The organism is Cupriavidus sp. PET2-C1 (assembly GCF_054515855.1).
The window spans coordinates 2,096,996-2,209,464 of the sequence record NZ_CM137259.1; the positions used below are offsets into that span (position 1 = coordinate 2,096,996).

Annotated in this window: 102 protein-coding genes (2 of these 102 running past the window's edge); 39 read left to right on the plus strand and 63 right to left on the minus strand. The window is 66.1% G+C overall.

Annotated features, from left to right (window positions below; all coding sequences use genetic code 11):
- Together otnI and denD are read left to right on the plus strand one after the other, a co-directional pair.
- Window positions 1-285, plus strand: the 3' portion of a protein-coding gene (gene otnI, locus ACX12D_RS09490; protein WP_441634892.1) for a 2-oxo-tetronate isomerase. Its footprint begins 498 nt before the window's first position; the window shows 285 of its 783 coding nt (coding positions 499-783); the start codon falls outside the window, past its left edge; the stop codon is at window positions 283-285.
- 49 nt (window positions 286-334) lie between these two features.
- On the plus strand, window positions 335-1,324 hold the full coding sequence (gene denD, locus ACX12D_RS09495; RefSeq protein ID WP_459373816.1) for a D-erythronate dehydrogenase: 990 nt from the start codon (window positions 335-337) through the stop codon (window positions 1,322-1,324).
- A 79-nt stretch (window positions 1,325-1,403) separates the two neighbouring features.
- On the opposite strand, the gene ACX12D_RS09500 is transcribed toward denD, so the two are convergent.
- The 3 genes from ACX12D_RS09500 to ACX12D_RS09510 all read right to left on the minus strand — a co-directional run bounded on the left by ACX12D_RS09500 (window position 1,404) and on the right by ACX12D_RS09510 (window position 4,025).
- Window positions 1,404-1,841, minus strand: coding sequence for a YbgC/FadM family acyl-CoA thioesterase (locus ACX12D_RS09500; protein ID WP_150990356.1), 438 nt, complete (start codon window positions 1,839-1,841; stop codon window positions 1,404-1,406).
- A gap of 100 nt (window positions 1,842-1,941) precedes the next feature.
- A complete protein-coding gene (locus ACX12D_RS09505; protein WP_043346594.1) occupies window positions 1,942-2,928 on the minus strand; it encodes a tripartite tricarboxylate transporter substrate binding protein in 987 nt (328 codons plus the stop codon).
- A gap of 122 nt (window positions 2,929-3,050) precedes the next feature.
- Window positions 3,051-4,025: an alpha/beta hydrolase gene (locus tag ACX12D_RS09510; RefSeq protein WP_459373987.1), complete on the minus strand. Its 975-nt coding sequence runs from the start codon at window positions 4,023-4,025 to the stop codon at window positions 3,051-3,053.
- A 299-nt stretch (window positions 4,026-4,324) separates the two neighbouring features.
- Between ACX12D_RS09510 and ACX12D_RS09515 the strand changes: the two genes are divergently transcribed.
- Window positions 4,325-5,473, plus strand: coding sequence for an iron-containing alcohol dehydrogenase (locus ACX12D_RS09515; RefSeq protein ID WP_459373817.1), 1,149 nt, complete (start codon window positions 4,325-4,327; stop codon window positions 5,471-5,473).
- A gap of 81 nt (window positions 5,474-5,554) precedes the next feature.
- The gene (locus ACX12D_RS09520) at window positions 5,555-6,076 is read left to right on the plus strand and encodes an O-acetyl-ADP-ribose deacetylase (protein ID WP_441634884.1); all 522 of its coding nucleotides are present in this window, start codon (window positions 5,555-5,557) and stop codon (window positions 6,074-6,076) included.
- Between the two features lie 105 nt (window positions 6,077-6,181).
- Here the strand turns inward: ACX12D_RS09520 and ACX12D_RS09525 are convergent, their stop codons facing one another.
- The 15 genes from ACX12D_RS09525 to ACX12D_RS09595 all read right to left on the minus strand — a co-directional run bounded on the left by ACX12D_RS09525 (window position 6,182) and on the right by ACX12D_RS09595 (window position 22,274).
- Window positions 6,182-6,892 (minus strand): aspartate/glutamate racemase family protein, encoded by a 711-nt coding sequence (locus tag ACX12D_RS09525; protein ID WP_459373818.1) that lies wholly within the window; start codon window positions 6,890-6,892, stop codon window positions 6,182-6,184.
- Window positions 6,893-7,036: 144 nt separating this feature from the next.
- Window positions 7,037-7,957 (minus strand): alpha/beta fold hydrolase, encoded by a 921-nt coding sequence (locus ACX12D_RS09530; protein ID WP_459373819.1) that lies wholly within the window; start codon window positions 7,955-7,957, stop codon window positions 7,037-7,039.
- Between the two features lie 72 nt (window positions 7,958-8,029).
- Window positions 8,030-8,932, minus strand: coding sequence for an SDR family oxidoreductase (locus tag ACX12D_RS09535; protein WP_441634875.1), 903 nt, complete (start codon window positions 8,930-8,932; stop codon window positions 8,030-8,032).
- Window positions 8,933-8,988: 56 nt separating this feature from the next.
- Window positions 8,989-9,924: a glutathione S-transferase family protein gene (locus tag ACX12D_RS09540; protein WP_459373820.1), complete on the minus strand. Its 936-nt coding sequence runs from the start codon at window positions 9,922-9,924 to the stop codon at window positions 8,989-8,991.
- 196 nt (window positions 9,925-10,120) lie between these two features.
- Window positions 10,121-10,942: an SDR family oxidoreductase gene (locus ACX12D_RS09545; protein ID WP_459373822.1), complete on the minus strand. Its 822-nt coding sequence runs from the start codon at window positions 10,940-10,942 to the stop codon at window positions 10,121-10,123.
- Window positions 10,943-10,946: 4 nt separating this feature from the next.
- Window positions 10,947-11,801, minus strand: coding sequence for a class II aldolase/adducin family protein (locus ACX12D_RS09550; protein ID WP_459373823.1), 855 nt, complete (start codon window positions 11,799-11,801; stop codon window positions 10,947-10,949).
- Window positions 11,802-11,922: 121 nt separating this feature from the next.
- Window positions 11,923-12,933: an NADP-dependent oxidoreductase gene (locus ACX12D_RS09555; protein ID WP_459373824.1), complete on the minus strand. Its 1,011-nt coding sequence runs from the start codon at window positions 12,931-12,933 to the stop codon at window positions 11,923-11,925.
- 97 nt (window positions 12,934-13,030) lie between these two features.
- Complete coding sequence (locus tag ACX12D_RS09560) at window positions 13,031-14,425, minus strand: serine hydrolase domain-containing protein (RefSeq protein ID WP_459373825.1); 1,395 nt, start codon at window positions 14,423-14,425, stop codon at window positions 13,031-13,033.
- 101 nt (window positions 14,426-14,526) lie between these two features.
- The gene (locus ACX12D_RS09565) at window positions 14,527-14,970 is read right to left on the minus strand and encodes a PaaI family thioesterase (protein ID WP_459373826.1); all 444 of its coding nucleotides are present in this window, start codon (window positions 14,968-14,970) and stop codon (window positions 14,527-14,529) included.
- A gap of 91 nt (window positions 14,971-15,061) precedes the next feature.
- The gene (locus ACX12D_RS09570; RefSeq protein WP_174426386.1) at window positions 15,062-15,844 is read right to left on the minus strand and encodes an SDR family oxidoreductase; all 783 of its coding nucleotides are present in this window, start codon (window positions 15,842-15,844) and stop codon (window positions 15,062-15,064) included.
- A 69-nt stretch (window positions 15,845-15,913) separates the two neighbouring features.
- Window positions 15,914-17,764 (minus strand): acyl-CoA dehydrogenase, encoded by a 1,851-nt coding sequence (locus tag ACX12D_RS09575; RefSeq protein WP_459373827.1) that lies wholly within the window; start codon window positions 17,762-17,764, stop codon window positions 15,914-15,916.
- A 200-nt stretch (window positions 17,765-17,964) separates the two neighbouring features.
- Window positions 17,965-18,144, minus strand: coding sequence for a hypothetical protein (locus tag ACX12D_RS09580; protein ID WP_459373828.1), 180 nt, complete (start codon window positions 18,142-18,144; stop codon window positions 17,965-17,967).
- A 14-nt stretch (window positions 18,145-18,158) separates the two neighbouring features.
- Window positions 18,159-19,337: an acetyl-CoA C-acyltransferase gene (locus ACX12D_RS09585; RefSeq protein WP_459373830.1), complete on the minus strand. Its 1,179-nt coding sequence runs from the start codon at window positions 19,335-19,337 to the stop codon at window positions 18,159-18,161.
- Window positions 19,338-19,465: 128 nt separating this feature from the next.
- A complete protein-coding gene (gene pncA / locus ACX12D_RS09590; RefSeq protein ID WP_459373831.1) occupies window positions 19,466-20,101 on the minus strand; it encodes a bifunctional nicotinamidase/pyrazinamidase in 636 nt (211 codons plus the stop codon).
- Between the two features lie 91 nt (window positions 20,102-20,192).
- A complete protein-coding gene (locus ACX12D_RS09595) occupies window positions 20,193-22,274 on the minus strand; it encodes a 3-hydroxyacyl-CoA dehydrogenase NAD-binding domain-containing protein (protein ID WP_174426390.1) in 2,082 nt (693 codons plus the stop codon).
- A 501-nt stretch (window positions 22,275-22,775) separates the two neighbouring features.
- On the opposite strand from ACX12D_RS09595, the gene ACX12D_RS09600 reads away from it, so the two are divergent.
- Entirely contained in the window at window positions 22,776-24,326 is a 1,551-nt protein-coding gene (locus tag ACX12D_RS09600; RefSeq protein ID WP_459373832.1) for an amino acid permease, read from the plus strand.
- On the opposite strand, the gene ACX12D_RS09605 is transcribed toward ACX12D_RS09600, so the two are convergent.
- From ACX12D_RS09605 to ACX12D_RS09640, 8 genes are all read right to left on the minus strand, one after another.
- Window positions 24,227-25,267: a threo-3-hydroxy-L-aspartate ammonia-lyase gene (locus tag ACX12D_RS09605; protein WP_459373833.1), complete on the minus strand. Its 1,041-nt coding sequence runs from the start codon at window positions 25,265-25,267 to the stop codon at window positions 24,227-24,229. The genes ACX12D_RS09600 and ACX12D_RS09605 overlap by 100 nt on opposite strands.
- An 8-nt stretch (window positions 25,268-25,275) precedes the next feature.
- Entirely contained in the window at window positions 25,276-26,181 is a 906-nt protein-coding gene (locus ACX12D_RS09610; RefSeq protein ID WP_459373834.1) for an amino acid ABC transporter substrate-binding protein, read from the minus strand.
- 114 nt (window positions 26,182-26,295) lie between these two features.
- Window positions 26,296-27,588, minus strand: a complete 1,293-nt coding sequence (locus ACX12D_RS09615; RefSeq protein ID WP_459373988.1) for a dicarboxylate/amino acid:cation symporter — start codon at window positions 27,586-27,588, stop codon at window positions 26,296-26,298.
- A 501-nt stretch (window positions 27,589-28,089) separates the two neighbouring features.
- On the minus strand, window positions 28,090-29,052 hold the full coding sequence (locus ACX12D_RS09620) for a threo-3-hydroxy-L-aspartate ammonia-lyase (protein WP_459373835.1): 963 nt from the start codon (window positions 29,050-29,052) through the stop codon (window positions 28,090-28,092).
- A 28-nt stretch (window positions 29,053-29,080) separates the two neighbouring features.
- Window positions 29,081-30,052 (minus strand): ornithine cyclodeaminase family protein, encoded by a 972-nt coding sequence (locus tag ACX12D_RS09625; RefSeq protein WP_459373836.1) that lies wholly within the window; start codon window positions 30,050-30,052, stop codon window positions 29,081-29,083.
- The gene (locus ACX12D_RS09630; RefSeq protein WP_043346649.1) at window positions 30,042-30,683 is read right to left on the minus strand and encodes a helix-turn-helix transcriptional regulator; all 642 of its coding nucleotides are present in this window, start codon (window positions 30,681-30,683) and stop codon (window positions 30,042-30,044) included. Before ACX12D_RS09630 ends, ACX12D_RS09625 begins: the two co-directional genes overlap by 11 nt.
- Before the next feature lie 138 nt (window positions 30,684-30,821).
- On the minus strand, window positions 30,822-31,436 hold the full coding sequence (gene prfH / locus ACX12D_RS09635; RefSeq protein ID WP_459373837.1) for a peptide chain release factor H: 615 nt from the start codon (window positions 31,434-31,436) through the stop codon (window positions 30,822-30,824).
- On the minus strand, window positions 31,433-32,584 hold the full coding sequence (locus tag ACX12D_RS09640) for an RNA ligase RtcB family protein (RefSeq protein WP_459373838.1): 1,152 nt from the start codon (window positions 32,582-32,584) through the stop codon (window positions 31,433-31,435). The genes prfH and ACX12D_RS09640 overlap by 4 nt, the downstream gene beginning before the upstream one ends.
- 51 nt (window positions 32,585-32,635) lie before the next feature.
- Between ACX12D_RS09640 and ACX12D_RS09645 the strand changes: the two genes are divergently transcribed.
- Together ACX12D_RS09645 and ACX12D_RS09650 are read left to right on the plus strand one after the other, a co-directional pair.
- The gene (locus tag ACX12D_RS09645) at window positions 32,636-32,770 is read left to right on the plus strand and encodes a hypothetical protein (protein ID WP_441634840.1); all 135 of its coding nucleotides are present in this window, start codon (window positions 32,636-32,638) and stop codon (window positions 32,768-32,770) included.
- A gap of 185 nt (window positions 32,771-32,955) precedes the next feature.
- Window positions 32,956-34,329 carry an esterase-like activity of phytase family protein gene (locus tag ACX12D_RS09650; protein WP_459373839.1) on the plus strand — a complete coding sequence of 458 codons (1,374 nt, stop codon included), beginning with the start codon at window positions 32,956-32,958 and terminating at the stop codon, window positions 34,327-34,329.
- Window positions 34,330-34,404: 75 nt separating this feature from the next.
- On the opposite strand, the gene ACX12D_RS09655 is transcribed toward ACX12D_RS09650, so the two are convergent.
- From ACX12D_RS09655 to ACX12D_RS09680, 6 genes are all read right to left on the minus strand, one after another.
- Complete coding sequence (locus tag ACX12D_RS09655; RefSeq protein ID WP_043346656.1) at window positions 34,405-35,118, minus strand: ABC transporter ATP-binding protein; 714 nt, start codon at window positions 35,116-35,118, stop codon at window positions 34,405-34,407.
- Window positions 35,118-35,891 (minus strand): ABC transporter ATP-binding protein, encoded by a 774-nt coding sequence (locus ACX12D_RS09660; RefSeq protein WP_043346660.1) that lies wholly within the window; start codon window positions 35,889-35,891, stop codon window positions 35,118-35,120. The genes ACX12D_RS09655 and ACX12D_RS09660 overlap by 1 nt, the downstream gene beginning before the upstream one ends.
- Complete coding sequence (locus ACX12D_RS09665; RefSeq protein WP_459373840.1) at window positions 35,888-37,201, minus strand: branched-chain amino acid ABC transporter permease; 1,314 nt, start codon at window positions 37,199-37,201, stop codon at window positions 35,888-35,890. The genes ACX12D_RS09660 and ACX12D_RS09665 overlap by 4 nt, the downstream gene beginning before the upstream one ends.
- 10 nt (window positions 37,202-37,211) lie before the next feature.
- Entirely contained in the window at window positions 37,212-38,159 is a 948-nt protein-coding gene (locus tag ACX12D_RS09670; RefSeq protein ID WP_459373841.1) for a branched-chain amino acid ABC transporter permease, read from the minus strand.
- 181 nt (window positions 38,160-38,340) lie between these two features.
- Window positions 38,341-39,579: a branched-chain amino acid ABC transporter substrate-binding protein gene (locus ACX12D_RS09675; RefSeq protein WP_416048681.1), complete on the minus strand. Its 1,239-nt coding sequence runs from the start codon at window positions 39,577-39,579 to the stop codon at window positions 38,341-38,343.
- A gap of 148 nt (window positions 39,580-39,727) precedes the next feature.
- Window positions 39,728-41,353 (minus strand): 3-(methylthio)propionyl-CoA ligase, encoded by a 1,626-nt coding sequence (locus tag ACX12D_RS09680; protein WP_459373842.1) that lies wholly within the window; start codon window positions 41,351-41,353, stop codon window positions 39,728-39,730.
- A 316-nt stretch (window positions 41,354-41,669) separates the two neighbouring features.
- Here ACX12D_RS09680 and ACX12D_RS09685 point away from each other — a divergent pair, with 316 nt between their 5' ends.
- From ACX12D_RS09685 to ACX12D_RS09705, 5 genes are all read left to right on the plus strand, one after another.
- Window positions 41,670-43,310: a protein adenylyltransferase SelO gene (locus ACX12D_RS09685; protein ID WP_459373989.1), complete on the plus strand. Its 1,641-nt coding sequence runs from the start codon at window positions 41,670-41,672 to the stop codon at window positions 43,308-43,310.
- 137 nt (window positions 43,311-43,447) lie between these two features.
- Window positions 43,448-43,894, plus strand: coding sequence for a peptide-methionine (R)-S-oxide reductase MsrB (gene msrB, locus ACX12D_RS09690; RefSeq protein WP_043346672.1), 447 nt, complete (start codon window positions 43,448-43,450; stop codon window positions 43,892-43,894).
- A gap of 70 nt (window positions 43,895-43,964) precedes the next feature.
- A complete protein-coding gene (locus ACX12D_RS09695) occupies window positions 43,965-44,504 on the plus strand; it encodes a septation protein A (RefSeq protein WP_045236319.1) in 540 nt (179 codons plus the stop codon).
- Between the two features lie 84 nt (window positions 44,505-44,588).
- Window positions 44,589-44,903 carry a BolA family protein gene (locus tag ACX12D_RS09700; RefSeq protein ID WP_459373843.1) on the plus strand — a complete coding sequence of 105 codons (315 nt, stop codon included), beginning with the start codon at window positions 44,589-44,591 and terminating at the stop codon, window positions 44,901-44,903.
- Window positions 44,904-44,907: 4 nt separating this feature from the next.
- Window positions 44,908-45,702, plus strand: coding sequence for a peptidylprolyl isomerase (locus ACX12D_RS09705; protein ID WP_150990285.1), 795 nt, complete (start codon window positions 44,908-44,910; stop codon window positions 45,700-45,702).
- A gap of 77 nt (window positions 45,703-45,779) precedes the next feature.
- On the opposite strand, the gene ACX12D_RS09710 is transcribed toward ACX12D_RS09705, so the two are convergent.
- The gene (locus ACX12D_RS09710; RefSeq protein WP_459373844.1) at window positions 45,780-46,421 is read right to left on the minus strand and encodes a TetR/AcrR family transcriptional regulator; all 642 of its coding nucleotides are present in this window, start codon (window positions 46,419-46,421) and stop codon (window positions 45,780-45,782) included.
- A 107-nt stretch (window positions 46,422-46,528) separates the two neighbouring features.
- Here ACX12D_RS09710 and ACX12D_RS09715 point away from each other — a divergent pair, with 107 nt between their 5' ends.
- Complete coding sequence (locus ACX12D_RS09715) at window positions 46,529-48,208, plus strand: acyl-CoA dehydrogenase family protein (protein WP_459373845.1); 1,680 nt, start codon at window positions 46,529-46,531, stop codon at window positions 48,206-48,208.
- A gap of 33 nt (window positions 48,209-48,241) precedes the next feature.
- Here the strand turns inward: ACX12D_RS09715 and ACX12D_RS09720 are convergent, their stop codons facing one another.
- Together ACX12D_RS09720 and ACX12D_RS09725 are read right to left on the minus strand one after the other, a co-directional pair.
- Complete coding sequence (locus tag ACX12D_RS09720; protein ID WP_441634819.1) at window positions 48,242-49,453, minus strand: HD-GYP domain-containing protein; 1,212 nt, start codon at window positions 49,451-49,453, stop codon at window positions 48,242-48,244.
- Between the two features lie 135 nt (window positions 49,454-49,588).
- Window positions 49,589-50,326, minus strand: a complete 738-nt coding sequence (locus ACX12D_RS09725; RefSeq protein ID WP_459373846.1) for a helix-turn-helix domain-containing protein — start codon at window positions 50,324-50,326, stop codon at window positions 49,589-49,591.
- A gap of 184 nt (window positions 50,327-50,510) precedes the next feature.
- Here ACX12D_RS09725 and ACX12D_RS09730 point away from each other — a divergent pair, with 184 nt between their 5' ends.
- From ACX12D_RS09730 to ACX12D_RS09775, 10 genes are all read left to right on the plus strand, one after another.
- A complete protein-coding gene (locus ACX12D_RS09730) occupies window positions 50,511-51,677 on the plus strand; it encodes an NAD(P)/FAD-dependent oxidoreductase (protein ID WP_459373847.1) in 1,167 nt (388 codons plus the stop codon).
- Between the two features lie 60 nt (window positions 51,678-51,737).
- Window positions 51,738-53,192: a M81 family metallopeptidase gene (locus ACX12D_RS09735; protein ID WP_459373848.1), complete on the plus strand. Its 1,455-nt coding sequence runs from the start codon at window positions 51,738-51,740 to the stop codon at window positions 53,190-53,192.
- 84 nt (window positions 53,193-53,276) lie between these two features.
- Complete coding sequence (locus ACX12D_RS09740) at window positions 53,277-54,860, plus strand: ABC transporter substrate-binding protein (RefSeq protein ID WP_459373849.1); 1,584 nt, start codon at window positions 53,277-53,279, stop codon at window positions 54,858-54,860.
- A 41-nt stretch (window positions 54,861-54,901) separates the two neighbouring features.
- Window positions 54,902-55,837: an ABC transporter permease gene (locus ACX12D_RS09745; protein ID WP_459373850.1), complete on the plus strand. Its 936-nt coding sequence runs from the start codon at window positions 54,902-54,904 to the stop codon at window positions 55,835-55,837.
- 41 nt (window positions 55,838-55,878) lie between these two features.
- On the plus strand, window positions 55,879-56,781 hold the full coding sequence (locus ACX12D_RS09750; RefSeq protein ID WP_459373851.1) for an ABC transporter permease: 903 nt from the start codon (window positions 55,879-55,881) through the stop codon (window positions 56,779-56,781).
- 14 nt (window positions 56,782-56,795) lie between these two features.
- Window positions 56,796-57,839 (plus strand): ABC transporter ATP-binding protein, encoded by a 1,044-nt coding sequence (locus tag ACX12D_RS09755; RefSeq protein WP_459373852.1) that lies wholly within the window; start codon window positions 56,796-56,798, stop codon window positions 57,837-57,839.
- Window positions 57,836-58,828: an ABC transporter ATP-binding protein gene (locus tag ACX12D_RS09760; protein WP_459373853.1), complete on the plus strand. Its 993-nt coding sequence runs from the start codon at window positions 57,836-57,838 to the stop codon at window positions 58,826-58,828. Before ACX12D_RS09755 ends, ACX12D_RS09760 begins: the two co-directional genes overlap by 4 nt.
- 41 nt (window positions 58,829-58,869) lie before the next feature.
- A complete protein-coding gene (locus tag ACX12D_RS09765) occupies window positions 58,870-60,333 on the plus strand; it encodes an N-acyl-D-amino-acid deacylase family protein (RefSeq protein ID WP_459373854.1) in 1,464 nt (487 codons plus the stop codon).
- Between the two features lie 147 nt (window positions 60,334-60,480).
- Window positions 60,481-60,804, plus strand: coding sequence for a putative quinol monooxygenase (locus ACX12D_RS09770; protein ID WP_253931705.1), 324 nt, complete (start codon window positions 60,481-60,483; stop codon window positions 60,802-60,804).
- Between the two features lie 210 nt (window positions 60,805-61,014).
- On the plus strand, window positions 61,015-62,025 hold the full coding sequence (locus ACX12D_RS09775) for a cysteine synthase A (protein WP_459373855.1): 1,011 nt from the start codon (window positions 61,015-61,017) through the stop codon (window positions 62,023-62,025).
- 5 nt (window positions 62,026-62,030) lie between these two features.
- Here the strand turns inward: ACX12D_RS09775 and prpR are convergent, their stop codons facing one another.
- Window positions 62,031-64,082 (minus strand): propionate catabolism operon regulatory protein PrpR, encoded by a 2,052-nt coding sequence (gene prpR / locus ACX12D_RS09780; RefSeq protein WP_459373856.1) that lies wholly within the window; start codon window positions 64,080-64,082, stop codon window positions 62,031-62,033.
- Window positions 64,083-64,368: 286 nt separating this feature from the next.
- Here prpR and prpB point away from each other — a divergent pair, with 286 nt between their 5' ends.
- The 4 genes from prpB to prpF all read left to right on the plus strand — a co-directional run bounded on the left by prpB (window position 64,369) and on the right by prpF (window position 70,482).
- Window positions 64,369-65,277: a methylisocitrate lyase gene (gene prpB, locus ACX12D_RS09785; protein WP_459373857.1), complete on the plus strand. Its 909-nt coding sequence runs from the start codon at window positions 64,369-64,371 to the stop codon at window positions 65,275-65,277.
- A 65-nt stretch (window positions 65,278-65,342) separates the two neighbouring features.
- Complete coding sequence (gene prpC, locus ACX12D_RS09790; protein ID WP_253931702.1) at window positions 65,343-66,500, plus strand: bifunctional 2-methylcitrate synthase/citrate synthase; 1,158 nt, start codon at window positions 65,343-65,345, stop codon at window positions 66,498-66,500.
- A 112-nt stretch (window positions 66,501-66,612) separates the two neighbouring features.
- Window positions 66,613-69,210 carry a Fe/S-dependent 2-methylisocitrate dehydratase AcnD gene (gene acnD, locus ACX12D_RS09795; protein ID WP_459373858.1) on the plus strand — a complete coding sequence of 866 codons (2,598 nt, stop codon included), beginning with the start codon at window positions 66,613-66,615 and terminating at the stop codon, window positions 69,208-69,210.
- An 81-nt stretch (window positions 69,211-69,291) separates the two neighbouring features.
- The gene (gene prpF, locus ACX12D_RS09800; protein ID WP_459373859.1) at window positions 69,292-70,482 is read left to right on the plus strand and encodes a 2-methylaconitate cis-trans isomerase PrpF; all 1,191 of its coding nucleotides are present in this window, start codon (window positions 69,292-69,294) and stop codon (window positions 70,480-70,482) included.
- A gap of 393 nt (window positions 70,483-70,875) precedes the next feature.
- On the opposite strand, the gene ACX12D_RS09805 is transcribed toward prpF, so the two are convergent.
- Together ACX12D_RS09805 and ACX12D_RS09810 are read right to left on the minus strand one after the other, a co-directional pair.
- Complete coding sequence (locus tag ACX12D_RS09805) at window positions 70,876-71,367, minus strand: PaaI family thioesterase (RefSeq protein WP_459373860.1); 492 nt, start codon at window positions 71,365-71,367, stop codon at window positions 70,876-70,878.
- Between the two features lie 36 nt (window positions 71,368-71,403).
- Window positions 71,404-71,841: a PaaI family thioesterase gene (locus tag ACX12D_RS09810; RefSeq protein WP_459373861.1), complete on the minus strand. Its 438-nt coding sequence runs from the start codon at window positions 71,839-71,841 to the stop codon at window positions 71,404-71,406.
- A 119-nt stretch (window positions 71,842-71,960) separates the two neighbouring features.
- Here ACX12D_RS09810 and ACX12D_RS09815 point away from each other — a divergent pair, with 119 nt between their 5' ends.
- Window positions 71,961-72,563 carry a TetR/AcrR family transcriptional regulator gene (locus ACX12D_RS09815; RefSeq protein ID WP_459373862.1) on the plus strand — a complete coding sequence of 201 codons (603 nt, stop codon included), beginning with the start codon at window positions 71,961-71,963 and terminating at the stop codon, window positions 72,561-72,563.
- Between the two features lie 2 nt (window positions 72,564-72,565).
- Here ACX12D_RS09815 and ACX12D_RS09820 read toward each other — a convergent pair whose 3' ends face one another.
- On the minus strand, window positions 72,566-73,060 hold the full coding sequence (locus tag ACX12D_RS09820) for a PaaI family thioesterase (protein ID WP_459373990.1): 495 nt from the start codon (window positions 73,058-73,060) through the stop codon (window positions 72,566-72,568).
- 249 nt (window positions 73,061-73,309) lie between these two features.
- On the opposite strand from ACX12D_RS09820, the gene ACX12D_RS09825 reads away from it, so the two are divergent.
- Entirely contained in the window at window positions 73,310-73,495 is a 186-nt protein-coding gene (locus tag ACX12D_RS09825; RefSeq protein ID WP_459373991.1) for a DUF1289 domain-containing protein, read from the plus strand.
- A gap of 41 nt (window positions 73,496-73,536) precedes the next feature.
- Here the strand turns inward: ACX12D_RS09825 and ACX12D_RS09830 are convergent, their stop codons facing one another.
- The 3 genes from ACX12D_RS09830 to ACX12D_RS09840 form a co-directional block, all read right to left on the minus strand.
- Entirely contained in the window at window positions 73,537-74,244 is a 708-nt protein-coding gene (locus ACX12D_RS09830; protein ID WP_459373863.1) for an MOSC domain-containing protein, read from the minus strand.
- A gap of 2 nt (window positions 74,245-74,246) precedes the next feature.
- The gene (locus ACX12D_RS09835; protein WP_459373864.1) at window positions 74,247-76,709 is read right to left on the minus strand and encodes a penicillin acylase family protein; all 2,463 of its coding nucleotides are present in this window, start codon (window positions 76,707-76,709) and stop codon (window positions 74,247-74,249) included.
- Window positions 76,710-76,946: 237 nt separating this feature from the next.
- The gene (locus ACX12D_RS09840) at window positions 76,947-78,380 is read right to left on the minus strand and encodes an aldehyde dehydrogenase family protein (RefSeq protein ID WP_459373865.1); all 1,434 of its coding nucleotides are present in this window, start codon (window positions 78,378-78,380) and stop codon (window positions 76,947-76,949) included.
- A 204-nt stretch (window positions 78,381-78,584) separates the two neighbouring features.
- Here ACX12D_RS09840 and ACX12D_RS09845 point away from each other — a divergent pair, with 204 nt between their 5' ends.
- Window positions 78,585-79,199 carry a hypothetical protein gene (locus ACX12D_RS09845; RefSeq protein WP_459373866.1) on the plus strand — a complete coding sequence of 205 codons (615 nt, stop codon included), beginning with the start codon at window positions 78,585-78,587 and terminating at the stop codon, window positions 79,197-79,199.
- Between the two features lie 81 nt (window positions 79,200-79,280).
- Here ACX12D_RS09845 and ACX12D_RS09850 read toward each other — a convergent pair whose 3' ends face one another.
- From ACX12D_RS09850 to ACX12D_RS09875, 6 genes are all read right to left on the minus strand, one after another.
- Window positions 79,281-80,891 carry an ABC-F family ATPase gene (locus ACX12D_RS09850; RefSeq protein WP_441639984.1) on the minus strand — a complete coding sequence of 537 codons (1,611 nt, stop codon included), beginning with the start codon at window positions 80,889-80,891 and terminating at the stop codon, window positions 79,281-79,283.
- Between the two features lie 254 nt (window positions 80,892-81,145).
- A complete protein-coding gene (ldcA, locus tag ACX12D_RS09855; protein ID WP_459373867.1) occupies window positions 81,146-82,120 on the minus strand; it encodes a muramoyltetrapeptide carboxypeptidase in 975 nt (324 codons plus the stop codon).
- The gene (gene tadA, locus ACX12D_RS09860) at window positions 82,117-82,803 is read right to left on the minus strand and encodes a tRNA adenosine(34) deaminase TadA (RefSeq protein WP_459373868.1); all 687 of its coding nucleotides are present in this window, start codon (window positions 82,801-82,803) and stop codon (window positions 82,117-82,119) included. The genes ldcA and tadA overlap by 4 nt, the downstream gene beginning before the upstream one ends.
- A 22-nt stretch (window positions 82,804-82,825) precedes the next feature.
- Window positions 82,826-83,302, minus strand: coding sequence for a 6-carboxytetrahydropterin synthase QueD (gene queD / locus ACX12D_RS09865; protein WP_006159634.1), 477 nt, complete (start codon window positions 83,300-83,302; stop codon window positions 82,826-82,828).
- A gap of 58 nt (window positions 83,303-83,360) precedes the next feature.
- A complete protein-coding gene (gene queE / locus ACX12D_RS09870) occupies window positions 83,361-84,008 on the minus strand; it encodes a 7-carboxy-7-deazaguanine synthase (RefSeq protein ID WP_441639981.1) in 648 nt (215 codons plus the stop codon).
- A gap of 237 nt (window positions 84,009-84,245) precedes the next feature.
- The gene (locus tag ACX12D_RS09875) at window positions 84,246-85,151 is read right to left on the minus strand and encodes a LysR substrate-binding domain-containing protein (RefSeq protein ID WP_459373869.1); all 906 of its coding nucleotides are present in this window, start codon (window positions 85,149-85,151) and stop codon (window positions 84,246-84,248) included.
- Window positions 85,152-85,256: 105 nt separating this feature from the next.
- On the opposite strand from ACX12D_RS09875, the gene ACX12D_RS09880 reads away from it, so the two are divergent.
- Window positions 85,257-86,459, plus strand: coding sequence for an MFS transporter (locus tag ACX12D_RS09880; protein ID WP_459373871.1), 1,203 nt, complete (start codon window positions 85,257-85,259; stop codon window positions 86,457-86,459).
- Between the two features lie 111 nt (window positions 86,460-86,570).
- On the opposite strand, the gene ACX12D_RS09885 is transcribed toward ACX12D_RS09880, so the two are convergent.
- The gene (locus ACX12D_RS09885) at window positions 86,571-87,077 is read right to left on the minus strand and encodes a DUF1993 domain-containing protein (RefSeq protein ID WP_459373872.1); all 507 of its coding nucleotides are present in this window, start codon (window positions 87,075-87,077) and stop codon (window positions 86,571-86,573) included.
- Between the two features lie 217 nt (window positions 87,078-87,294).
- On the opposite strand from ACX12D_RS09885, the gene ACX12D_RS09890 reads away from it, so the two are divergent.
- Complete coding sequence (locus tag ACX12D_RS09890; protein ID WP_459373874.1) at window positions 87,295-87,696, plus strand: hypothetical protein; 402 nt, start codon at window positions 87,295-87,297, stop codon at window positions 87,694-87,696.
- A gap of 30 nt (window positions 87,697-87,726) precedes the next feature.
- On the opposite strand, the gene ACX12D_RS09895 is transcribed toward ACX12D_RS09890, so the two are convergent.
- The 6 genes from ACX12D_RS09895 to ACX12D_RS09920 form a co-directional block, all read right to left on the minus strand.
- A complete protein-coding gene (locus ACX12D_RS09895; RefSeq protein WP_459373875.1) occupies window positions 87,727-88,698 on the minus strand; it encodes a tripartite tricarboxylate transporter substrate binding protein in 972 nt (323 codons plus the stop codon).
- A 126-nt stretch (window positions 88,699-88,824) separates the two neighbouring features.
- A complete protein-coding gene (locus ACX12D_RS09900) occupies window positions 88,825-89,145 on the minus strand; it encodes a DUF4387 domain-containing protein (RefSeq protein WP_459373876.1) in 321 nt (106 codons plus the stop codon).
- Between the two features lie 68 nt (window positions 89,146-89,213).
- Window positions 89,214-90,575, minus strand: coding sequence for an acyclic terpene utilization AtuA family protein (locus tag ACX12D_RS09905; RefSeq protein WP_459373877.1), 1,362 nt, complete (start codon window positions 90,573-90,575; stop codon window positions 89,214-89,216).
- A gap of 174 nt (window positions 90,576-90,749) precedes the next feature.
- Entirely contained in the window at window positions 90,750-91,793 is a 1,044-nt protein-coding gene (locus ACX12D_RS09910; protein WP_459373878.1) for a sigma-54 interaction domain-containing protein, read from the minus strand.
- Between the two features lie 136 nt (window positions 91,794-91,929).
- Entirely contained in the window at window positions 91,930-92,808 is an 879-nt protein-coding gene (locus ACX12D_RS09915; protein WP_459373880.1) for an acyltransferase, read from the minus strand.
- A gap of 159 nt (window positions 92,809-92,967) precedes the next feature.
- A complete protein-coding gene (locus ACX12D_RS09920) occupies window positions 92,968-94,296 on the minus strand; it encodes a hypothetical protein (protein ID WP_459373881.1) in 1,329 nt (442 codons plus the stop codon).
- Window positions 94,297-94,706: 410 nt separating this feature from the next.
- On the opposite strand from ACX12D_RS09920, the gene ACX12D_RS09925 reads away from it, so the two are divergent.
- The 3 genes from ACX12D_RS09925 (at window position 94,707) to ACX12D_RS09935 (ending at window position 96,660) form a co-directional block, all read left to right on the plus strand.
- Window positions 94,707-95,219 carry a hemerythrin domain-containing protein gene (locus ACX12D_RS09925; protein ID WP_459373882.1) on the plus strand — a complete coding sequence of 171 codons (513 nt, stop codon included), beginning with the start codon at window positions 94,707-94,709 and terminating at the stop codon, window positions 95,217-95,219.
- A 233-nt stretch (window positions 95,220-95,452) separates the two neighbouring features.
- Window positions 95,453-96,133 (plus strand): Crp/Fnr family transcriptional regulator, encoded by a 681-nt coding sequence (locus ACX12D_RS09930; RefSeq protein WP_459373883.1) that lies wholly within the window; start codon window positions 95,453-95,455, stop codon window positions 96,131-96,133.
- A 56-nt stretch (window positions 96,134-96,189) separates the two neighbouring features.
- Window positions 96,190-96,660, plus strand: coding sequence for an RrF2 family transcriptional regulator (locus tag ACX12D_RS09935; RefSeq protein ID WP_459373884.1), 471 nt, complete (start codon window positions 96,190-96,192; stop codon window positions 96,658-96,660).
- Here the strand turns inward: ACX12D_RS09935 and ACX12D_RS09940 are convergent.
- The 8 genes from ACX12D_RS09940 to ytfE form a co-directional block, all read right to left on the minus strand.
- Window positions 96,599-97,795 carry a hypothetical protein gene (locus ACX12D_RS09940; RefSeq protein WP_459373885.1) on the minus strand — a complete coding sequence of 399 codons (1,197 nt, stop codon included), beginning with the start codon at window positions 97,793-97,795 and terminating at the stop codon, window positions 96,599-96,601. The two genes, ACX12D_RS09935 and ACX12D_RS09940, sit on opposite strands and share 62 nt — an antisense overlap.
- Window positions 97,744-98,097, minus strand: a complete 354-nt coding sequence (locus ACX12D_RS09945; protein ID WP_459373886.1) for a metal-sulfur cluster assembly factor — start codon at window positions 98,095-98,097, stop codon at window positions 97,744-97,746. The genes ACX12D_RS09940 and ACX12D_RS09945 overlap by 52 nt, the downstream gene beginning before the upstream one ends.
- A gap of 168 nt (window positions 98,098-98,265) precedes the next feature.
- Window positions 98,266-98,985 (minus strand): anaerobic ribonucleoside-triphosphate reductase activating protein, encoded by a 720-nt coding sequence (locus ACX12D_RS09950; RefSeq protein ID WP_459373887.1) that lies wholly within the window; start codon window positions 98,983-98,985, stop codon window positions 98,266-98,268.
- The gene (gene nrdD / locus ACX12D_RS09955; protein WP_459373888.1) at window positions 98,969-99,175 is read right to left on the minus strand and encodes an anaerobic ribonucleoside-triphosphate reductase; all 207 of its coding nucleotides are present in this window, start codon (window positions 99,173-99,175) and stop codon (window positions 98,969-98,971) included. Before nrdD ends, ACX12D_RS09950 begins: the two co-directional genes overlap by 17 nt.
- A gap of 65 nt (window positions 99,176-99,240) precedes the next feature.
- Window positions 99,241-101,271, minus strand: a complete 2,031-nt coding sequence (locus ACX12D_RS09960; RefSeq protein WP_459373889.1) for a ribonucleoside triphosphate reductase — start codon at window positions 101,269-101,271, stop codon at window positions 99,241-99,243.
- Between the two features lie 163 nt (window positions 101,272-101,434).
- Entirely contained in the window at window positions 101,435-102,901 is a 1,467-nt protein-coding gene (gene nirK / locus ACX12D_RS09965) for a copper-containing nitrite reductase (RefSeq protein ID WP_459373890.1), read from the minus strand.
- Window positions 102,902-102,975: 74 nt separating this feature from the next.
- Entirely contained in the window at window positions 102,976-105,261 is a 2,286-nt protein-coding gene (locus tag ACX12D_RS09970; protein ID WP_459370985.1) for a nitric-oxide reductase large subunit, read from the minus strand.
- 40 nt (window positions 105,262-105,301) lie between these two features.
- Window positions 105,302-105,982 carry an iron-sulfur cluster repair protein YtfE gene (gene ytfE / locus ACX12D_RS09975; protein ID WP_441639962.1) on the minus strand — a complete coding sequence of 227 codons (681 nt, stop codon included), beginning with the start codon at window positions 105,980-105,982 and terminating at the stop codon, window positions 105,302-105,304.
- Window positions 105,983-106,131: 149 nt separating this feature from the next.
- Between ytfE and norR the strand changes: the two genes are divergently transcribed.
- From norR to ACX12D_RS09995, 4 genes are all read left to right on the plus strand, one after another.
- A complete protein-coding gene (norR, locus tag ACX12D_RS09980) occupies window positions 106,132-107,700 on the plus strand; it encodes a nitric oxide reductase transcriptional regulator NorR (protein WP_459370986.1) in 1,569 nt (522 codons plus the stop codon).
- A gap of 182 nt (window positions 107,701-107,882) precedes the next feature.
- Window positions 107,883-109,166 carry an MFS transporter gene (locus tag ACX12D_RS09985; RefSeq protein WP_459370987.1) on the plus strand — a complete coding sequence of 428 codons (1,284 nt, stop codon included), beginning with the start codon at window positions 107,883-107,885 and terminating at the stop codon, window positions 109,164-109,166.
- Between the two features lie 65 nt (window positions 109,167-109,231).
- Window positions 109,232-110,617 carry a NarK family nitrate/nitrite MFS transporter gene (locus tag ACX12D_RS09990; RefSeq protein WP_459370988.1) on the plus strand — a complete coding sequence of 462 codons (1,386 nt, stop codon included), beginning with the start codon at window positions 109,232-109,234 and terminating at the stop codon, window positions 110,615-110,617.
- Between the two features lie 142 nt (window positions 110,618-110,759).
- Window positions 110,760-112,469, plus strand: partial view of a nitrate reductase subunit alpha gene (locus ACX12D_RS09995; RefSeq protein ID WP_459370989.1) — the 5' end (the start) only. Its footprint extends 2,031 nt past the window's final position; only the first 1,710 of its 3,741 coding nucleotides appear in the window; its start codon is at window positions 110,760-110,762; the stop codon falls past the right edge of the window.

The window sequence follows — 112,469 nt, forward strand, 5'->3', positions numbered from 1 at the left end:
GAAGTGGGCGCGGCCAACCTGAAGGTGCAATTCGACTGCTACCACTGCCAGATCGTGGAAGGCGACCTTGCCGTCAAGCTCAAGCGCGACTTTGCCGGCATCGGCCACATCCAGATTGCCGGCGTGCCCGAGCGCCACGAGCCGGACCTGGGCGAGCTGAACTACCCGTACCTGTTCGACGTGATCGATGGCCTTGGCTATGACGGCTGGATCGGCTGCGAGTATCGTCCGCGCGCCGGTACCTCGGCGGGTTTGGGCTGGCTCAAGCCTTATTTGAAGGCCTGAGCGGCCGCTGTATCCATGCCGCCCACGGCGGCACAACAGGAAAACAAACATGCAAGTACTGATCACCGGCGGGGCCGGCTTTCTCGGCCTCCAACTGGCCCGCCAGCTGCTACAGCGCGGCACCCTGGACATCGACGGCAAGCCCGTCGCCATCGCGGGCCTGACGCTGCTCGACGTGGTAGCGCCGCCCCCGCTGAACGACGCGCGCGTGCGCGTGGTCACCGGCGACTTGTCCGACCCTGCCGTGCTGGCGCAGGCCATCGATGCACATACCGGCGCGGTGTTCCACCTGGCGGCGGTGGTCAGCGGCCAGGCCGAGGCGGATTTTGACCTGGGCATGCGCGTGAATCTGGATGCCGCGCGCGCGTTGCTGGAAACCTGCCGGGCGCTTCACGTGAAACATGGCAGCCGGCCACGCGTGGTGTTCACCAGTTCGGTGGCGGTGTACGGCGGCACCCTGCCCGCTGTGGTGCAGGACGATACCGCGCTCAATCCGCAATCCTCCTACGGCGCGCAGAAGGCCATCGGCGAGCTGCTGCTGTCGGACTACAGCCGCCGCGGCTTTGTCGACGGCCGCGTGCTGCGCCTGCCAACCATCAGCGTGCGGCCGGGCAAGCCCAATGCCGCGGCTTCGTCGTTTGCCAGCGGCATCATCCGCGAGCCACTGGCAGGCGTTGCCGCCAATTGCCCGGTCTCGCCGGAAACGCCGCTGTGGCTGCTGTCCCCGCGCGGGGCGATTGCCGCGCTGGTGCGGGGCATGGAGATCGATGGCGCGAAGTTTGGCGAACGCCGGACGGTGAACCTGCCCGGCCTGTCGGTCACGCCCAGGGAGATGGTGGCGGCGTTGCGGCGCGTGGCCGGCGACGCCGTGGCGGATCGCGTGAGCTGGGAGCGCGAGGCGCGCATCGAGAATATCGTCGGCACCTGGCCCGCCGCATGGAATACGGAGCGCGCGCTGGCGCTGGAGTTCCAGGGCGACGAGGATTTCGATGCGGTGATCCGGGCTTATATCGAGGATGCGGGCATAGCGGCACGTTGAACCCGCAGGTGCGTCTTGGCGGCGCTGGCTTGCACGCGGGCCAGCGCCGCCACACCTGGAACGACGGAAGCCGGACAGGTCAAGCGTCCGGCTTCACCACTTCATACGCCGTGATCGTTTCCCGCACCGGCCCCGGAATCGGCGCCGACTTCTGCGTGGCGGGGTCCGCGCAGACATAGACGATCTCGCCCGTGACCAGGTGCTCGTCGCCACGGTACATCTCGACGCGGAACAGCATGCTGGAGCGGCCCAGGCGCGCAATCCGCCCCCGGATCTCCAGCATGTCGTCAAAGCGCGCGGACGCGTGATACTCCAGCGTGGATTTCACGACGAAGATATCCACGCCGTGCGCGTGCAGCACATCCTCCGGATACCGGATCCCCACCGCGCGCCAGTACTCCGTCACGCAGATATCGCAGTAGGTCAGGTAGTGCGCATTGAACACGATCGACTGCGGATCCACCTCGGCCCAACGCACGCGCAGCGGCATGCTGTGACGGAAATCTTCCTTCGCCATATCGGCGTTCCCCCTTGGTTGCCGGCCAGATATCGGCCCGATATGAAAACGGCGCCGGCCCCGGACAGGGCGGCGCCGGCATAAAGCGGCTAAGCCACGCTCATTGCGGCTTGTTCAGCCCCAGCTTGTCGATAATGGCTTTCTCTTTCTTGACCGTATCGGCGGCGAAGTGCGCGTATTGCTCGCTGCTCATGTAGAACGGCTCCATGTCGAACTTGGCCAGCGCATCGCGGTAGTTCTGCATTTCCATGGCCTTCTTGAAGCCGTCGTGCAGCTTCTTGACGATCTTCGGATCGGTGCCCTTGGGCGCCACCACGCCGAACGGCGAGGTCTGCACGATGCCCAGGCCCAGCTCCTTCAACGTCGGCACATTGGGGAAGCGCGCCGAGCGCTTCTCGCCCCAGGTCGACAGCAGGCGCAGCTTGCCCGACTCCACGTACGGCGCCCAGGCCGGGGTGTCCGCCACCGACATCACGTGCCCGCCCAGCAGGGCCTGCATCGATTCCGAGTTGCCCTTGTACGGAATATGCGAGAACTGCACGTTCTGCTTCATGGCCAGCTCTTCCATGGTCAGGTGCAGCGTGGTCATCGAGCCCGGCGAGCCGTAGGTCAGGCGGCCCGGGTTGGCCTTGGCATAGGCGATGTAGTCCTGCATGGTCTTGATCGGCGAATCCGCCGGCACAACCAGGCCGAACGAGTAGCCGGCCAGGTTGATCACGTACGACAAGTCCTTGACCGGATCCCAGTTGATCTTGGTGGTGTACGGCAGGCGGTAGACCGGCATGGCGACCTGCGCCAGCGTGTAGCCATCCGGCTGGGTCGATTGCATCAGCTGGGCGGGCAATACCCCGCCGGCGCCGGGCTTGTTCTCGATGATCACCGGCTGGCCGAGGATCTTGGAAGCGTTTTCCGCCAGCACGCGGAACGGCAGGTCGGTGGAACCGCCCGCGGTATAGCCGATGATCAGGCGAATCGGCCGTTGCGGGAAATTGTCCGCCTGCGCCAGGGCCGGCGCGCTGGCCAGCCCCAGGGTAGCCGCGGTGGCGGCGAGCGCGCCCGCATGGGCGAGGAAATGGCGGCGTTGCATGAGTCTGTGTCTCCTATTGCTAATGCTACTGCTACAAGTAATGCACTACACGTAAAGCCAATGAAACCGGGGGTTCTGCGACCGCTTCGATCTGGCTGCCGGCCCCTGCCGGCAAGTCCCGCTCAGCCGTCGAAGGCAGCGCGCAAGGCGGCGACCGCGTCGTCATGGGCGCCGGCCACCGCCGGGACAAAGCGTCCCAGCTTGAAAAAATCGTGGATCATGCCCTGGTAGTCGGCCAATTGCGCCGGCACGCCCGCGGCGCGCAGCTTGGCCGCATAGGCCACGCCTTCATCGTGCAGCGGGTCGTAGCCCGCCACGGCGATCCAGGCCGGGCAGCAACCGCGCACGTCAGCACCCGTGCCACCACCGTCGAGCGGGGCAAAACGCCAGTCGTCGCGGCTGGTTTCGCTGTCCAGGTATTGCGAGAAAAACCATTGGATCATCGGCGCGGTCAGCAGATAGCCCTCGGCCAGCGCGCGATGCGATGGCGTGTCCTGACGGGCACAGGTGCCGGGATAGATCAGCATCTGCAGCACAGGCTCCAGGCCCAGATCGCGCGCGTGCACGGCGCAGGCGCTGGCCAGGGTGCCGCCCGCGCTATCGCCGCCCAGGGCGATACGGCTAGCATCGGCGCCCAGGCGCGCGGCCTCGGCGAACACCCACGCCATGACATCGAACGCGTCATTCGCCGCATGGGGAAACTTCCACTGCGGGCCGAGCCGGTAGTCCACCGACAGCACCATGCAATCGGCCTGCATGCACAGCAGCCGGCTCAGGGGATCGTGCGAGTTGATGCTGCCCACCGTGAAGCCGCCACCATGGAAGTACACCAGCAAAGGCAACGGCTCGGCCCAGCTCGCCTCGCGCGGCGCATACAGCCGCACCGGGATGTCGTAGCCATCGCGCGCGGCTACCGTCAGGTTCTCCACGCTGTGCACGGCCTGCGGCGCGATATCCATGATGGGCGCGCTCTTCTCGTAGGCGGTCTTGGCGTCGGCCGGGTCCAGTTCGTGGATGGACGGACGCTTCACGCGCCCGATCAGCTCCAGCAACGCCGCCACCTGCGGGTCCAGCGGCACCGGCGGCATGCCGGGCATGGCAGGCACAGGCTGGGCAGGCGCAGCGGTGGAATCAGGCGGGACAGCGGACATGGACACTCGGAATCAGTAGCAACGAACCTTCGGCAGCAGCCGAATCCCCAGTGGCGTCAGCGCCGCTGGCGTTCGAATTGTGAACGATCGTTCGATTTTAGTATGATTCCAGATGTTTCTGCAGCAAAGCATATGAAATTTCCCTGGGGCTGGTCAGGGCGGCAGGTTTTGCGCGATCATCGACCATCGTCAGAAAAGCCAGAAGTCAGAAGAAATAGAAACCCTCATCGACGGAGACAACATAGATGGCCTTCATTTATTACCTGACCCATATCCACCTGGATTTCGGCACCATCAGCCAGCTCAAGGCAGAGTGCGATCGCATCGGCATCCGGCGCCCGCTGGTCGTCACCGACAAAGGCGTGGTTGCCGCCGGCGTGGCCCAGCAGGCCGTCGTGGCCCTGGGCGGCCTGGCGCACGAGATCTTCGACGAAACCCCCTCCAACCCGACCGAAGCCATGGTCAAGAAGGCCGCGGCGCAGTACCGGGATAGCGGCTGCGACGGGCTGATCGCGGTCGGCGGCGGCTCCTCCATCGACCTGGCCAAGGGCATCGCCATCCTCGCCACCCATCCCGGCGAGCTGACCACCTACGCCACCATTGAAGGCGGCAGCGCCAGGATCACCGAACGTGCCGCGCCGCTGATCGCCGTGCCGACCACCTCGGGCACGGGCAGCGAGGTGGCGCGCGGCGCCATCATCATCCTGGAAGACGGCCGCAAGCTCGGCTTCCACTCCTGGCACCTGCTGCCCAAATCCGCCATCTGCGACCCGGGCCTCACGCTGGGCCTGCCGGCTGGCCTGACCGCCGCCACCGGCATGGACGCCATCGCGCATTGCGTGGAAACCTTCCTGGCGCCTGCCTTCAACCCGCCCGCCGACGGCATCGCCCTGGACGGGCTGGAGCGCGGCTGGAAGCATATCGAACGCGCCACCCGCGACGGCCAGGACCGTGACGCGCGCCTGAACATGATGAGCGCCTCCATGCAGGGCGCCATGGCCTTCCAGAAGGGACTGGGCTGCGTGCACTCGCTGTCGCACCCGCTCGGCGGCCTCAAGGTGGACGGCAAGACCGGCCTGCACCACGGCACCCTGAACGCCGTGGTGATGCCGGCGGTGCTGCGCTTCAACGCCGATGCGCCCAGCGTGGTGCGCGACAACCGCTACGCCCGCCTGCGCCACGCCATGGGCCTGCCCCAGGGCGCCGACCTGGCCCAGGCCGTGCACGACATGACCGCGCGCCTCGGGCTGCCCACCGGCCTGCGCCAGATGGGCGTCACCGAAGACATGTTCGACAAGGTGATCGCCGGCGCACTGGTTGACCATTGCCACAAGACCAACCCGAAAGAGGCCAGCGCCGCGGATTATCGGCGTATGCTGGCGGAATCCATGTAAGTGCCGCGGCGGGCCGGCAGCACAGGTGCGCGGAACAGCCGGGGCGATCCAGCTTTTACCACCCAGCACGGAGAAGAGGTCATGACAGGGGAACACCTGCAGGTCTTGCACGGAGACATCACCCGCATGGAAGTCGACGCCATCGTCAATGCCGCCAATAGCGGCTTGCTCGGTGGCGGCGGTGTCGACGGCGCCATCCACGGCGCTGGCGGTCCCGCCATCATGGCCGCATGTCGCGGCATTCGCGAAACCAAGGGCGGCTGTCCCACCGGCCAGGCGGTGATCACCACCGGCGGCCTGCTGCCTTCGCCTTATGTCATCCACGCGGTCGGCCCGGTCTGGCAAGGGGGCGGCCACGGCGAAGACGCCCTCCTTGCCAGCGCCTACCAGGCCAGCATTGCGCTAGCCGCGCAGCACAAGCTGCGCACCATCGCCTTTCCCAATATCAGCACCGGCATCTACGGTTTCCCGCGCGAGCGCGCCGTGGATATTGCCATCGAGGCCGTACGCAAGGCCCTGGTGGCCGCACCCACCATCGAGCAGGTCAGTTTTGTCTGCTTCGATGACGAGAACTACCGCTTGTATCGGCACAGGTTGAGTTGAACGGCTGACGGGAAATCGGCATTCCCCTGCGATTTCCCGTTTTTCCGTTTTGCTGTTTTCCCCGCTCTCCCCGCCCTCGTTCCGGGTGTTCTTCCCGCGCCCGACCTAACTCGCTACCACCGCCCCCTCCAACGCCAGCCCCACCGCAGCCTGCGCATGCAAAGCCGTGGTATCGAACACCGGCAGCGCCACATCATCCTGCCCGATCAGCAGCGTGATCTCGGTGCAGCCCAAAATCACCCCGCCCACGCCTTGCGCCTGCAAGCCACCGATGATCCGCCTGTACACGTCGCGCGAGGCGTCGCGCACGATGCCGTGGCATAGCTCGTCGTAGATGATCCCGTGGACCAGCGCGCGGTCGGCGGCGTCCGGGACCACGACTTCGATGCCGTGCTTGTCCTGCATGCGGCCGCGATAGAAGTCCTGCTCCATGGTGAAGGCCGTGCCAAGCAAGCCCACGCGCCGGATGCCGGCGGCGCGCAATGCTTGCGCGGTGGGATCGACGATATGGAGAAAGGGAATGTCGAGCGCGGCTTCCAGGACAGGGGCCACGCGGTGCATGGTGTTGGTGCAGAGCAGCACGAAATCCGCGCCGGCGGCCTGCACCTGCAGGGCGGCTTGCCGCATGGATTCGCCGAGTTCGTCCCAGCGTTGCGCGTACTGCAGTGCCTTGATCTGCTCGAAGCTGACCGTGACCATGACGCTGCGTGCGTTATGGTGGCCGCCGAGGCGTAGTTTCATGTCCTGGTTGATCAGGCGGTAGTACTCGGCCGAGGATTCCCAGCTCATGCCGCCGATCAGTCCGATCGTTTTCATCTTGACCTTCCTCGCGCACCGGCGCTGTCGAATCAGGTCAATGTAGCAGCAGGCCCCACTCCGCCCCATGCACAGTGCGGCGGGTTCCGACCGGGCCAGCGCAGGCTCGCGTGCCTGACGCGGCCTTGCGTGGACAACAACGGATCAGGGCAAAGCGCTCCGGATCAACAGGTTGATGCGCTCCGGCTGCTCGTGGATGACCCAGTGGGTGCCATCCGGAATGCGTTCCAGCCGCATGTCCGGGATGAACTTGTCCAGGCCATCCAGCAGGCTCTTGGGCAGCGCGGTGTCGCGCTCGCCCCAGACCACCAGCGTCGGCACGCGCACGGTGAAAGCGGCGGGATCGAGCTTGGAGATATCGGGGGGCATCTCGCCTGGCCCCGGCGGGTGCATGGGCGATGCGCGGTAATAGTTCACACCGCCAGTCAGCGGGTGAGAGCCGCCAGCGCCGGGCTGCGACCAGGCGGCGTGGTATTTCTCGCGGGTCTCGCCGGTAAACCAGGGCGCGGACTGCTTGCCCTGCCCGTTCAGGAAGCCCTCGAGCTTGGCGAAGCCGTCCGCCGCCAGCGCTTGCTCCGATCCCGGCGCGCGCAGCCAGTTCATGTAGGCCGAGGCGGCCTGTTGCTGGGGATCGCCGGTCAGAGCCTTGGCAAACACATAGGGATGCGGTGAATTGATGATGACCAGCCGCTCCACCATCTGCGGAAACTGGATGGCCAGGTTCCAGCAGATTGCCCCGCCCCAGTCGTGCGCCACCACCACGCAATGCGAGTAGCCCAGCGCGTTGATGAACTGGACCAGGTCCTCGACGATGTGGCGGGGGCGGTAGGCCTCGACTTCCGCGGGCTTGCTTGAGAGGTTGAAGCCGCGCAGGTCCGGCGCCACGGCGAAGTGGGTCTTGCCGAACTCGGCCAGCTGGGCTTCCCACTCGTACCAAAACTCGGGAAAGCCATGCACGAACAGCACCAGCGGCTTGCCGCGCTCGCCGGCGCTGGCGTAGTGCAGACGCGTGCCATTGGGCAAGGTGGCGTACTGCAGATGGCGAATGACTGCAGGTTTGGTCATGAATTCCTCCCTTGCCGCAATGGCTGTCTCTGGTGGACTTGCTGCTGGCCGCGCCTGGCGGCTCCCCCTCGGTTATCCGCGCAAGGCTGCGATGAGCCCGGCGCGCACTTCCGGCTTGTCGGCGAACGGGTCGCTCGGGTTGCGTTGGCTAATGATATCTTCGAAGCGCTGCCGCACGGGATCCAGCTGCTGCGGATGCGAGTAAATATAGAAGCCGTTGTCGCGGATGGCGTCGAAGGTGAGCTGCGCCACTTCGGCGGCCGTGACCTTGCCCGAACTGACCGCTTTGTCCGACATGGCTTGCGACACCAGCTGCGAGCGCGTGGGCGGCGCGTCATTGGCCAGCCCGGCCGGCCGGTTGCGGCCCGATTGCGTGATGCCGGTCGGCACGAAATACGGGCACAGCACCGAGCAGCGCACCTGCTCGCTGACCAGGCTGAGATCCTGGTACAGCGACTCGGACAGGGAAACCACGGCGTGCTTGGAGACGTTGTAGACGCCCATCGCGGGCGGGCTGAGCAAGCCGGCCATGGAGGCCGTATTAACGATATGGCCTTCGAACGAGGGGTCCTTGGCCGCGGCCGCGAGCATCAGCGGGGTAAAGATGCGCACGCCGTGGATCACGCCAAAGAGGTTGACGCCCAGCACCCACTCCCAGTCGCGCTCGGTGTTTTCCCACATCAGGCCGCCCGCGCCCACGCCGGCGTTGTTGAACAGCAGGTTGACCTGGCCAAAGGCGGCGATGGCGGCATCGGCCAGCGCCTGCACCTGCTCGGCCTTGGACACATCCACGCGCACGCCGATCACCGGCACGCCTTGCGCCTTGAACTCCGCCACGGTGGCGTCCAGTGCGTCTTCCTGCACGTCGGCCAGCACCAGCTTCATGCCGAGTCCCGCACCCAGCTTGGCGAATTCCTTGCCGAAGCCCGATGCACCGCCGGTGATCACTGCCACCTTGCCTTGGAATTGCTTCATGTTGTCTGCCTCTCGTTGCTGTCGTTGTTATGGGATAGCCTTGCCGCGCGCGGGCCTTAGCCCGCGCGCTGCACTTGATAACCTTGGCGCGGGAAATGCACATTGACCGCACCCGCACGCGGATCCTGGCGGCGCAACGTGGCACGGTGGGCGTCCAGCGCCACCAGCACGCCGGCGACGGGATCGCGCGCGTAGTCCGTCGGCGTCACGGTGACAGCGTCGCCCGCTTCGAAGCCGCTGCCGGCAGCCACCCCGCCTGGCAACGCGGCCGGATCGGCGTGCCGTGCCACCTCCAGCGCCGACTCCGCGCTGACCACGCGCACCGAGCCATGGCCAAAGGCCTTCATGCGCGCATACCAGGCTTGCACCGCCGGATACGCATCCAGCAGCTTGGCCAGCTCACTGGCACGCTGGATAAACCAGACATTGTGGTACAGCGAAAAATCCGCCACCGACAGCTCGGCCCCGGCCACATGCGCCACGCCCGCCTTGAATTGCTGCTCGAGCCGCCCGAAGGTTTCATGCAGCATGGCGATGGCCTCGGGCAACGGCATGCGCAGTGCATTGGTTTCGCCACGCATGGCCTTGCGATCCGCCGCGAAAGCCTGCATTTGCGCCGGCGTGAGGTGGCCCAGCATGCTTTGCGCGCCGGCCGGCTGGAACAGGTAGGTGACGGCGGCGGTAAACAGCGCGGTGTCGATCCAGCCAGCGACCAGGCGCGTGGTGGCGGCTTGCGCGGCGGGATAGAGCGGGCACGCGGGCGCCACGCTGTCGATCACCTCGCAGATCAACGCGGTGTCGCAATAGATGTCGGCCCCCACCTGCAGGATCGGGGTGCGGCGGTAACCGCCGGTCAGCGCCACCACGTCCGGCTTTGGCATGATGGGCGGGATTTCGACCGCTTGCCACGCCAGGCCCTTCGCGCCCATCAGCAGGCGGATCTTCTCGGAGAACGGCGACGTTGCGTACTGGTGAAGGATAAGGTCTGCCATGGTGTCGGAATCGCTTGTGTTGCCAGTCTGAAGCCAGCCTGAAGCCAGATTAAATTCAGCCTGAAATTTCTCTTATGCCTGCTGCCAGTGCGCCGGGCGGATGCCGCCACGGGTATCAGCAAGGCGCGTGCCTGCTATTGATCGACCTCCTCTGTCACGGCTGTCATGCTGTCACGATGTCAACAGCAATACGACACTACCGCCCCGTTTGCTTCAGCGCCTTGAGCGCCATGTTCTCGACCAGGCGCGGCGCCAGCAGCTTGAGCCACAGCCCAAGCCGGCCCTTGCCGGTCATCACCAGTTCGCGCTTGCGCGCGACCATGGCCGCCAGCATCTGGCGCGCGCATTCCTGCGCGCTCATGGCCCCCTCCTCGCGCAGGCGGCTCTCGCCCAGTGGGCGGCCGTCGGGGCCAAAGCCGTTGATGCGCGTATCGGTCGCCACCACGCCGGGAAACACCACGCACACATCCACGCCAGACCCGCGCAACTCGGCCCGCAGCGCCTCGCAGAATCCCGCCAGCGCGAACTTGCTGGCCGAGTAGGCGGTGCGGCCCGGCACGCCGATCTTGCCGGCCAGGCTGGACACCGCCACCATCAGGCCGCCGCGCTCGCGCAGGTGCGGCAGCGCCTCGCGCGTGCACCACATGGCGCCGAAGTAGTTCACGCGCATGACCTGCTCGTAGTAGCTGTAGTCCGATACTTGTTCGAAGTAGCCGTGGGCGGACACGCCGGCATTGTTGACCAGCACGTCGAGCCCGCCGTACTGCGCCACCACCGTGGCCACCAGCCGCCGGCAGTCGAACTCGTCCGACACGTCGACGCGCCACACGCCGACGTCGGCAGCCGGGTGCTGGCGGCGGATGCGCTCCGCCAGCGCCTGCAGCATGTCGACACGGCGCGCCGCCAGCGCAAGCCGCGCGCCCTGCTGCGCCAGCAGCAGGGCCAGTTCGGCGCCAATGCCGTCGGACGCGCCGGTGATCAGCACGACCTTGCCAGTAAATGGAGCAAAGGCGGCCATGACTTCAATCCAGCAGGTCGGGCTGTTCCTTGACGATGCGGGCGTACAGCGGCTGGAACTGGAACCAGCCCGCCTGCGCGGTGCCGACGATCGAATACGCCTGGCTTGCCGCGGCGTCGGAGATCACCTTCAGCGGCGCATTGGTGCGCGCGGCAGCGGCCTCGGCCAGCAACTGCACCTGGCACGAGCGCTCCATGGTGATGAACCACCAGGCGGCTTCGTCTACCGTCTTGCCCACCGTCAGCAGGCCATGGTTCTGCAGGATCGCGGCCTTGTTGCTGCCCAGCGCGTTGGCGATGCGCTGGCCTTCGTCCAACTCCACCACCACGCCGCCGAAATCGTCATAGAGGGCATGGTCGTTGTAGAAGGCGCACACGTCCTGCGTCAGCGGGTCGAGCGTGCGGCCCAGCGTGGACCAGGCGCGGCCATAGGTGCTGTGCGAGTGCGCGGCAGCGACCGCGTCTTCACGGGTCTGGTGCACGCGCGAGTGGATGGCGAAGGCCGCGGCGTTGACCGGGTAATCGCCTTCCACCACGTCGCCATGGTGATCGCAGCGGATCAGGTTGGACACCTTGACCTGGCTGAAATGCACGCCGAACGGGTTGACCCAGAACGTATCCGGGAACTCGGGATCGCGCGCGGTGATGTGGCCGGCGACGCCTTCGTCGAAGCCGAACTTGGAAAACAAGCGGAAGGCCGCGGCCAGCCGCTGCTTGCGGTGCAGGCGCTCCTCCGCCGGCGTATCGAACTTCGGCGGGCGCGGCAGTACGCGGTACTTGGCCTTGACCGCTTCGGACAGGCCGGCGGCCATTTCGTCCTGGTCGGCCTCGGGCTTGGTGTGTTGGCCTGGCGCATTCATGGGGTGTCTCCTTGCTTGTAGTTGGTTTGCTCCCCTCTTCCCCTGAGGGAAGAGGGAGAAACAGCCGTCGTCATGGTGCGCGGCTCTGGCCCGCTCGGCGGCTTCGGTGCATGCCTCTGGCTTAAACCAGCTTGACCAGCTGCTTGCCGAAATTCTTGCCCTTGAGCAGGCCCATGAACGCTTCCGGCGCGCTCGCCAGGCCTTGCGCGACGCTCTCGCGGAACTTGAGCTTGCCTTGCGCCACCGCGGTGCCCAGCTCTTGCAGCGCTTGCGGCCACACGTCCATGTGTTCGGACACGATAAAGCCTTCCACGGTCAGGCGCGACACCAGGATCAGCTGCGGGTTTTTCAGCGGCATCGGCTGGCCATCGTAGCCGGCAATCATGCCGCAGATGGCGATGCGCCCGAAGGCATTCATGCGGGCCAGCACGGTGTCGAGGATCTCGCCGCCGACGTTCTCGAAATAGCCATCCACGCCGTCCGGGGTGGCTTCCTTGAACATCGTGTACAGCTCCTTGCTGTCCTTGGCCGCCTTGTAGTCAACGCAGGCATCGAAGCCCAGTTCATTGACCACGTAGTCGCACTTGTCCTTGCCGCCGGCAAAGCCGACCACGCGGCAGCCCTGGAGCTTGGCCAGCTGGCCCACCACGCTGCCGACCGCGCCGGAGGCCGCGCTCACCACGATGGTCTTGCCGGCCTTCGGCTGGATGATCTTGTTCAGGCCATACCAGGCCGTGACGCCGGGCATGCCGACCGAGCCAAGATAGGCCGACAGCGGAATATGGGTGGTATCGACCTTCTGGATGCCGAGGCCGTTGGTGACGCCCATTTCCTGCCAGCCGAACATGCCGACCACCTTGTCGCCGACAGCGTACTTGGGGTTCTTCGTCGCCACGATCTCGCCGACCGTGCCGCCGATCATCACATCGCCCAGCGGCTGCGGGGTGGCGTACGACTTGCCCTCGTTCATGCGGCCGCGCATATACGGATCGAGCGACAGGAAATGATTGCGGACCAGCACCTCGCCTTCGCCGATCTCGGGCACAGGCACTTCTTCCAGGCGGAAGTTCTCAGGGGTCACGGCGCCGGTGGGGCGCGATGCCAGGACGATGCGCTTGTAGGTGTTCGACATGATGGCTTCCTTACAGTGAAATGGACAAGGACACTCGTCCTTTGTCGTTCGTTGTGGGTGGTTGCCAGCTAGCGGGTCGGCTGGCTGGCTTGTTTTGCTATTTCATCAATGACAGCGCCAGTGCCCGATACGCGCGATGCGTGACGGGGTCGTTGGCGCCGTTGGCGGCGACGGGATGCGAGGCGTAGCGCACGATGGTGAGCTCCGCCTTGGGATCGACGTAAATACGCTGGCCGTGGATGCCGCGCGCCTCGAACACGCCGTGGTCGTCGTTCGAGACCCACCACATCGAACGATAGCTCCAGCCGGGCAAGGTGGCATAGCCAGCCTTGGCAAACTTGGCGGGATCGCCGCCGCGGCGGATGTCCGCCACGACTTCGGCCGGGATGACCTGGTGGCCGTTGAAGCGGCCGCCGTTGCGCATGGTCTCGCCAAAGCGGGCCAGGTCGCGCAGCGTGGTGTTCAGGCCGCCGCCACCGGACTCGCTGCCGATGCTGTCCACCATGAAGTAGGCATCGTTCTCCGCGCCCATTTTTTGCCAGACGCGCTCTGAAAGCAGCTTGGCCAGCGACTGCCCGGACACGCGCTTGACGATCCAGGCCAGGACTTCGGCATTGACGGTCTTGTAGGCGAAGGCCTGGTCATGCTCGCCTTCCTTCTTCAAGGTGACGAGGAATTCATAGAACGTCTTGGGCCCGGCATAGGCGGGCTCGCGCGGCATCATGCCGCCGGCGCGGCTGTAGTCCCAGACCTCGGCCTTGGGATCGGCGTAGTTTTCGGAGTACTTGACGCCCACCGTCATGTCCATGACTTCGCGCACCGTGGCATCGCCGTAGGCGGTGCCCGCCATCTCCGGCAGGTAGCGAGTAACGGGCGCGGCGGGGTCTAGCTTGCCGTCCGCCACCAGCATGGCGGCCAGCGTGCCGACGAAGGACTTGGTGACCGACATGGCGATGTGCGGCGTATGGTCATCCAGCGCGCCGAAGTACTTCTCGTACACCACGCGGCCCTTATGCATCACCAGGATGCCGTCGGTATAGGTCAGGCCCAGCATGTCGCTGAACGTGCGGCGGGTGCCGTCGGCATCGGTAAACGGCACGCCACCGATATCGCGCTCGGCACGCGGCAGTGCCGAAACCGGGCCGCGCCCGTGCCAGACCGCGGCGGTCGGGACCAGTTCACGGATATGCGAAAAGCTCCAGCGCGTGCGCGGGAAGCCGTTGCTGGCCGGGGTAAAGCTGATGATCTTGGCGGCTGCGGGAGGAAAGCCCTGCATCCAGCCCGCTGCAACGGGATCGGTGGCCACCGCGTCCGGGAACGCCAGTGCAGCCGGTGAGGCCGGTGCGGCCGGTGCGGCTACCGGCGCGCCGGCCGAAGGAACAGGTGCATTCTGGGCTTGGCCCGGCTGATACATGGCAAGGGCTCCTGCGCCGAAGGCGGCGAGCACGGTCAGTTTCAATCGCCGCGTGGCGGCAATCCGTTCAAACAGCATCTTGTCTCCATGTTTTGTTTTACAGCTGCTGCGCGCCGCCGGCTCTAGCTCTAGTGGCCCTGCCGGTCTTGTGGCTGATATTGCGTCCCTGTCCTGCGGCCTCAGCCGTCCGCGCCGGTATCCGAAGCGCCGCTCGCGGCACGTTGCGGGGGCACGCGCTTGACGAACTTGAACGTGCCCGACCCGCGCGACACGGTCTTGCCATCGGCGTCGACGATCTCCGCCTCGCAAAAGGCCATGGTGCTGGTACGGTGCACGCACTGGCCGCGCGCGATGAGCTTGCCGCGGCCGGGCGCCATGAAACTGGTCTTCATCTCGATGGTCACTACCCCGCGGCCATCGGGATCGGTTGCGCGGCCGGCGATGGCCATGGCCACGTCGAGCAGCGTCATCAGCACACCGCCATGGGCCATGTCCCAGCTGTTCTGGTGACGCGTTTCCAGCGCCAGTTCGATCTCGCTGCCCTCCTTGTCCATGCGGGTACATTGCACGCCAAGATCGGCAAGGAAGGGAATCTTGAGGGGAAATCCGTTGGTTTTAGTCATAGTTGCTAGTGTGGCGAAGACGGTACGGCTGGCCGGCTGGCGAGGCGGAAAGCCCCGCCCCGCACGGGCCAACCGCATTGGAGCATGGACTTTATACCGCGCTCACGCCGCCATCCACCGCCAGCACCTGGCCGGTGATGTGCTTGCCGGCGGCGCTGGCGAACAGCAGCGCCGCGCCCTTCAGGTCTTCGTCGTCGCCCAGCCGGTGCAGCGGCACCGATGCGCACATGGCATCCACCCCAAGGCGGTCCAGCGAGCCCTGCGTCATCTTGGAGGGGAAGAAGCCCGGCGCCAGCGCGTTCACCGTGATGTTGTGCTCGCCCCACTCGGCCGCCAGCGTGCGGGTGAAGTTCACCACCGCGCCCTTGGAGGTGTTGTAGGCGATGGTTTCCATCGATCCCGGCGGGTTGCCCGCCAGGCCGGCGATGGAGGCCACGTTGATGATGCGGCCATAGCGGCGCGGAATCATCGACAGCTTGCCGATGCGCTGCGACAGCAGGAACACGCCGCGGATATTCAGGTTCATCACCTTGTCCCACGCTTCCACGGGGTGATCTTCGGCAGGCGCGCCCCAGGTGGCGCCGGCATTGTTGACCAGGATGTCGATATGGCCCAGCTTGGCCAGGGCCTCGTCGGCCAGGCGCACGATATCCGCATCGCGCGCGCCGTCGGCGGCGATCCACTCGGCATCGATGCCAAGCGCCTTGAGGTGGGCTTGCGCCGCTTGCAGCTCATCGGCCTTGCGCGCCGACAGCACGATACGCGCGCCCTGCTCGCCAAGCGCTTCGGCGATCTGCAGGCCAAGCCCGCGCGAGCCGCCGGTGATCAGTGCCGTCCTGCCCTTGAGGTCGAACAATTGCTGGATGGTGTTCATGGTGTCTCCCGATTTGGTATGGCGCGCGCAGATCGCTGCGCGCGCTCGTTCATCTTGTGTGGCTGCCGCTCAGAACCAGGCGTCCTGCATGTCCAGCGTGGTGCGGTCGAGCGAGGCCAGCAGGTCCAGCTGCGGGCCCACCTTGGGCAGCTCCCAGCGGAAGAAGTACGCCGCCGCCGCCAGCTTGCCGCGATAAAAGTCCTGGTCTTCCTGGCCCTTGGCCCCCGCCAGCGCGGCTTGCGCCACCAGTTCCTGCTCCAGCCAGGTCCACGACAGCACGACATGGCCGAAGGCTTCCAGGTAGACCGAGGCGTTGGCCAGCGTCACCTTGGCGTCGCCCGCCGCCCACAGCGCCTGCGTGACTTGCGCCACGCGCGTGACGGCGGCGCCCAGCGCCTTCGCGTGGCTGCCCAGCGCGGCATCGCCGCTGGCCAGGGCGCGGCCGATGGTGGCCTGGATCTCTTCGCCCAGCGCCTTGAAGGCCGCGCCGTCCTTCATCACCACCTTGCGGCCCAACAGGTCCAGGCCCTGGATGCCGTGCGTGCCTTCATGGATCGGGTTGAGGCGGTTGTCGCGGTAGAACTGCTCGACGTTGTACTCGCGGGTGTAGCCGTAGCCGCCATGCACCTGGATGGCCAGGTTGTTGGCTTCCAGGCACCACTGCGACGGCCAGCTCTTGGCGATCGGCGTGAGGATATCGAGCAGCAGTGCCAGGCGTTCATGCTCGGCGCCCTGCGCTGCACGCTCCTGGTCCACCAGTTGCGCGCAATACAGGTTGAGCGCCAGCCCGCCTTCCACATAGCTCTTCTGCGCCAGCAGCATGCGCCGGATGTCCGCATGCTCCACCAGCCGCACCTGCGGGCTGGCCGGATCCTTGCCGCCGGGGCCGATCGGGCGGCCTTGCGGGCGGTTGCGCGCGTAATCGACCGAGTGCAGGTAGCCGGTATAGCCCAGCATGACCGCGCCCAGGCCCACGCCGATGCGGGCCTCGTTCATCATATGGAACATGCAGGCCAGGCCCTTGTGGGCCTCGCCCACCAGGTAACCAATGGCCCCTGCCTTGCCGCCCGGTTTGTACTTCATGCCTTCGCCGAAGTTCAGCAGGCAGTTGGTGGTGCCGCGATAGCCCATCTTGTGGTTCAAGCCAGCCAGCACCACGTCGTTGTGCTCGCCCTGGCTGCCGTCGGCGTTGACCAGGTATTTCGGCACGATAAACAGCGAGATGCCCTTCACGCCCGGGATCAGCTTGCCGTCCGGGCCGGGAATCTTGGCCAGCACGAGGTGGACGATATTGTCGGAGAGCTCATGCTCGCCGGCCGAAATCCACATCTTGTTGCCGCGCAGGCGGTATTGCTGGCCGAGCGGCGATTCGCCCTCGTAGTCGGCGCGCGTGGTGATGTCGGACAGCGACGAGCCTGCCTGCGGCTCGGACAGGCACATGGTGCCGAAAAAGCGGCCTTCCATCTCCGGCTTGACGAAGGTCTCTACCTGCGCCGGCGTGCCGTGCGTGAGCAGCAGGTTGGCGTTGCCGATGGTCAGGAAGGGATAGGAGCTGGTGCCGACATTGGCGCCCTTGAAGTAGGCAAAGCCGGCCTTCTCCACCACCACCGGCAGTTGCATGCCGCCGATGTCGTAGTCCTGCCCGGCGGCCATCAGGCCGGCCTCGCAAAAAGCCTTCAGCGCGGTCTTGACCTCGGGGATGATGCTGACGGTGTCGCCGTCGAAATGCGGCTCTTGCTGGTCGTTCTTCTTGTTGTGCGGCGCAAACAGGTCGGTGGCGATCTTCTCGCAGGTATCGAGCGCGGCGTCGAAGGTCTCGCGGGAATGGTCGGCGTAGCGCGGAATGCGGGTCAGCCCTTCGACCTTGAGCCATTCGTACAGCACGAAGTTCAGGTCACGGCGGGAAAGGATCAGCGACATGGCAGGAAACGGCTCCCAGACTGAAAGGGAAAATCAAAGATGCGCGACCCGGCGGCGGCTGCATCAACGGCAAGCCTCGCGGCGGAGATCGTCGCTGTCTCCACAACGGCGCGCTCTCATGGCACACCGCAAATTCTGTATCTCAACATGGCGCGGGGAAAGAAAAAGGCGCTCGCGCGCCCGTCTCTTGCCTGCCGTGCCTAGCGGCCTTCGCCCAGGCGGGCGATCAGCGTGTCGCCGATCGCCGGACGCAGGTAGTTGATCTTGTACCCGGAGGCCACCACCGGCGCGGCCATGGCCGCGCTGGCCAGCACCGAGAAGGGCTGGCTGGCCAGCACCTCCCGGCCATGGGCCAGCATCGGGTCGGCTGAATCGCTCACGGTACCGTGCCGCCTCAGAAGACTTCGAACAGGCCGGCAGCACCCTGGCCACCGCCGATGCACATGGTGACCACCACGTACTTCGCGCCACGGCGCTTGCCCTCGATCAGCGCGTGGCCGACCAGGCGGGCGCCCGACACGCCATAGGGGTGGCCCACCGCGATGGCGCCGCCATTGACGTTCAGGCGGTCCATGGGGATGCCCAGGGTGTCGGCGCAGTACAGCACCTGCACGGCGAAGGCTTCGTTCAGTTCCCACAGTCCAATGTCGGCCACCGTCAGGCCGGCTTTCTTCAGCAGCTTGGGCACCGCGAACACCGGACCGATGCCCATTTCGTCAGGCTCGCAACCGGCCACGGCAAAGCCGCGGAAGGCGCCCAGCGGCTGCAGGCCGCGGGCCTCGGCCACCTTCGAGTCCATCACCACGACCGCCGAAGCGCCGTCGGAGAATTGCGATGCGTTGCCTGCCGACACCACGCCGCCGGGCATGGCGGTGCGGATCTTCGACACGGCTTCCAGCGTGGTATCGCCGCGGATGCCTTCGTCGGCCGAGACCGTGACTTCCTTGGTCATCAGCTGGCCGGTCGCCTTGTCGGCCATGCCGGCGAGCACCGTGATCGGCACGATTTCATCGTTGAACTTGCCGGCTTCCAGGGCGGCGAAGGCGCGCTGCTGGCTGCGCACGCCGTATTCGTCCTGGCGCTCGCGCGAGATGTTGTAGCGCTTGGCCACGTTCTCGGCGGTTTGCAGCATGTTCCAGTAGATTTCCGGCTTGTTCTTGGTCAGCCAGTTTTCCTGGATCATGTGGCGGTTCATTTCCTGCTGCACGCAGGAAATGCTCTCCACGCCACCGGCCACGAAGATGTCGCCTTCATCGGCGATCACGCGCTGCGCGGCCATGGCGATGGTTTGCAGGCCGGACGAGCAGAAACGGTTCACGGTGGCGCCGGGCACGGTAACCGGGCAGCCCGCGCGCAGCGCGATCTGGCGCGCGATATTGGCGCCGGTGGCGCCTTCCGGGTTGGCACAGCCCATCAGCACGTCTTCCACTTCGCCGGCGTCGATCTTGGCGCGCGCAATGGCGTGCTGGACCGCGTGGCCGCCCAGGGTCGCGCCGTGGGTCATGTTGAAAGCACCCTTCCAGCTTTTGGCCAGGCCGGTACGTGCGGTGGAAACGATGACTGCCTCTTTCATGTCTTGCTCCTCGGTATCTCTGGTATCTGGTGACCTGCGGCGTGCGTTCACGTCCGGCAGTGTCATGCAATATGTCGTTGGCTGGGTTCAGCCGTGTCAGCTCGGGTTGGCTTGGCGATTCTTCGGTTTCAGGACAGCACGGCGGCCGATTGCAGGCGTCGCACGCCCGCGGCTTCCAGGTCTTGCCACGCACGCGCCAGCGACCCGTCGAGGTCGATGGCGCGGCAGGCATCCTCGACCACGACGGCCTCGAACCCCGCCGCCCGGGCATCCAGCGCGCTCCAGGCAACGCAGTAATCCGTTGCCAGTCCCACGCAAAACACCCGGCGCACGCCACGCTCGCGCAGATAGCCCGCGAGCCCCGTCGGGGTGGCGCGGTCGGCCTCCATGAAGGCCGAGTAGCTATCCACCTCGCGGTGATGGCCCTTGCGGATCACCATCTGCGCTTGCGGCACTTCCAGCCCGGCATGCAGCGCCGCGCCGTGGGTGTCCTGCACGCAATGCGTGGGCCACAAGACTTGCTGGCCATAGGGCAACGCCACGATCTGGAACGGCTGCTTGCCGGCATGGTTGGCAGCAAACGAAACGTGATCGGCGGGATGCCAGTCCTGGGTCAGCACCACGCGCGCAAACGCCGTCGCGAGGCGGTTGATCACGGGCACGACGTCATCGCCCTGCGCCACGGCAAGCGCGCCGCCCGGCATGAAGTCGTTCTGCACGTCGATGACCAGCAGGCAATCTTCGGGGCCGTATTGCTTGGCCATGCCGCTACTCCTCGCTTGGTGACCGGTTTGCGATCAGTGATGAGAACCCCGCGCGGCCTGGCTGCGCCGCGCGAAATCGCCTTGGCTGCATTTAGCCGTTGAAGCCCTTGCCCTCGCCAGCCAGCTTGACCAGCAGCGGAGCTGCCTGCCAGGCTTCGCCGTGGTAGCCCTTGGCATAACGCGCCATCGACTGCGCCACATTGAACAGGCCAACCTGGTCCGCGTACAGCATCGGGCCGCCGCGGAACAGCGGGAAACCGTAACCGGTCAGGTAGACCATGTCGATATCCGAGGCCTTGGAGGCAATGCCTTCTTCCAGGATCTTGGCGCCTTCGTTGACCAGCGCGAACACCAGGCGCTCGACGATTTCCTCATCGGAGATCTTGCGGCGGGTGATGCCCAGGTCCTTGGAGTGCTGCACGATCATGTCGTTGACCTGCTGGTTCGGGTACGGCTTGCGGTCGCCCGCCTTGTAGTCGTACCAGCCCGCGCCGGTCTTCTGGCCATAGCGGCCCAGTTCGCACAGCAGGTCGGCGGTCTTGGAGTACTGGATCTCCGGCTTGTCGATCGCGCGGCGCTTGCGGATCGCCCAGCCGATGTCGTTGCCGGCCAGGTCGCCCATGCGGAACGGACCCATGGCAAAGCCGAACTTCTCGATGGCCTTGTCCACCTGCTCCGGCAGCGCGCCTTCATCCAGCAGGTAGCCAGCCTGGCGGCTGTACTGCTCGATCATGCGGTTGCCGATAAAGCCGTCGCACACGCCCGATACCACGGCGGTCTTCTTGATCTTCTTGGCGACCTGCATGACGGTTGCCAGCACATCCTTGCCGGTCTTCTCGCCGCGCACCACTTCCAGCAGCTTCATCACGTTGGCCGGGCTGAAGAAGTGCATGCCGACCACGTCTTGCGGGCGCTTGGTGAAGGAGGCGATCTTGTTGACGTCCAGCGTGGAGGTGTTCGAAGCCAGGATCGCACCCTGCTTCATCACTTCATCCAGCTTCTTGAAGACGATTTCCTTGACGCCCATTTCTTCGAACACAGCCTCGATGACCATGTCCGCGTCCTTGATCTCGTCATAGGACAGCGTGGTGGTCAGCAGGCCCATGCGCTGCTCGACCTTCTCTTGCGTGAGCTTGCCCTTCTTGGCGCTGTTCTCGTAGTTCTTGCGGATCGTGGCCACGCCGCGGTCCAGCGCTTCCTGCTTGGTTTCCAGCATGATCACCGGCACCCCGGCGTTCAGGAAGTTCATGGTGATGCCGCCGCCCATGGTGCCAGCGCCGATCACGGCGACCTTCTCGATCTTGCGGGTCGCGGTGCCTTCGGGCACGTCAGGAATCTTGCTGGCGGCGCGTTCGCCAAAGAAGGCGTGACGCAGCGCGCGCGATTCGGGCGTGGTGATCAGGTACATGAAGCCTTCGCGCTCGGCCTTCAGGCCAGCTTCGAACGGCTTGAGCGAGGCGGCCACGGCATCCACGCACTTCAGCGGCGCCGGGAAGTTCTTGGCGACGGCCGCCACGGTATTGCGCGAGAAAGCGATAAAGCCTTCCGCGTTCTCGTGCTTGACCTTCAGGTCGCGCACCTTGGGGTACGGGCCGGGGTTGGCCGCCGCCGTCTTGGCAAACGCCACGGCTGCGGGCAGCACGTCGCCGTCGACGATCTCGTCGAACAGCTTGGTGCCTGCGAATTTTTCGCTGGGGATGGCGTTGCCCGACACGATCATGTTCAGGGCAGCTTCCAGTCCGATCACGCGCGGCAGGCGCTGCGTGCCGCCAGCGCCGGGCAGCAGGCCCAGCTTCACTTCCGGCAGGGCGATCTGCGCGCCCTTCGAAGCCACACGGTAGTTACAACCCAGCGCCAGCTCCAGGCCACCGCCCATGGCAACGGAATGGATCGCCGCCACGACGGGCTTGCTCGAGCCTTCCACGACCTTGATCACCGAGTGCAGCGTCGGTTCCTGGGTAGCCTTGGGCGTATTGAATTCACGGATGTCGGCGCCGCCCGAGAAGGCTTTGCCGGCGCCGGTAATGACGATGGCCTTGACGGCCGCATCGTCCAGCGCACGGGTCATGCCTTCGACGATGCCAAGCCGGGTGCTGAGACCCAGGCCATTGACGGGGGGATTGTCGAGCGTGATGACGGCGACGCCGTCCTGAACCTGATACTGCGCTGTCATGCTGGTTCCTTTGGTAACTAGAAGTTGTCTCGGGATTCGAATTCTCGAATTATGTTTTTCCGCGGGGCCCCAAACCACCGCCCGGCCACCAGGGAAGCACTGTGCTTGCCGCCCTCGGCCCGTGCCCACCCTATCGCGAGCGGATCAAGCATACACAAAATAGCACGGTCGTTCAATTTCATTTTGGGGCTTCGCTGGCACTCCCATGCGCCTCATTCATGGCGGATCTCGCCCGCGTGCATTCAGGCTGCCGAAAGGCTGGCAAAGGCCACCAAAAAAACTAGGGTAAGCCCGGAGTCTCATGGCCCATGCAGCACATTGCCCAGCCCCTGAGGAATACCTCTAGTCACAGTAGACGACTTTCCTGACATAAACCGCCGCAACCCTCGGATTTACCCGGATAACCCGGTAGACTCGCGCCCTTTGCCCGCACGGGCGCCCCACAAGGCGTCGCCCGTGCCGAAGCCGCGGCCCCGTCCGCCGAAGTTTCCAGTGACCCTGATGTCTTCCCATCCACATCCCCATCCTCACCAGCACCCTGTCGTCGAGCACGACGACCTGCAGCGCAAACTCAAGGCCCGCCACCTGACCATGATCGCCATCGGCGGTGCGGTCGGCACCGGGCTGTTCGTCGCCTCCGGCGCGTCGATCTCCCAGGCGGGGCCCGGTGGCGCACTGTTGATGTACTGCCTGATCGGGCTGATGGTGTACTGCCTGATGACCAGCCTGGGCGAGCTCGCCGTGCATATGCCGGTGGCCGGCTCTTTCGTCACCTACAGCGCGCTGTACGTAGAAGAAGGCTTTGGCTTCGCGCTCGGCTGGAGTTACTGGTTCAGCCTCGCGGTCACGATTGCCGTGGAGCTGGCGGCGGCGCAGCTAGTGATGCAGTACTGGTTTCCGCACGTCTCCGGCGTGGTGTGGAGCGCGGGCTTCCTGCTGCTGATGTTTGGCCTCAATGCGTTTTCGGTACGCGGCTTCGGTGAGGCCGAGTACTGGTTCGCGCTGATCAAGGTGGCCACGATCCTGATCTTCCTGGCTGCCGGCCTGATGATGATCTTCGGCATCATGCAGGGCGGCCCGCAGTCCGGCTGGCACAACTTCACGCTGGGCGATGCCCCCTTTGTTGGCGGCATCCCCGCCATGTTCGGCGTGGCCATGATCGCCGGGTTCTCCTTCCAGGGCACGGAAACGGTCGGTGTGGCTGCTGGCGAAGCCGCCGACCCGGCACGCACCATCCCGCGCGCCATCCGCCAGACCTTCTGGCGCATCCTGCTGTTCTACGTGCTGGCGATCCTGATCATCGGCGTGCTGATCCCCTATACCGACCCCAGCCTGCTGCGCAACGACGTCACCGACATCGGCGTCAGCCCCTTCGCGCTGGTGTTCCGCCACGCCGGCCTGGCCTTCGCCGCCGGCCTGATGAATGCCGTGGTGCTGACCGCCCTGCTCTCCGCCGGCACCTCCAGCATGTACGCCTCCACCCGGATCCTTTACGGGCTGGCGGTCAGCGGGCGGGCGCCGCGCGCGCTGGCGCGCCTGTCCGCCAGCGGCGTGCCCTACGTCGCGCTGTTCGCCACCACCGCCGTCGGCGCCCTGTGCTTCCTCAGCTCGCTGTTTGGCGACAAGGCGGTCTACCTGTGGCTGCTGAACACGTCCGGCATGACTGGCTTTATCGCCTGGCTCGGTATCGCCATCAGCCACTACCGCTTTCGCCGCGGGCTGGTGCACCAGGGCTACAAGCCGTCCGACCTGGCCTACCGCTCGCCGCTCTACCCGTTTGGCCCCATCTTTGCCATCGTGCTGTGCGTGGTGATCGTGCTTGGCCAGAACTACCAGGCCTTCTCCGACGTGCGCGGGCGCTGGCTGGAGATTGTCGGCACGTATATCGGCGTGCCGCTGTTCCTGCTTCTCTGGCTTGGCTATCGGCTGGTCAAGAAGACGCGGCTGATCGACTACGAAGATATGCCGTTCAACTGCGCGCGGGCAACCGAGGCAGGGCCGGCTGCAGCTTCACTGCCAGGGCAAGCGTCCACCGACAGCAATGCCGCATAACGCGCCAGATCCACATTGCCGCCGCTGACGATGATGCCAACACGCTTGCCCAGCAGCGGCAACCCCGCATAGCGCGCGGCGGCAAGGCCAAGGCAGCCGGTCGGCTCGACCACCAGCTTCATGGCCTGCGCGAACATGCGCATGCATTCGCGCAGCGCGTGGTCCGGCACGGCGACGATGTCGGTCACGCCGCGGCGGATCAGCCCGAACGTCAGCGCCCCGAGATGCTGGGCGCGCGCGCCGTCGGCGATCGTGTCGGGTGGCTCGATATGCACGATGTCGCCGCAGCGAAGCGACTGCTGCCCATGATTGCCCGCCTGCGGCTCGACGCCGTACAGCAGGCAGCCGGGCGAGAGCTGTTCTTTCACCAGGGCGGCCCCCCCGAGCAGCCCCCCGCCCCCCTGGCAAACGAACAGGGCATCGAGGGGGCCGGTTTCCTCCAGCAATTCGCGCGTGACCGTGCCTTGCCCGGCAATGACATCGGCATGGTCGTAGGGCGGGATCAGCGTCAGCCCGCGCTCTTCCGACAAGCGCCGCGTGATCGCTTCGCGGTCGTCCACCTGGCGGTCGTACAGGACCACCTGCGCACCATAAGCACGGGTCGCCTCCACCTTGGACGCCGGCGCGTCGCGCGGCATCACCACCGTCACCGGAATGCCAAGCACCTGCCCGGCAAGCGCGATGCCTTGCGCGTGGTTGCCGCCGGAGAACGCGACCGCGCCGCGGCGGCGCTGCCCGGCATCGAAGCGCGCCAGCGCATTGAAGGCGCCGCGAAACTTGAAAGCGCCGGTACGTTGCAGGTTCTCGCACTTGAAGAACAGTTCGGCGCCGACCCAGGCATCCATCGCGGGCGAACGCAGCACCGGTGTGCGCCACGCGTGCCCGGCCAGCCGGTTGGCGGCGGCCACCACATCGTCATAGGTCGGCAGGGCGGCGTGCATCGGCCGATTCACTCTGCCGCCTCGTCGGTGGGACGCTTCCACGCGGCCAGCACCTCGGGCGATGGCGTCAGCGCAAGGTTGATGCCGCGCGTACCGATCGCCTGCTGGAACCAGCGCTTCTGCAATGCCACCACCTCCGGGCCGGCGAAGACCGCGGTCAACGTCTGGTCGACCAGCTGCTTCCATTCCGGATCGGATTTCGGCAGCATCAGCGCGTTGCGTTCGGTGGAGAGCGCTGGCCCGACGACCGTGTATTGCGACGGGGCCTTTGAATTGGCACGCAGGCCGTACAGCACCACATCATCCAGCACGAAGGCCTGGGCGCGACCGGTCTCCAGCAACAGGAAGGACTCGTTATGGTCCTTCGCGTACACGTCGTTGTAGGCGTACTGCGTCTTGAGCCGGCGCACGTGGCGATCGCCGGTGGAGCCCGCGCTGGTGACCACGACCTTGCCGCGCAGATCGCTAAGGGATTGAATGCCGGAATCCTCGCGAACCAGCATGCGTACCACCGACACATAGTGCGATACGCTAAATGCCACCTGCTTCTGGCGCTCGACCGTATTGGTGTTGGGCGCGCAGTCCACGGTCACCAGGCCGTTCATTACCGCCGGCACGCGGCTCTGCGCCGTCAGCGGCAGCCAGCGCACCTTCAGGTCCTTCAGGCCGAGCTTCTGGCGCGCGGCCTCGGCCACGCGCAGGCACAAGTCCACGGCGTAGCCCGAAGGCTGGCCCTTGATGTCGGAGAAGGAGAACGGCAGCGCGCCCTCGCGATAACCCATCGCGATCGTGCCGGATTCCCGGATCTGCTCCAGGATCGGACTCTGGGCGCGCGCGGACTGGAGGCTGGCCAACGCAGCGAGAGCGGTCAGCGCGGCGAACGCGCGCGCTGTGAATGAGACAGGAAAGGACATGGCAGGTGCTCGGGCAAAGTGCGTAGCGTATTGCGCACTCTGCCCCAGTGAAACAATATCTTTCTTATAAGAGCATGCCCGGCATTCTCATAAGCAAATTGCTTTTCCGTGCGATCAAACCAGGCTCGCCGGGGAAGGTATCGCTTGCTCGACCGAATCACCGTGACCGGCGCCCAGATCACCGCAGAGCGGGTCGAGCTCTTCCTCGGTCCCCAGTTCCCCTTCCCATTTGGCAACGACGGCAGTGGCAATGCTATTGCCCAGGACATTGGTCGCCGTGCGCCCCATATCCAGGAACTGATCGATTCCCATCACCAGCAACAGGCCGGCCTCCGGCAAGCCGAACATCGGCAAGATGGCGGCTACCACTACCAGCGAGCCGCGCGGGACCGCGGCCATGCCCTTGCTGCTGACCATCAGGATCAAAAGCATGGTGATCTGGTGCCCGAGCGACATAGGGATATCGAAGGCCTGCGCGATAAAGACCGCCGCAAACGCCTGATACACCATGGAGCCGTCGAGGTTGAAGGAATAGCCCAGCGGCAGGACAAAGCCGACCAGGCGCTTCTTGACCCCGAAGCGCTGCAGCCGCTCGATCATCTTCGGGTAAGCCGCCTCGCTGCTGGCGGTGGAAAAGGCAATCATCATGGGTTCGCGGATACCCTTTGCCAGATCGAACATGCGTCCCTTGAGAACCGCATAGCCCGCGATGAAGAGGACGGCCCACAGGGCCAGCAAAGCGAGATAGAACGCGCCAATGAACTTGCCATAGGTCACCAGTACGTCAAGACCCTGCACGGTGATGGCCGCGGCAAGCGCCGCAAAGATGCCGACCGGCGCGAACAACATCACCGTATTCGTGATGCTCAGCATCACGTGCATCAGTTCGTCGACGGACCGCTTCAGGAACTGGCCCGAGCCGCTGGTCGTCTTGCCCAGCGCAATGCCGAAGAAAAGCGAGAAGATCAGGATCTGCATGATCTCGTTGGTCGCCATGGCATCGAAGATGCTCTTGGGGAAAATATGCGTGACGAACTCTTTCAAGTTGAGTGCGCTGGTCTTGAGATTCGTGCTTGCGCCAGCGTCCGGCAGAACCATGTTCAGGCTGACACCGGGTTGCGCCAGGTTCACGAACAGCAGTCCGATGCTCAGCGACACAAGTGACGCGAGGATGAACCATGTCAAGGCCTTGGCGCCGATGCGGCCAATCGCCTTGGTGTCGTCCATGCTCGCGATGCCCGAGACCAGGGTCGCGAATACGAGCGGAGCGATGATCATCTTGATCATGCGCAGGAAGATCTCGGTGACGATCGAGAAATTCCCGGCGATCGTCTTGGCAGCTGCCGCGTCCGCCGCCATGCGGTGACAGGCATAACCAACGATGACACCCAGGACCATGCTGAGCATGATCCAGCGGGTAAGTTTGTTAGTGGTTTTCAAAGCTTCTCCTCCTGGCCAGTTTCCAATATCGGCGCGCAGTGCATCCTGCCCATGCCGATAAGACAGATTATCCAACACTAGACAAACCGTCAACACGATGAAAACCCGAAGTGTTTTGGCAAGCCGAGCGCGCAGCGCCGGTGGCAGGCGCACGCAAGCGCGTGCCGCCGGACGACGGCAGCAAAGCGAAAGCAATGGAGGGGATGGAGGGGATGGCCTGAGCGACGCCAGGCATGCAATGGCGACACCGGGGAGGGGGGAATTTCCGGTGAAGGCAAACGCCATCGCACGCGCAGCCTGATGGACAGGCTCGCACGGATGATGATCGGTAGGAGTGGTCGAATCTGTTCCTGGCTGTGATGCCGCCGACCCCGGCAATCATGCCGCCGGGGCCAGCGTCACCCGCGCCACGCGGCATGGCTGGCCGGTGCCATGCGCACCAGCCGCCCCGCTCGCCAATCAGGCCAATCAGCCAGCAAGCAACGCTGCGAACCGGTCGATATCGATGTTCCCGCCGCTGATGATGACACCCACGCGCTTGCCTTGCAGCTCTGCCTTCATGGCACGCGCGGCGGCAAAGCCGAGGCAGCCGGTGGGTTCCACCACCAGCTTCATGCGCGATGCGAAGAAGCGCATGCAGTCGACCAGCTCGTCGTCGGTCGCGGTAACGATGTCATCGACATCGCGGCGAATGATCTCGAACGTGTAGTTGCCAAGGTGCTGCGTCTGCGCGCCGTCGGCGATGGTCTTGGGGGTCTCGATATGCACGATCGAGCCAGTGCGGAACGACTGCTGGCCGTCGTTGCCGGCAGCAGGCTCCACGCCGTAGATCTTGCATTGCGGAGCCAGCGCGCGCGCGGACAGCGCGGAACCGGAGAGCAGCCCGCCGCCGCCAAGGCAGACGAACAGGGCATCCAGCTCGCCGGTTTCCTCGAACAACTCCTTGGCCGCGGTGCCCTGCCCGGCGATGACATCCGGGTGGTCATACGGCGGGATCAGGGTCAGGCCATGTTCCTCGGCCAGCTTGCGGCCGATGGCCTCGCGATCTTCCGTATAGCGGTCATAAATGACCACCTTGGCGCCGTAGCCCCGGGTCGCGGCCACCTTGGCGGCCGGCGCATCATGGGGCATCACGATCGTTGCGGGGACGCCGAGAATCGACGCCGCCAGCGCAATGCCTTGCGCGTGATTGCCCGACGAGTAAGTCACCACCCCCGCCCGCCTCTGGCGCTCGTCGAACTTCGAGACCGCATTGAAGGCGCCACGAAACTTGAAGGCGCCCATGCGCTGCAGGTTCTCGCACTTGAAGAAGAGCTCCGCGCCCACCTCCTTGTCCGCGGTGCGCGAGCGCATGACGGGGGTGCGGTGCGCGTAGCCCTCGAGCCGCCCGGCGGCGGCTGACACATCATCAAAGGTCGGTAGATTCAGCATGATCTTAAGTCTCGTTTGAGTAAAAAGGCTACCAGGGCCAGTGAATGCTGGTGCCAGCTTGCGCGGTGGCGGCTCGCCGCTGGAGCAGGCGGGCCACCGTCAGGTCCTGCAGCGCCAGGCCTGTCATGTCGAAGACGGTGATGTCGGTGTCGTGGCGCTCCACTTGCACCTTGCCGCCCAGCACGTCGCCGATTTCCGTGCACGGCGTGTCCGGCGCCCACTGCGTCTCGCCGATCTGGCGGGCCTGGGCCCGATCGTCGACGAACAGCCGCGCGCGCGCCAGCAGGCCGTCGGGCAACTCGCGCTTGCCGCGGGTGTCCGCGCCCACGCAGTTCAGGTGCGTTCCCGGCTGCACGGCTTGCAGGTCGAACAGCGCACCGCCGCCAGGCGTCGCGGTGATCACTACGTCGCTGCCCGCCACCGCCGCATTGCGATCAGGGGCATGGGAGATCTCACAGCGCTCGGCAAAGGCACGCTCGAACGCAGCGTCGGGCTGGCCCGTCACCGTAACGTATTGAACCTGCTTGAGCGAGGGCAGCTGCGCAAGGGCAAAGGTCAACTGAATCCGCGCCTGCACGCCAGTGCCGAACAGGCACAGGCGCTCGCTGTCCCGGCGCGCCAGCCACTGAAGCCCCAGGCCGCCGGCGGCACCGGTGCGCATCGTGGTGACGGCATTGCCATCGATCATGCACACTGGCCGCCCGGTTGCCGGATCGATCAGCATGATCGTGGCCTGATGCGGCTCGCCGCCCACCTCGCGGTTGGCCGGCCAGAAACCGGCCGCCTTGAAACCCAGCAGGCCTTGCGACTGGACGTCGCCGGACTTGATGCCGAACACGCCACCGGTCGCCAGCGGCTCCCGAACCAGCGGAAAGACACGGCCCTCGCCCTGGCTATGCAGGGCAAAGGCTTCGCTCACCGCCTCCATGGCATCCGCCGGCTGCAGCAGTGACTCGATCTGGTTCTTGTCGAGCAGGAGCAAACGCGCTTCACTTGGCATAGCTATACACCGTAGCCCGCGACACGCCGAGATGCAGCGCCACGATTTCCATGGCGCGGCGCACCTCCATGAATCCCGCCTCCTTGAGCTCGCGCAGCAACGCACGCCTGTCTTCGGCCTTGAGGGATCGCGGCGTGGTGGCCAGCCGCGCGGCAAACTGATCGATGCGGGCCCGGATGGCATCCGCGCCGGCCGGGTCGAGCGACTCCTTCATGGCCGCGCCCGCGTCCACACTGCCGAACTGGCCCAGCACGTTCTGCAAGCTGCGGAACAGCGTCAGGTCGACGTTCATGCACAGGGCAGCCACATAGCCTCCGGTCGAATCCTTGATGCCGATCGACGTGCTCTTGGCCTGCCGCCCGTCGGCGAACTGATTCGCATAATTGGCGATCACCTGCGGATACTCGGGGTCGGCGATCCGGGCAAGGCCCAGCTCGGTTGCGGGGTCTCCCACCTGCCGGCCCGACAGATTGTTATGGATGGCAAGAATGGCGTGCTTGGGGTCCAGCAGATCGTGAACAACCACCTCGCAAAAGGGCGCGAAGGTTTCGCTCAACCCTTGGGCCACCTGTTTGAGTTGCTCGAGCAGCGCTTGCTGCTCGGGCGTGCGTTCTGGGGTGCGTTTTTTCATATGGACAGGTTATCCAGATATAGATATTTTGTCAATATCGCGGCATCGGAATGGGCGCGTGGCGCCCCCGCCCCTCGCGCGCGGGCGCCGCGTCGTGGCCTTGCCTTGCCTTGCCTTGCCTTGCCTCTTGGACTTGCCTCAGGCCGGCTCGAAGCGGTCCCCCTTGAATACCCGCACTGGCGCGCCACGCTCCACCTGATGGTGCAGCAAGCGCCGCTGGGCGCGTTGGGCGAGTACGCTCTGGTCCGCCCGCTGCGCCAGCTTGTGCGCGATCAGCAACGTGGCAATGCGCTTGTTGGCATGCTGGCTGCGCTCGGACTGCACCCTGACGCTGATGCCGGTAGCCACATGGATGGCGCGCACGGCCGACTCGGTACGGTTCACGTGCTGCCCGCCTGGCCCCGAGGCCCGGCAGGTCTCAAAGCGGATCTCGCCCGCCAGGGCTGGCGACGGCGCAGCGCAACGCGCCACGCCAATAAACCAGTTCTTGCGCGCATGCCGGGGCCGGTAAGGGCTCGGGCAAGTCCATTGCACCGTGCCCTCCCACTGGCGCGCCAGGTCCGGCGCCGGCTCGCCGTCCAGGCTCACCAGCACCGAGCGCAGGGTGCCCGCGCGCTCGCCGCCCTCCTCATCGAGGATCTCGATCTGCACGCCGCAAAGCGCCGCCTCGTGCAGCAGGCGCCGGAGCGCCCGGCTGACTGCCAGGCAGCATTCGGATGGCCCTTGCGCCGCGGAAAGTTGTAGCAGGATCATCGGCAGCACTCCCCGCTGGTCTTGTACGTGAGCACGGGGCGCAGGCGCGCCAGCGGCCTTGCCAGGCCCGCGTCGCAAAGCGCCGCCACCACGCTGTCGATGGGCTTGTAGGCTTGCGGCGCCTCCTCATAGATCAACTGCCGGTCGCGGCAGATCACGCGGCTGTCAAAGCGCGTCCGGCTGAGTTGCTCGACGGTAAAGCGCCCCGACAAGCGGCTCTTGCACTCGCCGCGCATCCATTTGCGGCCCGCGCCGTGCGCCAGCGACAGCAAGCTGCGCGCATCGGCTACCGGCTCGACCAGGTAGCTGTAGTCCCCCCGCGAGCCCGGGATCACCACCGGCCCGGCGTCGGCCGGCGTGGCGCCCTTGCGGTGCAGCCAGCCGGCGGTGCCGTCGATCGTGGCCGCCGCCAGGAAGTTGTGGTTGACGTCGAGCACCCGCTCGCCGCCGCCACGCAGCCGGTCCAGCATGCGGCGCGCGACCAGCTCGCGGTTGCCCTGCGCGAAACGCAGCGCCTGTGCGTGCCGGGCCAGATAGTCGGCGCAATCCTGGCTGCCGCCGCTCAAGCCACTGTGGCCGAAGCGCTCGATATGGTCTTGCAGGATCGCCTGGCCGAGCCCACGCGAGCCGCTGTGCACCAGCAGCACCAGCCGGCGGCGGTCCAGCCCGAGCGCCGCCACAGCGGCTTCGTCGAGAATCTCGTCGATCTGCTGCACTTCGGCAAAGTGATTGCCCCCGCCGATCGTGCCCAGCGCGTGCTCGTGGCCCACGCCCTGAAGCGACTGGCTGGCCACGACCTGCGCCACGGCCTCGGCCCATGACGCGTCGAGCGGCCCATCGATGTTGCCGAGCCGCTTCTCCAGCTGGTCCGCGCCGATCCTGGTCGCGTCCAGCTCCGTGCGCCACAGCGCCATGCCGCAGCCGATGTCATTGCCGACCAGCGCAGGATAAAGCCGGCCGCTGGAGAAAAAGGCCGCGCCTACCGGATATCCCCGGCCAGGATGCAAGTCCGGCATGCCGGCGACTCGCTCCATGCCGGCGAGACTAGCGGTGTGATGAAGTTGTTGGATCGCGTTGCCTTCGATCCAGGTGTGGTCCGACGCGATCAGCGATACGCGCTCGGACAGATGCTTGATGCAATTGCCCATATACCATCCAGATAAGAGAAAGAATCTGATGTGGCAGGCCGGAGCCGGGCAATGCAACTCACCGCGCAGCGCGATGCCAATCTGGCAATGCGCCTGCGGGGCGGAACGATTAAACCTGGCGCGGCCTGCAAAGATGCATCGACGTTTTCATGGTGTGCTCTCCTTTGCAGTGCGGTTGATGAATGAAGGGAAACGATCGTAATGCGCAATGGCGTGATCTGGCAATGTCGATGATCAGATCAGTGCGTGCGGCTCATGCGGCTGTTGTCAGGCCGAGACACTTATCTGTCACGCCAGCGTCACGCCTTCATCACGCCACCGTCACGTGGCCCATGCATCGTAGCGGTCTTTCGACACCATTCTTCTCCGACATGCGCATCCTCCCGTCCGCGACCGTCATTGCCGTTATCGCCGTCACCGCTGCGGCCTGGGCATTGCCCGTCGCGGCCCAGGCCACAGCCCCTGCCGCTTACCCCGCCACCCTCGCCGGCCACGCCATCCTGCCCGCGCAGAGCTATATCGCCGCACCCAAGGACGCGCCGCAGGACCTGCAGGAGAGCGGCAAGTTCACCACCGGCGCGCGCGTGGAAAAGATCGGCGCGGTGGAAGGCCAGTCGAACAACCGGTCGACAGGCGTCTCGCTGCCCTTCAAGGGCCAGCCGCTGCAAGGCCATTCCGGCATCAAGCACATGGCGGACGGCAGCTTCTGGGTGCTGACCGACAATGGCGCCGGCAGCAAGGCCAACTCGCCGGACTTCATGCTCTACCTGAATCACTACAAGGTGGACTTCAAGAGCGGCAAGCTCCATCGCCTGGGCACCGTGTTCCTGCACGATCCGGACAAGAAGGTGCCCTTCCGCGTCGTCCACGAAGGCACCAAGCAACGCTACCTGACCGGTTCGGACTTCGACACGGAAAGCTTCCAGTTCGCCGGCGGCGCGCTGTGGATTGGCGACGAGTTTGGGCCCTTCCTGATCAAGGCCGACCTGCAAGGCAAGGTGCTGGCTGTGTACGACACGCTGGTCGACGGCAAGGTCGTCCGCTCGCCGGACCATCCCGCCGTGACCACGCCGGGCGTGCCGGGCGGCGCGGTGGACTTCCAGGTCAAGCGCTCCAAGGGCTTCGAAGGCATGGCCTCGTCACCGGACGGCAGCAAGCTCTACGCGCTGCTGGAAGGCCCCGTGTGGAACGCCGAAGCCAAGGATTTTGAACGTATCGGCGGCAAGGAAGCCCTGCGGGTGCTGGAGTTCGACACCCAGGCCGGCAAGTGGACGGGCCGCTCGTGGAAGTACCCGCTGGAAGCCAATGGCAACGCCATCGGCGACTTCAACATGATCGACGCCAGCACCGGCCTCATCATCGAGCGCGACAACGGCGAAGGCACGGCCGACAAAGCCTGCCCCGAAGGCCAGAAGCGCAACGACTGCTTCTCGGATATCGCCAAGTTCAAGCGCATCTACAAGATCGAACTGAGCGACGCCAATGCGGGCGGACCGGTGCGCAAGATCGGCTACATCGACCTGCTCAATATTGCCGACCCCGACAAGCTGGCCCGCAAGCCGCTCAACGAAGGCGTGCTCAAGTTCCCGTTTTTCACCATCGAGAACGTGGATGTGGTCGACCCCACCCATATCGTGGTCGGCAACGACAACAACCTGCCCTTCTCCAGCAGCCGCGAGCCTAACAAGGCCGACGACAATGAACTGGTGCTGCTTGAGGTCGGTGAGTTCCTGAAGGCGAAGTAATCGGCTTCATGGCAGTGCCGGCGCGTGAGCCGGCATGAATGGGTGTCCCCGGACTCGCGAGGACACCCATCCTGCCTACACCTCCAGCCATTCCTTGCGAATGGCGGCATTGGCCTTCAGGTCCCCGGGCGTGCCTTCGAACACGATGTGCCCGTGCCCCATCACATAGACCCGCTGCGAAATATCCAGCGCAATCGCCAGTTTCTGCTCGATCAGCAGCACCGACACGCCGCGCTCCTTCAGGACCTTCAGGTAGTCGCCCACCAGCGCGACGATCATCGGAGCCAGCCCTTCGGTAGGCTCGTCGATCAGCACCAGGTCGGGGTCGCCCATCAGGGTGCGGCATAGCGTGAGCATCTGCTGCTCGCCGCCGGAGAGCACGCCGGCGGACGTATTCTCGCGCTCCTTCAGGCGCGGGAACATGTTGTACATGTCCTGCACCGTCCAGCGGGGCTTGGACTGGCGCGGATTGCGCTTTTCCCCGAGCTGCAGGTTCTGGCGCACCGTGAGCGTGGGAAAGATATCGCGGTTCTCCGGCACGTAGCCCACGCCCAGGTGGGCGATCTCGAAGGTGCGCCGCCCGAGGATCTCTTCGTCGCGAAAGCGCACCGAGCCCTCCGCCTTGACCATGCCGAGGATGGCCTTGGCCATGGTCGAGCGCCCTACCCCGTTGCGGCCCAGCAGCGCGACGATCTCGCCTTCGTCGATATGCGCGTCGACGCCGTGGAGGATATGGCTCTTGCCGTAGTAGGCGTGCAGGCCCTGCACGTCCAGCATGCGCTTGCCCATCAGTGCGCTCCCTCAGTAGCAGGTTCGTCCAGGGTCGTGCCCAGGTAGGCTTCCTTGACCTTGCGGTTGGCGCGGATGGCCTCGGGCGTATCAGTGGCGATGACCTCGCCGTAGACCAGCACCGAGATCCGGTCGGCCAGCCCGAACACCACGCTCATGTCGTGCTCCACCATCACCAGGGTCTTGCCCACGGTGACGCGGCGGATCAGTTCCACCGCATGGTCGGACTCCGAGCGGCTCATGCCGGCCGTGGGCTCGTCCAGCAGGATCACCTCGGCGCCGCCAGCGATCGTGATGCCGATCTCCAGCGCGCGCTGTTCCGCATAGGTCAGCAGGCTCGCCTGCGTGCTGTGGCGATGCTGCAGGCCGATCAGCTCCAGCACTTCGTCCGCCCGCTCGCGCGCGTCGCGCAGCTCGGACAGGCGATGCCAGAACGAATACTTGTAGCCCAATGACCAGAGCACCGCGCAGCGCAGGTTCTCGAACACCGACAAGCGGTGAAAGATGTTGGTGATCTGGAAGCTGCGCGACAGCCCCATGCGGTTGATCACGAAAGGCTGCAGCCCGCCGATCTCCTGGCCATTCAGCCTGACCGTGCCCGAGCTTGGCGCGAAGCGCCCCGAGATCAGGTTGAAGGTGGTCGATTTACCGGCGCCGTTGGGGCCGATCAGCGCATGCCGCTCCCCCTTGGGGATGCTCAGGTTGACGCCCCGGATGATTTCGGTCTGGCCGAATTTCTTGCGTACGTCGTTCAGTTCCAGTGCGGCGCTCATGCCGTGCCTCCCGCCATTTCGGCCTGTACCTTGTCCCACGTGGCGCGCACCCGCGCGCGCGCAGCGCGGCAAGCCAGGAGGCCGGCCACCCACAACGCTGCGGCCACCAGCCACGGCTTCACCGTAGCGGCGTCGAAGCCGATGCGCAACAGCGACATCTCGGTGCCGTTGGCGCTATCCACCTGCACCTTGTAGACCAGCTCCACGGTGAGGATCACCGCGGCGAGCAGCACCAGCCCGGCAGCCGCGGCGCGGCCGTAGTCGGGCAACATGGCGCGCAGCTTGCCGCGCGCGAGCAGCGGTACCTGCATCATCAGCAAGCTGGCGATGCCGCCCGGCACGAACATGACCATCAGCACGAAAAACAAGCCGAGGTACAGCAGCCAGGCCTTGGTCAGGTCCGACAGCGCAACCGCGAACAGGATGAACACCACCGCGCCGATCACCGGGCCGAAGAACACGCCCGCGCCGCCGATGAAGGCCGCCAGCAGCACCCCGCCGGAGCGCACCGCACTGACGTTCTCGGCCGACACGATCTCGAAGTTGATGGCCGACAGCGCGCCCGAGATGCCGGCGAAGAACGCCGACAGGATCAGCACCAGGTAGCGCACGCGCTGCGTGTTGTAGCCGATGAATTCCACCCGCTCCGGGTTGTCGCGCACCGCGTTGGCGATGCGGCCAAGCGGCGTCTGGGTCCAGGCGTACATGGCGGCCATGGACAGCAGGCACCACACCGCGATCAGGTAATACACCTGGCGGCCGGGCCCGTAGGTGATGCCGAACACGGGATCGCCCACCATGCGGTTGGTGGAGATGCCGCCCTCGCCGCCGAAGAAATCCGGAAACATCAGCGAGCTGGCAAATACCATCTCCCCGATGCCCATGGTGATCATCGCAAAGGTGGTGCCGGACTTCTTGGTGGTGACGTAGCCGAACAGCACGCCGAAAAAGGCGCCGGCCAGGCCGCCAATCACCGGCAGCAGCGAGACTGGCAGCCATACCTTGCCCGCCCCCACCATATTGAGCACGTGGATGGCGATGAAGGCGCCCAACCCGGCGTACACCGCATGGCCGAACGACAACATGCCGGTCTGCCCGAGCAGCATGTTGTAGGACAGCGCGAAGATAATCATGATGCCCATCTGGGACATCAGCGTGATGGCGAACCCGCCGGTGAAGAACAGCGGCATCACCAGCATCAGGGCCGCGGTCAGGCCCCAGATCGCCCAGCGTGCCAGGTTCATCGGGCGGTAGCGCATGGTGCGGCCGGTCACAACCGTCTCGCGGCGTTGTTGCATTGTCGTCTCCATGCTCATGCTATCAACCCTCCCTCGTGCCCATCAAACCACGCGGGCGGAAGATCAGCATCACCACCAGCAACAGATACGGCAGTACCGGGGCAACCTGCGCCACCGTGAGCTTCCATAGCGAAGACAGCGGCGTGCTGTCGGTAACCTGCAGGCCGATCGAGCCCAACAGGCCGGCCAGCGAGGCGTCAAGCGTGACGGCAAAGGTTTGCAGCACGCCGATCAGCAGCGAGGCAATGAACGCCCCCACTAAAGACCCCATGCCGCCCACCACCGCCACCACGAAGATGATCGACCCCACCGCCGCCGCCATCGATGGCTCGGTGATAAAGGCATTGCCGCCGATCACGCCGGCCAGCCCCGCCAGCGCGGCGCCACCACCGAACACCATCATGAACACGCGCGGCACATTATGGCCAAGCGCCTCAACCATTTCCGGATGCGTCAGCGCGGCCTGGATCACCAGCCCGATGCGGGTGCGGGTGAGCACCAGGTAGATCGCCACCAGCATGGCCAGCGACACCAGCATCATGAAGGCGCGGTACTTGGGGAACGAGGAGGTGAATACGGTAAACAGCGGCCCGTCCAGCTCTGCCGGGATGCGGTAGGGTACGGCGGCAAGGCCCCATACCAGCTTCACGCCTTCCTCGATCAGGTAAGCCAGGCCGAAGGTGAACAGCAGTTCCGCCACGTGCCCGAACTTGTGCACGGTGCGCAGCCCGAAGCGCTCCACCAGCGCGCCAGCGCCGGCCACCAGCAGCGGCGCGAAGATCAGCGCGGGCCAGAAACCGATCTTGCTGGCAATGGTGTAGGCAAAGTACGCGCCCAGCATGTAGAAGCTGGCGTGCGCGAAGTTCAGCACGCCCATCATGCTGAAGATCAGCGTAAGCCCGGAAGAGAGCATGAACAGCAGCAGCCCGTAGCTGACGCCGTTCAGTAGGGAAATGACGAAGAATTCCACAACTTATCCTTCATTCTGATGCACGTGGCCAGTTGGCGGCCACCGATCGGCCGGCCGTAGAACGGGCGCGCGCGGGTGAGCGCCGCCCACCCGAAAGCGGCATGCGCCGCGCCGGGTCGACCGAAGTATGCAGGATCGGCTGGCGCGCCGGAACTGGCCGCGCCAGCCGCCGCGCGCGGGCTTAGCCCGGGCGCTTCATCTGGCAGGAAGTCGGCTGCGCTGCCACGTACTGGTCCATCAGCGCATCGGTCTTCCAGCCAAAGCCGGTGTTTTCCTGATCGAACTTGACCTCCTTGCCGTCAACCTTGGTCCAGGTAGCCACCACCAGCGATTGCTGGGCCTGGTGATCCGAGCCGCGCATCTCCACCGTGCCGTTCAGGCTTTCGGCCTTGATGCCTTCGAGCGCCTTGGCCACCTTGACCGGATCCGTCGACTTGACGTCCGTGAACGCCTTGCCCAGCATGGCGATGCCGGTGTACGCGGCCATCACGTAGAAGTCATCGTTGTACTTCTTCTTGAAGCCTTCGATGATATCGCCGCCCTTGAAGCCCTTGTTGTTGGGGTTGTAGTAGCCGACGTACTTGACGTGCCCGGCTTCCGACGCACCCATGGCGGTCGGCACGCCGGTGGTGCCGGCGTAGTAGGTGTAGTAGTTGGTGGTCAGGCCCGCGTCCTTGCCGGCCTTGATCAGCAGCGCAAGGTCGCTGCCCCAGTTGCCGGTGATCACCGTGTCGGCCCCTGAGGCCTTGATCTTGGCCGCATAAGGGGCAAAGTCCTTGACCTGTGCCAGCGGGTGCAGGTCTTCGCCGACGATCTGGATGTCCGGGCGCTTGCGTTTCAGGTAGTCCTTGGCGGCGCGCGCCACCTGGTGGCCGAAGGAGTAGTTCTGGTTGATCAGGTAGACCTTCTTGACGCCGGGATCCTTGGCCAGGTAAGTGGTCAGCGCCTCCATCTTCATGTCGGAGTTGGCGTCCAGGCGGAAGTGCCAGTAGTTGCACTTGCCGTTGGTCATGTCCGGGTCCACCGCGGCGTAGTTCAGGTAGATGATCTCCTTGCCCGGATTGCGCTCATTGTGCTTGGCCACCGCGTCTTCCAGCGCCAGGCCCACTGAGGAGCCGTTGCCCTGCACGATATAGCGGATGCCCTGGTCCACCGCCTGCTTGAGGATGGTCAGGCTTTCCTGCGGCGAGAGCTTGTTGTCAAAGCCAACCACTTCGAACTTGTTCCCGCCCCCCCAGTTCTTCTGGTTGGCGATGTCCGCGACGAACTGCCAGCTCTTCAGCTGGTTCTGCCCCACCGGCGCCATCAGGCCGGACAGCGGGTCGATAAAGGCGATCTTCACCGTATCGGCAGCCGCGACCCCGGAACCCATTGCCGCGAAAATGGCCGTGGCGGCCACGAGCGGACGCAATCTGATCATGCTTGTCTCCTTCAGTCTTATTGTTGGCTGTGGTTGATCCCGATTCGCGGTGGCGCTCTCTCCCAAGACCGCGCGCGCCGCGAACCTGTCCTGCAATCGCCGGCATCAATGGCCGGCAAGCATTGGCGGCTCTATGGCCGCCTTGGGGTCAGGCCGCCGGCAGGCGGTAGTCCTTGAACTGCTCGCGCAGCTTGAGTTTCTGCATCTTGCCGGTAGCGGTGAGCGGAATCTCGGTGACAAAGGCAACGTCGTCGGGGATCCACCATTTGGCGACCTTGCCTTCGAAGTACTTCAGCAATTCCTCGCGCGTCACCTCGGCGCCGGGTTTCTTCATCACCACCAGCAGCGGGCGCTCGTCCCACTTGGGGTGATAGCAGGAAATGCAGGCCGCCATATGCACCGCCGGGTGGGCGGCCGCCACGTTCTCGATATCGATCGAGGAGATCCACTCGCCGCCGGACTTGATCACGTCCTTGCTGCGGTCGGTGATCTGCATGTAGCCCTCGGGGTCGATGGTGGCCACGTCGCCCGTGGGGAACCAGCCGTCCACCAGCGGCGACGCGTCGTTGCGGTAGTAGTGCTCGATCACCCAGGGGCCGCGCACGTGCAGGTCGCCGAACGCCTTGCCATCCCAGGGCAGCTCGTTGCCGTCGCCGTCGACGATCTTCATGTCCACGCCGTAGATCACGCGGCCCTGCTTTTCCTGGATTTTCTGCTGCTCGTCGTCCGGCAGGTCGTGGTGGCGCGCCAGCAGCTTGCAGGAAGTGCCCAGCGGGGACATCTCCGTCATGCCCCAGGCGTGGATGGTCTCCACGCCGAGCGCCTTGAGCGCGCGGATCATGGCGGGCGGCGCCGCCGAGCCGCCGATCACGGTGCGATGAAAGGTGGAGAACTTGAGATTGTTGGCCTGCACATGCTGCAGCAGGCCCAGCCATACCGTGGGCACGCCGGCCGAGAAGGTCACCTTCTCGTTCTCGAACAGCTCGTAGACCGAGGCGCCGTCGAGCTTGGCGCCCGGCAGCACCAGCTTGGCGCCCACCAGCGGCACCGAATACGGCAGGCCCCAGGCGTTGACGTGGAACATCGGCACCACGGGCAGGATCACGTCACGCGCCGAGCAGCCCAGCGCGTCCGGCAGCGCCGATGCGTAGGAGTGCAGCACGGTGGAGCGATGCGAATACAGCGCGCCCTTGGGGTTGCCGGTGGTGCCGGAGGTGTAGCACAGGCTGGAGGCCGTGTTCTCATCGAACTGCGGCCACGTGTAGTTGCCGTCCTGCGCGTCGATCAGGTCCTCGTAGCACAGCAGCGGCACCTTGGGCTCCGCCGGCATGTGCGAGCGGTCGCTCATCATCACCCAGCCCTTCACGCCCGGGCAGTGCGCCGCCACGCCTTCGACCAGCGGGAGGAAGGTGGCATCGAAGAACACGTACTGGTCTTCGGCATGGTTGATGATGTAGGCGACCTGCTCGGGGAACAGGCGCGGGTTGACGGTATGGCATACCGCTCCCGAGCCCGATACGCCGTAGTAGATCTCCAGGTGACGATAGCCATTCCAGGCCAGCGTGCCAACACGGTCGCCCGACTGCACGCCCAGCGCGGCGATGGCCTGGGCCAGCTTGCGCGAGCGCAGCTCGCAATCGCGGTAGGTATAACGGTGCAGATCGCCTTCGGTCCGTCGCGAGACGATTTCCGTGCCGCCATAGTGGCGTGCGGCGTGCTTGATGATGGAGGAAATGAGCAGGGGTTCGCTCATCATTTGACCCATCAATGCCATGGAATAGTCTCCTGTGATTTTCGAAATCCGTCAAAAAAACGAACAACCGTTCTATTTTTGGGCCGATTGTTGCCATCCATTGATGAAACGTCAACGGGAATCCGTTGTGCAGCGCCATATCCGGGAGGCCGGCGGGCTGCACCCCGGCCCCATGGCGGTGCGCCGGGGGCGGGATTCAAGGGATATCCGGAAACATTGTGGTGACAACGACGGTCAGAGATGCAAATGACGGCGTGGAAGTACAATAACGCCTGCCATGTTGCACCTCAACATGTCGTTTTCCCTAGCCTGCAAGCGCACTTGCGCGAAATCCGACATGCCGGCGCTGCACCGCCCAGCCACCCATAGTGATGCCCCAGTGACCTCTCCCGAGCCAACCGACGCCCCCCAAGCCTTGCCAGACACCGCCGGCCCCGCCCCATTGAATGCTGCCGAGCCGCGGCCGCCGTTCACTGCCGTGCCTGGCTTTGCCGAGCTCGGCCCGCGCTTCTTTACACGGCTCGCGCCGACGCCGCTACCCTCCCCCAGGCTGGTCAGCGTGTCGGCCGGCGCGGCCGGGTTGCTGGGCTGGGATGCGGATGCCGCAACGCAGCGTAGCTTCATCGAAACTTTTGCAGGAAATCACGTGCCCGAGTGGGCCGATCCCCTCGCCAGCGTGTACTCCGGCCATCAGTTCGGGGTCTGGGCGGGACAGTTGGGCGACGGCCGGGCGATACGCCTGGCCGAGGCGCGCACCGCCTCCGGCCCCTGGGAAATCCAGCTCAAGGGCGCCGGCATGACGCCCTACTCGCGCATGGCCGATGGCCGCGCCGTGCTGCGCTCCTCGATCCGCGAATACCTGTGCTCCGAGGCAATGCAGGCGCTGGGCGTGCCCACCACGCGCGCCATGTGCATCATCGGCTCCGACGCCCCGGTGCGCCGCGAGACCATCGAGACCGCCTCCGTGGTGACGCGCCTGGCGCCGTCCTTTATCCGCTTTGGCCATTTCGAGCATTTCGCGGCCCGCGAGGACCTCGGCTCGCTGCGCCAGCTGGCGGATTTCGTGATCGACCGCTTCATGCCCGAATGCCGCGAGGACAAGCAGCCCTACCAGGCGCTGCTGCGTGAAGTCTCCCTGCGCACCGCCGACCTGATGGCCAGGTGGCAGGCCGTGGGCTTCTGCCATGGCGTGATGAACACCGACAATATGTCGATCCTCGGGCTGACCATCGACTACGGGCCCTTTGGCTTCCTCGATGCGTTCGACGCCAACCACATCTGCAACCATTCCGATTCGCAAGGCCGCTATGCCTATAGCCAGCAGCCGCAGGTTGCGTTCTGGAACCTGCACTGCCTGGCCCAGGCGCTGATGCCGCTGTGGCGAGAGGGCGATGGCAACGCCGACGCCGAAACCAGCAAAGTGGCCACCGATGCCGCGGTAGAAGCCGCGCGCGCCGCGCTGGATCCGTTCCGCGAACGCTATGCCGCGGCCTTCTTCCAGCAATACCGGGACAAGCTCGGCCTGCGCCCGACAGGCGGCCCCGATGCCGACGACGAGCCGCTGCTGACCGACCTGTTCCAGCTGCTGCACGCCCAGCGCGTGGACTACACCTTGTTTTGGCGCAACCTCGCCCGCATCTCCTGCGCCGATGGCAGCCAGGATGCCCCGGTGCGTGACCTGTTCCTGGACCGCGCGGCGTGGGATGCCTGGGCCGAGGCCTACCGCGCCCGCCTGCGTGCCGAGAACTCCGTTGACGCCGTGCGCGCGGTGGCCATGCTGGCGGTCAACCCGAAGTACGTGCTGCGCAACCACCTGGCCGAAACCGCCATCCAGCGCGCGCGCGAGAACGACTTCAGCGAGGTGGACCGCTTGCTGGCCGTGCTGTCGCGCCCGTTCGACGAGCAGCCGGAGGCCGAGGGCTATGCCGCGCTGCCGCCGGACTGGGCAGCCGGGCTGGAAGTGAGCTGCTCGTCGTGAAGGCGCGGCGCCACTGCAAGCACTGTAAGGTTTGACTGGCAAGAAACGACCAACCGGCCTTGGGTGACGAAAAGCGGGCTGCGCAACCAGCTGTGCGCCCGCCGAGCCTCCCGGCCAACGAGAAAGGAAAGCCGATTATGACCACGCACAAGACTGAAGCCGAGTGGCGCGAGCAACTCTCCGACATCGAGTACCGCGTTGCCCGCGAAGCCGCCACCGAGCGGCCCTTCACCGGCCGCTACTGGGATCACTGGGAACGCGGCACTTACCGTTGTGTCGGCTGCGGCACGCCGCTGTTCGAAGCCAGCACCAAGTTTGACGCCGGTTGCGGCTGGCCAAGCTACTTCCGCCCGATCAACGGCGAGGTGATCGACGAGCACACCGACCACACGCACGGCATGGTCCGGGTAGAGGTTCGCTGCAAGGAATGCGGCAGCCATCTTGGCCACGTTTTCGAAGATGGCCCCGCACCCACCGGTTTGCGCTACTGCATCAACTCGGCTGCGCTAAAATTCGACCAGCGCGACCCCGCCGACCTCAACGCGGGTGACGCCGCGCCGACATCGCCCGACACGCCGCGCTAAGCCCGAACCGCCCGCGCGGCGGTTCGCCGCCAACCTAGCCTTCGACCTTGCGTCGCTCAATCCTGTTCGCATGAAATTCCTGTTCGACCTGTTTCCGGTCATCCTGTTCTTCGTCGCCTTCAAGTTCGCTGGCATCTATGCCGCCACCGGCGTGGCGATCGCCGCCACCGTGGTGCAGATCGGCTGGGTCTGGCTGCGCCACCGCAAGGTCGAGCCGATGCAGTGGGTCAGCCTGGTGATCATCTCGGTGTTCGGCGGCGCCACGCTGCTGCTGCATAACGAGACCTTCATCAAGTGGAAGCCCACCGTGCTGTACTGGCTGTTCGCCGCCACGCTGACCCTGTCGGCGCTGATCTGGCGCAAGAACCTGATCCGCGCCATGCTGGGCAAGCAGGTCACCATGCCGGAAGCCGCCTGGGGCAAGCTCAACGCCGCCTGGGCCGCTTTCTTCGCCGTGATGGGCGTGGTCAACCTCTATGTGGCCTACCAGTTCTCCACCGACGCCTGGGTCAACTTCAAGCTGTTCGGCAGCATGGGCCTGATGTTGGTGTTCATCCTGGCACAAAGCGTCTGGCTGTCCCGCCACATGCAGGAAAATACCCCCGAGTAAGCGCACCGGCGGGCCCTGCCCGCCGCGCCTGCCTCGATTGATCTCCCGGCTCCGGCCGGGCCCCACCAGGATACGCATTCACCGATGGCCGCAGAACCCGCACAAATCGAAGCCCTGCTGCGCGCAGCCCTTTCGCCCTCCAGCGTCGAAGTACGCGACGACAGCGCGCTGCATGCCGGCCACGCCGGCGCCGCCTCCGGTGGCGGGCATTACCACGTCACCATCGTCAGCGCGCAATTTGCCGGCAGCACCCGGGTGGCGCGCCATCGCATGGTGTATGATGCGCTGCGCGATCTATTCCCCGCGCAAATCCACGCGCTGGCGGTGACCGCGCTGACTGACCAAGAACTTGAATCCCGCGAAACCTCCCGCGATTCCTCGAGCAACTCTCAGATCTGATTCCATGAAGACCACAGTCCTCTCGTTCAGCCTGGCGGCTGTGCTTGCCGCTGGCAGCTTGCCCGCCCTCGCCCAGAACGCCGCCGTCGTGAATGGCAAGGCGATCCCCTCGGCCAAGCTGGACAAGCTCGTAGCCGGCACCGGACAGCCTCCCAGCGCAGAACTGCGCGACCGTGCCCGCACCATGCTGATCGACCGTGAGCTGCTGCTGCAGGAAGCCAACAAGCGCGGCCTGACCCAGCGCGACGACCTGCAGGAACAGCTGGAACAAGCCAAGCTGAACGTGCTGGCCGGTGCCGTGTTCGAGGACTACGTCAAGACCCACGGCGCCAGCGACGACGAACTGCGCAAGCAGTACGACAAGATCAAGTCCCAGTTCGGCAGCGGCAAGGAATACCACGCCCGCCACATCCTGGTCGAGAAGGAAGCCGACGCGCGCGCCATCATCGCCAAGATCAAGGCCGGCGCCAAGTTCGAAGACATGGCCAAGGCCTCGTCCAAGGACCCGGGCTCCGCAGCCAACGGCGGCGACCTCGACTGGGCCAACAGCAGCAGCTACGTGCCGGAGTTCTCGGCCGCCATGACCGCGCTGAAGAAGGGCCAGATGACCGAAACCCCGGTCAAGACCCAGTTCGGCTGGCACATCATCCAGCTCGACGACACCCGCGACGCCAAGATCCCGACGTTCGAGGAAGTCAAGCCGCAGCTGGTGCAGATGCTGATGGGCGACCAGAACTGGCAGCGCGAGCAGTTCCAGGCAATGATGAAGTCGCTCAAGGACAAGGCCAAGATCCAGTAAATGGAATCAGCCTTGCCGTGACGGGAAAACCGGCGCCGATGGCGCCGGTTTTCATTTGCGCGAGCGGGATGTTCCCTTCAGCCCTCCTGCCCGCCAAGCGTTCGCAGGTATCCATGCGCTGCGCCCCGCAGTTGTCGCATCAGGCGCGAGAAATCGATCCCCTCCCCCTCATCGATACAAGCATGCGAGATCAGGCCGTAGACGATGGCCTGCAGCGTCACCGAGGCCTCCTCGAGCACCGCGGCATGCGGCGCGTCGGCGGCGCTTAGCAGCGCCCGGCTCCACAACGCGACAAACCGCGCGTACATCTTCTGGTATGCCGCGCGCCCCGAGTAATGCCGCTCCAGCAGGTAGATCGGCCCCCAACGCTCCGGCGTCTCCCGGTGGTGCTCCACGTTGACGGCGATCAGCGCGTCCACGATGGCCGCCATCGATTCCCCCCGGCACTGCGCCAGGCCGGCATCCATCGCCAGCACGATCCGCTTGGCACGCAGGTGCAGGCACACCTGCGCCAGTTCTTCCTTGCTGCCGAAGTACTCGTAGAACGTGCCCAGCCCCACGCCGGCCAGGTCCACGATGGCGCGGATCGTCACCTGCCCATAGTCCTGCGCGGCCAAAAGCCGAACAAAGGCCTCCTGGATGGCCAGGGAGGTCTGCCATGAGCGCGACTGCACCGGCCTGCGGCGCGGCTTTGCCGGGCCTTTTTGCTGTGGGTTCATGGTGCTCCGAAAGCCGAACATGGCGGCTGGTCATTCTATCTAGAATGGCCTTTCGAATCTAACGGGTGGCGGCAAGCCCAGCCCCCGGCCCAAGGAGACAACCCGCCATGACTGCCATGAACGCCACCCACGCCACGCGCGCCACCCACGTCATCACCAACCAGGTCCCGGAGCTCAAGGACTACAACCTCTACACCAGCGACCCCGGCATCCGCCGCGCGATTGCGCGCGCAGGCGCGGAATGGAACGAGGGGGAACTCGAACGCCAGGGCGCCGTGCTCGGCGCCGAGCAAACGATCCGGCATGCCGAAGATGCTAATCGCCATCACCCCGAGCTGCACACACATTCGCGCATCGGCGAGCGCATCGACCAGGTGCGTTTCCACCCGGGCTGGCAGGCGCTGATGACCATTGCGCGCCGCAGCGGGCTGGCCAACCTGCCCTTCGCAGATACGCGCCCCTCGGCCTGGGCTTCCTACGCGGCCTCGCTCTATATGCATAGCCAGATCGAGTCCGGCTCGCTGTGCCCCACCAACATGACCCAGGCCTGCATCCCCGTGCTGCGCAAGGAGCCGGCATTGTTCGCGCAGTTCGGCGACAAGCTGCTGACGCAGGCCTACGACCCGCGTGACCTTCCCATCGAGCACAAACACTCGATCAACGTGGGCATGGGCATGACCGAGAAGCAAGGCGGCTCCGACGTGCGCGCCAACACCACGCGCGCCGTACCCAGCCGCGGCGAGGGGCGTGGAGCCGAGTACCTGATCACCGGCCACAAGTGGTTCTTCTCCGCGCCGATGTCGGATGCCCACCTGGTGCTGGCAAACACCGAGGCCGGCTCCTCCTGCTTCTTCGTGCCGCGCTGGCGCCCCGACGGCAGCAAGAACCCCATCGAGATCCAGCGCCTGAAGGACAAGGTGGGCAACCGCTCCAACTCCAGCAGCGAAGTCGAGTTCCGCGATGCCTGGGGCATCATGGTCGGCGAGGAAGGCCGTGGCATTCCCACCATCCTGGAGATGGCCACGTATAGCCGGCTTAACTGCTCGCTATCGAGCGCCGGTTTCCTGCGCCAGGCGCTGGTGCAGGCCCTGCACTACACGCGTCACCGCAGCGCCTTCGGCAAGCCGCTGATCCGCCAGCCGCTGATGGTCAGGCTGCTGGCCGACATGGCGCTGGAGGCCGAGGCCGCCATGCTGCTGGCCATGGACCTGGCCACCGCCTTCGAAGCCACCGACGACCCCGCCCGCCTGGCATGGCGCCGCATCCTCACGCCCGCTTCCAAATTCTGGATCTGCAAGCGCGCGGTGGAGATGACCGGCGAGGCCATGGAGATCTTCGGCGGCAACGGCTACGTGGAAGATGGCCCCATGGGCCGGCTGTTCCGCGAAGCCCCGGTCAACTCGATCTGGGAGGGCTCCGGCAACGTGATGTGCCTGGACGTGCTGCGCGCCATCGGCCGCAACCCGGACGACTACCTGCGGGTGCTGGAACACATGAGCGCGGTCGGCGCGGACGAGCCGCGCATCCAGGCCAGCGTGGCGGCATTGCGCGCGGCGCTGCGCCTGCCCGAGGAGGAGCAGCAGGCCGAGGCACGCCGCACCACCACGCGGCTGGTGCTGACCGCCCAGGCCTGCCTGATGCGCCAGCATGCCGAGGCGGCCACCGCCGACGCCTTCCTTGCCAGCCGCTTCGACCCGGAATGGGGCGCCGTAATGGGTATCAGTGCGGGCATCAGCGCGGGCGGGGGCAATGCCGCGCGCATCCTGGAGCTGGCCTGGGCCGCCTGACGCCAGCACGGCATTGCCGCACCGCGGCAGGGCTCAAGCCGCGCAGAGCTCCAGCAACTGCTCGTCGCGAAAGCCCCATTGCGCCGGATCCTCGAACCCCACCACGGTGTCCTCCGTCTCGCGCAGGTCGAGCGTCTCGGGGCCGAGGTGGGCGGCCTCGCTCACCGAGTAGAACACCTTGACCTGCGGGCGCAGCGGCTCGTTGTCGTTCTGCGCGAAGACCACCGCCAGCCGTCCGGAGCGCAAGCGCAGCACCGTGCCCAGCGGATAGATGCCAATGGACCGGGTGAAGGCCTGGAACACGGTACGATCGAACAGCGTATCCGCCCGCACCGCCATATACTCCAGCGCCCGCGCAGGCGTCCACGCCTGGTGCCCGGGCCGGTTGGAGGTCAGGGAGTCATAGGCATCGCACACCGCGGCGATCTTGGCGTGCACGCTGATCTCGTTGCCATGCAGGCCAAACGGGTAGCCGCGCCCGTCGATGCGCTCGTGGTGGTGCATGCAGACATCGAGGGGAATATTGCTGTAGAGCTTGGCCTCGTTGAGGACGCGGTAACCCACCGAAGGATGGCGCTGCACCATCGCCACCTCGGCGGCGGTCATCTCGCCCTGCTTGTGCAGCACGTGCGTGGGCACGGAAATCTTGCCGATATCGTGCACCAGGCCCGCCAGCCCGAGCTGCTGCACCGCGGCATTGTCCAGGCCCAGGGTGCGGCCCAGCGCGATCATCAGCGCGCAGACCGCGAAGGAATGCAGATAGGTGTAGTCGTCCCGCACCTTGAGCCGCGCCAGCGCGATCAGGGCCTGCGAATGGCGGGTCAGCGAATTCGATACGGAATCGACCAGCATCAGGGCGCCCTCCACCTCCAGCGCCCGGCCCATGCGGGCATTCGTGAACATCGACCCGACCACCGCCTTGCCGTTCTTCATCACCTCCCGGGCCAGACCGAACTCCACCTCCAGCGGCACCCCCGACTGCGGCACGGCGCCGGCCGGCTCGTCGGCGACGGGCTTCACGTTCAAGGATCCCGATGCCGCGAGTTGCGCGGGCGGCGGCACACCCTTGCCCTTGAGCAGATCGATCCAGACCTCCTCGACCTTGGAGGCGATCATCTGGTCGATCTGTTCCTGGCTGTTCACCAGGAACCGGGAGCGCCAGAAGGGATGCTCCAGCCATGGCCCCCCCACCCTGGCCACGAACATTCCGACTTGAAGCTGTTGGGTCTTGATCCGTTTCAGCATGCCAGCTCCTCGCGTACAGATTGAATAAGGCGTGGCCGCTTAACGGCAAGGAGACAAAATACTTTAGGCCTGGCGACCCGCATGCACGGTTGGAGGCAGGCGAGCAGCCCATTAACCCATCAACCCTTCAACCCCTCAATCCTTCCCCCCCTTGCCCTGCCCCCTGCCGGCAGCGGTTTTCCCCCGCGGCCGCCTGGCGGCAGGTTTTGGCGCGGCTTCCGTCTCCCCGGCCTGGGCGGACTTCATGAAGCGGCTTTCGCTGGTCATCACGCCGACGATCCGTGCGAGCTGGCGACTCAGGCTGATGTAGGCGTGGCCCATGCGGGCGTCGAAGTACAGCGAATCGCCGCGCGCCAGATGCACCCGCTCGCCGCCGTCGAAATGCACCTCGATCTCGCCGGAAAGTACGTACACGAACTCCTCGCCGGGATGGCGCGCGAAATCCTCGGGCCCCGCGATACGGCGCGCGTGCACGGTGCTGACCACCGGGATCATCTGCTTTCCCACCGCCTCGGTGCCGAGGAATTCATAGGAAAACGACACGCCCCGATAGGTCACGCCCTCGCCTGAGCGCGTCACGACGGGTCCCTGGAATGGCGCAGTCTTCGCGCCAGCGCCCGCGAACATCGAGCCCATGTCCATTCGCAGCGCCTTGCCCAGCGCGGCGAAATTCTCGTAGCCCAATGCCAGCTGCCCGCGCTCCGCGCGCGAGATGGTGGTGATCGACACGCCCGACAACTCGGCCAGATGTGCCAGCGTCCAGCCAAAGGCCTTGCGCGCACTGCGCAGGCGCTTGCCAAAGGTCTCGCGGTCGAGTGTGCGCGACTCGTCGCTATCGTCGCTGCCGCGCCCCGGGGCGATGTGTGTTTTCAAGCCTGCGTCCTTTTTTTCCGTTGGAGCGGATGCTATCAGACGGCGCAGCCGGGTAGATTCCATGCCGCTCACTTTAGTGCAAAATTTGCGTATCCGCAATTTGCATATTCGCAAATTATTGAATACACTCACTCGCATTCCAAAGCACCAGCGCCCCACGAGCGCGCTCAGCCCCACCACCATCATGCGCACAACTCACGCTGCTTCGCCGATCTCAGCCGACTACCTCGTCATCGGGGGTGGCATCGCCGGCGCGTCCGTCGCGCACTGGCTCGCGCCGCATGGCCGCGTCATCGTGCTCGAACGCGAGGCCCAGCCTGGCTACCACTCGACCGGCCGCTCGGCGGCACTCTTCATGGAAAGCTATGGCACCCAGCAGGTACGCGCGCTGACGATGGCAAGCCGCGCCTTCCTGCAGGACCCGCCGCCGGGCTTTGCCTCGCATCCGCTGCTCACCCCGCGCGGCGCGCTCATGATCGCCGGCCCCGGGCAATTGCCGCTGCTCGAAGCGCACTGGGAGATGCTGCGCGCCATGGACCCCGATGCGCGCCGCCTGAGCGCCGAGCAAGCACGCGAGCGCGTGCCGGCGCTGCGGCCGGAACAGGTGCTGGGCGCCGTGTACGAGCCCAACGCCGCGGACATGGATGTGCATGCCATCCACCAAGGCTATCTGCGCGGCATGCGCCAGGCCGGTGGCAAGCTGGTGTGCGATGCCGAAGCCAGCGCAATTACGCGCGTGCAGGACCACTGGCGCGTGGAGGCGGGCGGGGTGGTGTACGAAGCGCCCGTGCTGCTCAACGCCGCGGGCGCCTGGGTCGACGCCATTGCGCGGCTGGCCGGCGTGCAGCCGCTGGGCATCGAGCCCCGCCGCCGCTCCGCGTTTATCTTCGCGCCGCCCGCGGGCATGGACACGGACCACTGGCCCATGGTCTTCGGCGCCGACGAGGACTGGTACTTCAAGCCCGATGCCGGCATGTTGCTGGGCTCGCCGGCCAATGCCGATCCGGTCGAGCCGCAGGACATCCAGCCCGAGGAAATGGATATCGCGCTTGCCATCCACCGCATCGAGGAAGCCACCTCGCTGTCGATCCGACGCCCCACCCGCACCTGGGCCGGGCTGCGCTCCTTCGTCGCCGACGGCGACCTGGTCGGCGGTTTTGACGACGCGGTACCCGGCTTCTTCTGGGTCGCGGGCCAGGGCGGCTATGGCATCCAGACTTCGGCCGCCATGGGCGAAACCTGCGCCGCGCTTGCGCGCGGCCTGCCCGTGCCCGCGCATCCCGCATCGTTCGGCCTGACCGCCGAAATGCTGGGGCCCGCGCGGCTGCGCCGCCTGGCTAGCTCGACCTGAATTCCGCTTGCCCCCCAACCGCCAATCGCCAACCGGCAAATTGACCAGGAGTTCACCATCGTGCGTGTCTTCAGTGCCTCCCTCGCCACCGAAACCAACACCTTCGGGCCGATGCCGACCGGCCTCGCGTCCTTCAGGGACCGCGGCTACTTCCCGGCCGGCCAGCACCCAGAGCAGATGACGTTCTTCTCCGGCCCGCTGTGGGCCGCCCGGCTGCGCGGCAAGGAGCGCGGCTGGCAGTTGTCCGAAGGCATGGTGGCCGGCGCGCAGCCCAGCGGCACGACCACGCGCCATGCCTACGAGACCCTGCGCGAGGAACTGCTGGCTGACCTGCGCGCGGCGCTGCCCGTGGACATGGTGCTGCTAGGGCTGCACGGCGCGATGGTGGCCGATGGCTACGACGACTGCGAAGGCGACTTGCTGCAGCGCGTGCGCGCCATCGTCGGGCCGGAGGTGGTGATCGGCGCGGAACTCGATCCGCACAGCCACCTGACACCGGAGATGGTGGCGCACGCCGACGTGCTGATCGCCTTCAAGGAATACCCGCACACCGACGTGCTGGAGCGCGCCCTGGAACTGGTCGACCTGTGCGCGGCCAAGGTGCAAGGCAAGGTCCGCCCCGTGGCTGCCGTGGTCGACTGCGAGATGATCGTGACCGTTCATACCTCGCGCGAGCCGGCGCGCGGCTTCGTGGACCGCATCCAGTCGCTGGAAGGCCGGGACGGCGTGCTGTCGATCTCCATCGCGCACGGCTTCTCCTGGGGAGACGTGCCCGGCATGGGCACCAAGGTGCTGGTCTACACCGACGGCAACCAGGCCCAGGCCGATGCGCTGGCCCGCCAGCTGGCCGACGAGCTGATCGGCATGCGCGAGGCGCTCACGGTGCGCTATCCGGACATCGACACCGCGCTCGACGAGGCCCTGGCCTTCGACGGCGGCCCGGTGGTGCTGGCAGACGGCGCGGACAATCCCGGGGGCGGCGCGGCGAGCGACTCCACCTTTATCCTGCGCCGCATGATCGAGCGCGGCATCGCCAACGCCGCCGTCGGCCCGCTGTGGGACCCGATCGCGGTGCGCATCGCCTTTGATGCGGGTGTGGGCGCGCGCCTGGCGATGCGCATCGGCGGCAAGATCAGCCCGCTCTCGGGTGATCCCCTGGACCTGGACTGCACAATCAAGGCGTTGCTGCCCGACATGGTGATGACCGGCCTGTCGAACGCGCCAGTGCAGATGGGCGATTGCGCGCTGGTGGAAGCCAACGGCATCGACATCGTGCTGATCACCCTGCGCAACCAGGCGATGGGCACGGATCTGTTCACGCAACTGGGCTGCGACCTCGCGCGCAAGAAAATCATCGTGGTGAAGTCCTCGCAGCATTTCTACGCATCGTTCTCGACGGTGGCCAGGCACGTGATCTACGCGGGCGCCCCCGGCGCCGTGACGCTCGACCTCACGACCCTGCCCTACCGCAAGGTGCGCCGGCCCAAGTGGCCGCTCGATGCAGCGGCGGCCTGAGCGCCGCGCGCCGTTTCGCAACGGCTACAACATAAGAACAACAACAACGACAACAACGACAACAACAAGCAAGGAGACCCGCCCATGAAACCGAATCCCGCCCTGCGCGCCGCCCTCGCGGCGAGCGCGCTCGTCCTGGCCAGCGCCAGCCTTCCCGTGCTGGCGCAGACCAAGACGCTCAAGGTCGTGGCCCATGCCGACCTGAAGATCCTCGACCCGACTTTCACCACCGCCTACATCACGCGCAACTTCGGCTACATGGTCTACGACACGTTGTTCGCGCAGGACGCGAGCGGCAAGCCGCAACCGCAGATGGTGGAAAAGTACAGCAGTTCCAAGGACGGCAAGCAGTGGAGCTTCACCCTGCGCCCCGGCCTCAAGTTCTCGGATGGCAGCGCGGTCACCGCGGCCGACGCCGTCGCATCGCTGCAGCGCTGGGGCGCGCGTGACAGCCTGGGCCGCGCCATGGGCGACGCTGGCGCCGAATGGAAGGCGCTCGACGCGCGCAGTTTCACGCTCACGCTCAAGGAGCCCTTTGGCATGGTGCTCGATGCGCTGGCCAAGCCATCGGGCTTTCCGCCGGTGATCCTGCCGGAGCGCCTGGCCAGGATGCCCGCCACCGCGCCGCTGCCCGAGGTGATGGGCTCCGGCCCCTTCGTCTTCAAGCGCGACGAATGGGTGCCGGGCAACAAGGCGGTCTTCGTGCGCAACCCGAACTACGTGGCGCGCAGCGAGCCGGCGAGCGGCCTCGCCGGCAGCAAGAAGAGCCAGTTCGACCGCGTGGAATGGCTCTACCTGCCGGACGCCAACAGCGCCATCGCGGCGCTCAAGCGCGGCGAAGTCGACCTGGTGGAGCAGGTGCCGCCGGACTACATCGCCCCGCTGCGCGCCGACACCAGCGTCAAGATCGGCTCGGGCGGCGCCTACCAGGGCGTGCTGGTGATGAACCAGCTCCATCCGCCCTTCAATAACCCGAAGGTACGCCAGGCCTTCCTGCAGGCGGTGAGCCAGGAACGCTTCACCGCGGCCATGGGGTATCCACTCGATATGCGCATGAACTACTGCGCCACCTATTTCATCTGCGGCAGCCCCAACGATACGACGGCCGGCGCCGAGCCGTACCGCAAGGCCGACCTGGCGCGCGCCAAGCAGTTGCTCGGCGCGGCCGGCTACAAGGGCGAGAAGGTGGTGGTGCTGGTGCCGACCGACGTGCCGCAGCTCAACGCCGAAGCCCTGATGGCGGCGCAGACCATGCGCAGCATGGGCATGAACGTGGACATGCAGAACATGGACTGGGCATCCATCGGCGCGCGCCGCGCCAAGCGCGACGCGCCGGAGGCCGGCGGCTGGAGCATGTACGTGACAGTGGCGGGCGAGTTCGATTCGAATTCGCCGATCGCCAACGCTTACCTTGGCGCCGCCTGTGGCAACAGCCTGCCCGGCTGGCCCTGCGACAAGCCGCTCGATGCGCTGCGCACCGCCTGGATCCGCGAGACCGTGCCGGCCAAGCGCAAGGAGTTGCTCGACGCCTTCCAGAAGCGCGCGTATGAGGCGGTGCCCTATGTGAATGCCGGCCAGTACTCGGCGGCCTTCGCGGCGCGCGCCAGCCTCAAGGGTGTCGACAAGCTGTGGGCTGGCATGCCCACGGTCTGGATGCTCGACAAATAAACAAAAAAGAAAGAAAAACGACCCACCGAGGAGACACGACGATGGGCTACCTGCTCCGACGCCTGGCCGCGACGCTACCCGTGATGGCGGTGGTAGCCATCGTGGTGTTCCTGCTGATCCACTTGTCGCCGGGCGACCCGGCGGCACTGATCGCGGGCGACCTTGCCACGGTCGACGACATCGCCAAGCTGCGTGGCGCGCTGGGCCTGGACCTGCCGCTGTGGCGGCAGTTCGTGCTGTGGCTCGGCCGGCTCGCCACCGGCGATCTCGGCACCTCGATCTTCACCCAGGTGCCGGTGGCCCGGCTGCTGGCGCAGCGGCTGGAACCCACGGCCTCCATCGCCGCGCTGACCATGCTGCTGACCTTGCTGGTCGCGGTGCCGCTGGGCACGCTTGCGGCCTACCGCGCCGGCAGCTGGATCGACCGGCTGGTGATGCTGTTCGCGGTGCTGGCGTTTTCGCTGCCGGTGTTCCTGGTGGGCTACCTGCTGGTCTATGCCTTCGCCATCCAGCTGCCGTGGTTTCCGGTGCAGGGTTACGCACGCTTGGCCGACGGCATCGGCGAATGGCTGCGCAGCCTGGTCCTGCCCTGCGTCAACCTGGCGCTGGTCTATATCGCGCTGGTGACGCGCATGACGCGCGCCACCGTGCTTGAGGTGCTGCACGAGGACTACATCCGCACTGCGCGCGCCAAGGGCCTGGGCGTGCTGCCGGTGCTCGGCCATGCGCTGCGCAACGCGGCAATCCCGATCGCCACCACCATCGGCATGGGCATCGCGCTGCTGATCGGCGGCGTGGTCGTCACCGAGACCGTGTTCGCCATCCCGGGCGTCGGCCGCCTGGTGGTCGACTCGGTGCAGCGCCACGACTATCCGGTGATCCAGAGCGTGCTGTTGATCTCGGCCGGCGTCTACGTGCTGATCAACCTGATGATCGACCTGAGCTACCGCCTGTTCGATCCGCGCATCAAGTACTGACATCCGGTACCAATCCCATCCTTGCCGCGAGACCTGCCACCATGTCCACCTCCCTGCCCGTGACCGATGACACCGCCCCCAGCGCGGCGGTGCCGCAGGACACCCCCTTCGTGCTGCCGCGCTGGCACTGGGCGCGCAAGCACCCCACGCTGATCGTCGGCGCGCTGTTGCTGGCCGCGATTGCCGTGCTCTCCATCGGCGCGCCCTGGATCGCCACCTTCGACCCCCAGGATATCGATCCGCTGGCGCGCATGCAGCCGCCCTCGGCCGAGCACTGGTTCGGCACCGACGCGCTCGGCCGCGATGTGTTCAGCCGAGCGGTCTGGGGCGGGCGCGTCTCGATGGTCGTCGGCCTTTCGGTCGGCCTGCTCGCGACCGGTTTCGGCGTGCTGCTCGGCCTCGCCGCGGGCTTCGTGCGCTGGGCTGATTCCTTCGTGATGCGCGTGATGGACGGCTTGATGGCCATCCCCGGCATCCTGCTGGCCATCGCGCTGATGGCCGTCACGCAGGCCAGCCTCACTGCCGTGATCGTCGCCATCACCATCCCCGAGGTCCCGCGCGTGGTGCGGCTGGTGCGCTCGCTGGCGCTCACGCTGCGCGAGCAGCTCTACGTCGAGGCGGCACATGCAGTGGGCACCCGCCTGCCGGTGATCCTGGCGCGCCATGTGGTGCCCAATATGGTGGCGCCGCTGATCGTGCAGGCCACCTTCGTGGCCGCCGCCGCCGTGCTGACGGAAGCGGCCCTGTCCTTCCTGGGCGTCGGCGTGCCCGGGCAGACACCGAGCTGGGGCAACATGATGGCCGAGGGCCGCAACTTCGTGGCGGTGGCGTTCCATATCATCCTTTACCCCGGCATCCTGCTGGCCGCGACGGTGCTGGCGATCAACCTGCTGGGCGACGGCTTGCGAGACGCGCTCGACCCGCGCCTGGCGCGGCAACTCTGAAGGGGGGCTCACTAATGACAACGACAATGTCCCGCGTTGCCCTGGCCACCGGGGAGCCGCTGCTCGAGGTAGACGACCTGCACACCCATTTCGACACGCTCACCGGCCCGGCCCGCTCGGTCAACGGCGTCTCGTACACCGTGCGCGCCGGCCAAACGCTTGGCGTGGTCGGCGAGTCCGGCTGCGGCAAGAGCGTGACGGCGCTGTCGATCATGCGGCTGCTGCCCACGCCGCCGGCACGCATCCGCGGCGCCGTGCGGCTACGCGGCACCGACCTGCTGCAACTCAGCGAGCGCGAGATGCGCCGCATCCGCGGCAACCGTGTCTCGATGATCTTCCAGGAGCCGATGACCTCGCTGAACCCGGTGCTCACGATCGGCCGGCAGATTGCCGAGACGGTGCAGCTGCACCAAGGCGCAAGCCGTGCCGAGGCGAGCAAGCGCGCGGTGGAAATGCTGCGGCTGGTGCAGATCCCCGAGCCCGAGCGCCGCGTCAACGAATATCCGCACCAGCTCTCCGGCGGCATGCGCCAGCGCGTGATGATCGCGCTGGCGCTGGCCTGCAACCCGGAGGTGCTGATCGCCGACGAACCCACCACCGCGCTCGACGTCACCATCCAAGCCCAGATCCTGGACCTGATCCGCCGCTTGCAGAAAGAGCTAGGCATGGGGGTAGTCATGATCACGCACGACCTCGGCGTGGTGGCGGAGTGCTGCGACCGCGTGATCGTGATGTACGCCGGGCGCAAGGTCGAGGAAGCCAGCGTCATCGACCTGTTCGACCGCCCGCTGCACCCCTACACCCGCGCGCTGATGGCCTCGATGCCCTCGATGAACACCAGCAGCCAGCGCCTGGCCGAAATCCCCGGGCTGGTGCCATCGCCGCAGGAAGCGCGCCGCGGCTGCGCGTTCGCGGCGCGCTGCCCGCATGCCGGCACGCGCTGCACGCGCGAGATCCCGCAACTCACGCGCCACGGCGCAGACCATGCCGTGGCCTGCTTCGCGATCGAGGAAGGCCGCATCGAATGCAACCAGCCAGCCCAGGAAGCCATCGCATGAGCGCCCCCACTGCCACGCCCTCGCCCCTGCTCAAGGTCGACCGGCTCAAGAAGCACTACATCGCGCCGCAGCGCTGGCTGGCGCCGCGCAAGCCGCCCATCCAGGCGGTGGACGGCGTGTCCTTCACCGTGGAGCGCGGCGAGACGCTCTCGCTGGTCGGCGAATCCGGCTGCGGCAAGACCACCACCGCCAAGTCGGTGCTGCGCCTGGTCGAACCCACCTCCGGCTCGGTGCAGCTCGATGGCGAGGAGCTGCTGGGCCTGTCGGCAAACGCCATGCGCCTGCGCCGGCGCGATCTGCAGATCATCTTCCAGGACCCCTACGCTTCGCTAAGCCCGCGCCTGACGGCGGGCGAGATCGTCAGCGAGCCGCTGCGCAATTTCGGCATGCATTCGCGTGCCGAGCGCTCCGAACGCGTGCAGTGGCTGTTCAGCAAGGTCGGGCTGCGCCCGGAGGCGGCCAAGAAATTCCCGCACGAATTCTCGGGCGGCCAGCGGCAGCGGCTGGGGATCGCGCGCGCGCTCGCGCTCAACCCCAAGCTGATCGTCTGCGACGAACCGGTGTCGGCGCTCGACGTCTCGGTGCAGGCGCAGGTGGTCAACCTGCTGATGGACCTGCAGGCCGAACTCGGCATCGCCTACCTGTTCGTCGCGCACGATCTTGCCGTAGTGCGCCATATCAGCCACCGGGTCGCCGTGATGTACCTCGGCCAGATCGTCGAGCTGGCCGACCGCGACACCTTGTTCCGCGCGCCGCGCCACCCGTACACCGAAATCCTGCTGTCCGCGGTGCCAGTGCCCAATCCGCGCACGCCGGCCCGGCGCCTGCTGCTGCAAGGCGACCCGCCGAGCCCGGCCAACCCGCCATCGGGCTGCCGCTTTCACACGCGCTGCCCGCTGGCCCAAGCCGTATGCAAGGAGCAGGCGCCCGCCCTCACCGAACGGCCCTCCGCCGGCGGTGGGCATCAGGTGGCCTGCCATTTCCGCTGACCCGCTGACCGACTCGCTGCAAACCAAAAAAAAGGAACCCGATGTCCAACCCTGATTCCACGCACTACGACCTGCTGATCGCTGGCGGCACCGTGATCGACGGCAGCAAGGCACCCCGCTTCAGCGCCGATATCGGCGTGCGCGGCGGCCGCATCGCGGCGATCGGCAATTTATGCGGGCACACCGCCGACCAGACGCTGGACGCGGCGGGCCAGATCGTCGCCCCCGGTTTCATCGATGCGCACACGCATGACGACCAGGCCGTGCTGTCGCAGGCCACCATGCCCTTCAAGATCTCGCAGGGCGTCACGACCGTGATTGCGGGCAACTGCGGCATCAGCGCCGCCCCGTTGCGCGCCGACATGGACCTGCCCATGCCGCTGAGCCTGATCGACTCGCCGGCCGAGGGCCGCTTCACCACCTTCGCGGCTTACCTCGATGCGTTGCGCGCCACGCCAAGCTCCGTCAACGTGGCGGCGATGGTCGGGCATTCGACCTTGCGCGCGGTCACCATGCCGGCGCTCGACCGGCCCGCCAATGCCGAAGAAATTGCCGCCATGCGGGCACTGGTCGAGGAGGCCATGCAGGCCGGCGCGATCGGCCTGTCGACCGGCACCTTCTACCCGCCCGCCGCCAAGGCGACAACCGAGGAGATCATCGAGGTCTGCCGGCCACTCAGCGCGCGCAAGGCGCTGTACGTGACGCATATGCGCGACGAGTCCGACCATGTCATGCAGTCGCTGGAAGAAACCTTCCGCATCGGCCGCGAGCTCGACGTGCCGGTGGTGGTGTCGCACCACAAGGTGCAGAACACCGCGAACTTTGGCAGGAGCCGGGTCACGCTGCCATTCATCCGTGAAACCATGAAGCACCAGTGCGTCTCGCTCGACTGCTACCCGTACACGGCCGGCTCCACCATGATCCGCACCGACCGCGGCATGCTCGAAGGGCGGGTGCTGATCTCCGCCAGCCAGCCGCACCCCGAATGCGCGGGCCGCGATCTGGACGACATTGCCAGGGAATGGGGCGTGGCCAAGGACGAGGCCGCGCGCCGCCTGCAGCCCGGCAGCGCGGTCTACTTCCTGATGGACGAGAACGACGTCCAGCGCATCCTCGCCTTCGACGACACCATGATCGGCTCCGACGGCCTTCCCGTTGGTGAGAGCCCGCATCCGCGCCTGTGGGGCACCTTCCCACGCGTGCTCGGCCACTATTGCCGCGAGATCGGGCTGTTCCCGCTCGAGACGGCGGTCTGGAAGATGACCGGGCTGACGGCGCGCAACTTCGGCCTGCATCAGCGCGGCACGCTGGAGGTGGGCCACCATGCCGATATCGTCGTCTTCAGTGCCGAGAACGTGCGCGATGCCGCCAGCTACGAAACCCCCACCCGCCCGGCCGAAGGCATCGACGCCGTGATCGTCAACGGCGCCATTACCTGGCAGCACGGTGCGCACAGCGGGGCGCGCAACGGACAGGTCATCACACGGCAGGCACGGCAGGACTAGCGGGGCGCGGGGCGATGGATTGCCAGCCGGCCCCTGCCGGGGCCGCTGGCCGCACCGCTATCGCCCAGACGGGGACTTGTCAACCCGTCCAGATTATCCGGCCAATGTCCTAGGACATTCAGCCCAGGGCCTCGCCGCACGGCTACAATGGCGCGCCACACGCTTGCCGTTCACACCATGTCCACAACGTACACGCTTGTCGGAATTGCGCGCGCCAAGGCTCACCGCCGTGAAGTCCTGGTTGCCAAGCTGGCCGCGCTGCGCCTGCGCGGCGCCATGGAACCCGGCTGCCTGCGCTACCACGTGGGAGAAGACGCCGAGGATGCCGAGGTGTTTGTGCTCTATATGGAGTGGAATTCCAGGCACGCGCTGGAATCGCACCTCAACAGCGAATATGTGCGTGACTTTCACGCCACCCGACAGGAGTTCCTGGAAGGGGATATCAATTTCCGGTGGTTGAATGCGGCCTGAATGTGGCCTGAATACGGTCTGAATACGGTCTGAATACGGCCTGGCGGTCACCCCGGCCGTGGCCAGAAAGCCACTCAAATCAAGCGCTGACAGCTAAACCCGAGGCTGTCCTCGACGCTGGGCGCCCGCCTGCTTGTCATTCCCCCAACGCCGATCTATCACTTTGAGTGACGCTCCACCACATCTGGAGCGCAACACCCGGAGTGCATCATGGATGTCAAGGATGGATTCGTCGGCACCATCGGCCATACACCGCTGATCCGGCTGGCAGGCCTGAGCGAGGAGACCGGTTGCGAAATCCTCGGCAAGGCCGAGTTCCTGAACCCGGGAGGCTCGGTCAAGGACCGGGCGGCGCTCTACATCATCCGCGACGCCGAGCGGCGCGGCGCGCTCAAGCCCGGCGGGACCGTAGTGGAAGGCACCGCCGGCAATACCGGCATCGGCCTGGCGCATCTGTGCGCCGCGCGCGGCTACCGCTGCATCGTGGTGATCCCCGACACCCAGTCCCCGGAAAAAATGGACCGCCTGCGGCTGCTCGGCGCCGAAGTGCTCACGGTGCCCGCGGCGCCCTACGCCGACCCCAACAACTACCAGAAGGTGGCCGGGCGCCTGGCCCAGGAGACGGAAAACGCCATCTGGGCGAACCAGTTCGACAACCTGGCCAACCGCCAGGCGCACTACGAAACCACCGGCCCGGAAATCTGGCACGACACCGCCGGCAAGGTCGATGCCTTTGTCTGCGCCACCGGCACTGGCGGCACGCTGGCCGGCGTCGCGCGTTTCCTGAAGGAGAAGGAGCGCAACCCGCCCGTGCGCATCGTGCTGGCCGATCCGCACGGCAGCGGGCTGTATCACTTCGTCAAGCACCGCGAGGTCAAGGCCAAGGGCAACTCCATCACCGAGGGCATCGGCTCCAGCCGGATCACCGCCAACCTGGCGGACACCCCGATCGACGATGCGGTCCGGATCGACGACAAGACCTGCGTCGACATGGTTTACCGGCTGCTGCGCGAGGAGGGCTTATGGGTGGGCGGCTCGTCCGGCATCAACGTAGCGGCGGCGGCCTGGCTGGCCCGCGAGATGGGGCCGGGCCACACCATTGTGACCCTGCTGTGCGACCGCGGCGACCTGTATGCCGGACGCCTGTTCAATGCGGACTGGCTGGCGGCCAAGGGACTGACGCCGCGGCCCGTCGTGGCACAGCACCGAGAGCAGCCATGACATGGCTACGGCGCCTCTTTCAGGCGCCGCCACAGGGTCGTGGCGCTGATGCCTAACTGATGACAGGCGGCGGCGCGGTTGCCCCCGCATTGCGCCAGCACGCGCCGGATATGCTCGGCCTGACTGGCGCGTGCCACGCCTGCGAGCGAGCCGGCCTCAGTCGAATCGCCGCCCTCATCCCCCGCCTCGCCTCTAGTGCTAGTGCCTCCCCCCTTACCCGCAGCGCTGCGCAAGCCGCCGGCCAGCGGCGCAGGATCGCCCTGCGGCTCCGTGCCAAACAGCTCCGGCGCCGCCGCCTGCAATTCAGCAAGTAGATCCCGGGGCGCCAGCTTGCGCCCCGCCACCAGCACGGCAATGCGTTCGGTCACGTTTTCCAGTTCGCGGATATTGCCCGGCCAGGCATAGCCCGCCAGCCTCGCCCGCACCGCTTGCGGCAGCGGCTGCGGCGCCGGCTGCCCCAGGCGTTCCTGGGCACGGCGGTACAGCAGTTCCGCCAGCTCGGGCAGGTCGCCGGCGCGCTCGCGCAGCGGCGGCATCTCGATGCGCAGGATATTGAGGCGGTAGTAGAGATCCTGGCGGAAGCTGCCCTGGCGGACCAGTTCGCCCAGGTTGCGGTGCGTGGCGGCGATCACCCGCACATTGACCGGCACGGCCTCCAGGCCGCCGATCGGCAGTACCTGTTTTTCCTGCAGCACGCGCAGCAAGCGGGTCTGCAGCGCGGGCGGCATATCGCCCACCTCGTCCAGGAACAGCGTGCCATTGTGGGCGGACTCGAACAGGCCCGCCTTGCCGCCGCGGCGTGCGCCGGTGAAGGCGCCCTCTTCGTAGCCGAACAGCTCGCTTTCCAGCAGGGTCTCCGGGAATGCCGCGCAATTGACCGCCACGAACGGGAATACGCGGCGCGGGCTGGCGTCGTGCATGCCCTGGGCCAGCACCTCCTTGCCGGTGCCGCTTTCGCCGCCCACCAGCACGGTGGAATCCACCGCCGCATAGCGCCGCGCCAGTTCGCGCAGGTGATGCATGGCCGGGGATGCGCCTGCGAGGTCATCCAGGCTGTAGCGCACGCCGGCCGGGCGCGCGCGGCTGCGCGAGCGGAGGTTGCGGTCGACCCGGTGGATGGCATTGGCGTCCTGCAGCGTCAGCACAGCGCCGGTGGCGCCGCTCTCGGTGACGATGGGGATGCGGTTGACCACCACCATCTTGTCGCCAAGCTTGTGGATGGCTTCGAGCTCCTTGCTGCCGCTGTGCATCACGCCATCGAGCGAGAGCGCGGGGGCCAGCGCTTGCAGCTTGCGGCCCAGCGCGGCGGCCGGCGCCGTGCCGAGAAAACGCTCCATGGCCGGGTTGTAGGTCTGGATGCGCCCGTCCGCGTCGACCGCGGCCACGCCTTCGTTCAGGTGAGCCAGGATCGTGTTGACGTAGTCGCGCCGGCCGGACTCGATGCGGCGCAAGCGGGCCGCTTCGATCACATCCTCCAGCGCACCCCGCACCGAATTGCCTGAATACAGGAACACGCCGATCAGGCCGATCTTGTCCGCCAGGTCGGTCACCATGCCCGGCCCTACCACCACCTTCACGCCCTCTTGCTTGAGGGCCTTCACGCGGGCAGCGGCATCGTCCTCGGTCAGGTACGTGTAGGCCGGGATGGACAGCGAAAAAGACCGCACGAATTCGTCCACCTCCGGATAGGTAGCGGCGTGTGTCACCAGCGCCACCTTCGGCGAGATGCGTCGCGCCGTCGCCAGCGCGCTCATCACATCGAAGCCGGTCACCTTGACCAGCACCACCGGCACATCGACGTGCTGGCGCAGGTAGGCGCCATTGGAGCCGCCCGCCACCACGGCATCGAGCCTGCCCTCGCGCGCTTCACGGGCGACGGCGCTGGCGGCGGCCGCGTAGCCCTTGCCCACGATGCGGAACTCGGCCTGCGCGGCGTAGGCCGGGATCAGGTCGGCAAAGGCCCGGGACAGGCGGCTGATGCCGATGGCCCAGATCCGCGGGCGGGCCGGCGTGGCCGTGCCGGAGGGGGGGATGGACGGGAGGATGCCGGATTGCATGGAGACGGAAAACGCTGCAGATACGCCGGATGGCGCTAATCTTGAGATTGTGCGCCCCCGCGGATTGCATTTCAATATTGAAACGCAATCCTTTCAAATTTGAAATTCATCACACATCGGCAACACAACGCAGCGCCGGCCGCGAAGCCTCAGGAATCGCCGCCAGCCCAGGCCTGGCAAGGGCACCTACCCCATGCCACCCTCCCGCGCGAGGCCCCATGCACGGCCAAGAACAGGCTGGCACACCCCTTGCGCTTATCCGCCGTCCACTCCTAAAGCGATGATCATGACCTTCTCCACTTCCGACCTCGCCCGCTCCGCCGGCGCCCGCTTCCGCCAGGCACTGGCCGATGAGCATCCCCTGCAGGTCGTCGGCACGATCAATGCCAACCATGCCCTGCTGGCCAAGCGCGCGGGCTACCGCGCCATCTACCTGTCGGGCGGCGGCGTGGCCGCGGGCTCGCTCGGCCTGCCGGACCTGGGCATCTCCAACCTGGACGACGTGCTGACCGACGTGCGCCGCATCACCGACGTGTGCGATGTGCCGCTGCTGGTCGACGTGGACACCGGCTTCGGCGCCTCCGCCTTCAACGTGGCGCGCACCACCAAGTCGCTGATCAAGTTCGGCGCGGGCGCGATGCATATCGAAGACCAGGTCGGCGCCAAGCGCTGCGGCCACCGTCCGGGCAAGGAAATCGTCTCGCAGGGCGAAATGGTCGACCGCATCAAGGCGGCCGTCGATGCCCGTACCGACGAGAATTTCGTCATCATGGCCCGCACCGACGCGCTGGCCGTGGAAGGCCTGGACAAGGCCATCGAGCGGGCCGTGGCCTGCGTGGAAGCCGGCGCCGACGCCATCTTCCCGGAAGCCATGACCGACCTGGCCATGTACCGCAAGTTCGTTGACGCCGTGAAGGTGCCGGTGCTGGCGAACATCACTGAATTTGGCGCTACGCCGCTGTTCACCACCGACGAACTGGGCGGTGCCGGCGTGTCGATGGTCCTCTACCCGCTGTCGGCCTTCCGCGCCATGAACAAGGCCGCCGAAAACGTGTACGCTGCAATCCGCCGCGACGGCACGCAGCAAAACGTGGTCGATACCATGCAGACGCGCGCCGAGCTGTACGAAAGCATCGGCTATCACGAATTTGAACAAAAACTGGACGCCCTGTTTGCCCAGGGCAAGGCCAAGTAAGCACACCAGCCGCACGCGAACAGCACACGAGCACACGAGCACAGCAACCCCAAGGAGACTCCCCCATGTCCGAAGCGCAACCGCTAGCCGCCCCGAAGCCCAAGAAATCCGTCGCCCTGTCGGGCGTGACCGCCGGCAATACCGCGCTGTGCACGGTCGGCCGTACCGGCAACGACCTGCACTACCGCGGCTACGACATCCTCGACATCGCCGAGACCTGCGAGTTTGAAGAGATCGCCCACCTGCTGGTGCACGGCAAGCTCCCCACCCGCGCCGAACTGGCGGCCTACAAGGCCAAGCTCAAGGCCCTGCGCGGCCTGCCCGCCAACGTCAAGGCCGCCCTCGAATGGGTGCCCGCCAGCGCCCACCCGATGGACGTGATGCGCACCGGCGTGTCCGTGCTCGGCACCGTGCTGCCGGAAAAGGACGACCACAACACCCCCGGCGCGCGCGACATCGCCGACCGCCTGATGGCCAGCCTGGGCTCCATGCTGCTGTACTGGTACCACTACAGCCATAACGGGCGGCGCATCGAAGTCGAGACCGACGACGACACCATCGGCGCGCACTTCCTGCACCTGCTGCACGGCCAGAAGCCGTCCGCGCTGTGGGAGCGCGCCATGCAGACCTCGCTCAACCTGTACGCCGAGCACGAGTTCAACGCCTCCACCTTCGCCGGCCGCGTGATCGCCGGCACGGGCTCGGACATGTACTCGTCGATCTGCGGCGCCATCGGCGCGCTGCGCGGCCCCAAGCACGGCGGCGCCAACGAAGTGGCGTTCGAGATCCAGAAGCGCTATGACAGCCCGGACGAGGCGCATATCGACATCTCGCGCCGCGTGGAGAACAAGGAAGTGGTGATCGGTTTCGGCCACCCCGTGTACACCACCGGCGACCCGCGCAACCAGGTGATCAAGGAAGTGGCGCGGCGCCTGTCCAAGGATGCCGGCTCGATGAAGATGTTCGACATCGCCGAGCGCCTGGAAACCACCATGTGGGACGCCAAGAAGATGTTCCCCAACCTGGACTGGTTCAGCGCGGTGAGCTATCACATGATGGGCGTGCCCACCGCCATGTTCACCCCGCTGTTCGTGATCGCGCGCACCTCGGGCTGGGCTGCGCATATCATCGAGCAACGCATCGACAACAAGATCATCCGCCCCAGCGCCAACTACACCGGGCCGGAAAACCTGAAGTTCGTGCCGATCAAGGATCGCAAGTAATCTAGCCGGCTGCCGGTTTGCTCCCCTGTACCGCCCGTGGGAGAAGGGGGTAGTTGGCTGCAAAGCTGGGCCACTCCCCCCTGATCGTTACTCTCTCTTTAGTCCCTACAAAATGAACACTGCAAACCGCAAACCGCTGCCCGGCACCCAGCTGGATTTCTTCGACACGCGTGCCGCGGTCGACGCCATCCAGCCGGGCGCTTATGACAAGCTGCCGTACACGTCGCGCGTGCTGGCCGAGAACCTCGTGCGCCGCTGCGACCCGGCAACGCTGACTGACTCCCTCAAGCAGATCATCGAGCGCAAGCAGGAACTGGATTTCCCCTGGTTCCCGGCGCGCGTGGTCTGCCATGACATCCTGGGCCAGACCGCGCTGGTCGACCTCGCCGGGCTGCGCGATGCCATCGCTGCCCAGGGCGGCGACCCGGTCATGGTCAACCCGGTCGTGCCGACGCAGCTGGTGGTGGACCACTCGCTGGCCGTCGAGTGCGGTGGTTTCGATCCCGATGCGTTCGCGAAGAACCGCGCCATCGAAGACCGTCGCAACGAAGACCGCTTCGACTTCATCAACTGGACCAAGAAGGCCTTCAAGAACGTCGACGTGATTCCGCCGGGCAACGGCATCCTGCACCAGATCAACCTCGAGCGCATGAGCCCCGTGGTGCAGGTGAAGGACGGCGTGGCCTTCCCCGACACGCTGGTCGGCACCGACTCCCACACCCCCATGGTGGACGCGCTGGGCGTGATCGCCATCGGCGTGGGTGGCCTGGAAGCGGAAAGCGTGATGCTGGGCCGCGCTTCCTGGATGCGCCTGCCGGACATCATCGGCGTGGAGCTGACCGGCAAGCCGCAGCCGGGCATCACCGCGACGGACACCGTGCTGGCCCTGACCGAATTCCTGCGCAAGGAAAAGGTCGTGTCGTCCTACCTCGAATTCTTCGGCGAAGGCACCACCCACCTGACGCTGGGCGACCGCGCCACCATCTCCAACATGGCGCCGGAGTTTGGCTCCACCGCCGCGATGTTCTACATCGACGAGCAGACCATCAAGTACCTCAAGCTCACCGGCCGCGACGACGCGCTGGTCAAGCTGGTGGAAACGTATGCCAAGGAAACCGGCCTCTGGGCCGACAGCCTGAAAAACGCCGAGTACCCGCGCGTGCTCAGGTTTGACCTGTCCACGGTGGTGCGCAACATCGCCGGCCCGTCCAACCCGCACAAGCGCGTGCCCACCTCCGAGCTGGCCGCGCGCGGCATCAGCGGCAAGGTCGAGAACGAGCCCGGCCTGATGCCGGACGGCGCGGTGATCATCGCCGCCGTCACCAGCTGCACCAACACCAACAACCCGCGCAACATGGTGGCCGCCGGGCTGCTGGCGCGCAACGCCAACAAGCTCGGCCTCACCCGCAAGCCGTGGGTGAAGAGCTCGCTGGCGCCGGGTTCCAAGGCGGTGACGCTCTACCTGGAAGAAGCCAACCTGCTGCCGGAACTGGAGCAGCTGGGCTTTGGCGTGGTGGCTTATGCCTGCACCTCCTGCAACGGCATGTCCGGCGCCCTGGACCCGGTGATCCAGAAGGAAGTCGTGGACCGCGACCTGTATGCCACCGCGGTGCTGTCCGGCAACCGCAACTTCGACGGCCGCATCCATCCGTATGCCAAGCAGGCCTTCCTGGCCTCGCCGCCGCTGGTGGTGGCCTACGCCATTGCCGGCACCATCCGCTTCGATATCGAGAAGGATGTGCTGGGCACCGATGCCGATGGCAAGCCGGTGACGCTGAAGGACATCTGGCCCTCCGACGAAGAAATCGACGCGGTGGTTGCCGCCAGCGTGAAGCCAGCGCAGTTCCGCAAGGTCTACGAGCCGATGTTCGCCGTGACCGCCGACACCGGCGAAAAGGCCAACCCGCTGTACGACTGGCGCGAGATGAGCACCTACATCCGCCGCCCCCCCTACTGGGAAGGCGCACTGGCTGGCGAACGCGCGCTCACCGGCATGCGGCCCCTGGCCGTGCTCGGCGACAACATCACTACCGACCACCTGTCGCCGTCCAACGCCATCATGCTCGATAGCGCAGCCGGCGAGTACCTGGCCAAGATGGGCCTGCCGGAGGAGGACTTCAACTCCTACGCGACCCACCGCGGCGACCACCTGACCGCGCAGCGCGCCACCTTTGCCAATCCCACCCTGAAGAACGAAATGGTGGTGGTGGACGGCAAGGTCAAGCCGGGCTCGCTTGCCCGCATCGAGCCAGAGGGCAAGGTTACCCGCATGTGGGAAGCCATCGAGACCTACATGGCCCGCAAGCAGCCGCTGATCGTTGTGGCCGGCGCCGACTACGGCCAAGGCTCCTCGCGCGACTGGGCCGCCAAGGGCGTGCGCCTGGCCGGCGTGGAGGCGATCGTGGCCGAAGGCTTCGAGCGCATCCACCGCACCAACCTGGTCGGCATGGGCGTGCTGCCGCTGGAGTTCAAGCCTGGTGTCAACCGCACCACGCTGGGCATCGACGGCACCGAGACCTACGACGTGATCGGCGAACGCACGCCGCGCTGCGAGCTCACCCTGGTGATGCATCGCAAGAACGGCGAACGCGTGGAAGTGCCGGTGACCTGCCGCCTCGATACCGCGGAAGAAGTGTCGATCTACGAAGCCGGCGGCGTGCTGCAGCGCTTCGCGCAGGACTTCCTCGAATCGTCGAAGGCCGCTGCGTAAGCGCGCGAGAGGCGCATCCACCAGCAACGTGTTCGGGCGGTATGGCGACGTACCGCCCGCTTTCATCAGGACGAGTATTCCATGGCCCACGTACCCCAGATCAAGATCCCCGCCACCTACATCCGTGGCGGGACCAGCAAGGGCGTGTTCTTCCGCCTGCAGGATTTGCCTGAGGCCGCGCAAGTGCCGGGCGCCGCCCGCGACGCGCTGCTGATGCGCGTCATCGGCAGCCCCGATCCCTACGGCAAGCAGATCGATGGCATGGGTGCCGCTACCTCTAGCACCAGCAAGACCGTCATCCTCTCAAAAAGCAGCAAGCCCGATCACGACGTCGACTACCTGTTCGGCCAGGTCTCCATCGACCAGCCGTTTGTCGACTGGAGCGGCAACTGCGGCAACCTCTCCGCCGCCGTCGGCCCCTTCGCCATCAGCGCCGGCCTGGTCGACCCCAGCCGCATCCCGCACAACGGCGTGGCCATCGTGCGCATCTGGCAGGCCAATATCGGCAAGACCATCATCGGGCACGTACCCATCACCAATGGCGCCGTGCAGGAAACCGGTGACTTCGAGCTGGACGGCGTGACCTTCCCCGCCGCCGAAGTCCAGCTTGAGTTCATGGATCCGGCAGCCGAGGAAGACGGCGCCGGCGGCGCCATGTTCCCCACCGGCAACCTGGTCGACGACCTGGAGGTGCCGGGCGTCGGCACGCTCAAGGCCACCATGATCAATGCCGGCATCCCGACCATCTTCCTGAATGCGCAAGCCATCGGCTACAAGGGCACGGAGCTGCAGGACGCCATCAATGGCGATGCCAAGGCCCTGGCGATGTTCGAGACCATTCGCGCCCACGGCGCGGTGCGCATGGGCCTGATCAAACATATCGATGAGGCGGCCACCCGGCAGCACACACCGAAAGTCGCCTTTGTCGCCGAGCCGGCCGACTACGTGGCCTCCAGCGGCAAGCAGGTTGCGGCCGGCGACGTCGACCTGCTCGTGCGCGCCTTGTCCATGGGCAAGCTGCATCACGCCATGATGGGCACGGCCGCGGTCGCCATCGGCACTGCGGCGGCCATCACCGGCACGCTGGTGAACCTGGCTGCCGGCGGCGGCGAGCGCAACGCAGTGCGCTTCGGCCATCCCTCGGGCACCTTGCGGGTGGGCGCCGAAGCCAGCCAGGTCGATGGCGAATGGACCGTGACCAAGGCCATCATGAGCCGCAGCGCCCGGGTGCTGATGGAAGGATGGGTGCGCGTGCCCGGCGACGCGTTCTGAAGCACGCCGGCGTGGCGGCAAGGGTTTCCGCTGGATTGCGCTTGACGGGGTGCGCCATGCCCTTAGCTTTGCGTTGCTGCGCAGATGCGTTGCTGCGTAGTGCCAGCCACGGCGCCCGCCACCGGGACTATCCCGAAGCTGCCACCATCCGCAACGATCGCCAGAGTGAACCGGCATCTCCCACCTTGTCCGCGCCGCTTGAATGGCAGTCCGGTCGCGTAGCGAGCGGACTGCCATTTTCCGTTCAATCCTTACCTCTCGCCCTGCAGGCTCGCCCGGCCTGCCGAAGTCGCGCACGGTCCGAATTGCGGGAGCCTGTGAGACGGCACCGGTTGGGTCGTTGGACGTAAATGTCTGGCCGTTAATTGCGCTAATGAAGCCGAACCATGCATCTCAATTGTGCGGCGCAGCTGGCTTGGCGGTCTGTGGCTCGACAGGCACGAAGATGACCTCCCCCGAGGCCACCAGCCGAAGCTCGCCGCCGGCCTGCTCCGCGAACACTTCGGCCCTCGCAAACACCTGCCGCTTGCCTGCCTTGGTCACGCTGGCCCGTGCCACGAACGCCTGCCCCACGGCCGGTGCCATGCAGTTCACCGAATAGTGGGAAGCCATCACCGGCCCCCCTACCGTGGTGGCCGCGAACCCGCAGGCGGTATCGACCAGGGCGCCGATCACGCCCGCATGGAGGAATCCCGCGTATTGCGTGGCTTGGTCATGCCAGGCCATGCGCAGCTCCGCCGCCCCGCCCTGCGCGCTGATCACCTCGAAGCCCAGCCACCGGTTGAAGGCGGCAGTCTGGTTGACACGCTTGACCGCGTCCAGCGAATAGGCGCTGCCGGTGGTCGCGTTGGTGGTCGCGCTGGTGCTGCTCGTATCTGCTGTCATTGCATTACCCTGCCTGATTAAGATCCAAGGAAAAACTCACTGCATGGCCCGGAACGTCGCGTTGGCCCTGGCGCAAGCCACGCCGTCGGCGGTGACGAAAGCCTGCGCAAAGCACAGCGTGCCGCCGACCTTGGTGAATGACGTTTCGAACATCAGCCACTGCCCAATCCTTGCGACGTTGAGGAAGTCGATCGACAAGTTCACAGTGACCAGGCTGCGCGGCTCCGCGAATTGCATGCCGCACGACAGCCCCATGGCGTTGTCCGCCAGGGCCGTGATCAGCCCGCCATGGGCAAAGCCGCGTGCGTTGGTGTGCGCCTGGGCGAGCTTCACCGCCAGCACGATGGCCTGGTCCGAGCGCCTCGAGTACAGCGGCTCCCAGGGGTCGGTCAACGGACTATGGCGAAAATGCGGCGCGAAGCCGGCCGGAAGGTCGGCGGGAAGGTCGGCATGTTCGGCCGTGGCGCTGGTCATCGTGGTGTCTCCTGGTTGTATGGTTGGGCTGTGATGGCTCAACCACTATTTTTAATGTAGACCAGTCTATATAATTCCAGCAGGATATCAACCCCTCCAACGACCGAGGACTTCATCACATGGCCGCTCAAGCCAAGCATCGGGACAAGATCGTCCGCGCCGCCGCCGTGCTCTTTCGCCGGTATGGCTACGCCGCCAGCGGCACCAATGACATCGTTGCATTGAGCGGTGCGCCCAAAGGCTCGCTCTATCACTACTTCCCGAGAGGCAAGGAGCAGATCGCCGAGGAAGTCATCGTGTACGCCGGTGAACTGGTGCGTGCGACGCTCGCGCAGCTATGCGCGGAACACGACTCGCCGGGAGCGATCGTGCGGGCCTATGGCGTTTTGATGGCCGGCTGGATGGCCCAGTCTGACTATCGTGACGGCTGCCCGATCTCCACCATCCTGCTGGAAATCGCCCCGGAAGCCGAGGGCGTGGCGGCTGCGGGCAACGCGGCCTTTGCCGCATGGGAAGCCGTGCTGGCGGATGCCTTCGCGGCGCGCGGAATCCCAGGGGTACGCGCCACCGAACTCGCCGGCCTGGTGATCTGCGGCTGGCAAGGGGCACTGACGCTTGCCAAAGTGGCCAGGAGCGGCCAGCCGATCCGGCGCGCCGTGGACGAGCTGGCGCGGCAACTCGACGCCGAGCCGCGAAACATCGCCCAGGGCCAGCCCGGCTGATTTCAGGACGCCCCCTCTCTCAAGAACAAGGTGCTGCTCATCAAGGCCTTGGCGACCAGTTCAACCTGGTTCTCCCCTTCGGCATAGACCGAGACCTCGGTCGCCACCTGGCGGCGCCCTCTGCGCACCACGCTGGCAACAGCGCGCAGGTTGGCCGCGCGGGCCGCTTCGAGATACTGGATATGCAGCGAACTGGTGGCGCCGCCGCGCAGGTTGCCGGCATCGGCGCCCGAAGCCGCCGCTGCCGCGCCCGCCACGTCGATCAGGGTGGCGATCACGCCGCCATGCACGATCTCGCCGACCGTCACGTTGTCGGCCCGGAACGGCAGCAGCAATTCCACCTGGTCGACAGCCAGCACATCCAGCGTGATGCCCAGGGCGCGGGCCACGGGTGAACCCATCAGCACCTGCTCGACGGTGTGACGGATACGGGGGTCGACAGGCGGCGTGGCGGCGGCGCTCGCGGCGCTGGACAAGACGGGAATCAGGGACAGCATCATGGGCTCCTCGGGGTGATCGGTACGATCAGGCTGGCTCCAGCGTAAGCGCGCCGGCGGCGCCGCTCAATTACCTCCCACGTCATCGACCAGCGGCCAAGACCGGCGCAGCCAGCCGTTTATAATGAGCGCCCATCCGCCCCGCCACCCAGCCGCATGCCGTCAAACCCGCACGACCCCAGCCAATCCGCCCAGCTAACCGATGGGCAGCCGGAGTCACAGCCAAATTCACCACGCGGCGACGAGAGCCTGTTCGACCGCCCGGACAGCCCGTGCATCGGCATCTGCTCGACCTTGTTCGACGAGATCTGCCAGGGTTGCGGGCGCAGCGCCATGGAAGTCAGCAACTGGGTCTTCATGGACGACGCGGAAAAGCAGGCCGTGTGGGAACGCATCACGCGCGAGGGCAAAGGCAAGCGCTTCCGCCAAGGCTGAGCCAGGGCCGATGCTTCCGCCCGCGGTGGCCCAGCTTAGGCTCAACCGCCTGCCAGCCGCCGCTCCATATCCTCCACCTCGCGCCGCTCCAGCCGCTGGCGTGCCAGCTTGCGCCAGTTCTCGGCCAGCGCCGGCAGCGCCGCCATGGCGCACAAGGCGCCCGCATCCAGGCGATCCACATAGAGCACGTGCAGCAGCCGCTGCAGGCTCCAGTCCGGATACGGCCGCTCGACCAGCACCAGGCTGTCGCCCCGCTCCAGGCCGCCCTCTTCCAGCACCCGGTAGTACCAGCCCGTGCGCAGGCTTTGCTGGACCGCGCGCGCCATGCCGGCGTGCCCGAACCGATGGTTCAGCTTCCAGCAAGGCTGGCGTGCCTGCGACACCTCGACCAACGCCCCGCCCAGGCGAAAACGATCGCCAATGCAGACATCGGCCTCGGTCAGGCCGGCGGTGCTCACGTTCTCGCCAAACGCGCCAGGCCGTGCCAGTACCTCTGCCGCCTGCGTGGATAGCGGCGAAAGTTCTTCGCGCCAGGCCGGATAGTGATCGAAGGCGTAGTGGTGGATGGCCTTTTCCGGGCCGCCATGGTGCTTGGGGTCTCCCTGCCCGTCTCCGGCCAAACCCAGCACGGTAACGCGTACCGCCCCGTCCACCGCATGCTTGTCGATGCCGCTAGGCACACCCTTGGGCCCAAACGGGCGCACAGTGCCCAGCAACACGCAGCCAATGGGAATGGACACCTCAGTCATCGTCATTGCCTGCCGGCCGGTTGCAGCACCAGCGTGTCGAAGGCCTCATTGCCCGGCGCGCGGCGGCCCGGCGCCATGGTGATGTACTGCACCGCGGCCCACTTGTCGGTCCAGTCGCGGTAATGGGTCGATGTCACATTGCCCGATTGCCCGGTCGAATCCATGAAGCGCGACTCGGCCAGGTCGGACAGGTCGTAGATGGCGCGCAGGCTGGCCGCGTGCACGCTCTCGAACGGCGCCGCCTCGTCGCGCAGGTTGTGGCGCCCCGCGTTGACCGCATAGGTGTCGCCGCCACTGGGTACCTTGACGTTGAACAAACCCGCCAGGTAAGGCTGTTTACCGAACGGCTTGTGCTCGGAGCGGGCCGCATGCGCCTGGCCCCAGCGCCAGCGCTCAGGCTTGTCGCCGTAGCGCCGGTCCAGGTCGGCAATGGCAAGGCGCCAGGCTCTGGCCACGGCATCGTCGCAGCTCTCCGGCGCCGGGGTCATGCTGTTGTCGCACCAGAATGCGCCCTGCCCCCGCGGATTGCGCAACACGTTGAGCATGGGCTGCTGCACGTTACGCTGCTCCCACAGGCGGTTGAACAGCGTATCGCCGACCTTGTCCTCGAACAGCACGCGCGACAGCTCGCGCAGCCATGCGGTTGCCACCAGCGGCTCGGACAGCCTGGCCTGCATATCGCCATCCCATTTGCGCAGCGACTCGATCAGCGCGCGCTCGCGCTCGGGCAGGGCCGGGTCGCTGGCGAAGGGAGAGGCCAGCAGCAGCGGCAAGGCATCGCGCACGGCGAGCGAGAGCGTGTCTTTCTGGATCGCGCCAAAGCTGTCCATGGTGTGCCGCTCGGTGGCGTCGATCAGCGTGCGGATGCGCTGGTAGCGATACGGCACGGTCCATTCGCTGGTCAGGAAATACGGGTAGTCGTCCTCGACGATCTTCTGGTTGGCGGTGGCAATCACGCCCTCGGGCGGATTGAAGCTGCGCGGTAGTTGCTCGAAGGGGATAAAGCCCGTCCAGTCGTAGCGCGCATCCCAGCCGGGGGCCGGCGCCAACCCTTTCAGGTCATTGTCGGCGCGGCGCAGCGGCACACGGCCCGGCGCGATAAAGCCGATGTTGCCGTCGACGTCGGCGTAGACAATGTTCTGCTGCGGCGAATGGAAATCGCGCAGCGCCGCCAGGAAGCTGGCCCAGTCGGTGGCACGGTTCAGCGCCAGCCCGGCCTGCACGGTCCGGTCGTCGGCACGCAGCGCGCTCCACTGGAAGGCCACCACGTACTGCGCCCCGAGCGGGGCCGCGGCGGTCGCCACCGGCTCGGCCGCATCCGAAATCACCGGGCCGTGGCGCGTCTCGCGCACGTTCAGCGTTACGTCGGGCGCGCCCTTGACGTGGATGGTCTCGGTGCGCGTGATGAAGTCTGCCCAGCCGTCCGGAGTCTGGTAGCGCTGCGTGCTGCCAGGCTGCACGCGCTCGATATAGAGATCCTGCACATCCGGCGCGGTATTGGTGAAGCCCCAGGCGATGCGCTGGTTATGCCCGAGCACCACCGCCGGCATGCCAGGCAGCGTGGCACCCGTGACATCCAGCCCGGGAGCCTGCATCTGCGCGAAGTACCACAGCGCCGGCGCCTGCAGCCCGAGGTGCGGATCATTGGCCAGCAGCGGCTTGCCCGAACGGGTATGGGCGCCCGACACCACCCAGTTGTTCGAGCCCATGCCCTCCACATAGCCTGCCGGCGCCTGCTGCTCGACACGCGCCATGGCCGTGGCCAGCGGCGCCAGGTGCCGGTAGAGATTGCCGTAGTCCATGGTGCGCAGCGGCCGTTCGCCAGGATACGGCGCCAGCAGCTCGTTGATGCGCGACACGGGCAGCACCTGCGCCAGCCGCATGCGCAACGTCTCCTGGGTCCAGTTGCCGCCCAGGTCCCACGCCATCATGGTCTGCCAGGCCAGCGTATCGGCCGGCTCCCAGCGCTCGGGCTGGGTACGCAAGATCAGGAACTCCGGCGGCAACGGCCCCTTGCGGCCATCGATATAGGCATTCACGCCATCGGCATAGGCCTGCAGCATGGCCCGGGTCTCGGCGGAGGATTGGGCCAGGATGGCTTCGGCGTTGCGCCGCACGCCCAGGGTACGCAGGAAACGGTCGGTGTCCAGCGCGCTCGGCCCCAGGATTTCCGCCAGGCGGCCGGACGCGATGCGCTTGTTCATCTGCAACTGCCACAGCCGATCCTGCGCGTGGACGAAGCCGAGCGCAAAGTAGGCATCCTGCGCATTGGCCGCCTTGATATGCGGCACGGCATGGCGGTCCCGAACGATCGATACGCTCTCGCGCAGGCCGGGCAGCTTCAGCGTGCCCGCGGTCTGCGGCTGCGATGCCTGGCGATACCAGACATAAGCGCCAAAGATGCCGACCAGCAGCAGCACCGCCAGCGTCAACACCAGCCAGGTCAGCCGTTTCAACCAACGCATCGATCCCTCTCCCCGCGTGGCGTGTCGCGCCCGCGCTTTTATTTATGTTTTTGGTCCCGTGTTTCTTGCCCCGTCCGCAGGCCGGCATTCAGTCCCACGCTCAGTCCAGCTTGCCGGCCAATGGAACTCCGGCATTATCGCCGAATCATGCAGGCAACCAACGTGAATCGAGCCAGCGAACCCACCCATGAAAAATGCCCGGACCAGCCGGGCATCGTTCCTCGCCAGCCGCCGGCCTCAGGCAGCCGGCTTCTTCATCTGCAGCGACTTGTACTCGAGGAATTCCTCAAGTCCGTACTTGCCGGCCTCGCGCCCGTTGCCGGACTGCTTGTAGCCGCCAAACGGCGCCTGCATGTTGAACGGGCCACCGTTGATGTCGACCTGGCCGGTGCGGATCCGGCGCGCCACGCGGATGGCGCGCGCCTCGTCGCCCGACCACACGCCGCCGCCGAGCCCGTAGATGCTGTCGTTGGCGATGCGCACGGCATCCTCCTCGGTGTCATAGCAGATGATCGACAGCACCGGGCCGAAGATCTCTTCCTGCGCCACCGTGGCCTTGGGATCGACATTGCCCAGCACCGTCGGCTTGACGAAGAAGCCCTTGTCCAGCCCTTCGGGCGCTTCGGGGCCGCCTGCAACCAGCTCGGCGCCCTCGTTGATGCCGCGCTGGATATAGCCGGTCACGCGGTCCTTCTGCGCGGCCGAGATCAGCGGGCCAAGGCGGCTGGTTTCCAGCAGCGGGTCGCCCACGGTATAGCCCTCGACCACCTTCTTGGCAATGGCCTTGACCTCGTCGTAGCGCGCGCGCGGCACCAGCATGCGGGTATGCGCCGAGCAGGTCTGCCCGGAGTTGAGGAAACAGGCGCCAACGGTACCCTTGACCGCGGCAGCCAGGTCCGCGTCGTCCAGGATCACCGAAGCGGACTTGCCGCCCAGCTCCAGCGCCACGCGCTTGACGCTCTGCGCGCCCAGCTCGGACACCCGCTTGCCGGCGCGCGTGGAACCCGTGAACGACACCATGTCGACTTCCGGGTGGCTGGCCAGTACCTCGCCCACCACCGGACCGTAGCCGGTGACCAGGTTGAACACGCCCGGCGGCAGCCCGGCGGCTTCGATCACCTCTGCCAGCACGAAGGCATTGAGCGGCGCCACTTCCGACGGCTTGAGCACGACCGTGCAGCCCGCGGCCAGCGCCGGCGCCACTTTCAGCGTGATCTGGTTGAGCGGGTAGTTCCACGGCGTAATGGCCGCGACCACGCCCACCGGCTCGCGAACCACCAGGGAATTGCCCACTTCTTCCTCGAACGCGAAGGTATCGAGCAGCTTGGCGGCCTGTGCCCAGTTGTAGACCGGGCCGCCCACCTGTATGGCGCGCGCCATCTTGATCGGCATGCCGACTTCGCCGGCGATCAGTTGCGCGAGTTCCTCGCTGCGCGCCTTCAGGCCCTCCGCGATCTTGCGGATATAGTCCGCGCGCACGCTGGGTGGCGTGGCCGACCAGCTGTCGAAGGCGGCTCGCGCTGCCTGGATGGCATCCTCGGCGTCGCGCGCGTGGCCTTCGGGGATACGGCCCATGACGGCTTCGGTCGTGGAGTGGATGACGTTGATCAGGCCGGTACCGTGCGGGGCAATCCACTTACCGTTGATAAAGAGTTTGTCTCGTTGTTGCATGGCCACAGTTTTCAGTTGGGTGAATAGGCGGGTGCAAATTTTGTTACTTTTATGGTGCACCACATTGTAGTGCGCTTTGGCGACTCGTTTTTTTGCAGCGCGCCAGCAGCCCAAACAACGTGGCGATAATCGGCCGGCGAGCCGCATGACGCAAAGTGCAGTACAAAGCACCGCACTGGCCGGCCTATAACAATGGAGCGAGACATGACCGACCCGGTTTTTCATAAGACCGAGCAAGGCCAGGACGAAATCCGCACGCGCGCGCGCAAGCTGGACCATAAGCTGCGCGCCTTGCTGCTGATCGTCAATGGCGAGCGCCGGCGCAGCGAGCTGCTGGCCCAGACCGGCGGCATGGGCGTCGGGCCGGAGAGCATCGACGCCCTGCTGGCTGCCGGGCTGATCCGTGCGGAGAATGCGCCACAGCCTGCGGCAGCGGATACCCGCCCCGCAAGCCCGCCAGCCAGCGTGGATCACCATGGCGATGCCAAGGCCGACAGCCTGTTCTCCATGTACAGCATGCGTGGTGCCAATGTGCCTTCATGGGACGACGCCTTGCCTGCGCCGGCCTCCCCGCAACCCGCCGGCGGCACTTACCAGCAGCTTTATCACTTCTATACCGATGTCATCGGCCATCACCTGGGCCTGCGCGGCTACCTGCTGCAAGTCAAGGTGGAAAAGGCCGGCAGCCCGGCGGAACTGGCGGCGCTGCGCGACCCGCTATACAGCGCCTTGCACAAGGCCAAAGGGGAGATTACCGCCGGCGCCATCATCGACCAGCTCGACAGGATGGTGCGCGACGACGGGCATGCATCGGCCTGAGTGGCCGCAATGGCTCCCGGCCGCAAAAACAAGAAGGGCCGCGCTTGGCGGCCCTTCTTGTTTGCCCGAGGCTTTTGCTGCTTAGTCGTTGATACCCTGCGATTCCAGGTACTCGTCATACGTGCCCAGGTAATCGGTCAGCGTGCCGTCGTTGCGCACTTCGATCACGCGCGTGGCCAGGCCGCTCACGAACACACGGTCGTGCGAGACGAAGACCAGCGTGCCGGTGAACTTGTCCAGCGCGATCTGCAGCGATTCGATCGATTCCATGTCCATGTGATTGGTCGGCTCGTCGAGCGCCAGCACATTGTGGCGGCCCAGCATCAGCTTGCCCCAGATCATGCGGCCCTTCTCGCCGCCGGACAACACCTTGACCGACTTCTTGATGTCGTCGGCCGAGAACAGCAGGCGGCCCATGGTGCCGCGCAGCGACTGGTCGTCGTCGCCGGCCTGGGTCCACTGGCTCATCCAGTCGATCAGGTCGCGGTCGACCGGGAATTCCTCGAAGGTGTCCTGCGGCATATAGCCGACATTGGCGTTCTCGGCCCACTTGATGGTGCCGCGATCGACTTCCACGCCGCCCTTGACGGTGCTGCCCAGCAGGCTGCGCAGCAAGGTGGTCTTGCCGGCGCCATTCTCGCCGATGATGGCCACGCGCTCGCCGGCCTGGATCGCCATCGACAGGTTGTTGATGACCTTGCGGTCGTAGGTCTTGGTGACGCCTTCCGCTTCCACCGCCAGGTTGTGCAGCTTCTTGTCGAACTCGAAGCGGATGAAGGGATTCTGGCGCGACGACGGCTTGATGTCCTCGACCTTGATCTTGTCGATCTGCTTCAGGCGCGAGGTGGCCTGGCGGGCCTTGGACTTGTTGGCCGAGAAACGGCGCACGAAGTCCTGCAGTTCGCCGATACGCTCCTTGGCACGGCTGTTGGCCGCCAGTTGGCGTTCGCGCGCCTGCATGGAGGCTTCCATGTAGTCGTCGTAGTTGCCCGGGTAGACCTTGAGCGTGCCGTAGTCCATGTCGGCCATGTGCGTGCACACGGAGTTCAGGAAGTGGCGATCGTGGGAAATGATGATCATGGTGGAATTGCGCTCGTTGAGCACTTGTTCCAGCCAGCGGATCGTATTGATGTCGAGGTTATTGGTCGGCTCGTCGAGCAGCAGCACGTCCGGATTCGAGAACAGGGCCTGTGCCAGCAGCACGCGCAGCTTCCAGCCCGGCGCCACGTTGCTCATGGTGCCCTGGTGCTGGTCGGTGGGGATGCCCACGCCCAGCAGCAGCTCGCCGGCACGCGCTTCGGCCGTGTAGCCGTCGTACTCGGCATACTTGGCCTCCAGCTCGGCGGCCTTCATGTAGTCTTCGTCGGTGGCTTCCGGGTTGGCGTAGATGGCGTCGCGCTCGGCGGCGGCGGCCCACATCTCGGTGTGGCCCATCATGACCACGTCCAGCACGCGCATGTCTTCATAGGCGAACTGGTCCTGGCGCAGCTTGCCCAGGCGCACGCCCGGCTCCAGCATGACGGTGCCGGCGGACTGCTCGAGATCACCGCCGAGGATCTTCATGAAGGTGGACTTGCCGCAACCGTTCGCGCCGATCAAGCCGTAGCGGTTGCCCTCGCCGAACTTGACCGAGATATTCTCGAACAACGGCTTGGGGCCGAACTGCATGGTGATGTTTGCGGTAGAAAGCACGTCTGGGACCTTGTATGGATGATGAGGCGCGGGACTTGCCGCGCTTGCCTCGGGCTGCCGCCCTGCTGATGGCTGCGCAAATGGCTGTGCGAATTGCTAATTGCCAATGGCTTAGCCTGGCTTGCTTAGCTGCATGATCGGCACAAAGCCAGGCATGGCAACCTGGCGGCGCGTTGGCGCGGGGCCCGGGCAGGGAAATCGGGAAACAACCGACGATTTTACCACTGGCTGGCAAAGGAACGAAGCGATAAGCCTCAGATGTGGGCGCAAGGCGCCGCTTTCAACACCGGGTAACCCGACAGCGACAGCGAAAACCCATCCGCACGTGCGCACAACTGCGCCTGCCCTCCCACCGGCAGCGTCAGCTTGCGCGGGCAGTGGCCGAACGGCAGGCCGGTGAGGACCGGCACCGACAGGCGCTCCTGCATGTACGCCACCACGGCGGGCAGGTCATAGCCGTTGTCGTAATCCGTCACGCGGTAATTGGAAAAGTCGCCCAGCAGGATCGCGCGCTGCGCGCCAAGCACGCCAGCCTGCTCCAGCTGCAGCAGCATGCGCTCGACCCGGTAAGGCGGCTCGTTGACGTCTTCCAGGAACAGGATGCCGCCCTGCACCGCCGGCATGAACGGCGTGCCCAGCAAGCTGCACAGCATCGCCATGTTGCCGCCCCACAGCGTGCCCGACAACGCGCCCGTAAAAGGCTGGCCGCCAGCCTGCGGCGCATCCACGCCGATGGTGTAGGCCGGATCGCGCAGCACGCCGTTGAAGTGCTGCCACATGAACGGATCGACCACGTCCGCGCCAAAATCAGCCAGCAGCATCGGGCCGGCAAAGGTGACGCCGCCGGTGGCCGCCAGGTATGCCAGCTGGAAGGCCGTGAAATCGCTGTGGCCGACGATGGGCGTCTGGCTGGCGCGCGCCTGCTCGGCAATGCGGGCAAAGTCCACCTGCTCCAGCAGCCGTGCAATACCGTAGCCGCCGCGCACAGCCAGCGTCAGCTCGTGCGCCGCGCCGGTGCCGATGGCATGCAGGTCGGCCAGCCGTTCGGCATCGCTGCCGCCAAAGCGCAGGTAGCGGCGCGCCAGCACATCCGGGTTGCCGACATGAAAGCCCTGCCCCTTGAGCCAGGCGCAGCCGCGCGCGGCGATGGCGACGTCGTGCGGATAGCCGGAAGACGCAATCAGGCGGACTTCGGTGGCTGGCGTGGGCGTAGGCGTGGGCTGGCTCATGCGTCGGGGTTCTGGTTTGGGTCGGTGTTGGTGTCGATGGAGGCAGCAGGCGCGGCAGCATCGCAATGCGCGCAGGCAGGCGCATCGCTGGCCCCCACGGCCTGCGCGGCTTCTTGCCCGGCTTCTTGTTCGGCTTCTTGCGCCGCTTTCTGCGCGGCCTTCTGGGCCCGGCGCCTGCCGCCGAAGAAATCCTTCAGCATGCGCGAGCACTCGTCGGCCATCACCCCGCCGGCAATGGTGGTCTGGTGATTGAGCTGCGCCTGCTCGAACAGGTTCAGCACACTGCCCGCGGCGCCGGTCTTGGGATCGGTGGCGCCAAACACCACGTGACGAATCCGCGCATGCAGGATCGCGCCGCTGCACATCACGCAGGGTTCCAGCGTCACGTACAGCTCGCACTCCGGCATGCGGTAGTTGCCGATCACGCGGGCAGCGGCGCGCAGCGCCTGCATTTCAGCATGCGCGGAAGGATCGACCGAGCGGATCGGCAGGTTGTGGCCGCGCGCGATGATGGTGTCGTTCCACACCACGACCGCGCCCACCGGGACTTCGCCAGCGGCTTCGGCCAGGCGCGCTTCGTCAAGCGCGGCCTGCATATAACGGCGGTCGCGCGCAAGCGCCGGATCCATGGAAAGATCCGGGCTTGCCAGGCTGGCCTCGGGCGGGAGGGTCGGCTCGGTCATCGCGGCTGCGTCATGCGGCGAGTCAGTCCTGCGCCGGCAGGCTGAAGGCAGCGCTGACCTCGGCCCAGCAGTTCGGGGTCTCGAACAGCACCAGGCGGGTGAGCTGCAACTGGTGCCCGAAGCAATCCTTGAACACCGGGGCCAGCATGTCAAAGGCGATCTGCGCCAGGTTCTCCACGGTCGGGATGGCATCGAGCACCACCGTCTTGTGCCCGTCCATGGTCTGCAGGAAGTTCAGCAGCGCGGTATCGCCGCGATGGATCAGGAAGGCGTGGTCCCACTTGGACACCAGGTGTTCCGTGGCCAGCGCCTTGATATCGCTGAAGTCCAGGATCATGCCCTCGTCCGAGGCGCCGGCGCGATGCAGCACCTCGCCCGACAGCGTCAGGTCCAGGCGATAGCGATGGCCATGGATGTTGCGGCACTGGCCGCCATGGTTGGGAATGCGGTGGCCGGAGTCGAACTCCAGCCGGCGGGTAATGGAAACTTGCTTGTTCATGTGGGCCAATGGGTGCCGAGGTGTGCCGGTGCGTACCGGCGCGATTTGCGCGATTTGCCTACCGGATGCCGAGCAGCTTGTGGGTCTGCAGCGAAAGGCGCCAGAGCGGACGGCGCTGGCAGAACTCCACCGCCAACGCGGTATTTTGCCGTGCCAGCGGGCCGTCCATGGCCTGCACCAGGAAATAGCGGAAATCAAGGCGCTCGTATGCGGCGAAATCCTGGCCATCCTGCGGGATCACCACCTTGAGTTCGTCGCCGCGCCTGACCACCAGTTCGGAGCCCATCTTGGGGCTCACGCAAACCCAGTCGATGCCCTCGGGCACCGGCAATGTGCCATTGGTCTCGATGGCGATCTCGAAGCCGCGCGCATGCAGCGCGTCGATCAGCGGCGCATCCAGCTGCAGCAGCGGCTCGCCGCCCGTGCAGACCACCAGCGGACGCCCGGCGCCGCTGCTATCCACGGCCTGCGGCCACTGGGCCGCTACCTTGTCGGCGAGCGCCTCGGCGGTGCGGTACTTGCCGCCCTCGGTGCCATCGGTGCCGACGAAGTCGGTGTCGCAGAACTGGCAGACCGCGCTGGCACGGTCTTCCTCGCGCCCACTCCAGAGATTGCATCCGGAGAAGCGGCAGAACACGGCTGCGCGGCCCGCGTTGGCGCCTTCGCCCTGCAGTGTGTAGAAGATTTCCTTGACGGCGTAAGTCATGCTGGCTGGTAAAGCTCTGGTAGCTCTTGTAGGTCGTGCTGTGGGTGGTGCAGTGAGGCAGTCGGTGCAGGCGCGCGGCGAATGCCGGGCGGGCAACTGGCGACGCGTGGCGACTATTGGCCAGGAAACTGCGGCGAACTCGCTATTTTCGCACAGGAGCGCAATCCGCTCCAGCCGCCTCCTTGATTTCCCCTATTGCCAAGGCCACGCTCAGGCGCTGGCGCTTGGCCCGCCGGCCTAAAGTTGCGCCCAAGCCGCCTCGCGCAGCTTGCCGCCGACAAAATCCAGGAAGCTGGCGATGCGCGCCGAAAGCTGGGTGTTGAGGTAATAGACCGCGTTGATCGACTGACGTTCGTCGATGGTGTGCGCCATCAGCACCTGCACCAGGTCGCCGCGGCGCCGGTCCGCGTCGGTCATGAAATCCGACAGGCAGACCAGGCCCTCGCCCGCCAGTGCCAGCTGGCGCAGGGTTTCGCCGCTCGATGCCGACAGATGCGGCGTGATCTGCACCTCTTCGCCCACGGTGCCGCGCAAGGGCCAGCGATTGAGCGATTCGGGCTGGTTGAAGCCGATCAGGCTGTGCCCGGCAAGGTCCGCCACGCTTTCCGGGCGGCCCCGCGCCTTGAGATAGGCTGGGCTGGCCAGCACGCGCACACGGCTGCTGGCCAGCGCGCGGGCATGCAGGGTGGAGTCGCGCAGCGCGCCGATACGGATCGCCACGTCGGTACGATGCTCGAGCAGGTCGATGATCTGGTCGTTGGTATTGAGCTCCAGCTCGATTTCCGGATACGCCCGGCGGAATTCCCCGACCAGCGGCACGATCACGTGCAGCATGAAAGGGGATGCCGCATTGACCCGCAGCCGCCCCGCCGGCCGCTGGCGGCGCACGGCCATCTGCTCCTCCGCCAGATCCACCGAAGCCAGGATCGCGCGCGCGTGGGCCAGCAGTGCCTCGCCCTCCTCGCTCAGCGCCAGCCGGCGCGTGGTCCGGTGCAGCAGGGTGGTGCCCACCTTGTCTTCCAGGCGGCTCAGCGCACGGCTGATGCCGGAGACGGTCTGCCCCAGTTGCTCGGCCGCAGCCGTGATGGAGCCGCTGTCCACCACGGTGGCAAAGGCCTGCAGTTCTTCGAGTGTGATCTTCATTGTTGAATACTAATCAAATATCTTATCCAGATCACCCACTTAATCTGCAAGAAAGACGGCGGCAAACTGCGTCCATCCTAATTCCGGACGCTCCTGGAGCCCACCATGCCCATTGCCCTGTTCGCGCTGACCATCAGCGCGTTTGCCATCGGGACCACCGAATTCGTCATCGTCGGCCTGATCCCCACCATCGCCGCCGATCTGCACATCACGCTGCCATCGGCCGGCCTGCTGGTCAGCCTCTATGCGCTCGGCGTGGCCATTGGCGCCCCGGTGCTGACCGCCCTCACCGGCCGCCTGCCGCGCAAGGCGCTGCTGGTATCGCTGATGGCCCTGTTCACGCTGGGCAACCTGCTGGCGTGGAAGGCGCCCGGCTACGAATCGCTGATCCTGGCGCGTATCCTGACCGGCCTGGCCCACGGGGTGTTCTTCTCGATCGGGTCCACCATCGCCACCAGCCTGGTGCCGAAGGAAAAGGCCGCGAGCGCCATCGCCATCATGTTCACCGGCCTGACCGTGGCGCTCGTCACCGGCGTGCCGCTGGGGACCTTGATCGGCCAGCATTTCGGCTGGCGCGAGACCTTCCTCGCGGTGTCGGCGCTCGGCCTGGTCGCCTTTGTCGGCAGCGTGATGTTTGTCCCGGCCAATATCCGCCACGGCGCCCCCGCCTCGTTGCTGCAACAAGCCAAGGTGCTGGCCGAGCCGCGCCTGCTGCTGGTCTATGCCAAGACCGCGATCGGCTATGGCGGCTCGTTCATCCCCTTCACCTTCCTCGCCCCCATCCTGCAGGACGTATCGGGCTTCAGCGCCGGCGCGGTCGGGCTGGTGATGCTGGTGTACGGCGTGTCGGTCGCCGCGGGCAACATCTGGGGCGGCCGCCTGGCCGACCGCCACGGCCCCATTGCCGCGCTCAAGATCGTGTTCCTGCTGCTGTCCATCGTGCTGTTCGCGCTGACCTTCACCGCGCCGCACCGCTGGCTGGTGGTTGCGACCGTGCTGGCCTGGGGCGCCGTTGCCTTCGGCAATGTGCCGGCGCTGCAGGTCTATGTGGTCAAGCAGGCGGAGCGCCATGCGCCGGGTGCCGTCGATGTGGCATCGGGCCTCAATATCGCCGCCTTCAACCTGGGCATTGCCGGCGCGGCCTGGGCCGGCGGCCTGATCGTGACCCATTTGGGCCTGATGCATACACCGTGGATTGGCGCGCTGGTGGTACTGGCGGCGCTTGGCCTGACCGCGCTGAGCGGGCGGCTGGACCGGCTGGAGCAACACCCCCAGGGCGAGCGCAAGCTGGCCGCCGCCAGGGCCTGACCCCGGCGCATCACGCCTGTCCCGGCACGGACACGCCGCCGCGCCGCTTCGGGCCCGGATAGGGCAACAGGCTTGGCACCCCGGTCACCGCCAGGCCGGCGCCGATCTCAATCAGGACAGGCCGAGATAGTCGCGCTTGCCCACCGGCACGCCCTTGTGGCGCAGGATGTCGTAAGCCGTGGTCACGTGAAAATAGAAATTCGGCAGCACAAAGCCCAGCAGGTAGGACTTGCCGTCGAGCGTGACGGGTTCGGGGCGCAGCTTGAGCTCGATGGTGCGCGTTTCGCTGCCCTCGAGCTGCCCGGGCTGGATGGTATTCAGGAAAGCCACCGTTTTGGCGATGCGCTCCTGCAGTTCCGGAAACGTGGCTTCGGTGTCGGCAAAGGACGGCATCTCGATGCCAGCCAGCCGCGCCGCGCAACCCTTTGCGGTGTCGCTGGCGCGCTGCACCTGTGCCGGCAGCGCGTCCATGTCCGCCACCAGGCGGGTCTGGATCAGGTCGGCCGGGTCCATGCCCTGCGCCTGTGCGAATGTGGCGCCTTTGTCCAGGATGGCCGACAAGCTGCCGAAAGCCCGGATAAAGGCCGGGATCGATACTTCATACATCGAGAGCGACATGGGGGTGTCCTTGGGTAGTGATTGCCAGACGCGGCATCCCGCCAGCGCGCGATTTGCGCCGCGGCGGGTTGCGCGACACGGCGAGGATAAACCTTCCGGCGGTTTCTCGCCGGCCGGCCGGTTCAATCCCGGCAAGGGCCAGCGCCCAGCGGGGCTCCTGATTCTTGATTTAAGATATCCCCTCCCCCCCGGATGAAGCGCACATCGCCTCGACGACATGAACGCCCCCTTCCCGATTCGCAAGGAGTGTCCGCCAGGCGCCTGCACATGCGGTCGCGAAGCGCTGCTGGACGACCCGCAATCCGACATGCGGATCCTGAGGCTGACCCGGGAAGAGGAAAAGCGACTGATCGCCCGCCTGGAAAGCCTGTCGAGCCTTGCCGAGCTCAAGGACATGGAAAAGCGCATGCATGCGCAACTGGGCATCGTCCTGACGATCACACCCAGCATCCACGAAGTGCGCACGGTGCGCGGCATCAACATCCAGGTGGAAGAGCAAACCGGGCTGTGCCGCAAGACCAAGCAGGCGATTCCCGCGGCGATACGCCGTTGCCTTGAGGCAAAGCCGGATATGGTGTACGCGATCCTGAATGCGCACGACCTGCTGGGCGGCGCCTGAGGCCTCTTCCCCCCTTCCTCGCTCCACCCCTCATTCCGCCACGATCTTCCTGTCGCTGGCGATGTGCTTCCACTGCGCAAGGTCCTGCCTCATGCGCGCGCCGAATTCGGACGGACTCATTGCCTTGGGCGCCGAGCCGTCCGGTTCCAGCACGACACGCACATCCGGCGACGCGGCAATCTCATTGATCTCGCGGTTCAGCCTCTGGACCAGCGGCGCGGGCGTGCCGGCAGGTGCGAGGACGCCGACCCAGATCTCGATCCCGTAGCCTGGCACCGATGCCGCCAGCGACGGCAACTCGGGAAACGCCGGGTTCGGCCGCTGCGAGGTCACCGCCAGCGCCCGTACCTTGCCGGACTTCAATTGCGTCACCAGCGAGCTGTAGTTGGACATCATGACGTCGATCTGCCCCGCGGCCAGATCGATCATCGCGTTGGAAGCGCCTTTGTAAGGGACATGCATCATCTGGACTTTCGAGATATCGCACAGCAGCTCCGTCGCCAGTTGCGCCAGCGAACCGATCCCCGCCGAGCCGTAGGTGAGCGCGCCCGGCTTGGCGCGCGCTGCCGCGATCAGCTCGGCCGGCGACCTGATCTGGGTCGAGGACGAGACCGCCAGCAACAGCGGCCCCTCGGCGACCATGGACACTGGCGCAAACGCGGCAAGCGGATCGTAGGGCGAACGAGGCTGGGTGGCGGCAGCGGTCAGGAAGGTCGACGACGTCAGCAGCAGCACGGACCCGTCCCGCGGCGCCTTGGCAACCGAATCGGCGCCAACGACGCCTGCCGCACCCGGCTTGTTTTCCACGATGACCGTAGTCCCCAGGCGCTTTGCCAGACCCGGCACGATCGCACGCGCGATCACATCGTTGCTCGCGCCCGCCGAAAACGGCACGACAATTCTTATCAAAGGCGGCACCTTGGCATCGGTCTGGGCCGCGGCCATGGTTACCACGGACATCGCGGCAAGCAACAGCGCAATGTGGGCTAACGTCTTTCGCATTCGGCGCTCCTATCTCAATGGGTAGCAATCGGTAGCAACGGGTAGCAACGGGTAGAGCAGCATGGGTGCCGGGATCCGGACCCCGGGTGGACACCCGGGGTCCCGTGGAATCCGGCGATGTCCTGCCTAGGCCGGGATATCAAGGCCCAGCAGCGGCGCGTACTGCTGGGCGCCAAAGATGTCGCCATCGCCGGCGCTGCCGCTGGGCCGGGTGCGATAGATCGTGAACTTGATGGCGTACGCGGGATCGTACTCGACGAAATCCGAGATCCGTTCGACCGGAATCCCATAGAGCGCGGCCATGCTTTCCCGGCTCAGCGCGCGCGAGCGCTTGACGCGTTCGTACTCGGCCGCCTCGCGAAAGATGATGTCGAAGGTGATCTTGTTGACCCCCGCATTCTTGCTGCGGATGGTCTTGGCGAGTTGATGCAGTTTTTGCGTTGTCATTGCTGTCGTCGCTGTCGTCGTAGTCATCGTTGTCGTTGTCGTCGTCGTTGCCATATGCGGCGCCAGGCTCAGACGCCAACTTCAATGAGGTGGGTGGGGAACAGCGCCATGGGGTCTTGCACCTCCACCGTGTGGTTCAGCGTCCAACGGTAGGCCGCGCTGGCGTGCAGGACTTCATCCAGCGGGAACGACACCGAACCGGCCGTGCCTTTGACGTCAGGCAACCGCGCATAGAACATCTGGCGCAAGCCGATCATCGTCACCTCCTCGGCCATCTCGCGGGTCGGGGCGACCCCTTGCACCAGCACGCAGAGCTCATGCCCCGGCCGGTCGCGCAGCGGCTCCAGCTCGCCCATCACGCCATCGCGGCCATATACGTTGTAGTGCAGTTGATAGCCGCTGTCGCCAAAACGCGCGCGCACCTGCTCGCGTGCCCACGCAATCACCCGGTCCACGTTGGCGATGGTGTAGGGGTCGCGGATGCCGCACAGGCCGACGAAGCGCTCGCCCACCTTCCCCGCGCCTTCCAGCTTGACCCGGACCGTTTCCGCCTCGATAAAGCGCGAGCCCGTGATGCGCGTGGTGCGATCGTCCACCTGCGCGTAGCGGCAATGCGTCATGTCCAGCCTGCCCCCGGCGACAAACTCCTCGTACGGATTGGAGCGCTCGTACATCGCATGGCCGGATACGGAGGCGACGGTGCAGCGCTGCTCGGGATGCATCGCCGTGACCTGGACGTCCTCGTGCGAGATGACGCCCATTACGGTCTCCTTGCCGCCATAGGGCTCGGCGCAGAACGATGCGCACTCGAGCACCTTGCCCAGGTAATAGGAATGATCGGCGGAAAAGCCGTGGTGCAGTGCCGGCGCGGCAAAGACCGCGGCATCCGAGCTGCGCCCGCCGATAATCACGTCGGCGCCCTGACGCAGCAGCGCCACATAGGGATGGACACCCGCCATGGCGACGATACGGTCGGTTGCATCGAGCTCGCTTTCGGTCAGGTCTGCAAAGCCATCGAGCCCGCTCACCGTCTTTCCGCGCCGCATTGACTCGCGCAGAAAAGCCTTGTCCACCTCGGAATAGAAGTAGCCGACCCGGAACTTCTTCAGGCCATGCTTGGCGGCCAGTTCGCCGATGATCCGCACGAACAGGTCCACGCGGCTGTTCGACCCTGTATCGCCGGCCGAGCCGATGATCATCGGTACGCCGAGACGGCGCGACGCCAGCAGCATTTGCTCCAGATCGTGGCGTTGCCAGGCTTCGGGACTCGTCGAGGTGTCCGACCCCAGCGGCACCGGGCCCACGTCGTCGCTTCCGGAATCGGCCGCGATGTAGTCAGGGCCCGCCTCCACCCCCAACCCAAAGCTCTCGGTGCGCAACGGCGCGAAGCCGAGATGGCCATTAGGGCAAATGATCTTCAGGGACTGCATGCAGTGTTCTCCAGATGGTGTCTTCCCCAAGCCGGGCTTGACGATTCATCTAGAGCAGATTGCATGCCACAGGGTGAATCCTGAAAATATCTTTATATTTCATAGATTTAGCGTTACGCCCTCCACCTTCCGCGTGATTCTCACGCAAAATCAGCGCCCGCAATTGCGTGAAATTCACGCATCGTCCTCGTCGCTTCCCGCAGCCGGGGCCAGCAGGCCCAGCTTCATCATCTGGTGCCGCAAGGCGTGCCGGCTCAACCCCAGTTTCTCGGCCGCCGCACTGAGGTTCTGGTGGCACGACACCAGCGTCTGCTCGATCAGCGCACGCTGGAAGCGAGCCGTGGCCTCGTGATAGTCCTGCCCCGGCCCGGACCCGGCACGCCCATTCATTGCATCCGGCTGCGCCACGGCATCCTCCAATGCGTCCGCAGGCCGCGCCACGTCCCGCAGGATGCGCGCCGGCAGGTGGCACGGCCGGATGCAATCGCCCTCCTCCAGCAGGCAGATGCGTTCCAGCAGGTTTTCGAGTTCACGCACATTGCCCGGCCACCGGTACGCGCGGAAAATGCGCTCCACCTCCGGATCCAGCCGCCGGAAATGGCTGCCGTACTGGGCGTTGTACTTCGCCAGCGCGCTGCTCGCGAGCAGGAAGATGTCGTCGCCACGCTCGCGCAGCGGCGGGATGTTGATGGCGATCACCTGCAGCCGGTAATACAGGTCCTCGCGAAACTTGCCGGCCTTGACCTCGCTCAGCAGGATCTTGTTGGTCGCTGCGATAAAGCGGGCGTCCACGCTGATGGGACGCACCGCGCCGACTCGCCGGAACCGCCGCGTGTCCAGCAGCGTCAGGATCTTGGACTGCATCACGGGATCCAGCTCGCGGACTTCGTCCAGGAAGACCGTGCCGCCATTCGCCGCCTCGATCAGTCCCTCCTTCCTGCTGACCGCGCCGGTAAACGAGCCACGCTCATGGCCAAACAACTCGGATTCGAGCAACTGGGCGGGAATCGCAGCGCAATTGATATCGATGAACTCGCGCCCGGCCCGATTGGACTGCGCGTGGAGCATGCGTGCCACCAGGCTCTTCCCCGTCCCGGTCTCGCCATAGATCAGCACGGTGCTAGCCTGGCTGCGCCCGACGCGGGCGACCAGTTCACGCAGAGCGACAATGGAGGGATGCTCCCCAACAAGCTGCGGGCGAGAAGGTTCGTTCATCATGGGATACGAGAGCCGGCCGCCCGGGCGGAGGACGCCCGGGCGGCCGGTAAGTTGAGGCCGGTCATCTGCGCGGAAGATTAACCTATTCCGGCACGGCGACGGAGGCTGAGCCTCAACGAGAGCAGGTCGACCGTGTTCAACGCACGGCTTGGGCCAAGATCGCTTCGATCTGCCGATCCTTTTCCTCCCACAGTTGCGTCAGCCAGCGATGAAACTCGCGGCGGAACGCGGCATCTCGATCGTAGTCACCGCTGCAGAATTCGACCGGGATCGGCAGTTCGCGAATGCGCACGACGACGCGTCCGGCCCGGCCGCAGGCTAGTTGCCAGAAACTGGGGGTGCCGTCGGGATAGACGATGCTCACGTCCAGCAGCGCGCGAAACTGCGAGCCCATCGTATTGAGCGCCAGCGCCAGTGCGCCGGCCTTCGGCTTGAGCAAGTGCCGGTAGGGTGAAGACTGGGCCCGGTGCTTGGCGGGGGTAAAGCGGGTGCCCTCGGCAAAATTCATTACGCTGGTCGGCACCAAGGCGAACTTGGCGCAGGCACGCCGCGTGGTCTCGCGGTCTTGCCCGCGCAACTGCGGGCGCTTGCGCAGCGCCGCCTTGGAATGCCGGCGCATGAACGGAAAATCCAGTGCCCACCAGGCCAGGCCGATCACCGGCACATAGACCAGTTGCTGCTTCAGGAAGAATTTCAGCAACGGGATGCGCCGGTTCAGGATGCGCTGGAGCACGAAGATATCGACCCAGGAGCGGTGGTTGCAATTCACGAGATACCAGCCGGCATAGCGCAATTGGTCCACGCCATCCACATCCCAGGGCTCGCGTTGCAGAAGGCCGATCCAGGCATCGTTGCAACTGATCCAGGCAGTGGCGAGGCGATTGAGGACAGGATCTATGCGTAACCGTACGGCGGGAAACGGCAATAGCAACTTCAACACCGCGAGGACGAAAAGCGGTGTGCACCAGAACAGTGTGTTCAGCGCCAGCAGCGACAAACTGAGCAGGCCGAGCATGGCGATTTCCTTGAACGAGTTGAAAGAGCTCCGGAAACGAGCATGCCATGCATTCTGTCTTCTTTGCTTCGCAAAACAAGCAGGATGCATGCGCATTTTAAAAATGCCTGACCCAGATCAAATGCCTTCGCTGCGACGGCTCCCGTCAAACGGCGGCAATCAGCGCATCTCGACATGCCCGCTGTGCCCAGCCTCCCGCCGATCCGGGTGCCGGGGTGGCAGCCCGCCCGTGGCCATGACATGGCGGAAACACCGCACAGCGCGCAGCAGTTGCAGGCCGAGCCAGACGTTGGCAGCCGCAAACAGCACGCCACCGGGCCAAGCCAGCCATCGCGGCGCCAGTGGCAGCGCCAGCAGCAGGACATAGGCAAGCAGCAGCAAGTTGGCTTGCCAGCGCTGCTGCCCGGGTGAAATCATCGCTTGCATGGCGGGGATCCGGGCCGGCAGTGGCAACCGGCGGCGCAAATGCAGCCAGATCAGGAAAGGCACGATCTTGCCAGTCATCGCCGTTACCGGCAGCACCCCGCATCCGACCAGCACGGCGCATCCTATCCACCACGGGATCGCGACGGCCGTTGGCAGGGCGATGGCCGCCAGTGACAACGCCACCGCGCCCAGGGCGCTCGCGCAGGCGGCAACCCAAAGACGCCAGCCGGGATCGTGGCGGCGCCGCGCACGCAGCATGCCGCCCAATCCGAATGCCGAGAGTGTCCCCAGGAGCAGCAGAAGAGGCGCCGCGCCGGCGCCGGCGCGCTGCGGCAGATCGATCACCGCGCCGCTATAGCCCAGCAAGAGCAACCAGATTCCCCAGGGCAGGAAGCGCTCCAGGCCGGCAGGCAGGCGCCTGGTCTGCCAGAACATCGGCACCACCGTGGTCGCGACACCGGTCGCGAGCGTGGCCAGCCAGCCAACCAGCCCCCAGGCGACATGCAGTTGCAGCAGCGGCCCCAGCGCTAGCTGCCATTGCCCGCCAAGCACGCCGGCCAGTGCCGCGCCGGTCGTGACCGTCGCGATCAGCGCCGCGCCTATGCCTGCCAGGGTGCGCGTGGTGGCGTCCACGGCAACCACGCGCGTGCCCGCCCGCAGCAATGCCAGTCCGACCAGGCTGAGAAAAGGTGCCCCCAGCATGATGGCCACGCGAAAGCCGAGTGGCCGGCCAGCAAGGAATCCACCTGCCAGCGCGAGCGCGGTGCTCCCTCCTATCAACGCGACCCAGGGTGCCAGTCCGGCAGTCCCGCGTATGCGCACCCCGGCGACCACCGGCATCATCTGGAACAGTGCCCCCAGCATGACGGGAACCAGCATCCCCAATGCGAGCAGATGGACCGCCGCCAGCACGGTCGGGGAAAACCGGGATGGCAGGCCGTCCGCGGAGCCGAAGGCCAGCAGCAAACCCGCGGCGGCGCCAAGCCATGGCGCCGGCAGCAGGCAGCCAAGGACCACCGATGGCCGGGGAGCATTCTCGTATTTCAGGTGCGCGGCCTTCATGCTCGCTGCCGTGCCGCAAGATGCTGCCGGGATAAGGGATGTGGCGCACAGGGGTCCTCGCAGATATCGGAAGGGGAAAGTGGTCTCGGCATCGTGTCAATCTCCGCGCTTAGGCAAGTGGGGGGGCAGCGACTGCCCTGCCCTCGCTGTCAATCTTGGCGCAGCCATGCTAGCCGCCAAAGACCGGCGCTGTCCTTGATCGCGGTAAAGCGTTGCACTACTGGTGAAGGGGCGAAGGGGCGAAGGGGCGAAGGCCGCCAGCGGACCATCACCGCGCCTGCTTGCGCTATCTCAAAAAGGCGCGCCGCGCTTCGGGCGATACTTGAAACTAGACCAGTCTGTCCGCGCATGGCCGAACCCGGCAGCGGGCGATTAGCGATGGCCTGGCCAGGCCAACCCGGAGCGCGACAATGTTTTCTCCCATCGCCAGGCTTCCTGGCTTCGATTCACCGATTGAGATGCTGCTGGCCTGCCACGACAAGGTGCGGCGCTTCGCCGGCCTTTGCCCCAGGCTGGAACAGCATGCGGCGCTGCACGGCGCGGATGAAGAGGCACGAGCCGCCGCCACCAGCGTGCTGAGGTACTTCCAGCTGGCTGCGCCGCTGCACCACGCGGACGAGGAGGAGGACCTGTTTCCCGCACTGCGCGAGCTGGGTGATGCCAGCTTGACTGCGCGTATTGACGAGCTCGATGCCGAGCATGGGCACCTGGGCGAGCTGTGGTACTGCGTGCAGCCCTGGCTGGAGGCGATGTCGCAAGGGGCAAGGCACCCTGCCCCGCCAGAGCTCGGCGCGTTCGCCACCCTCTATCCCGAGCACGCATCGCGGGAGGAGCGCGAGGTTTATCCCGCAGCCGTCCGGCTGTCGCCCGATCGCCTTGCCGGAATTGGCCAGCGCATGGCGCAAAGAAGAGGCGCCCGCTAGTGACCGCGCGCGGGCATCCGTGCGTCACGTCACTGGCGGCGAAGCTTGCCAGCCAAGGCGGGATGACTTGATCTGCCACAAGATCCGCTTGGCCCTGGCGTGGAATCCTAGCGGCTACGAGCCTGTCGTAGCGCTCCGGATACGCCACCATGCCGCCGCCCCGCGCGGCCGGTTTGCCCTGGAGGCCTGCTCCGATGGATTGACCGATGCAACTACCGCCACTGAGGCATGCCATGCGCCACAAACTTAACCTCGATGGACTGCTTGGCAGCTTGCCGCTGTTCCGGAACCTCGATACAACCCAGTTGGCCGAGCTTGCGGGTTCCTGCCATGAGGTCAGAGTCCCCAAGCACAGCCATGTCTTCCGGCGCGGCGACGCGGCTCCGGGTTTATATGTTGTTGCTGTTGGCCAGATCAAGCTGGCCCTGCCGTCGGCGCACGGCAATCCCGAGAAAGTCGTCGAGTTCTTTGGCCCCGGCGAGGCATTTGGGGAGGCCGTCATGTTTCTCGACCGCCCCTACCTGGTGGATGCCCAGGCGCTTGAAGACACGCTGCTTATCCTGCTCGACAAAGAAGATATATTCGCCGCCATCGATCGCGACCCGTCCTTTGCGCGCCGCATGCTTGCCGGGCTGTCGATGCGTCTGCATGCCCTGGTGCAGGATATCGAGACGGTGAACCTGCACAACTCGCAGCAAAGGGTGATCGGCTACCTGCTGAACGGGCCACGCGAGGGTAACCTGACGCGATTTGCCGTCAACAAGAACCTGATCGCCTCCAAGCTGGGGCTGTCGCCGGCGACGCTCTCGCGCACCCTGCAGCGGCTCAGCGAAGCTACCCTGATCAGCGTGGCCGGCCCCGAAGTCTTGATTCACGATATCCAGGCGCTTCAGCGCCGGTTTGCCGGAGGCTAAACGCCTCTTGGCGGCGTCGAACCCGAAGCGGAATCCATACGATGCGCCTTACCACCATGACCGACTACGCGCTACGGCTGCTGATCTACGTGGCGCGACATCCAGACCGGATGTGTACCAACAGCGAGATCGCGCAGGCTTACGGCATCTCCAGGGCGCACTTGGTCAAGGTGACGCACAAGCTGAGCCGCCAAGGGTGGATCGCGACCGTGCGCGGCAGAGGCGGTGGCATGCAACTGTCGTCCGGGCCAGGGAGCATCAATCTAGGCGACGTGGTTCGTAGCGTGGAGCCGGATTTCGATCTGGTTGCCGGCCTGGCCGACGGCAGCGCCCGCAAGTTCGCGAGCGACGAGCATCTTTGCTGCGTCATGGATGGCGCTCGCAGGAGCTTCCTGCAGCATCTTGAAAGCTATACCCTCGCCGACGTGCTGGCGCGGGCGTTCCCGGCCGCGTCTGGCGGCACGATCAGGGCTGCCGGGAACGCGGCGCCGCGCGGACTCGCCATGCCCGCGCCGCGGCGGCCATGACGGCAATGACGCCAATGAAGACCAGGATGGCAGCAACGTTGCCGCTCGCCGCCACGGCCTTGACTGCCGGCAACTGGTGGCCAAGGCTCAGCCGTGCGGCCAGCGAAAGGTGCAGCATGGCAAGCGGCACATAGAAACTGTTGCCGAACCGCAGCTTGATGCGCGTGATCGCCGGCAGGATGACAGGCGCATGTGCCATCACCATGCTGACGATGAAGCCCAGTCCCAGCGCATGGAGCGCCGCGTCGCGCCAGGGCCACCCCGCCGCGGTGCCCGCCCACGCCACGCCAGCCACCAGCAGCCAGCCGTAGCCCAGCAGCAAGCAGACCGCCATGTAGCGGCTCAGTCCGGGGCTGCGCACCGTACGGCGCGCAATGTCGAACAGTGCCAGCCAGGCGGCAAGCAACGCCAGCGATGCGCCATACACGACACCCCCGATCCTTCCCGCGTTCCCTTCCAGCGCCGAGCCGGCCGCGCCCAGCACAAGCGCCGCCAGAATGGCAAGCAAGGCCGCTTGCACGCCGGGTCGGCGGCGCATCAGGCGCGTCATTTCAAGCCGCTCGGCGGCCACCGTGACAACCAGGAAAATAAAGTACCAGGCGTTGACCGAGGCCAGCCAGCGGCCTGAGGCCAGCCCCGCGCTGCCGGCCAGCCAGGCGGCCGAGGCAACCAGCAGCAAGGCGGTATGGGCAGCCGGCTGGCGCCGCAGCACCGCCACGTTGACGCCCACGAACACCAGCGCACCCGCCGCCATGGCCCACGCGCCCGCGGCAGGAAATCCCGCCATCATCAGCAGCGCGCCCAGCCCCGACGCCACCGGCGCGGCGAAGGCGGCGGGACGGCCGAGCGCCACCGCGCGCTCGATGCCGATGACCGTGCCGAAGAAGCCGCCAGTCATCAACGCACCGTGGAATAACAGCGCTTGCCAAGGCAGCTTGTAGCCGTCTGCCCCGGGCAGCGCCACGCCGGCGCGCAACAGACCGCCGAGCATGCCCGCGAGCAACGCGGTGACGGCCAGCAGCAGCACCGCCAGCCGAGGCCAGGTCTTGCGCTGGCGCCCTTGCGCGCTACGCGCGGCCACGCTCACCATCCCATGGCGTGCTTCGCGCTGGCGCTCATGCGCTCCGGCGTCCATGGGGGCTCCCAGCATAATTCCAGTTCGATCGAGTACCCGAGCGGCATCACGCCTTCAAGCTCGAGCTGGACGTCGTCCAGGATCATGTCGGCCACCGGGCATGCGGCGGACGTCATGGTCATCGAGACATGGACTGTGCCCTCCGATACGGTGACGGCGTAGATCAGGCCAACGTCAAGGATGCTTAGCGCTAGTTCCGGATCCACCACGCGGCGCAGGGCATCCCTGATCGGCATGTGCCACGCCTCTGGACCCTGGTAGTCGAACCTGTCCGTCGCGTTCGAACTTTGTCTGGTGAGCATGCTGGCCTCCTTGCGCATTCCCGTTGGTTTCCTGTTGGTTTCCAGTTGGTTTCCTGTTGGTTTCCAGTTGGTTTCCTGTCACGCGTCATCCCATCGTAGTACGGATCACGCTGGCTGCGTGGCCCCTGCCCGCCGATCGATTGACATAGCGCAATGCCGACGTTTCCGTCACGCCTTGCGCAGCGTGAAACTGCTGAAGTGCGATGCCAGCCTGTCGATATCGCGGCGGTCAAGCGAGGCGCTCGCGCCGCTGCCGCGGCACGCCTGCAACGCCCAGTGCGTCACGCCAAGCGCGGCGATCCTTTGCGCCAGCGCATGCAGCTCGGCGATATCGAACAGGCCGGCGTGCCAGGTGGTGCGGCACTCGCCCGCCACGCCGCTGGCAAGCCACCGGCGCAGCGATTCCCAAGCCCTCTCCCCGCTGCCCGGCACCCCTGTGATGGCGTCATAGCGATGCAGGGGTGCCTTGAGATCGAGGCCGATCCAGTCCAGCCGGGGCAGGATGGCGGCCAGGCGCTCGGGGTACATGCCGGCGGTGTGCAGCGCAACCTCGAAGCCCCTGGCCCGCACGCCCGCAATGGCGCCGGCCAGGGCCGCTTGCAGCGTTGGCTCGCCCCCGGAAAACACCACGCCGTCGAGCAGGCCCTGCCGGGTTTGCAGGAAGGCCAGCACGTCCGTCCAGGCGATGGCGGACGGTGCGCCGGCGTCCAGCAGGTCCTGGTTGTGGCAATAGCCGCACCGCCAGGGACAGCCCTGGCAGAACACGACGGCGGCCAGGCGGCCGGGAAAATCGATCGTGGTCAGCGGCGTCATGCCGCCAACGCGCAACGTGGCCGAGTCGTGCCGGCGCCGGGCCGCCGCCGCGCGTACGTCAGGCGTCGGTGGCATGGGGCTGCGTGAAGAAGCGCCGCTCGCGGTGCTCGCCCTGCTTGCCGGTATTGAAGCTGGAGACCGGCCGGTGGTAGCCCATCACGCGGGTCCAGACCTCGCAGGGTTGGCGCTCCTCGTCGCGCAGCACGGCGCTGCAAGATTGGGATGGCGTGGATGGCGAGGATTGAAATTGAAATTGGTGAGTCATCAGATTTACTCCGTCTTGAGAGTGGGTTGAAAAAACTAGGGCACGAGAAGAACGGCTGATCCTGGTCAGGCGGCGAGCTGGTCTCGTTTGCGTGCAAGGATCTCTTCATCGCAGCGCGGGCAGAACGGATGCTCGCCGGCGAGGTAGCCGTGCGTGGGGCAGATCGAGAACGTCGGCGTCACCGTGATGTACGGCAGGCGAAAGCGCGTCAGCGCGCGCCGCACCAGTTCGCGGCAGGCCTCGCCGCTGGACAGGCGCTCGCCCATATACAGATGCAGCACCGTGCCGCCGGTGTACCTGGACTGCAAGACCTGTTGCCGCGCCAGCGCCTCGAAGGGGTCGTCGGTCCATCCCACCGGCAGTTGCGAAGAGTTTGTGTAGTAGGGCTGCGCCGCCGTGCCGGCCTGGCGGATCTCCGGCCAGCGCTTGCGGTCTTCGCGGGCAAAGCGGTATGTCGCCCCCTCGGCCGGCGTGGCTTCGAGATTGTAGAGATGGCCGGTTTCCTGCTGGAAGGCCACGATGCGCTCGCGCACGTGTTCCAGCAGGCGCAGCGCGAAGGCATGGCCCCATTCCGAGGTGATGTCGCGCCGGTCAGCGGTGAAGTTGCGGATCATCTCGTTGATGCCGTTCACGCCCAGCGTTGAAAAATGATTGCGCAAGGTGCCGAGGTAACGCTTCGAATAGGGGAACAGGCCCTGATCCATCAGCCGCTGGATCAGCTTGCGCTTGTTCTCCAGGCTCTCTTTGCCCAGTTCAAGCAGACGGTCCAGCGCGCGCAGCAGCGCCGCTTCGTCGCCGGCATGCAGGTAGCCCAGGCGTGCGCAATTGACGGTGACCACGCCCACGCTGCCGGTCTGCTCGGCACTGCCGAACAGGCCGTTGCCGCGCTTGAGCAGCTCGCGCAGGTCCAGCTGGAGCCGGCAGCACATGGAGCGCACCATATTTGGCTCCAGCTCCGAGTTGATGAAATTCTGGAAGTACGGCAGCCCGTACCTCGCCGTCATCTCGAACAGCCGCGTGGCATTCTCCGATTCCCACGGAAAGTCGCGCGTGATGTTGTAGGTCGGGATGGGGAAGGTAAACACCCTGCCCTTGGCATCGCCCGCCGTCATCACCTCGATATAGGCGCGGTTGATCAGGTCCATCTCTTCCTGCAATTCGCCGTAGGTGAACGGCATCTCCTGGCCGCCGATGACCGGCACCTGTTCGCGCAGGTCATCGGGACAGGTCCAGTCGAAGGTCAGGTTGGTAAAAGGCGTTTGCGTGCCCCAGCGCGACGGCACATTCAGGTTGTAGATCAGCTCCTGGATGCACTGGCGCACCTGGGCGTAGGACATGGCGTCCTTGCGCACGAATGGCGCCATATACGTGTCGAACGACGAGAACGCCTGCGCACCGGCCCATTCGTTCTGCAGCGTGCCGAGAAAATTGACGATCTGCCCCACGGCGGACGACATGCGCCTGGCCGGCCCCGCTTCCACCTTGCCCGGCACGCCGTTGAAACCCTCATGCAGCAGCGTGCGAAGCGACCAGCCGGCACAGTAGCCGCTGAGCATGTCGAGATCGTGGATATGGATATCGCCGTTGCGGTGGGCCTCGCCGATTTCCGGCGCGTAGACATGGGACAGCCAGTAATTGGCGGTCACCTTGCCCGCCACGTTCAGGATCAGCCCGCCCAGCGAGTAGCCCTGGTTGGCATTGGCATTGACGCGCCAGTCCGCCTTGCTCAGGTATTCGTTGATCGATGCCTCCACGTCGACCAGGGCCTTGCGGTCCTGGCGCAACCGGGCGTGCTGGCCACGATAGGCAATAAACGCGCGCGCCGTGTTCGCGTAGTTGGCGGCAATCAGCACCTGCTCGGCCACATCCTGAATCTGCTCGACACCGGGTGTCTGGTCATGGAAGCGGTGCGCCAGGACCCTGCACACCTGCTCGGCCAGGCTGGCTGCCTGCGCTTCGCCGAATTCGCCGGCCGCGGCGCCAGCGCGGCGCAATGCGGACCGGATGCGCTCGACGGCGAAAGCGGTTCTTTCTCCATCGCGCTTGACGACCTCCCCGGGCAGGCTGGCAACGACGGCTTCCGTACTGTGTTCCATATCTTCTCCCAACAGCATTCACATTCACATTCACACTAAATGTGGGATAGAGCGTACCGGGCAAACACTATATGTAGATTGACGGCGGGCAAGCGTATGCCATCTTTTCCGGTCTTTTCCAGTCTTTGCCGGCGGCACGGGAGTCCGCGCCGCCGGACTGGCTTCAGCGCGTAGTGCCCTCCCGGTAGATCGCCGGGTCTGCCTTGCCGGCGACATCCAGCACGCCGACCAGGCCCTTGCCGGCACGGGACAGCGCATGGTCCACCAGCAGGTAGCTGCCGGGGTACTGCACTTTCAGCTCGACGATCGTGGCGCCGCCGGGCGGCACCAGAGTGGTCTGCACATCGTGCTTGATGCTGCTCAGCGAGCCCTCGCTGTAGACCGTATCGAATACCTCGCCGATCACGTGGAACGATGACACCTTGTTGGGACCGCCCACGCCGAAATAGATGCGCACCGTCTCACCGACGTTGGCAAGCAGCTTGTGGGTCTTGGACAGCGAGCCGACCGCGCCATTGAAGACGTAGTAATCCGGCAGCTCGGCGGCCATCTTTTCGAGATCGGCTTCCTGGTGCACGGGCGCGCCATGCGGCCGCGTGGTGTACATCTCGCCCTGCATCACGTAGTACTCGCGATCGACCTTCGGCAGGCCACCCTCGGGCTCGACCAGGATCATGCCGTACATGCCCGCCGCGATGTGCTGAGGCACCAGCGGCGTCGCGCAGTGGTAGACGTACAAGCCCGGATTGAGCGTCTTGAAGGTGATCGTCTTCTCCTGCCCCGGCGCCACCTGCGTATGCGCGCCGCCGCCGTGCCCGCCGGTGACCGCGTGCAGGTCGATGGAGTGGATCATCTTGCTGTCGCGGGCATTGGCCAGCGTCAGCTCGATGGTGTCGCCTACCTTGGCGCGCAGCATCGGCCCGGGCACCTTGCGGTCGAAGGTCCAGTAGGTGAATGAGGTGCCATCGTCGAGATGCCCGGCCAGCTCGACCGTCTCCATGCGGTACTTCAGTGTCTGCGGGGCGCGCGCGCCGATGGGCGCGGGCACGGCGGCGGGATCGCCCGCGACGCTGACGGCGGCCGGGTCGGGTGCGCGCGGCGACGCTGCCGCCACGGTGTACAGGGCAGTGGCCGAGCGGCCGGCCTCGCCCTGCGCCGAGGCGGGCGTGCTGGCCGTGCCGCTGACCTCGAACACGCCTTCCATGCCGATCTGCCGGTGGCCGGCCACGGTGCAGATGTAGGCGAACTTGCCCGGCTGCGTCACGGTAAAGCGCAATGTCGCCGGGCCAGTGGCGGCGCTGAAACGCTTGGATGCGACGTTCAGCCCGGGAATGGCGAGGTCATGTTCGGCACCCTCGCCGCTGGCGATGGAGATCTCCACCGTATCGCCGACTTCCGCGCGCAGCAACGGGTTGACCTTGCCCGCATGATCGACGAACACCATCTTGCCGTCGACGATATTGGTTTGCAGGGCATAGCGCTTCACGCCGGCCTGGGCGGCGCCGGCCGGCTCATGCTGGCCAGGCGCCTGCCCGGGTGCGGCCGCCAGGCCGCCCGTGGACAGTGTGCCCGCCAGCACCGCGGCGGCAATGGAAATGGAAACGGGAGAGAAGAAGCGGCGTGTTTTCATGATGATGTTGTTCTTGTTGTTGACTTCAACCAAAGCGGGTTGCCGCGGCAGGTCCGCCGCAACCCGCTGCCTGCTTACTGTTGCGCCGCGTTCAGGCGCCCTTCCGGCGCGCTCAGCGCCGGTGCCTTGCCGGCGAGGCCCAGTACCACTTGCAGCGCCATCGAGAGCGCGCCGGCGATGAACACCACGTCGCCGAAGGTGCGCACCCAGCGCAGCGTCTGCAGGATGGGCTGCTGCATGAAGGCCTCGCTGCGCGCATACCACAGCCCCTGGCTGACGCTGGCGTGGAACTGGATGATGCCGATGGGCAGCAGGCTGGTGCCGATCATCAGGACCAGGCCCGCGTTGAGCCCCCAGAACGCTGTCTTCATCAAGCCTTGGTTCAGCGCGTAGGCAGGCCGTATATAGCGCAGCACCAGCAGCGTGAAGCCCAGCGCCAGGAAGCCGTAGACGCCGAACAGCGCGGCATGGGCATGCACCGGTGTGGTGTTCAGGCCCTGCACGTAGTACAGCGAGATCGGCGGGTTGATCATGAAGCCGAATACGCCGGCGCCCAGCATGTTCCAGAACGCCACGGCGACGAAGCACATCACCGGCCACTTCAGGCTGGCCATCCACGGTGCGCGGTCCTTCAGGCGCCAGTTCTCCCAGGCTTCGTGGCCCAGCACGATCAGCGGTACGACTTCAAGCGCGCTGAAGCTGGCGCCCACCGCCATCACCGGCGTCGTGGTGCCGGCGAAGTAGAGATGGTGGAAGGTGCCAGGCAAGCCGCCCAGCATGAACAGCGACGCCGAGGCCAGGCTGGCCGCCGTGGCCATCGGCCGCGACACCAGGCCGAGCGTGGAGAAGATAAAGGCCAGCGCCGTGGTGGCGAACACTTCAAAGAAGCCCTCGACCCACAGGTGCACGACCCACCAGCGCCAGTACTCCATCACCGACAGGTTGGTGCGCTCGCCGTAGAACAGGCCGGCCCCGTAGAACAGGCCGATGGCCACCACCGAGGATGTCAGCAAGGCCAGCAGGTTCTTGTCGCCGCCCGGCGTGCGCAGCGCCGGCGCGATGGCGCGCAGCATCAACACCAGCCAGAACAGGATGCCGGCGAACTTGCCGATCTGCCACAGGCGGCCCAGGTCGACGTACTCGTAGCCTTGATGCCCCAGCCAGAAGTTCAGGTTCTCGGGCATGACCTGCGCGATCGCCAGGTAGTTGCCGGTAAACGAGCCCACCACGACCACCACCAAGGCCCAGAACAGCACGTCCACGCCAAGCTTCTGGTACTTCGGGTCCTTGCCGCCGTTGATGAGCGGCGCCAGGAACAGGCCGGCGGCCAGGAAGCCGGTGGCGATCCAGAACAGCGCGCTCTGGATGTGCCAGGTGCGCATCAGCGTGTACGGGAACCACTTCGACAGCTCAAGGCCGTAGAACTTCTGCCCTTCCACCGTGTAGTGGGCCGTCAGGCCGCCGATCAGCACCTGGAACACGAACAGCGCCACCACCAGGAACAGGTATTTGCCCAATGCGCGTTGCGACGGCGTGAGCGCGAACGCCGTGAGCGGGTCGCGCGCGGCCACGGCGGGCGGTGCCTCTTCGTGTCCGCGCAGGAATGACCAGGCCCATACCAGGAAGCCAACCCCCGCGAGCAGCACCACCACGCTGGCGATGGACCAGATGATGTTCTCGCTGGTGGGCTGGTTGCCGATCAGCGGCTCGTGCGGCCAGTTATTGGTGTAGGTGGCGGTGAGGCCGGGGCGCTCGGTGGCGGCAGCCCATGCGGTCCAGAAGAAGAAGTGCGTCAGCTTCACCCGGCGTTCGGCGCTGGGCAGCGTGTTCTCCTTCATGGCGAAGCTCTCGCGGCTCTTGCGCAGCTCCGGCGCGTCGGAGAACAGCCGTTCGTAGTAAGCGGCGGTGGCGGCAATGGCTTGCGCTCGGCGCCTGGAGACGGTGAGCACGCCGCTGTCCTCGTCGGCGCGGTTGCCACGGTACTCGGCGCGGAGCTGCTCGCGCAGCGCGGCCTGGGTTGGCCCGTCGAGCGCGGCATAGGTGCGGGCGTAGGTATCGCGCGCGGCCAGGTCGAGCCAGGCGGTCAGCTCGCGGTGCAGCCAGTCGGCGGTCCAGTCCGGCGCCTGGTAGGCGCCGTGGCCCCAGATGGAGCCGAGCTGCATGCCGCCGACGGATTGCCATGCGGTCTGGCCGTCGAGGATATCGTCCTTGCTGAACAGGGCCTTGCCGTCAGCGGTCGCGACTTGCAGCGGAATCGGCGGCGCCTTGCGGTAGACCTCGGTGCCGTAGTAGCCAAGCAGCGAAAAGGTGACCGCCACGACGGCGATCAGGGTGAACCAGAGTCTTTTGTATTGTCCCATGATGGGTCTCGCTGTGATGCGTGTGCCTGTCGCGGCGGGATCAGGCGTGGGCCGGAGCGGCTTGCTCAGCGTTGTCGAACAGGATGTTGTTCTCGAGATGGATGTGTTCCATCAGGTCTTCGCGCAAGGTGCGCAGCCCGAGGTACAGCGCGCGCCAAGTGTTGCACGCGGCGCGGGGCAAGGTAATGTCGTTGGTCAAGGCATTGAGCTGTTGCAGCGCCTGCCCGTGCTCGTCGTGCTCCATGCGCATGACCGAGATGGGGCCACCCGCCATGTTGCCGAGCTCGCGTGCAAGCAGCGGGAACAGGACCTGCTCTTCCTTTTGCATATGGCTCTCCAGCTCCTGCTGCATGACCCCGAGGTGGTCCGCCAGGCCAAGCGGGCAATCCTCGCGGTCGCCATGCACCTGCTCCACCCGGCGCGCCAGGCGGATCAGCTCGGGCAGTTGCTGGCGATGGACCTCGTGGTAACGCGCGAGGATATGGGCGATCAGGTCGGCCGCGGACGCGGTGCCCCAGTCGCGGCCGTCGCGCTGCGCCTGGGCTTGCAGCAATAGCAGGCGTGCCTCGATCGCCTGCGCATCCAGGCCCGCTGCTTGCGCAGCCTCGCCCAGGCTCTGCTTGCCGCCGCAGCAGAAATCCAGCTGGTAGTCGTGAAACACGCGGGTGGCGCCTGGGATCTTGCGGGCAAGCTGGCCCAGCGATTGTTCAGTCATGCTCATGATGTTCTCCTTTGTAAGGGGTGCATCACTCACATAGCGAAACCCGTGCCCGAAAAATTCATGCAAAGAATCAATGGCTTATTTTTTTGAGGGTATTATTTACCCTTACCGAATAAGGGTGAAAAATACCCAACAGGGTTTAATTGACCATGATGGAAAATCTCTTGCTGACGGACCTCGTTGCCGATCTTCCGCAGGCAGTGCGGCTGCAGCGGCTGGTCAGCAGCCTGCGTGCCCACTTCCGCTGCGGCGCCGTCGCGCTCCTGCAACTGGAAGCGGATCAACTGCGGCCGGTGGCGATCGACGGACTGGTGCGCGATGCCCTCGGGCGGCGTTTCGCGGTGGGACTCCATCCACGGCTGGCCGCTATCCTGGCCAGGCGCGGCGTGACCTGCTTCCACCATGACAGCGTGCTGCCCGACCCCTACGACGGGCTGATCGACGAGCACGTGGGCGAGCCCCTGCCGGTGCACGACTGCATGGGCACGAGCCTGCATGTGGAAGGCCAGCCGTGGGGCGTGCTGACGCTCGACGCGCTGGCCGTCGGCACCTTTGGCGAAGCGGCGCAGGCCGATTTGCGGCAGTTGACGGTAGTCGTCGAGGCGGCGATCCGCACGACACGGCTGGAAGCCGAGATCCGCGCGCTGCGGCTCACGCGCGGCGAAGCCCCGCTGGGCGACGCAGCCCGCGACGATGGCGAGATCATCGGCCAGAGCGAAGCAATCAGCCGCTTGCTGCATGAGCTGACGGTGGTGGCCGACTCGGAGCTCCCGGTGCTGCTGCTGGGTGAAACCGGCGTGGGCAAGGAACTCTTCGCGCACCGGCTGCACCGGCTCTCGCGGCGGCGCGCGCAACCGCTGATCCATGTCAATTGCGCCGCCCTGCCGGAATCGCTGGCCGAGAGCGAACTGTTCGGGCACGCCAAGGGCGCGTTCTCGGGCGCGGTGGGCGAACGGCCGGGCCGCTTCGAAGCGGCCGACGGCGGCACGCTGTTCCTTGACGAGGTGGGCGAGCTGCCGCTCTCGATCCAGGCCAAGCTGCTGCGCACCTTGCAGAACGGCGAAATCCAGCGCCTGGGTTCCGACCGCCCTCGCCGCGTCGACGTGCGCATCATCGCGGCCACCAACCGCAGCCTGCGCGATCACGTGCGCGACGGGTCGTTTCGCGCCGACCTATATCACCGGCTCTCGGTCTACCCGATCCCGATTCCGCCGCTGCGCGAGCGCGGCAACGACGTGCTGCTGCTGGCGGGCCGGATGCTGGAACTCAATCGCGCCCGGCTCGGCCTGCGCAGCCTGCGCTTGTCCGCCGCCGCGGAAGCCGCCCTGCGCCGCTACCCTTGGCCGGGCAATGTGCGCGAGCTGGAGCATGTCATCAGCCGGGCGGCGCTCAAGACCGTCAGCCGCGGCGCGAACCGCAACGACATCGTCACCCTGGAGGCGGAACGCCTCGATCTCGACGGGCTGGACCCGGCGCCGGCCGGTGCCGCAGCCCCGCCCCCAAGCGCCGAGCCGGTTGCGTTCGCCCCTGCGGCAGCCACCTTGCGCGAGGCGATGGACCAATGCCAGCGGCACTGCATCGAGCAGGCACTGGCCACGCGGGGCGGCAACTGGGCACAGGCCGCCCGCCAGTTGGGCGTGGACGCGAGCAACCTGCACAAGCTTGCCCGCCGGCTCGGCATCAAGCATGACGACAGGGCGCACCGCATAGCGGGCTGAACGTACCTGTCACTCCGCCTGGCGCCCTCTTCCACGGCGCCAGGCCTGCCCCGAGCGGGCACCCCCTCCCCATTGGAACTAGCTCCACCGGCACCTGCACATGTGCTGCCGGCGAATGGTCAATTGCGGTCGCGCTCTCTACGCTGGGAGCCGATCGTCATTGTTGACACAGGAGCATGGCCATGGCCACCCAACCCCTCCCGCATGAGCCGGTGCCACGCCGCGCCTATGCGGTGCTGGCGTCCAGCACCTTCGCCTTCACCATCTGCTTTGCCATATGGATGATGTTTGCGGTGCTGGGCATTCCCATCAAGCAGCAGCTCGGCCTGTCTGAAACCCAGTTCGGCCTGCTGGCCGCCACGCCCGTGCTCAGCGGCGCGCTGATCCGCCTGCCGCTGGGCATCTGGACCGACCGCTACGGCGGCCGCATCGTCTTCTTTGTGCTGATGCTGGCCACGGTCATTCCGATCTGGATGATCTCGCACGCCACCACGCTCCCGCAGTTGCTCATCCTGGGCTTGTTCGTGGGCCTGGCGGGCGGTTCGTTCTCGGTGGGCACGCCCTATGTGGCGCGGTGGTTCCCGCGCTCCCGCCAGGGCCTGGCCATGGGCATCTTCGGCGCGGGCAACTCCGGCTCGGCCCTGACCAAGTTCGTGGCGCCGGCGCTGATCGTTGCCGCCGGCGGCAGCTGGACCGTGGTGCCGCGCGTGTATGCGATCGCCATGCTGGTCACGGCGGTGTTGTTCTGGGTGTGCTCGTCCAGCGATCCCGCCCACCGCGCCACGTCCTCGGCCAGCCTGCGCGCCCAGCTCGCCATGCTGCGCGACCCGCGCGTGTGGCGCTACTCGCAGTATTACTCGGTGGTGTTCGGCGGCTATGTCGGCCTGTCGCTGTGGATGACCAAGTACTACATCGGCGAGTATGGCTTTGACATCAAGATCGCCGCCCTGCTGGCGGCCTGCTTCTCGCTGCCGGGCGGCGTGCTGCGCGCCATCGGCGGCTGGATCTCCGACCGCTACGGCGCGCACCGCACCACCTGGTGGGTGATGTGGGTGTGCTGGGTGGCGTTCTTCCTCCTCAGCTATCCGCAGACCGATTTCATCATCCACACGGCGCGCGGCCCGCAGGCTTTCCATATCGGCCTGTCGGCGCTGCCGTTCACCGCGCTGCTATTTATCGTCGGCATTGCCATGGCGGTGGGCAAGGCCTCGGTGTTCAAGTTCATCGCCAACGATTTCGGCCACAACCTCGGCGCCGTGTCCGGCGTGGTGGGGCTGGCCGGCGGCCTGGGCGGCTTCATCCTGCCGGTGCTGTTCGGCCTGCTGGCGGACCTGACCGGCGTGCGCAGCAGCTGCTTCATGCTGCTGTACGGCACCGTTTGCGTGAGCCTGGTGTGGATGCACTACAGCCAGCGCGGCAAGGGCGCGGGCGCCGGCCAGCGCGCGCTGGCGGCGCAGCCGGCCTGAACCGGCGTTGCTCCTCCCCGATTTCCCGATTCCTCATTCCTCCTTCCGTCACATAGGACATTGTCATGTCTAGCTCCGTACTAACCCGCTGGGAGCCCGAAAGCGCGACCTTCTGGCGCACCCATGGCGAGCGCATCGCCTACCGCAACCTGTGGATCTCGATCCTCGCCCTGATGCTCGCCTTCGCGATCTGGATGCTGTGGAGCGTGGTGGCGGTCAACCTGGACCGCGCTGGCTTCCGCTTCAGCAAGAACCAGCTGTTCTGGCTCACCGCGCTGCCCGCGCTCTCGGGCGCCACGCTGCGCATCTTCTACGCCTTCCTGGTGCCGATCTTCGGCGGCCGCCGGTTCACGGCCATCTCCACCGCCACGCTGCTGGTGCCGGCACTCGGCATGGGGTTCGCGCTGCGCGACCCAACCACGAGCTATCCCACCTTGCTGGTGCTGGCGCTGCTGTGCGGATTCGGCGGCGCCAACTTCAGTTCCTCGATGTCCAATATCAGCTTCTTCTTCCCCAAGGCCAAGAAGGGCCTGGCGACGGGGCTCAATGCCGGCATCGGCAACCTGGGCGTGTCGGTGGTGCAGTTCCTCACCCCGCTGGTGGTCTCCGTGGGGCTGTTCGGTGCCTTTGGCGGCGATGCCCAGACCTACCAGGCCGGCGAAGTCAGCAGGAGCCTGTGGCTGCAGAACGCCGGCTTTATCTGGGTGCCGTTCATCCTGGCCGCCACCCTCGCCGCGTGGTTCGGCATGAACGACATCGCCGATGCGCGCGCCTCGTTCGCCGACCAGGCGGTGATCTTCAAGCGCAAGCACAACTGGCTGATGTGCTGGCTGTACGTGGGCACCTTCGGCTCGTTTATCGGCTTCTCGGCCGGGTTCGCGCTGCTCACCAAGTCGCAGTTTCCCGGCGTCAACCCTACCGCCTATGCCTTCCTCGGGCCACTGGTGGGCGCGCTGATGCGCCCGGTGGGCGGCTGGGTGTCGGACAAGCTGGGCGGAGCCCGGGTCACGCTATGGAGCTTCGTGGCGATGATTGCCGCCGTGTTCGGCGTGCTGGCCACGCTGCCGCATGACGGCGCCGGCGGCAGCTTCCAGGGCTTCCTGGCCGCGTTCGTGGTGCTGTTCGCGCTGACCGGCATCGGCAATGGCTCGACCTTCCGCATGATCCCGGTGATCTTCCTGACCGAGCGCCAGCGCGCCGCGCGCGGCAAGGACGCCGCGGCGCAAAAGCAGGCGCTGCTGGACGCCGGCAAGGAATCGGCCGCGGTGCTGGGTTTTTCCGGCGCCATCGGCGCCTACGGCGGCTTTTTCATTCCCAAGAGCTTCGGCACCTCGCTGGAGCTGACCGGCTCGGCGGACGCGGCGCTGTACTGCTTTGTCGTCTTCTACGTGAGCTGCGTGCTGGTGACCTGGTGGTACTACGCGCGCAAGAACGCGCCCATGCCTTGCTGAACGGCGCCGGCCGGCCTAGCCCGAGCGCATCGCACCCTACTCCTCCACCAGCGAATGGGCACGGCCGGGCCCTGCCCATAAGCTTGGAACATCCCTGGACCGATTGCCCAACGGTCAGCAAAAGCACTCGCGGAGAACAACAATGAGCCATTTTCTGGATCGACTGAAATTCATGTCGCGCGTCAAGTCCACCTTCGCGGGCGGACACGGCGCCGTGGTGGACGAGGACCGCCGGTGGGAGAACGGATACCGCAGCCGCTGGCAGCACGACAAGATCGTGCGTTCCACCCACGGCGTGAACTGCACGGGTTCGTGCTCCTGGAAGGTCTACGTCAAGAACGGACTGATCACCTGGGAGACGCAGCAGACCGACTATCCGCGCACCCGGCCCGACCTGCCCAACCACGAGCCGCGCGGCTGCCCGCGCGGCGCCTCGTACAGCTGGTACGTCTATTCGGCGCAACGCGTGAAGTACCCGATGATCCGCGGCCGCCTGATGGAGATGTGGCGCGAAGCCCGCAAGACCATGGACCCCGTGGCCGCCTGGGCTTCGATCAGCCAGGATCCCGTCAAGGCCAAGCGCTACAAGAGCGTGCGCGGCCTGGGCGGCTTCGTGCGGGCCGACTGGGACACCGCCACGGAGATGATCGCGGCGGCCAATGCCTTTACCATCAAGCGCTTCGGCCCGGACCGCGTGGTCGGGTTCTCGCCGATTCCGGCCATGTCGATGGTGTCCTACGCCGCCGGGGCGCGCTACCTGAGCCTGCTGGGCGGGGTCTGCCTGTCCTTCTATGACTGGTACTGCGACCTGCCGCCGGCCAGCCCGCAAGTCTGGGGCGAACAGACCGACGTGCCGGAATCGGCCGACTGGTACAACTCCACCTACCTGATGGTGTGGGGCTCCAACGTGCCGCAGACGCGCACCCCGGACGCCCACTTCTATACCGAAGTCCGCTACAAGGGCACCAAGACCGTGGCCGTGTCGTCCGACTTCGGCGAGATGGTCAAGTTCGGCGATATCTGGCTGACACCCACCCAAGGCACCGACGCCGCCCTGGCCATGGCCATGGGCCATGTGGTGTTGAAGGAATTCCACCTGAACGCACGCTCCGCCTATTTCCGCGACTACATCAGGCAGTACACCGACATGCCCATGCTGGTGCTGCTGCGCGACAACGGCGGCACGCTGGTCCCCGATCATTTCCTGCGCGCCTCCCACCTGGCCGGCGCCCGCGGCGAAGCCAACAACCCGGAATGGAAGACCCTGGTCATCGATAGCGCCAGCGGCGACTTCGCGGCCCCCAACGGCACCATCGGCTTTCGCTGGGGCGAGGCCGCCCACAACGACGGCGAGAAGGTAGGCCGCTGGAACCTGGAAATGAAGGACGGGGGCAGCGGACGCGCGCTGGACCCCCTGCTCTCGCTGATGGCGGCCGAGCACGAAGTAGCCGAAGTCGGCTTCCCGTATTTCGGCGCGGAGCACGATGCCTTGCTCAAGCGCCGCGTGCCGGCCAGGCGCATCACGCTGGCGGACGGCAGCAGCGCGCTGGTGGCCACGGTCTATGACCTGCAGATGGCCAACTACGGCGTGGACCAGGGCCTGGGCGGCGACAACGTGGCCACGTCCTTCGACGACGATGTGCCCTACACGCCGGCCTGGCAGGAGAAGCACACCACGGTACCGCGCCACCTGGTGATACAGGTGGCACGCGAGTTCGCCGACAATGCCGACCGCACCCAGGGCAAGAGCATGGTGATCGTCGGCGCCGGGCTCAACCACTGGTACCACAACGACATGATCTACCGCGGCATCATCAACCTGCTGATGATGTGCGGCTGCGTGGGCAAGAGC

What these genes read in the sequence shown, in the direction of transcription:
- ytfE (WP_441639962.1), bottom strand. Translation starts at nt 105,982, where the DNA reads ATGAGCATGACTGAACAATCGCTGGGCCAGCTTGCCCGCAAGATCCCA.
- nirK (WP_459373890.1), bottom strand. Translation starts at nt 102,901, where the DNA reads ATGAAAACACGCCGCTTCTTCTCTCCCGTTTCCATTTCCATTGCCGCC.
- ACX12D_RS09715 (WP_459373845.1), top strand. Translation starts at nt 46,529, where the DNA reads ATGACTGCCATGAACGCCACCCACGCCACGCGCGCCACCCACGTCATC.
- ACX12D_RS09895 (WP_459373875.1), bottom strand. Translation starts at nt 88,698, where the DNA reads ATGCGAAAGACGTTAGCCCACATTGCGCTGTTGCTTGCCGCGATGTCC.
- ACX12D_RS09740 (WP_459373849.1), top strand. Translation starts at nt 53,277, where the DNA reads ATGAAACCGAATCCCGCCCTGCGCGCCGCCCTCGCGGCGAGCGCGCTC.
- ACX12D_RS09525 (WP_459373818.1), bottom strand. Translation starts at nt 6,892, where the DNA reads ATGAAAACGATCGGACTGATCGGCGGCATGAGCTGGGAATCCTCGGCC.
- queE (WP_441639981.1), bottom strand. Translation starts at nt 84,008, where the DNA reads ATGACTTACGCCGTCAAGGAAATCTTCTACACACTGCAGGGCGAAGGC.
- ACX12D_RS09910 (WP_459373878.1), bottom strand. Translation starts at nt 91,793, where the DNA reads ATGATGAACGAACCTTCTCGCCCGCAGCTTGTTGGGGAGCATCCCTCC.
- ACX12D_RS09755 (WP_459373852.1), top strand. Translation starts at nt 56,796, where the DNA reads ATGACAACGACAATGTCCCGCGTTGCCCTGGCCACCGGGGAGCCGCTG.
- prpB (WP_459373857.1), top strand. Translation starts at nt 64,369, where the DNA reads ATGACCTTCTCCACTTCCGACCTCGCCCGCTCCGCCGGCGCCCGCTTC.
- ACX12D_RS09940 (WP_459373885.1), bottom strand. Translation starts at nt 97,795, where the DNA reads ATGGACGCCGGAGCGCATGAGCGCCAGCGCGAAGCACGCCATGGGATG.
- ACX12D_RS09775 (WP_459373855.1), top strand. Translation starts at nt 61,015, where the DNA reads ATGGATGTCAAGGATGGATTCGTCGGCACCATCGGCCATACACCGCTG.
- ACX12D_RS09605 (WP_459373833.1), bottom strand. Translation starts at nt 25,267, where the DNA reads ATGCACGCCGCCCTGCCGACCTATGACGATGTGGTGGCCGCCGCCAAC.
- ACX12D_RS09510 (WP_459373987.1), bottom strand. Translation starts at nt 4,025, where the DNA reads ATGCCCGGCATGCCGCCGGTGCCGCTGGACCCGCAGGTGGCGGCGTTG.
- ACX12D_RS09970 (WP_459370985.1), bottom strand. Translation starts at nt 105,261, where the DNA reads ATGGGACAATACAAAAGACTCTGGTTCACCCTGATCGCCGTCGTGGCG.
- ACX12D_RS09840 (WP_459373865.1), bottom strand. Translation starts at nt 78,380, where the DNA reads ATGCAACAACGAGACAAACTCTTTATCAACGGTAAGTGGATTGCCCCG.
- ACX12D_RS09700 (WP_459373843.1), top strand. Translation starts at nt 44,589, where the DNA reads ATGGCCGCAGAACCCGCACAAATCGAAGCCCTGCTGCGCGCAGCCCTT.
- ACX12D_RS09960 (WP_459373889.1), bottom strand. Translation starts at nt 101,271, where the DNA reads ATGGAACACAGTACGGAAGCCGTCGTTGCCAGCCTGCCCGGGGAGGTC.
- ACX12D_RS09730 (WP_459373847.1), top strand. Translation starts at nt 50,511, where the DNA reads ATGCGCACAACTCACGCTGCTTCGCCGATCTCAGCCGACTACCTCGTC.
- ACX12D_RS09680 (WP_459373842.1), bottom strand. Translation starts at nt 41,353, where the DNA reads ATGGCATTGATGGGTCAAATGATGAGCGAACCCCTGCTCATTTCCTCC.
- nrdD (WP_459373888.1), bottom strand. Translation starts at nt 99,175, where the DNA reads ATGACTCACCAATTTCAATTTCAATCCTCGCCATCCACGCCATCCCAA.
- ACX12D_RS09505 (WP_043346594.1), bottom strand. Translation starts at nt 2,928, where the DNA reads ATGCAACGCCGCCATTTCCTCGCCCATGCGGGCGCGCTCGCCGCCACC.
- ACX12D_RS09640 (WP_459373838.1), bottom strand. Translation starts at nt 32,584, where the DNA reads ATGGGCAATTGCATCAAGCATCTGTCCGAGCGCGTATCGCTGATCGCG.
- ACX12D_RS09930 (WP_459373883.1), top strand. Translation starts at nt 95,453, where the DNA reads ATGCGCCACAAACTTAACCTCGATGGACTGCTTGGCAGCTTGCCGCTG.
- ACX12D_RS09515 (WP_459373817.1), top strand. Translation starts at nt 4,325, where the DNA reads ATGGCCTTCATTTATTACCTGACCCATATCCACCTGGATTTCGGCACC.
- ACX12D_RS09645 (WP_441634840.1), top strand. Translation starts at nt 32,636, where the DNA reads ATGCAACTCACCGCGCAGCGCGATGCCAATCTGGCAATGCGCCTGCGG.
- ACX12D_RS09830 (WP_459373863.1), bottom strand. Translation starts at nt 74,244, where the DNA reads ATGACTGAGGTGTCCATTCCCATTGGCTGCGTGTTGCTGGGCACTGTG.
- ACX12D_RS09720 (WP_441634819.1), bottom strand. Translation starts at nt 49,453, where the DNA reads ATGCTGAAACGGATCAAGACCCAACAGCTTCAAGTCGGAATGTTCGTG.
- ACX12D_RS09945 (WP_459373886.1), bottom strand. Translation starts at nt 98,097, where the DNA reads ATGCTCACCAGACAAAGTTCGAACGCGACGGACAGGTTCGACTACCAG.
- ACX12D_RS09575 (WP_459373827.1), bottom strand. Translation starts at nt 17,764, where the DNA reads ATGTCGCTGATCCTTTCCCGCCGTGACCTGAACTTCGTGCTGTACGAA.
- ACX12D_RS09535 (WP_441634875.1), bottom strand. Translation starts at nt 8,932, where the DNA reads ATGAAGCAATTCCAAGGCAAGGTGGCAGTGATCACCGGCGGTGCATCG.
- denD (WP_459373816.1), top strand. Translation starts at nt 335, where the DNA reads ATGCAAGTACTGATCACCGGCGGGGCCGGCTTTCTCGGCCTCCAACTG.
- ACX12D_RS09880 (WP_459373871.1), top strand. Translation starts at nt 85,257, where the DNA reads ATGCCCATTGCCCTGTTCGCGCTGACCATCAGCGCGTTTGCCATCGGG.
- ACX12D_RS09555 (WP_459373824.1), bottom strand. Translation starts at nt 12,933, where the DNA reads ATGTCGAACACCTACAAGCGCATCGTCCTGGCATCGCGCCCCACCGGC.
- pncA (WP_459373831.1), bottom strand. Translation starts at nt 20,101, where the DNA reads ATGGCCAAGCAATACGGCCCCGAAGATTGCCTGCTGGTCATCGACGTG.
- ACX12D_RS09885 (WP_459373872.1), bottom strand. Translation starts at nt 87,077, where the DNA reads ATGTCGCTCTCGATGTATGAAGTATCGATCCCGGCCTTTATCCGGGCT.
- prfH (WP_459373837.1), bottom strand. Translation starts at nt 31,436, where the DNA reads ATGATCCTGCTACAACTTTCCGCGGCGCAAGGGCCATCCGAATGCTGC.
- acnD (WP_459373858.1), top strand. Translation starts at nt 66,613, where the DNA reads ATGAACACTGCAAACCGCAAACCGCTGCCCGGCACCCAGCTGGATTTC.
- queD (WP_006159634.1), bottom strand. Translation starts at nt 83,302, where the DNA reads ATGAACAAGCAAGTTTCCATTACCCGCCGGCTGGAGTTCGACTCCGGC.
- ACX12D_RS09820 (WP_459373990.1), bottom strand. Translation starts at nt 73,060, where the DNA reads ATGCTGTCCCTGATTCCCGTCTTGTCCAGCGCCGCGAGCGCCGCCGCC.
- ACX12D_RS09950 (WP_459373887.1), bottom strand. Translation starts at nt 98,985, where the DNA reads ATGCCACCGACGCCTGACGTACGCGCGGCGGCGGCCCGGCGCCGGCAC.
- ACX12D_RS09905 (WP_459373877.1), bottom strand. Translation starts at nt 90,575, where the DNA reads ATGCAGTCCCTGAAGATCATTTGCCCTAATGGCCATCTCGGCTTCGCG.
- ACX12D_RS09925 (WP_459373882.1), top strand. Translation starts at nt 94,707, where the DNA reads ATGTTTTCTCCCATCGCCAGGCTTCCTGGCTTCGATTCACCGATTGAG.
- ACX12D_RS09675 (WP_416048681.1), bottom strand. Translation starts at nt 39,579, where the DNA reads ATGATCAGATTGCGTCCGCTCGTGGCCGCCACGGCCATTTTCGCGGCA.
- ACX12D_RS09770 (WP_253931705.1), top strand. Translation starts at nt 60,481, where the DNA reads ATGGCGCGCCACACGCTTGCCGTTCACACCATGTCCACAACGTACACG.
- ACX12D_RS09630 (WP_043346649.1), bottom strand. Translation starts at nt 30,683, where the DNA reads ATGAAAAAACGCACCCCAGAACGCACGCCCGAGCAGCAAGCGCTGCTC.
- ACX12D_RS09585 (WP_459373830.1), bottom strand. Translation starts at nt 19,337, where the DNA reads ATGAAAGAGGCAGTCATCGTTTCCACCGCACGTACCGGCCTGGCCAAA.
- norR (WP_459370986.1), top strand. Translation starts at nt 106,132, where the DNA reads ATGATGGAAAATCTCTTGCTGACGGACCTCGTTGCCGATCTTCCGCAG.
- ACX12D_RS09805 (WP_459373860.1), bottom strand. Translation starts at nt 71,367, where the DNA reads ATGACAGCAGATACGAGCAGCACCAGCGCGACCACCAACGCGACCACC.
- tadA (WP_459373868.1), bottom strand. Translation starts at nt 82,803, where the DNA reads ATGACCGAGCCGACCCTCCCGCCCGAGGCCAGCCTGGCAAGCCCGGAT.
- ACX12D_RS09665 (WP_459373840.1), bottom strand. Translation starts at nt 37,201, where the DNA reads ATGGAGACGACAATGCAACAACGCCGCGAGACGGTTGTGACCGGCCGC.
- ACX12D_RS09600 (WP_459373832.1), top strand. Translation starts at nt 22,776, where the DNA reads ATGTCTTCCCATCCACATCCCCATCCTCACCAGCACCCTGTCGTCGAG.
- prpR (WP_459373856.1), bottom strand. Translation starts at nt 64,082, where the DNA reads ATGCAATCCGGCATCCTCCCGTCCATCCCCCCCTCCGGCACGGCCACG.
- ACX12D_RS09985 (WP_459370987.1), top strand. Translation starts at nt 107,883, where the DNA reads ATGGCCACCCAACCCCTCCCGCATGAGCCGGTGCCACGCCGCGCCTAT.
- ACX12D_RS09625 (WP_459373836.1), bottom strand. Translation starts at nt 30,052, where the DNA reads ATGCCAAGTGAAGCGCGTTTGCTCCTGCTCGACAAGAACCAGATCGAG.
- ACX12D_RS09570 (WP_174426386.1), bottom strand. Translation starts at nt 15,844, where the DNA reads ATGAACACCATCCAGCAATTGTTCGACCTCAAGGGCAGGACGGCACTG.
- ACX12D_RS09935 (WP_459373884.1), top strand. Translation starts at nt 96,190, where the DNA reads ATGACCGACTACGCGCTACGGCTGCTGATCTACGTGGCGCGACATCCA.
- ACX12D_RS09875 (WP_459373869.1), bottom strand. Translation starts at nt 85,151, where the DNA reads ATGAAGATCACACTCGAAGAACTGCAGGCCTTTGCCACCGTGGTGGAC.
- ACX12D_RS09650 (WP_459373839.1), top strand. Translation starts at nt 32,956, where the DNA reads ATGCGCATCCTCCCGTCCGCGACCGTCATTGCCGTTATCGCCGTCACC.
- ACX12D_RS09550 (WP_459373823.1), bottom strand. Translation starts at nt 11,801, where the DNA reads ATGAATGCGCCAGGCCAACACACCAAGCCCGAGGCCGACCAGGACGAA.
- ACX12D_RS09655 (WP_043346656.1), bottom strand. Translation starts at nt 35,118, where the DNA reads ATGGGCAAGCGCATGCTGGACGTGCAGGGCCTGCACGCCTACTACGGC.
- ACX12D_RS09595 (WP_174426390.1), bottom strand. Translation starts at nt 22,274, where the DNA reads ATGACAGCGCAGTATCAGGTTCAGGACGGCGTCGCCGTCATCACGCTC.
- ACX12D_RS09685 (WP_459373989.1), top strand. Translation starts at nt 41,670, where the DNA reads ATGCCGGCGCTGCACCGCCCAGCCACCCATAGTGATGCCCCAGTGACC.
- ACX12D_RS09500 (WP_150990356.1), bottom strand. Translation starts at nt 1,841, where the DNA reads ATGGCGAAGGAAGATTTCCGTCACAGCATGCCGCTGCGCGTGCGTTGG.
- ACX12D_RS09920 (WP_459373881.1), bottom strand. Translation starts at nt 94,296, where the DNA reads ATGAAGGCCGCGCACCTGAAATACGAGAATGCTCCCCGGCCATCGGTG.
- ACX12D_RS09695 (WP_045236319.1), top strand. Translation starts at nt 43,965, where the DNA reads ATGAAATTCCTGTTCGACCTGTTTCCGGTCATCCTGTTCTTCGTCGCC.
- ACX12D_RS09890 (WP_459373874.1), top strand. Translation starts at nt 87,295, where the DNA reads ATGAACGCCCCCTTCCCGATTCGCAAGGAGTGTCCGCCAGGCGCCTGC.
- ACX12D_RS09835 (WP_459373864.1), bottom strand. Translation starts at nt 76,709, where the DNA reads ATGCGTTGGTTGAAACGGCTGACCTGGCTGGTGTTGACGCTGGCGGTG.
- ACX12D_RS09615 (WP_459373988.1), bottom strand. Translation starts at nt 27,588, where the DNA reads ATGCTCAGCATGGTCCTGGGTGTCATCGTTGGTTATGCCTGTCACCGC.
- ACX12D_RS09660 (WP_043346660.1), bottom strand. Translation starts at nt 35,891, where the DNA reads ATGAGCGCCGCACTGGAACTGAACGACGTACGCAAGAAATTCGGCCAG.
- ACX12D_RS09545 (WP_459373822.1), bottom strand. Translation starts at nt 10,942, where the DNA reads ATGGCCGCCTTTGCTCCATTTACTGGCAAGGTCGTGCTGATCACCGGC.
- ACX12D_RS09900 (WP_459373876.1), bottom strand. Translation starts at nt 89,145, where the DNA reads ATGACAACGCAAAAACTGCATCAACTCGCCAAGACCATCCGCAGCAAG.
- prpC (WP_253931702.1), top strand. Translation starts at nt 65,343, where the DNA reads ATGTCCGAAGCGCAACCGCTAGCCGCCCCGAAGCCCAAGAAATCCGTC.
- ACX12D_RS09610 (WP_459373834.1), bottom strand. Translation starts at nt 26,181, where the DNA reads ATGTCCTTTCCTGTCTCATTCACAGCGCGCGCGTTCGCCGCGCTGACC.
- ACX12D_RS09810 (WP_459373861.1), bottom strand. Translation starts at nt 71,841, where the DNA reads ATGACCAGCGCCACGGCCGAACATGCCGACCTTCCCGCCGACCTTCCG.
- ACX12D_RS09710 (WP_459373844.1), bottom strand. Translation starts at nt 46,421, where the DNA reads ATGAACCCACAGCAAAAAGGCCCGGCAAAGCCGCGCCGCAGGCCGGTG.
- ACX12D_RS09565 (WP_459373826.1), bottom strand. Translation starts at nt 14,970, where the DNA reads ATGACTAAAACCAACGGATTTCCCCTCAAGATTCCCTTCCTTGCCGAT.
- ACX12D_RS09765 (WP_459373854.1), top strand. Translation starts at nt 58,870, where the DNA reads ATGTCCAACCCTGATTCCACGCACTACGACCTGCTGATCGCTGGCGGC.
- ACX12D_RS09560 (WP_459373825.1), bottom strand. Translation starts at nt 14,425, where the DNA reads ATGCTGTTTGAACGGATTGCCGCCACGCGGCGATTGAAACTGACCGTG.
- prpF (WP_459373859.1), top strand. Translation starts at nt 69,292, where the DNA reads ATGGCCCACGTACCCCAGATCAAGATCCCCGCCACCTACATCCGTGGC.
- ACX12D_RS09990 (WP_459370988.1), top strand. Translation starts at nt 109,232, where the DNA reads ATGTCTAGCTCCGTACTAACCCGCTGGGAGCCCGAAAGCGCGACCTTC.
- ACX12D_RS09705 (WP_150990285.1), top strand. Translation starts at nt 44,908, where the DNA reads ATGAAGACCACAGTCCTCTCGTTCAGCCTGGCGGCTGTGCTTGCCGCT.
- ACX12D_RS09745 (WP_459373850.1), top strand. Translation starts at nt 54,902, where the DNA reads ATGGGCTACCTGCTCCGACGCCTGGCCGCGACGCTACCCGTGATGGCG.
- ACX12D_RS09540 (WP_459373820.1), bottom strand. Translation starts at nt 9,924, where the DNA reads ATGGCAGACCTTATCCTTCACCAGTACGCAACGTCGCCGTTCTCCGAG.
- ldcA (WP_459373867.1), bottom strand. Translation starts at nt 82,120, where the DNA reads ATGAGCCAGCCCACGCCTACGCCCACGCCAGCCACCGAAGTCCGCCTG.
- ACX12D_RS09815 (WP_459373862.1), top strand. Translation starts at nt 71,961, where the DNA reads ATGGCCGCTCAAGCCAAGCATCGGGACAAGATCGTCCGCGCCGCCGCC.
- ACX12D_RS09520 (WP_441634884.1), top strand. Translation starts at nt 5,555, where the DNA reads ATGACAGGGGAACACCTGCAGGTCTTGCACGGAGACATCACCCGCATG.
- ACX12D_RS09620 (WP_459373835.1), bottom strand. Translation starts at nt 29,052, where the DNA reads ATGCTGAATCTACCGACCTTTGATGATGTGTCAGCCGCCGCCGGGCGG.
- ACX12D_RS09530 (WP_459373819.1), bottom strand. Translation starts at nt 7,957, where the DNA reads ATGACCAAACCTGCAGTCATTCGCCATCTGCAGTACGCCACCTTGCCC.
- ACX12D_RS09750 (WP_459373851.1), top strand. Translation starts at nt 55,879, where the DNA reads ATGTCCACCTCCCTGCCCGTGACCGATGACACCGCCCCCAGCGCGGCG.
- ACX12D_RS09845 (WP_459373866.1), top strand. Translation starts at nt 78,585, where the DNA reads ATGACCGACCCGGTTTTTCATAAGACCGAGCAAGGCCAGGACGAAATC.
- msrB (WP_043346672.1), top strand. Translation starts at nt 43,448, where the DNA reads ATGACCACGCACAAGACTGAAGCCGAGTGGCGCGAGCAACTCTCCGAC.
- ACX12D_RS09760 (WP_459373853.1), top strand. Translation starts at nt 57,836, where the DNA reads ATGAGCGCCCCCACTGCCACGCCCTCGCCCCTGCTCAAGGTCGACCGG.
- ACX12D_RS09915 (WP_459373880.1), bottom strand. Translation starts at nt 92,808, where the DNA reads ATGCTCGGCCTGCTCAGTTTGTCGCTGCTGGCGCTGAACACACTGTTC.